A 115343-nucleotide genomic window follows, 5' to 3' on the forward strand; every position below is an offset into this window, starting at 1 on the left:
ATCTGGGGAGCCGAACGGCGGCGCGGGCGTGCCGGGCACCCCGGCCCGGGCGGCGTCGCGCCAGGCGGCGCGCCATGCGCGTTCGTCGAGTCGCGCGGTCGAGGGGATGCCGGGGCGCAGGTCGACGAGCGGTGCCCTCTCGATGCCGGCCGGGGCCGCGGCATCCGTCGGGGCACCCGTCGCCGCGGTGGCAGCACGGATGCGGCCGCGCTCGAGCTGCGCGACGCGCGTGGACGCCCCCTGTCGCAGCTCGAGGTAGCCCTCGCCGGCGAGCTGGTCGTAGGCGGCCACGACCGAGCTTCGGGCGACGCCGAGCTCGGCGGCGAGCGCTCGGGTCGACGGCACGGGGTCGCCCGGCCGCAGGGTGCCGTCGAGGATGCCGCGGCGCAGCCCCGCGACGAGTTGCTCGCCGACCGGGCGCGTGCCGTCGCGGTCGATGACGAGGAGTGGGCCGTCCATCGCGACCTCCCGACTGGACTGTGCGGATCGCTGCGTACTAGTGCGAGCAACGTACCAGTGCGGCGCGCAACCACCAACCGGCCGAGGGCGCCCGGGGCGCAGGGAGCGGCAAACACTGGACTGCCGATACCTGCGCGTACTGGTCTACTCGGCGTACCAGTTCGGGTCGAGACTGACAAGGTGACCACGACGCAGCCCACCCAGACCATGCCCCTCGGATCCGACCGCCGCATCCGCCGCCTCGCCGACCGGCAGGTGACCGACCGCGCGGCGCTGTACGCGCTGCTCGACGAGGAACTCGTCGGGCACCTCGCTGTGACGATCGCGCGCGAGAGCGCCTCGGCGGCTCCGATCGTCGTGCCGATGGGCTACGCCCGTGTCGGCGACCAGGTGCTGCTGCACGGCTCGACCGGCGGCGGATTCGCCCTGCGCGCGGCATCCGCTCGCAGCACCGTCGCCTTCGCGGTGACCGCGCTCGACGGGCTCGTCTACGCGCGGTCGCTGTTCGACAGCTCGATGAACTACCGCAGCGCGGTCGTGCACGGGGTGCTCGAGCCGGTGCCCGACGACGAGGCGGATGCCGCGCTGCTGGCCCTCAGCGAACGGCTGATGCCCGGGCGGCCGGCCGAGGTGCGCGCGACCGTGCGCAAGGAGACCGCCGCGACGCGCGTGCTGCGCCTCGCCCTCGACGACGTCGTGATGAAGGCGCGCTCCGGCGGACCCTCCGAAGCGTCCGGCGACGGCGAGGATCCCACGGTCTGGGCCGGCGTCGTGCCGCTCCGCCGGGCGTTCGGAGCACCCGTCCCCTCAGTGCTGACCCCTGCGGGTACGCCCCTCCCGGATTCGGTGCTCGCTCTGGCGACCGGGTCGTCCCGTTCCGAGACCATCGAAGCAGTGAAAGGAGGTGCGTGATGTTCGCGACCATGCTCGTACTCGGCCTCATCGCCGGCGCTGGAATCGTTGCGGGACTCGTGCAGTTCCGACGTGACGGTTACCGCCGTACGCCGACGCTGGCCCCCTGAGCCCCGGTCGGCCGAGTCGCCGGCCCGCCCGTCCGACGGATGCCGCTCCACGGAGCCGCTCCGCCACGGACCCGCCGCCCTACCCGGACATCCCACCTCTCGAGCGTCGAGCTCGATGCCGCACCTCAGACGCCCGCGCGCGGCTCTGAGCCGTCGCCTGAGCCTGATGCGCGCAGAAATACGGCGTTCGCCCGAGGAACCCGGGGTGCCTTAGGGAGCATCCTCGGATCATCGGGTCGGACCCAGGAGGAGATCATGCAGTACTCGGCAGCATTCGTCGCACAGCACGGGCACCAGGCCGACGTGCACCGCGCCGAAGCAGCACTCGCACACCGTCGCAGCGCCTCGGAGCGCGCGGCGGACGAGCCGGCCCCCGCGCGCCAGCGCGTGCACTGGTGGAGCCGTCGCCCGCAGCACGCACTGCGGCTGGCGCCCCGGTGAGCAGCAGCGCATCGCGCGACATCGCATCCGTCACCCCGCCCGTCCCCGGGCGGGGTGACGCTGTCGGTGGGTCGTGGCACGATGACATCGTGACCAGCTCCCCGTCGAGCCCGACGATGATCGGGCGCGACTCCGAACTCGCGCGGCTGAACGAACTCCTCGAGGGCGCTCGATCGGGTGCGCCGTTCACGATCGTGATCGGCGGCGAGGCGGGCATCGGCAAGACCCGGCTCATCCGTGAGTTCGAGCGCGGGCTCGCGCCCGACGTGCGGCTCCTCGCGGGGCAGTGCGTCGACCTCGGCAGCGTCGCCGCCCCCTACGCTCCGGTCAAGACGGCACTGCGCACCCTCGTCGCCGAGGTCGGCGCCGACCAGGTGCTCGAGGCGGTCGGGCCGGGGCGGGCAGCACTCGTGGCGCTCCTGCCCGAGCTCGCGGCATCCGGTTCGGCGGCCGACGCGGGTGAGATCGTGATCGCCGCCGGCGGCGCGGGCAGCGGTCAACTGCACGAGGCCATCGCCGTGCTGCTCGAGACCTTCTCCCGCGAGCGCACCACGGTGTTCCTCATCGAAGACCTCCATTGGATCGACGCGGCGAGCCTCGCGCTGCTGCGGTTCCTCATGCGCGCCCTCGGGTCGAGCCGCGTGCTCACGGTGCTCACCTACCGCAGCGAAGACGTCACGCGCGGCCATCCGCTGCGCGGCTTCCTCTCCGAGGTCGAACGCGATCGCTGGGTCGAGCGTCGCGAGCTCGGGCGGCTCACGCGCAACCAGGTGCGCAGGCTCGTGCGATCGCTCATCGTCGACGAGTCCCCGAACGAGCGCGTGCTCGACACCGTCTTCACGCGCAGCGACGGCGTGCCCTTCTTCGTCGAGGAGCTCGTCGGCATCGACGGATGCCGCGACGAGGGCTTCGTGCCCGACACGCTGCGAGACCTGCTGCTGGCCCGCTACGAGCGGCTGCCCGAGTCGGCGCAGGAGCTGCTCCGGCTGCTCTCGACGGGCGGCGTGCGCGTCTCGCACGCGATGCTCTCGGCGGTGTACCGCGGCAGCGACGACGAGCTCGATGCCGCCGCCCGCCAGGCGGTGCACTTCGGCGTGCTCACCATCGACGGCGACGACTACGCGTTCCGGCACGCCCTCGTGCGCGAGGCGATCCTCGCCGACCTGCTCCCCGGCGAACGGGCGCGATTCCACGCGCGCTACGCCGAGGCGTACGAGGCGCAGGGCGCCGCCGGCACCCGCCGTGTCGCGGCCGAGATCTCGTTCCACTGGCTCGGCGCCCACGACGCCGTGCGGGCGTTCCCGGCCACGATGCAGGCCATGCGCGAGGCGCGTGCGGCCGCCGCCTACGCCTCGGCCGCACAGCTCGGTGAGCGCGCCCTCAGCCTGTGGGACGTCGTGCCCGAACCCGAGGCCGTCGCCGGCATGACCAAGCTCGAGCTCATGGGACGCACGGCCTCGCACCTGCGGAATGCGGGCGAGGGCGAGCGGTCGCTCGCGCTCGTGCGGGCGGCACTCGCGGAGTGCCCTGAAGACGATCCGCAGTACCCGCGCCTGCTTCGCGACAAGGCGCTCTACCTGGCGAACGTCGGCCGGCCCGGGTCGATCCCGTTGCTGCAGCAGTCCCTCGAGGCGCTCGAGTCGCGCATCGACGCGGGCGACGAGCCCGCCCGCGAGCTCCGGGTCACGGTGCTCACGGCGCTCGCCGGGCGGCTCATGATCGAGGCGCGACTCGACGAGGCCGTCGAGACGGCCGAGCTCGCCCTCGCGAGTGCGCTCGAGCTCGGTTCGAGCCGTGCGGCGTCGGTCGCGCTCAACATCGCCTCGGTCAGCCGTGCCGCGCTCGGCCAGGTCGACCGGGGGCTCGCCGGTCTCGAGCAGGCGCGCGAGCTCGCCGCGGGCGACGGCAGCGCGCTGTTGCGCTACTGGGTGAACGCCTCCGACCTGTACTACCTCATCGGCGACTTCCCCGAGGCCGTGCGCCTCGCAGAGGAGGGGCTCGCGCGAGCACGCGAGCAGGGCGTCGAGCGCAGCTCGGGCGTCATCCTCGCGTCCAATGCGGTCGATCCGCTGTTCGCGCTGGGCGAGTGGGATCGCGCGGCCGCGCTCATCGAGCGCGCGCTCGCGCTCGACCCGCCCGCGCCGTTCCGCGTGTACCTGCAGCGCGCCAAGCTGTGGGCACTCGTCTGGCGCGGTGAGCCCGAGCGGGCGGCGGAGCTCTTCCGCGCGGTGCGACCGTCGATGGTGCACGTCATGGAGGTCGAGATGCAGACGCGGCTCGGCGTCGGCCGGGTGGGCGCCGAGATCGCGCTCGCCGTCGGCGACGTCTCCGCCGCGTGGCGTGAGGTGCGCGTCATCCTCGGCGAAGCGCAACGTCCGCTCGCCGGCTACGCCCTGCCCTACCTCTGGGTCGCCGCCCGGGTCGTCGCGGCGGCACGTGATCGTCCCGAATCGGTGCCCGACGCCGAACGCGAGGAGATCCTCGCGGCCGAGGAGGGGTTCCGCGCCCTCATGGTCGACCTCGGCTTCTGGCCCACGCAGCCCGTGTGGCACGCGTTCTTCGAAGCTGAGCTCGCGTCCGATGCGGTGGCCTGGCGCCGTGCCGTCGGGGCCGCCCGCCAGCCGAGCGCCCGCGGGTTCCTCCTGCCCTACGCTCTCCTCCGGCTCGGTGAGGCCGAACTCGCCGCGGGCGACCGACCGGCCGCGAAGGAGGCGCTGCAGGCGGCCTTCGACTCGGCCGTCGCCGGCGGTGTCACCGCGGTGCAGTCCCGCGCAGCACGCGTCGCGATGGCCGCGGGCGTCGCCCTCGACGGAGCCAGCGCGGGCGACGCGGGCGGCGGGGCATCCGGAGTCGCCGGCAGTGACGACCCGGCCGACGCCACCGCCGAGCTCACGGCGCGCGAGCGACAGGTGCTCGAGCTCATCGCGCGGGGTCTCAGCAACCGGCAGATCGGCGAGCGGCTGTTCATCAGTGGCAAGACCGCGAGCGTGCACGTCTCGGCCATCCTGAGAAAGCTCGGTGCATCCTCCCGCACCGAGGCCGCCTTCCTGGCCCGCGCGTTACGGTGAAAAGCGCCCGCGCACGGCGGGCGCACCGGCATCCGAGGGGCAGATCCAGCATGACGCTCGACACCATCCCGTTCCAGACGACGACCGGCGAGTCCACGTCGCTCGCCGCCTACCACGGACAGGTCAAGCTCATCGTGAACGTCGCCTCGCGGTGCGGCCTCGCGCCCCAGTACGAGCAGCTCGAACAGCTGCAGCGCACCTACGGCGACCGGGGGTTCACGGTGCTCGGCTTCCCGAGCAATCAGTTCCTGCAGGAGCTCTCGACGAACGAGGCCATCGCGGAGTACTGCTCGACGACGTGGGGCATCACGTTCCCGATCTTCGACCGCGTGCGCGTCAACGGGCGCTCGGCGCATCCGCTGTACACCGAGTTGAAGAAGACGCCGGATGCCTCCGGCAAGGCCGGCCGCGTCGTCTGGAACTTCGAGAAGTTCCTCGTGGCGCCCGACGGCACCGTCACTCGGTTCCGCCCGAACGTCGTGCCCGACCATCCCTCGGTCATCGCCGCCATCGAGGCGGCGCTTCCTGCGTCGTGGGCGCCGAGCGCGGCCGACGCCGCGGTCTCGGACTCGGCCGGGTCGTCGTCGCAGGAGCAGGTGGCGTCGTAGCGGGGTGCGCCGGCGCTCGCCCGGCAGGCTGACTGTCGGGTCTCGGGCCTCGGGCGGCGGGTGGCTGGGGGCGGGGAAAGGGGAGACGATGGCGTCGCGCAGCTTCGAGCCGGGCGCGTTCGAGTTCTTCGACGAGCTCGCCCGGAACAACTACCGGGAGTGGTTCCAGGCGCATCGCGCCGACTACGAGCGGCTCGTGCGCGAGCCGCTCGAGCGGATCGCCGCCCGAGCTCAGGAGGCGTACGGGCCCGCGCACGTGATGCGGCCGAACCGCGACATCCGGTTCAGCGCCGACAAGTCGCCCTACAAGGCCAACGCGGCGATGTCGGCGGGGCGCAGCGCGGCCGTCTACCTCTCGGTGAGCGGGTCGGGCATCGAGGTGGGCGGCGGCCTGTACCAGCCGACACGCGACCAGCTCGCCAAGGCGCGAGCGGCGATCGCCGACGACGGCGTGCCCGCGCGGGAGCTCGCCGCGATCGTCGCCGACCTCACGGCGGCGGGCTTCGAACTGGCCGGCCCGCCGCTGAAGACCGCGCCGCGCGGCTTCGACCGCGACCATCGGCACATCGACCTGCTGCGGCTCACCCACTACGCCGCGCTGCGCTCGCTGCCGCGGGATGCCACCGACCGCATGATCGACGACGCGTGGCAGCAGGTCGCGCCGCTCATCGCGTGGGCCGACGCCCACGCCGGCGTCGCGCGCGATGATCCCGCCCGGCGGTAGCCGCCGGTAGCCGCCGGTAGCCGCCGGAGTCTCAGGGAGGAAGTGCGGGCCTCGGGCCGCTCCGCGACGAGGGGTCGATCGGCCCTATGACGGCGCCGGGCAACCGCGATGCTGGGTGCATCGGCCCGATCGCGGAGGAGCGGCCCATGCGCACCCGGAGGATCATCGGACTCGTCATCGCGATCGTCGCGCTGCCGCTGCTCGTCGTCGGCCTCATCGATCCGCTCGAGGGCGGCATCGCGCTGCTCGGAGCCATCGCGCTCGGCATCGTCGCGTGGCTGGCGTCGCGCGTGCCGATTCCGAGGCTCGCGTGGATCGCGGCACTCGCGACGGTGGTGCTCGGAGCGATCACGCTCGGGATCGCCATCTTCTCGGTGCCCGTCGAGACGGGTCCCGACACGGTCGCGGCACCCCTGAGCGGCGGCCTCGTCGTGTGGAACTGGCTGTATCGCGTCGGCGTGCTCGTGACCGTGGCGGGCTGGGTCGTCTACCTCATCCGGCTCGTCAAGACGCTGCGCGCTCCGGCGGTGACGCGGTGAGCACCCCGCCGGCCCCGGAGCCGGACCGCCAGCCCACGAACGTCCCTGAGCGGAAGGGATCGTGGTCCGCGACGCCGTCCCGGCCGATCGGCTGGGTCGCACTCGTGGCCGCGGTCATCGGGCTCGGCTAGTGGATCGTGCTGCCGCTCATCACCACGCTCTTCCGCGAGATCTTTCCGATCACCGACACCTACCTCATGCCCGTGATCGGCTCGGTGCTCATCGCGATCGCGGCGGTGGTCAACGTCATCGCACTGTGGCCGGCGCGGCAGCGCAACGTGCTGAACCTCCTCGCCACGATCCTGACGGTGCCCGCGGCACTGTTCTTCCTGACCTTCGTGATCGGCGAGGGCGTCGCCGGGGCGTGAGCGCGGGCGGCGGGCGCCGCTGGCCCCCCTCGTTGGCGTCGACGTGCCGGTCGATTCTCTCCATGTCGCTCATGTGACCAGCGCCTCACATGAGGCGAAGCTCACAGGAGTCACGGGGACACTGTCTCCCGACGTCAGTGACTTCGCCAGGGCACGCCGTGCCGCGCTGAGGGCCCGTGCCGCGGCATCCGCTCAGCCGACCGGCGTGAACCCCCGCGCCACCTCGATGAGGATGCGCGCGCCGTAGCCCGTCGCGCCCTTCGACCGCCACGCGTCATCCGCGTCGCTCTGCATCGTGCCCGCGATGTCGAGGTGCGCCCACGGGGTGTCGCCCACGAACTCCGCGAGGAACAGCGCCGCCGTCGCCGCGCCGGCGTACGGTCCGCCGAGGTTCGAGATGTCGGCGATGTCGGAGTCGAGCTGCTTGCGGTACTTCTTCTCGAGCGGCAGCTGCCATGCGGGCTCGTCGGTCGCCACGGCGGCGTCGCGCAGCCGGTCGACGAGCGGCTGGCTCGTGCCGAACACCGCGGCGGTCGAGGCGCCGAGCGAGACGAGCGCCGCGCCCGTGAGCGTCGCGATGTCGATGATCGCGTCGACGCCGTCCTCGGTGGCGAGCACGAGGCCGTCCATCATCGCGAGGCGGCCCTCGGCGTCGGTGTTCTTCACCTCGACGGTCTTGCCGCCGCGCGCGGTGAGCACGTCGCCGAGCTTGTACGCCGAGCCCGAGGGCATGTTGTCGGTGCACATCAGCCAGCCCGACACCGTCGCGGTCGCGCCGAGGTCGCGCAGGGCGGTGAAGGCCGCGAGCACGGATGCCGCGCCGCCCATGTCCATCTTCATGAGCAGGTGCATGGGGTCGCTCGGCTTCAGGCTGATCCCGCCCGAGTCGTACATGATGCCCTTGCCCACGAGTCCGAGGTGCCCGGTGGACTCGCCCGACGGCGTGTACCGGAGCTTGACGAGCCGCGGCTCCTCGGCGCTGCCGGCGTTCACGCCGAGCAGTCCGCCGCAGCCCATCTCGATGAGCTGCTGCTTGTCGTACGACTCCACGTGGAACCCGAAGCGCCCGCCGAGCTGCTCCGCGACCTCCGCCATGTCGGTCGCGGTCAGGTGACTCGGCGGCGTGTTCGCGAGGTCGCGTGCGACGGCGGTGGCGCGGGCCGTCACGAGGCCGGTGGCGATGCCGGCGGATGCCGTGCCCGCGTCGACCCCGTCGAGGTGCAGCTCCACGCGGCCCAGCCGGGACTCGCGCGGCTCCGACTTGAGCGCGTCGTACCGGTAGCGGGCGAGCAGCGCACCCTCGGTGAGCGCCCGGGCCGCCGACTCCGCGTCGACCCCGCCGAGCGACGGCACCCGCAGCCCGACGTTCGAGGCCTTGGGCACGGCACGCACGAACGCGGCGGCCGCGTCGCGCACCGCGGCATCCGTCAACTCGGCCGCCGGCCCCAGTCCGACGATCACGATGAGCGTGGGCTCGGGGCGGGCCAGCACGATCGACGTGCCCGCCTTCGCCTCGAAGCCCGCGCGCGCGAGCGCCTCGCGGTCGAGTGGCACGCCTTCGGGCAGGTCGCCGTCGGAGTGCACGAGCACGCCGAGCGCGTCGAGCGCGCCCGCGCCGAGTTCGTCGACGGCGACGACCTCGACGGCGTCGGCCGCGGCGAGCGACGGCACGGGGGTGAACTCCGCGGGGATGAGCTTGTTCGGGCTGCGGGTCATGCGCCGGCCTCCAGTCGGTCGGGATCGACGACTGCGTCGATCGGGTCGTCGTCGTCGGGTTCGAGCTTCTCGGGAAGTTCGCCCTTGCGGTAGCCGGGCATGCGCATGGCCGGCACGATGGCGAGCAGCGAGAGCAGGGCCAGCCCGAGCAGCGAGATCTGCAGTGCGCGCAGGCGGGCGTCCTCATTGATCGCGATCGCGGCGGCCGTCTCGGCGTCGGTCGCCGACGTGTCGGCGAGCACCGCCTCGAGCTGCTCGTTCGTGAGGAAGTCGGCCTGGTTGATGTTGACCTGGCTGATCAGCTCGTCGCTGATCTCGGGATGCTCGGCCGCCGACGTCGCGAGCGTCGAGGCGAGGATGCCGACGGCGAACGCCGTGGCGACCGCGATGCCGACCGAGCCCGAGAGGTTGTGCACGAGTCCGCGCCACGCGCCGACGTCGCCCGCGAGCTGCTTGGGCGCCGCGGAGAGCAGCGTGTTGAACACGAGGGCCACGATCGACCCCTGGCCGAGACCGAGCAGGATGAGGCCGATGACGACGAAGACCTGCCCCCAGTCACCGCGCACCGTGAACGCGAGCAGCGTGAGCGCGAGCGCCACCACGATGAAGCCCGCCGTCGCGAGCACCCGGGGGCTGAAGCGCCCGTACAGGTAGGCGATGAACGTCGACGCCACGAAGATCGACAGCGTGTAGGGGATGATCGAGAACGACGTCTCGATGCCCGACAGGCCCTGCACCACCTGCATGTACAGGGGGATGAGGAAGTTGGCCGCGGTGCCGACGAAGAGCATCGTGGCCATGCAGGCCGTGACCGCGCGCTCCGCGCCGGTGGCGAGCACGCGCAGGTCGAAGATGCGGGGCTTGCCCGCGGCGCCGCGACGGCGAAGCCAGAGGAAGAACGCCTGCCCGACGACGAGGCCGAACACGATGAGCACGGGCGCCGGCGAGATGCCGAGGATGTCGAACGGGGCCTGCGCGGTGGCGTTCCAGACGCCCCACGTGTTGAGGCCCGAGAACCCGAAGCTCAGCAGGATGATGGCGACGGCGGCGAGGATCGCGCCCGTCCAGTCGATCGTGAGGCCCGGCTGTGGCGGCACCTTCTTGAGGCGGAAGCTGAGCAGCAGGTTGACCGCGCCGAGCGCGACCATGAGCGCGAACGACCAGCGCCAGCCGATGGTGGTGGCGAACGTGCCGGCGATGAGCAGTGCGAGCACGCCCGCCGCGGGGATCGCCGCCGCGAGGAACCCGATCGCCTTCGCCTGCGTGTCGCCGTGGTAGTTCGTGGCGATGAAGACCGTGAGCGCGGGGGCGATGAGCGCGATGACGGCGCCCGACGACGCCTGCGCGATGAACAGCACCGCGGGGCTCTGCGCGAGCGCCACGCCCGCCATCGCGAGCGCGTGGATCGCGACGGCGATCTGGAAGACCCGGCGTGTGCCGAAGCGCGCCCCGAGCTTCGCACCGAGCAGGATGAACGCCGCCATCGAGAAGGTGCCCGCGGTGATCGCGATGCCGACCGAGGAGGCCGCGGTGTCGAGGTCGCCGGTGATCCCGGCCATCGACACCGTGAGCGCGTTGACGGCGAACGACGCCTGGATCTGGGTGAGCACCACCACCGCCAGCGGCAGCCACGACGCCTTCACCGCGGCATCCGCCACGCCCGTCGCCGTGCCGCCGGACGCCTGCGCGTTCGAACTCATCTCGCCCCCCGCTCGACCGAGCCACGCGCGTCGGCGGGGCCACAGAACCGACAGTAGCCCCGAAACGCGCGGGCGCGGTATCCACCGAATGGGTGGTTCCGGGCGGATGCCGCGCCGCTAGTCTGAGCCAATGGATCCGGTGGCGACCACGCTGGTCATCCTCGTGCTCGCCATCGTGGCGTTCCTGTCGAATCGCGTCCCCCTGGGGATCGTCGCGATCGGCGTCTCGGTCGCGCTGTGGGCCACCGGCATCCTCGACCTGGGGCAGGCCCTGTCCGGTTTCGGCGACCCGACGGTCATCTTCATCGCGAGCCTCTTCGTGGTGAGCGAGGCGCTCGACTCGACGGGCGTGACCGCGTGGGCCGGGCAGCAGGTCATCGGGCGGGCCGGCACGAGCCGCACCCCGCTGCTCGTCGTGGTCTGCGTGCTCGTGGCCGCCGTCACGGCCCTCATCAGCGTGAACGGCGCGGTCGCGGCCCTGATCCCCGTGGTGGTGGTGGTCGCGACGCGCGCGGGCATCGCCCCGTCGCAGATGCTCATGCCGCTCGCGTTCTCGGCCCACGCGGGCTCGATGCTCGCGCTCACCGGTACGCCCGTGAACATCATCGTGAGCGAGACGGCGGCGGATGCGGGTGCCCGCCCGTTCGGCTTCTTCGAGTTCGGGCTCGTGGGCGTCCCGCTCCTCACGGGGACCCTGCTCATCATCGCCGTGTTCGGACGCCGGCTACTGCCAGAGCGGGCGCCGACGAGCCTGCCGCAGGACGTGACCTCGCATGCTCGCACACTGCGCGAGCAGTACGCGCTGCCCGAGGGCACCGAGCTCATCGGCGTGCGCGAGGGCGCGACCGAGGTCGTCGTCGCGCCGCGGTCGGAGCTCATCGGGCTGCACCTGTTCCCCGGCATGGCCACGCCGAGCGGCGACCTCGTCGTGGTCGCGGTGCAGCGCGCGGGGGAGGACCTGCGCGGGCCCGACGCGACGCTGCAGGCCGGGGACACGCTGCTGCTGTCGGGTCCGTGGGAGCTGCTCGAGCGCAACACGTCCGGCCCCGACGTGCTCGTGGTGGAGGAGCCCTCGCGGGTGCGCCGGGGCGTCCCGCTCGGGGCGGGCGCGAAGCGCGCGATGGTGATCCTCGGCGTGATGGTGCTGCTGCTCGCCACGGGCGTCGTGCCGGCCGCGATCGCGGGGCTGCTCGCGGCATCCGCCCTCGTGCTCACCCGCGTCGTGACCCCGAAGCAGGCCTATCGCAGCGTCTCGTGGACGACGGTGGTGCTCGTCGGCGGCATGATCCCGCTCTCGACCGCATTCGTCGAGACCGGCACGGCCGACGTCATCGCGAAGGGACTGCTCGACGTGGTGGGGGACGGATCGCCGTACCTCGCGCTGCTCGCGATGTGCCTGCTCACGATGGTGCTCGGCCAGCTGATCTCGAACACGGCGACGGTGCTCATCGTCGCCCCGATCGCGGTCGTGATCGCCGCCGACCTCGGCGTCTCGGTGCTGCCGTTCATGATGGCCCTCGCCGTGTCGGGCGCGGCGTCGTTCCTCACGCCGGTCGCGACGCCGGCGAACACGATGGTGCTCGAGCCGGGTGGCTACCGGTTCGGCGACTACTGGAAGCTCGGCCTGCCGCTGCTGCTGCTGTTCCTCGCGGTGGCGGTGCTCTACGTGCCGCTGGTCTGGCCGTTCTGAGTCGGGAGCTCGCCCAGCGGGCCGGCCGCGGGTCGTCGAGACGGCCCGCGCACGCGGCCTCGCGCCTAAGCTTGGGGTGAGCCGCGCCCCCAGCTCGACGCATCGAGCGCGCGGCAGATCGGGAGCATCGTGGAGATCTTCGAGGGATGGCCGTTGCCCGTCGCGGTGGCCGCGCTCTTCGTGATCGTGCTCCTGCGCGCGGGCGGTACCTACGCGATCGGGCGCGGATCCCGCGCCGGCGTGAAGCGCCTCCTCGAGCGCCGCGGGCGGATGGCGCCGAAGTTCGCCCGCGCCGAGTCCGTCATCGGCCGCTACGGTGCGCCGGTCGTCGCGCTCTCGTTCCTCACCGTGGGATTCCAGACCGCCGTGAACCTCGCCGCCGGCGTGATGCGGATGCCGCTGGTGAAGTACCTTCCGGCGCTGGTCGTGGGCGGCCTCATGTGGGCGACGCTCTACGGCGTGCTCGGGCTCGCCACGATCAACGCCGTCGTGGCCGCGGCGCAGCGGAATCCGCTCGGGGCCGTGCTCAGCGGGCTGGCGGTCGTGGGGCTGCTCCTGCTCGTCGAGCTGTTCACGCGGCGGGCCCGCGCGATCGGCGGTGCCCGATCCGAGGCGGGTGGCCGATCCGGCACGGCCGGCCGGCCGGTCGCGTCCGACGAGGACGGGGCGTCGTCGCAGGCCTGAGCCTGCCGTCGGCGAGCGCGGGATGAGCGAACGGTCGCGGAGGCCCAGGCTCCTCCGCAGCGTGGCGTGCACCGCGGGGATCGCGGGATGCGTCTGGGCCGCCGCGGTGGCGGCACCCGCGGCCGCGCACGAGGGCCGGGCCGAGCACGTCGCCGTCGCGGCACCCGCCTCGCCGTCGCCGGACACGACGCCCGACGCGCCGCCCGACCCGAGCCTCGATGCCACGCCCGTCCCCGAACCGACCGAGCCCGGCGCACCCGAGGCGTCCGTGTCGCCGACGCCCACGGAACCGGGTGAGACGGCGCCCGAGACGACCGCGCCGGCGGTCGAGACGCCGAAGCCCGAGGACGCGGCGCCGAGCGAGACCCCGACGCCGATCCCGGGATTCGCACCCGTCGACCCGGCGCTCGCCGCAGCGGGCGGATCGGCGATCTCGTGGCTCATCGCCGCGTGCGTGCTCGTGGCCGGCGCGATCGTGCTGCTCGCGCTGCGCCGTCGCGGGGAGCAGGACATCACGTCGAGCGCCCGCCTCGCGGAATGGACGGGATCCCGCCCCGTGGTGCCGTCGGGCGCCCCCGACCCCGCGGCGACCCTCGCGGCCGCGGAGTCCGTGGGCGAGGCGATGATCGACGCCGGCTACTCCGTGGTGACGGTGCGCCAGGTGCTCGACGACGTCGCGAGCGTGAACGGCCTGCCGTCGAGCGAGGTCGTCGTGTTCCCGACGGCGCTGCTCGTGTCCGCCCGGGGCGACGGCGAGCTCCGCACGGGCGCCGTGACGAGCGGCGAGAGCAAGCTGCTCCTCGCGCAGGTCGACCACCTGCAGCACACGGTCGATGCGGCGCGAACGGGCGTGCTCGATCCGGCGTCGACGCTCGAGCGAATCCGGATCATGCGCGAGCTGCCCCCGCCCTTCACCGCCGTGCAGCGCGTGCTCGGCTACGCCCTCCTCAGCGTGGGCCTCTCGGTGCTGCTGGGCGCCTCGTGGGCCGGAATCGCGCTGTCCGCCGTGCTCGGGGCGGGCGTGGGCACCCTGCTGCTCGTCGGGGAGCGGGTGCCGCGCCGGTACGGGGCGCTCCTCACGGTGGCGATCTCGTTCGGTGTCTCGCTCACGGTCTTCCTGCTGCTGCGCGGTCCGTTCGGTCCCGACATCCTGCCGGCGCTCATCGCACCGCTCGTCGTGCTCCTGCCCGGGGCGCTCCTGACCACCGCGGTGATCGAGCTCTCGACCGGGCAGATGATCTCGGGCGCGGGGCGGCTCGCCGCCGGGGCGATGCAGCTCGTGCTGCTCGCCGCCGGCATCGTCGTCGCCGGCGCCCTCGTGGGCGTCCCCGGGTTCGACCTCGAGGAGCAGCCCGACCTGCTCGGCCCGGTCGCGCCGTGGATCGCGGTCGCGGTGTTCGGCGTCGGCATCGTCGTGCACCAATGCGCGCCGCGGCGGTCGCTGGGCTGGATCCTGCTCGTGCTGTACATCGCCTACGGCGCCCAGGTGCTCGGTGACATCTTCCTCGGCGGCGTGCTCTCGGCGTTCGTGGGCGCATTCGTGGTCACGCCCGTCACCGCGATCGTGGCCCGCCAGCCGCGGGGGCCCGCGGCACTCGTGAGCTTCATGCCCGCGTTCTGGCTGCTCGTTCCGGGCGCGCTCGGTCTCGTGGGCGTCGCGAGCGTGCTCACCGGCGATGCGAACGGCATGAACACCCTCGTCACGACGATCTCGACGATGGTCGCGATCGCGCTCGGCGTGTTGGCGGGCTCCGCCGTCTCGTACCGGATGAAGCGACCGGCGCTCTGACGGCGGCGCGTCCGAGCCTCAGGCCGCGAGCTGGGGATCGGGCTCGCGCGAGGGCTCGGCCTCGGAGGTGTCCGACCCTCGGGCCGCTACTGCGTCGATGAACCGGATGAACACCGAGATCCAGCCGAAGATGATCGAGAACGCCAGCAGCTCGAACGCGGTGAGGTTCCAGTAGCCGACGGGCTCGAACAGCACGGCCCCCGCGAGGAGCACGGCCGCGGTGGCGCCGCAGAAGACGAAGAACCGCCGCGGCATCCCGCGCAGCACCCACGGCGACGAGAACAGCAACGCGAGGAACGTGAGCGACATGCCGATCGCGCAGGAATTGTGCACCGCCATGTTCACGTCGAGCGGGAACAGGCCGACGCCGGCGAGGAGCACGCCCATCACGATGAACACGACCGAGACGGCCATCGGCGCCCAGGGGTGCACGAGCACGCCCTGGCGCACCAGGGTCACGAGGTCGCGATTGACGTAGAGCGCGAACGTCGTGACGAAGAGACCGCCCACGATGAGGGCGATGTTGAAGAGCGCACTCGAGAGGTCGTTCGCGGTGCCCAGCTGGCTGAAGTGGTACTCCCACCACCGCGGATCCTGCGATGTCGACATGCTCGCGAGCGTCGACACGGCCATGAACAGCACGAGAAGGGACGCGAGCTTGTTCGTCGTGATCGACGAGACCGAGAGGTAGATCCAGTAGCCCACAAGGCCCGTGGTGACGGCGACGAGGCCCGTCCCGACCCAGACGTCGACCGTGAGCCCCTCGAAGCTGCGCTGGAGCAGCACGAAGGTGCAGACCGTGAGGATCGCCGCGATGATCGCATGCACTGCCGAGACGGTGCCCTCGTCGAGCGAGAACTTCCACGGACGGAGGTCGTGGCGCCATTCCTGCCCGGGGAGGCTGCGAGACCGCCAGTATCCGATGACGCCCAGGGCCAGTCCGGTGAGGAGGGCTCCGGCTGCGGCGACGATGCCGACCGAGAGACCGCCCCACAGCGGCCAGTCCCCACCGGCGAAGAGGACGGCGGCGATCACGCCCATGACCGCCGCCGCGATGGACCCGCCGACGAGGGCCTCGGTCTCGACGGCGAGGCGGCGTTCCGGCGTCGACTCGATGGGGTCCGCGGCGGGGGCCGCATGCGTCGGTGCTGACATGGCCTCATCGTACGACTCGGCGTCGTCGGGCGGCGGCGTCGCGGCCGGAGTCCGCCCGCGCGCCGAACCGTCGCTCAGGTGGGGGTCGCGCCGACCCCGGCCTCCGCCGTCGCCTGGGTGGCGGCGAGCGCGAAGTCGAGCGCCGCCCGTCGCGGCATCCGCCGTCCCCGCTCGCGGGCGGACTGGAACTCCGCCGCGCGGTCCGACGCGAGGATCCGCTCCACGATCGGGAGGTAGGTGACGTTCGAGCGCTGGTCCACCAGCCCGGTGCGGATGCGGACGGTCTCGGCCGCGCCGAACAGCGCACCCGCGCGGTCGATGTCGCCGACGGCGGCCGCGCACGCCGCGAGTCCCTCGAGGGCGTACCCGACGCCGTCCTCGTTGCCGAGCCGGAGCGACAGCTCCAGGTCTCGGACGAAGATGTCGGGGCGCGCCTCGCCGTGCGCGAGCCTGGCCCAGCCGAGGTTCGCGAGCGTGATGCTCTCGATGAAGACGTCCTCCTGGCGCCGGGCGTCCTCCAGGAGGCCCTCGAAGATCTCGATCGCCTGATCGACGTCGCCCTTCGACAGCACGAGGTTGCCGAGAGCGTCGCGGAAGAGCCCCGCGAAGGTGGGATGCTCGTCGGGGGTCACGAGTTCGAGCGCCCGTCGCTGCAGTCCCTCGGCCCGCTCGAAGTCCGGCGGAGTCATCGCGGTGCAGGCGATGGCCAGTGCGGTCAGCGCGCCGCCCTCGCCCAGCTTGTCGCCGACCGCATGGAAGAGCGCGAGGCTCCACTCGATCGGTCCCAGGTCCACCTGCGCCCCCGGCTGCAGCAGGGAGACCCACGAGGTGAGTCCGAGCGCGATGGCCCGCGTGTGGTCGCGCAGCGGCACGCCGGCATGCAGGACGTCCTCCATCCATGCCTTCGCTTCGGGGAACTCGCCTCGGATCCACCAGTAGAGGAAGAGTCGCCAGACGGCGAGGGCCACCGCATCGACCTCCCCCTCGGCGATCATGTGGCGGTAGGCGGCGCGCAGGTTGTCGCGCTCGGCCTCGAGCCTCGTCAGGGCGCCGGCCTGCGTCGGCCCCTGCAGCAGTGGACCGATCTCGCCCGCGAGCTGCAGGTAGTGCTCGCCGTGCGCGCGGCGCACGGCGGCGGCGTCCGGCTCGAGTGCGAACCGCGCGCTCGCGATCTCGCGAACCGGCACGAGCATCGAGTACACCGGTACGCCGTCGTCGGCGTGCAGCCGCAGCAGGCTGCCGTCGACGAGCTCGAGGAGCGGCCCGAGCAGGTCGGCCGCCCAGGGCGCATCCGCGCTGATCGCCTCGACGGCGTCGAGGCTGAAGTCCCCGGCGAAGACGCCCAGGCGCACGAACAGGGCCCGCGCCTCGGGGCTGAGCAGGTCGATGCTCCACTCCACGGTCGCCTGGATGGTGCGCTGGCGCTCGGGGATGTCGCGTGCGGCCGTGACGAGCAGGGGCAGCATCCGGTCGAGCCGTCCGAGCATGGCGGCCGGGGTGAGGGCCCGGATGCGGGCGGCGGCGAGCTCGATCGCCAGCGGCACGCCCTCGAGGGCGAGGCAGATGCGCGCGACGCCCTCGGCGTTCTCGGCGGTCACCTCGAAGCGCGGGTCGGCGGCCCGGGCGCGGTTCAGGAACAGCCGCACGGCGGGCGCCTCGGAGATCGACTCCACGGATGCCCGGGCGGGGTCGGGCGGCAGGCCGAGCGGCTCGACGTCGAACACCCGCTCGCCGCGGATCCGCAGGCGCGCGCGGCTCGTCACGAGGAACGTCGCGTCGGGCAGCTCGTTGAGCAGGGACATCACGTCGGACGCCGCGCTGAGCACGTGCTCGAAGCTGTCGAGCACGATGAGGTCGCGTCGGCCGGCTCGCGCGACGCCGAGCTGCTCGCTCAGGGGGCGGTCGCCGCTGTCGCGCACGCCGAGCTCGCGGGCGATCGCGGGGAGCACGTCGACCGGCTCGGCGACGTACTCGAGCTGCACGAAGGTGACCCGGTCGAACGACTGCCCGGCACTGCGGGCGACCTCGATCGCGAGGCGGCTCTTCCCGATGCCGCCCGGGCCCACGAGGGTGATCACCCGTTGGGTGCGGTCGCCGAGCCAGTCGAGCAGGGTCGCGACCTCCTGCTCCCTGCCCACGGACTCGGTGTACGGCACGGGGATGTGCTCCGGCGCGAGGGCGGGCGCCTCCTCGACGACGGGCCGCGCGCCGACGCGGGCGGCGTCGAACCGCTCGGCGAGCAGCGTCGCGAGGTCGCCCTCGATGAGCTCGGCCAGCTGCTCTGTGGTCGTGAACGGGGTGTACGAGGCGGTGTCGTCGTCGCGGATCCGGTTGAGCAGCTCGGTGAGGCGCTCCTCGCGCTCAGCGGGCTGCTTCAGGTAGATGAGCTTCGGCATGTGCCGTGGAGCGAGCCGGTACTCGTCCTCGAGGCCCGAGATCTCCTCGGCGGGGGCGATCCAGCCGTAGTGCTCCCAGTAGATCCCGACGAAGACGTCGCTCTGCTCGAGGTAGGCGCGGTAGAGCTGCTGCGGCGGATGCGGCCGTGCCCCGAGCTCGAACATGACGGGGGCGAGGTGCAGCCCCTCGATCGCGGCGCGTGCGGCCCGGCGCTCGGGCTCCAGCTCCTTGAGGGTCGAGCTCACGAAGACCCGCAGCCGTTGGTCGGGCGTGCGGATCGGGACCTCGGGCGCGCCGTCCGTCATGGCGAGACCCTCGGTATCACCGGCGTGCATCCCCAGTGGGTGCCCATGCACATATTGTGGAGCGCTCGGACAGCGCCGTCCACCACCCCGAATGGGGAATTCGGTGCGAGCCGGGATGCCGCGGCGTCAGGCGTGCGTCCTCGCGGACCCGCTTGCCGGCGCCGCCACCGTGCCGATCGCCAGGTCGATGAGCGCCTCGGCGGCCGCGCGGCCGTCGTCGGCCCAGCTCGGGTCGCCGGCGATGGCCGCGGAGGTCTGGGCCCCCTCGGCGAGCAGGGAGAGCTGGCGCCCGAGCATCTCGGTGCCGCCGGCCTCGAGGGCCAGCCGCTCGACGAGCGCCTGGAAGTCGGCCTTCTGCTGCCGCACCACGGCGTGCACGGCCTCGGAGGTCGCACCGGACTCGCCGTAGGTGTTGATGAAGAAGCATCCCCGGAAGTCGTCGGTCTCGAACCAGGTGCGCAGGAAGTCGAAGATGGCGAGCAAGCGCCCGCGTGCGCCGTCGGCCGAGGCGAGCGACCGGCCGAGGTCGCGATCCCAGACATGGCGGCGTTCGCCGAGCACCGCCACGACGAGGTCGGCCTTCGACGGGAATACGGAGTAGATGCGCTTGAGCGAGATGCCGGAGGCCGCGCGCACGGCATCCATGCCGACCTCGTGGATGCCGCGCGCGTAGTAGAGCGCGTCGGCGGCCGCGACGATCCGGTCGCGCACCTCGTGTTCATCGATCATTTCGTCATCCCGACTTGAGAACCAGCGTTCTCAAGTGTACATTGAACCGCAGAGAACGAGCGTTCTCAGATTCGGAAGGGATCGGTCATGGCATTCATCACGGTCGGCACGCAGAACAGCACCGACATCGAGCTCTACTACGAAGACCAGGGTGAGGGACAGCCGGTGGTGCTCATCCACGGCTACCCGCTCGACGGTCACAGCTGGGAACTGCAGGCGCGCGAGCTCGTGGCCGCGGGCTACCGGGTCATCACCTACGACCGCCGCGGCTTCGGCGACTCGAGCAAGGTCACCGAGGGCTACGACTACGACACCTTCGCGGCCGACCTCGACGCGGTGCTCACGACCCTCGACCTGCGCGACGTCATCCTCGTGGGCTTCTCGATGGGCACCGGTGAGCTCGCCCGGTACGTGCGCAACCACGGCGCCGAGCGCGTCGCGAAGCTCGCGTTCCTCGCCTCGCTCGAGCCGTTCCTCGTGCAGGCCGACGACAACGCCGAGGGCGTGCCGCAGGAGGTCTTCGACGGCATCGTCGAGGCGGCACGCGGCGACCGATACGCCTGGTACACGTCGTTCTACGAGAACTTCTACAACCTCGACGAGAACCTCGGCACGCGTATCAGCCAGGAGGTCGTGACCGCGAGCTGGAACGTCGCCACGAAGAGCGCGCCCGTCGCCGCCTACGCCGTCGTGCCGAGCTGGATCGAGGACTTCCGCGCCGACGTCGAGGCCGTGCGCGCCGCCGCCAAGCCCACCCTCATCCTGCACGGCACCGCCGACCGCATCCTGCCGATCGACGCCACCGCCCGCCGGTTCCGCGCACTACTGCCCGACGCGCAGTACGTGGAGGTCGAGGGCGCACCGCACGGCCTGCTGTGGACGCACGCGGCCGACGTGAACGCGGCGCTCCTGCAGTTCGTGCAGGCCTGATCGCCGCCCGGCTGCGGAGGGCCGCCCCGCCGGGCTCTCCGCAGCCGACCGGGTGACGGGCCGCGAAGTCGCCTTCGATGCCGCGACGGCCCGCGCGGGCCGACCCCCGCCCCACGTCGTAGGCTCGAAGCAGATGGGCGGATCGCAGGGGGAGCACGGGATGCCGAGGCGCGCCGAGGGGCGTCCCAGCATCGTCGCCGTCGCGGCCGCGGCCGGCGTGTCGCCCACCACGGTGTCCCACGCGCTCAGCGGCACGCGCCCCGTGCGCGACGAGACGCGGGAGCGCGTCCTCCGCGCCGCTGAGCGACTCGGCTACAGCCCCAACCCGATCGCGAGCGGTCTGCGACTCCAGCGCACGGGCGTGGTCGGCTTCGCGAGCGACCACGTCGCCACGAGCGCGTTCGCCGGTCGCATCCTGCAGGGCGCGCAGGATGTCGCGCGCGAGCGCGGGATGCTGCTCATGGCGGTCGACTCCGAGGGCGACGCCGACCTGGAGGACCGTCAGCTGCGCTCGCTCGCCGACCACCGCGTCGACGGGATCATGGTCGCGCGCATGTTCCACCAGGTCGTCGGACGCCCGGCAGCGATCGGCCGCATCCCGGTCGTCCTGGTCGACGCGGTGCCGGCCGAGGGCTGGCGTGTGGCCTCGGTCGCGCCCGACGAGCCCGGAATCGCGGCGACCGCGGTCGCACGACTGCTCGCCGCCGGCCACCGCCGCATCGCCTTCGCGAACACGACGGACGAGGCGCCAGCGTCTCGTGGGCGGGAGGCCGGATTCCGGGCGGCGGTCGCGGAGGCGGGCCTCGGCGCGCGCGCCCTCGTCGAGTACGGCGCCTCCGATGCGGGGGGCGGCAGGGTCGCCGGGATGCGGCTGCTCGACCGTCCGGCGCAGGACCGACCGACCGCCGTGGTCTGCTTCAACGACCAGATGGCGATGGGGGTGTACCAGGCCGCAGCGGCGCTCGGGCTCGACGTGCCGCGCGACTGCTCGGTGGTGGGCGTCGACGACCTCGAGATCGTCGCGGCGGCGCTCGTGCCCGCCCTGACCACGGTCGCGCTCCCGCATCGGGAGATGGGCCGCTCGGGCATGTCGGCGCTCCTCGACCGCATCGAGCGGGGCGAGGGCGAGGCGGATGCCGCGGAGCCGGCCTTCCTGCGCTGCGAGCTGATCGAGCGCGGGTCCGTCGGTCCGCCGCCCTGACCCCTCAACCCGCTGCGCGTGCCGCGGCCCGGTCCACCGGGGCCACGGCGAGGGGCGAGAGCCGCAATGACTCGATGACCGTCGTGCCTCCGACGGATTCAACCGCGAGTCCGTTGGCGCAGGGAGCTCCGAACACGAGGCTCGAGAGCACCTGGTCGCCGCCGTTCACGAACACCTCGACCGAGGATGCGTCGACGATCACGTCGAGTGTCACGACGCCGTCGTGCGGCGGGGCGGGTGCCGTGCGCACCTCACGGTAGGCGGGCGGCATCGCGGCGGCGGCCGCGTCGGCATCGCGGGCCAGGAACGCGCGCTGGGTCGCGAAGTCGACGCCCACCGTCGCGAACGACCCCTCGCCGTCCTTGATGCGGAACCGCACCTCGCGTGCTGCACCGTCGCCGTCGCCCGTCCGGAGGGCGAGGCGCAGGCGGTACGCGTCGGACGCGGGCTGGGGCAATGGCGGGGCCGCGCCCTCCGCAACCCGGAGGTCCCGTGCCGTCGCAGGGGCACGCTCGAGCGAGGCGAGCCCGTCGTGGGGCGATGAGACGAGCGTCGGCCGGCCGTCGCGGTCGGTCAGCGCGAGCTCCCGGACGAGCGAGTCCGCGCCGCCGTGCCAGTCCTCGGTGGGCAGGTCGCCCGCGTAGGCCCAGTTGTTGAGCCACCCGATCGCGTACCGTCCGTCCAAGCGGTCCACGGCGCTCTCGCGGGGGTCGTCCCACGTGACGGTCGCGTAGAAGTCCGAGCCTCGATCGAGCCACTGCGGGTCCGCGGCATCCGTCGTGAAGGCCTCGCCGTTCCAGTCGCCGGTCCAGTACGCGGTTCCCGTCGACATCCCGTGCCGTTCGCCGTTGGCGCCGGCGACCAGTACCCAGCGGGTGTCCGAGGGATCCCCGTCGACCGACATCCGGAAGAGGTCGGGGCACTCGAGCACGCCGAGGTCGTCGCGCTCGAAGCCCGAGCGGTACGTCCAGGCCTTCAGGTCGGGCGACGTGTAGAAGCCCAGCTTGTGGCCCTCCGCGAGCACCATGAGCCATTCGCGGCGCTCCGCGTCCCAGACGATCTTCGGATCGCGGAAGTGGGGCTCGCCGGGGTTGTCCATCACCGGGTTGCCCTCGAACGGCTCGAACGAGTACCCGCCGTCGGTCGACACGAAGAGCGACTGGCGCTGGATGCCCTCGTCCTGCTGGGTGAGGATGGCGATGACCGCGCCCGCACCGAAGCCCGCCGTGTCCTCGGTGTCGATCACCGCGCTGCCGGTCTCGATGTCGCCGAGGCCGTTGGCGTACTTCTCGATGGCGATGCCCTCCTCGCGCCAGTGCACGAGGTCGGTGGAGGTCGCGTGGTACCACTCGGTGCCGTTCCCCTCGGGGTAGTCGGCGTTGTAGAGGTAGTAGTAATGCCAGCGGCCGTCGAGCCAGAACGGGCGCTGCGGATCGTTCATCCACCGCTCGCCCGGGGTGAGATGGACCGCCGGACGGTACGGCGACCAGTCGCCCGGGCGCTCGACGTCCTGTCCGGGCGGCGCCGTCGCGGTCGCGCCCGGAGCCTCCGGCTTCTGGTCGCCGCCGACGAGTGCGAGTGCGGCGACGACGGCGAGTGCAACGCAGGCCGCGGCGGCGATCGTCCATGCCGCGGGCCGTCGCCAGCGGCCCGAGCGCGCACGCGGACCCGTGCCGGACGGCACGTCGCGCGAGTGTGTTCGGTTCATGATCCTCCGTCGTGGTTCGCGCGCCGCCGGCCGTCGGATCCGCCTGCGAGGCGGTCGTCGGACCGGCGAGGCGCCTTCGCAGCTGTCTGTTCGGGAGAAGCGCAAGCGCCACTCGAGGAGTCGCGGGCCACGCTAACGTCTTGCAAATCGATTTGCAAACCAGCGAGCAGTTCCCGCGGCCATGGAAGCGCGATCATCCCCGTCATGGCGCTGATCTGGGGATTTGCATGCGAACGCACCGATCCTCCGAACCTCGCCGCGGACTTGACAACGTTGTCAGGATGCGCATAGGTTCCTGTGCCGGGGGAAGTACAACGCCACGTTCTCGAGGAGCCGCCGAAATCGGCCGCTCACGGACCATCCGGTCCTCGCACGAAAGCGACGAACGTGAAGACAACGAACGAAACGGCCGTCGCCTGCATCGCAGGCGACGCGCATCGAGGCATCCGCTCGCCCGGCGACCCCGTCGGCGACGCCGTGCCCGCCCACGACCTCCGGCCGATCGACTGAGCTCGAACGGCCGGCCACGACCGGGTCGGCTGGAGGCGACCGCGACCTCGCCGTCGCCTGCACCCGCCCCCGGCCGTCGCGACTCGCGCGACGGCCCTCCCGCCGGGTTCCCCCGGGAGCCCGGCCACCCCGGCGGACACGGTCCGCCGATCCGTCGGCCGTGGACTCGCACTCTCGACACGACCCGTCGCAGCGCGAGCCCGGTCGCACCACACCCTACGAAAGGCACATCATGTCAACATCCACCAGGCGCATGCGGCGCCCCCTCGTCGGAGGGATCACCGCGGCCGGAGTCCTCGTCGGCACGCTGTTCACGGGCACGGCGGCGGCGGTCGCGCAGCCCGACCTGCAGCCCGGCGCCGAGCCCACCGTGCACACCCAGCAGGCCTACGCACCGGAGGACGACTTCACCGCGAAGTGGACCCGCGCCGACGCCAAGCAGCTGCAGCGGCTGTCGGACCCGAACGCGGCCTCCCGCGAGAACTCGATGCCAGCATCGCTCACCATGCCGACCGTCCCGCAGGACTTCCCCGACATGTCGAACGGCGAGGTCTGGGTCTGGGACACCTGGCCGCTGACCGACGAGCACGGCAACCAGTACAGCGTCAACGGCCAGGAGATCATCTTCTCGCTGGTCGCCGACCGGAGCCTCGGCTTCGACGACCGCCACGTCTTCGCCAAGATCGGCTACTTCTTCCGCCCGGCCGGGATCCCCGCCGACGAGCGGCCCGAGAACGGCGGCTGGACCTACGGCGGCCTCGTCTTCAAGGAGGGCGTCACCGGCACGATCTTCGAGGACCAGTCCTACAGCCACCAGACCCAGTGGTCCGGTTCCGCGCGGATCATGAAGGGTGGCGAGATCAAGCTGTTCTTCACGGATGTCGCGTTCTACCGTGACGCCGCCGGCAACAACATCAAGCCGTACGACCCGCGCATCGCGCTGAGCGTCGGCAAGGTGCACGCCAACAAGAACGGCGTGAAGCTGACGGGCTTCGACAAGGTGACCGACCTGCTGCAGGCCGACGGCACCTACTACCAGACCGGCGAGCAGAACCCGTACTTCAACTTCCGCGACCCGTTCACCTTCGAGGACCCGGCGCACCCCGGTGAGACCTACATGGTCTTCGAGGGCAACTCGGCCATGCCGCGCGAGTCCGCGCAGTGCACCGAGGAGGACCTCGGCTATCGCGAGGGCGACCCCTACGCCGAGTCCCTCGACGAGGTCAACGCCTCGGGCGCGACCTACCAGATCGGCAACATCGGCCTCGCGAAGGCCAAGAACGACGAGCTGACCGAGTGGGAGTTCCTCCCGCCGATCCTCTCGGCGAACTGCGTCACCGACCAGACCGAGCGTCCGCAGTTCGTGTTCAAGGACGGGAAGTCCTACCTGTTCACGATCAGCCACCGCGGCACCTTCGCGGCCGGCCTCGACGGGCCGGAGGGCGTCTACGGCTTCGTCGGCGACGGCATCCGCAGCGACTTCCAGCCGCTGAACAGCGGGTCCGGCCTGGCCCTGGGCAACCCGACGAACCTCAACTTCGCCGGCGGCCAGCCGTTCGCGCCGGACTACAACCAACACCCCGGGCACTTCCAGGCGTACTCGCACTACGTCATGCCGGGCGGGCTCGTTCAGTCCTTCATCGACACCATCGGGACGCACGATGACTTCGTGCGCGGCGGGACACTCGCGCCGACGGTGAAGATGGACATCGAGGGCGCCAGCACGAGCGTCGACTACTCCTACGGGACCGGCGGCCTCGGCGGCTGGGCCGACATCCCGGCGAACCTCGACGTCAACTCGGGCGGCAAGCTCCAGTAGCCGCTTGCACGACGGATGCCCCGGGGATCCCCCGGGGCATCCGGTCGTGCAGCTCGCCGCTATGCCGTGGCGGCGGCGGTGAGCTCGGGCCCGAGCACCGCCTCGAACACGGCGCGACGCGGCATCCGTCGGCCCGCCGCACGGGCGGCCTCGAACTCGGCGGCCCGGTCGGAGGCGAGCACCGCCGCGACGAACGGCTGGTACGTCAGGTACGACCGCTGATCCGTGAGGCCCGTGCGCGCGCGCAGCGTCTCGGCCGCGCCGAGGAGGGTGCCCGCCCGGCGCAGGTCGCCGATCGCCGCCGCGGACGCGCTCAGCCCCTCGAGGGCGTACGCGGCGCCGTCGTCGTTGCGCAGCCGCGCCGCGAGCTCGAGGTTGCGCACGAAGGAGTGGGGATCGGGGCCGACCGACGCGAGCCGCGCCCATCCGATCTGCGTCAGCGCGATGCTCTCGACGAACAGGTCGCCCGAGCGCTCGGCCTCGGCCTGCGCCTCCTCGAAGAGCTGCAGCGCCTCGGCGGGCCGGCCGCGCTGCAGCAGGATGCGGCCGAGCGCGGTCCGGAGCAGCGCGCGGAACGTGGGGTCGCGCCGGACCTCGTCGATCTCGAGTGCGGCCCGCTGGCTCGCCTCCGCGCGTTCGATGTCGGGCTCGTCGATCGACATGCACGCGAGGGCGAGCACCGACAGTGCGATCCCCTCACCGAGCCCGTCGCCCACCTCGCGGAACAGCGCCGCGCTCTCCTCGAGTGGCTCCGTGCGCACGTCGCCGTCCGTCTGCCAGAGCGGCACCCACGCCGAATAGGCGAGCGCGATCGCCCGCGTACGCTTCGAGAGCGGCAGTCCGGCCTCGAGCACCCGGACCATCCACGCCTTCGCCTCAGGCAGCAGTCCGCGGATCCACCAGTACAGCAGCAGCCTCCAGACCGCGTCGGCCACCACGTCGACCTCCTCGATCGCGATGAGGTGCCGGTAGGCGGCGCGGAGGTTGTCGCGCTCGGCCTCGAGCCGGGCGAGCGCGGTGACCTGCGTTGCGCCGCGCAGCATCGGCTCGATCTCGACGGCGAGCTGCACGTAGTGCTCGGCGTGGGCGCGGCGCACCGCCGCGGCATCCGGGTCGAGCTCGAAGCGCGCGGTCGCGACCTCGCGCACCGTGCCGAGCATCGAGAAGAGCGGCACGCCGGCGTCGTCGCGCTGGCGCAGGAGGCTGCTGTCGACGAGCACGAGCAGGGTGCCGAGCAGGTCGGCGGCCCACGGGGCGCCGGCGGTGACCGCCTCGACGGCATCGAGGCTGAAGTCGCCTGCGAACACGCCGAGGCGGGCGAAGAGTGCCCGCGGCTCGGGCTCGAGCAGGTCGACGCTCCATTCGACGGTCGCCTGGATCGTGCGCTGGCGCTCCGGCACGTCGCGGGCCGCGTTCGCGAGCAGGGGCAGCATCCGGTCGAGCTTCGCGAGCATCGCGGCGGGCGTGAGCGCGCGGATGCAGGCGGCGGCGAGTTCGATCGCCAGCGGCACGCCGTCGAGCGCACGGCAGATGCGGGCGACGTCCTCGGCGTTCTCCGCGGTGATCTCGAACCGCGGATCCGCTGCCGTCGCCCGGTCCCGGAAGAGCCGCACGGCCGGGGCCTCGAGGATCGCCTCCACCGACCCCTCCTCGGGCTCGGGCGGCAGGCTGAGCGGCTCGACGTCGAACACGTGCTCGCTCCGCAGGCGCAGCCGCGCGCGGCTCGTCACGAGCAGCGTGGCGCCGGGCAGGTCGTTGAGGAGCGCCATCAGGTCGGCGGCGGCCGGCAGCACCTGCTCGAAGTTGTCGAGCACGATGAGGTCGCGCCGGCCCGCGCGAGCGACCCCGAGCTGCTCGGACAGCGGCCGGTCGCGGGTGTCGCGCACCCCGAGCTCGCGCGCGATCGCCGGGAGCACGTCGGCCGGGTCGCGCACGTGCTCGAGCATCACGAAGGTGACGCGGTCGAACCGGTCGCCGGCGTTGCGGGCGACCTCGATCGCGAGGCGGCTCTTGCCGATGCCGCCGGGGCCCACGAGGGTGACGAGCCGACGCGCGTCGTCGTCGAGCCATGCGAGCAGGGTGGCGAGGTCGCGCTCGCGTCCGACCGCCTCGGAGAACGGCGCGGGGACGCGGCCGGCGGCGCCCGGCTCGTCGGGGGCGGACGCGGCCGGCCCCGCGGCATCCGCTCGCGACGCGTCGAAGCGCTCGGCGAGCAGCGTCGCGAGGTCGGCGGCCAGGAGGTCGGCGAGCTCGTCGGCGGTGGAGAAGGACTTGTACGACGCGGTGTCGTCGTCGCGGATGCGCTCGATGAGGCCGGCGAGCCGCTCCTCGCGCTGCGCGGGCTGCTTGACGTAGATGAGCTTGGGCATCTCGCGCGGAGCGAGGCGGTACTCGTCCTCGAGGCCCGAGACCTCCTCGCCGGACGCGACCCAGCCGTACTGCTGCCAGTAGAGGCCCACGAACACGTCGCTCTGGTCGAGGTAGGCCCGGTAGAGCTCGCGGGGCGGATGCGGGCGCGCGCCGAGCTCGAACATCACCGGCGCGAGTCGCAGCTGCTCGATCGCGCCGCGTGCGGCGCGGCGTTCGGGCTCGAGCTCGCGCAGGGTGGAACTGACGAAGACCCGCAGGTGCTGGTCGGGCGTGCGGATCGGTGGAGCGTCGTAGCGGTCGTTCACCACCGCGCCTCCGCCCCCCGGTCGCGCCTGCCCCGCGGCTGCATGCTGCCATTCTGGGCTGTCGCGGGCGACGGCGTCCAGCATCGCCGACCCGCGTCGACCCGGCGGAGTCCGCGCCGGCGCAGTCCGGGGGCTGCCGGGGCTCGGCGCGGGTGGGGTGCGGCCATCCACGCCGCCGCACCCCGACCCGGCCGGTTCAGCCGGCGACCCGCACGACGAGCACACCCCCCGGCGTGACGCCCGCCGAGTTCTCGAGCTCGATCGTGTAGCGGTGCTCGCCCGGCGCTGCGCCCGCGATGTGGAACGCGAAGGTGCGCTCGGAGGTCGAGGTGCGGTACACGCGGTCGAGCACATGCCCGCCCTCGAGCAGCCGCACCACCGTCGTCGGCTGGCCCTTTCCGACCTTGACCTTGAGGTCGTAGGCGCCATCGGCGTCGGGTCCGTTCCGTGGTCCGGTCAGCGCGGTGAGCTCGGCCGCGGGTGGCGCGGCGGTCGCACCATCGGTGCCCGCCTCCCTGTACATCGCGCCGTGCAGCGGGGTCACCCTCAGCGATTCGAGCCGGGCGTCACCCCCCTCGGACCACAGGCCGATCGCCCGGGCGCCCGAGTTCGGGAACACCTGGTCGGTGATCGTGGTACGACCGTCGGCGGCGAAGACCTCGACCGATGCCCGATCGACGTACACCGACAGGGCGATCGTGCCGTCCGCCCGGAGCGCGACCGGCGCGTCCTCGATCGACGCGAACGCCGGATGGAACCCGGTGTTCCCCGAGTCGCGCCGATCGACGAAGAGGCGGGCGGATGCAGCGTCGTAGCCGATCCGCGTCGCGGACTCGCCGTCGCCGAGCACGCTCAGCCCGGCCGCCGTCGCGTCACCGGGACGGATCACCGCGTCGATGCGCACGACGTCCCCGGAGACCGGCAGCGTCTCGGCGCCCTCGGCGATCGGCCGCGCGCCATCCGTGAATGCCACGTCGGGGCGTTCGAGCTCGGCGAACTCGGGCACGACCCGCTGCGCGAGGCGCGGCCCTCGGTCGGTCGTCACGAGCGACACCTCGCGCGGCAGCGCCATGGCGCTGCGCCACGAACCCGTCGGGATGTCGTTCGCGTAGTCCCAGTCGTTCATCCAGCCGAGCATCACCCTGCGGCCGTCGGGGGCGCCGTTGAACGACACCGTCGCGTAGTAGTCACGGCCCCAGTCGAGCCAGTCGTAGCCCTCGATGCGCGGTGCGGCTGCGGCATCCGAGAACATCACCTGGTCGACGAGCACATGGCCCCAGCCGAAGCGGTTGTTGTCGACGATGCGCACGGATGCCTCGCGGCCCGCGAACTCGGCGACGTCCCAGCTCACCCAGTCGAGGTTCTCGCTGTTGCGGCCAGTGGCCGTGCGCACGACCTCGCCGTCGACGACGAGGTTGACCGACGTCTCCTCGGAGCGCGATTGCGCGGGTTCGGCGCCGAGCACGAGGTGGTCGACCGTGAGGTGGCCCCAGCCGCCGGTCGCCTCGTCGTGCACCTGGAACCGCGCGTCACGACCCGCGAACTCGGCGACGTCCCACGACCGCCAGTTCAGCTGGCCCGCCTCGGGGCCGGTGGCGGTGCGCACGACCTCGCCGTCGACGAGCAGCCGGACCTCGAGCGACCCGTCGAGTCGCTTGCCCCCGCCGAGGAGGAACGACAGGTCGGTCTCGCCGTCCCGGATCGTGAACGTCGGGGAGGTGAGGTCACCCAGGTTGTCGTCGCCCCTCGGGCCGCCCTCCCAGGTGTTGAGGCGCTTGGCGCCGAGGTAGTAGTCCCCGCCTGCGGTGGACGGGTTGCGCCAGGGCTCGGCCGCCAGGTCGCCGGTGGCCTCCCAGCCGGTGTCCGCGAGCGTGGTGCCGTCGGCGAACTCGAAGCCGTCGAAGAGCAGGCGACCCGCGGGCGGCTCGTTGCCGAGCTGCGTGCCCTCGAGGTGGGGGTGGTTGCCGCCGCCGACGAGCAGGTTCACGAAGCGATCGCCGATCGTGAACGCGGGGGACTCGAGTGCGCCGATCGGCCAGTCGCCGTCGTTGAAGCCGTTCACGAGGCCGGCGCCGATGAAGCCCGAGACGGCGTTCTGGCCGGGCAGGGTTCCGGATGCCGGAGCGTCGCCCCAGGGGCCGTTGCGCCAGTTCCCGGGCTCGTTGCCGACGGTCCAGCCGTCGTAGGAGCCGCCGTCGAAGCCCGCGAACAGGTCGCCGTCGGGCGCCGCGGCATCGGACACCGTGCTCTCGGAGGTGAAGGTCGTCCCGTCGAAGTCGCCCACGAAGTACTGGCCGCCCGAGCCGCCCGCGACCGAGCCCGGGTTGAGGTTCACGACGAGCACCCACTTCGTGTTCGCCGGGTCGCCGTCGACGGGGAGCGGGAACAGGTCGGGGCACTCCCAGATGCCGCCCGTGGCGTTGGCGGGCCCGAAGTCGCTGAGGTGGGTCCAGTTCCTGAGGTCGTCGCTCCGGTAGAGCACGACCTTGTACTGCAGCGCCTCGACCGCCGCCATGACCCAGTAGGACTCGCCCGTGCCGGGGTTCGTGTAGCGGAACACCTTGGGGTCGCGGAAGTTCGCCGAACCGCGGTCGAGCACGGGGTTGCCGGCGTACTTGGTCCACGTCAGGCCGTGGTCGGTGCTGTAGGCGATCGACTGCGCCTGCGTGCCCGCGCGGGTGGGGTGCGCCGGCGTGTACGCGCTCGTGTAGATCGCGACCATCGGCGGATCCCCGGCGGTGCCGAAGCCCGAGGTGTTGCCCTCGTCGACGACGACCGACCCGGAGAAGATGTCCTCGATCGCGGTGCCGCCCTCGTCGAAGGTCTGCGCGATGGCGAGGGGCTGCTCCTCCCAGTGCAGGAGGTCGGTGCTCGTCGCGTGGCCCCAGCTCATGTTGCCCCAGCGGGTGCCGTACGGGTTGTGCTGGAAGAACAGGTGCCAGGTGCCGTCGTCGTAGACGAGGCCGTTCGGGTCGTTCATCCAGTTCCGCTCCGGCGAGAAGTGGAGGTACGGCCGGTACTGCTCCTCGGCCGGGTTCGGATCGGCTGCCTCCTCGGCGGCGGCGGGTTGCAGCGAGAGGAGGGATGCAGCGGTCGCGGCCACGGCCACGATCGCGAGTGTTCGGAGAGTTGATACCGTCGTCATCGACTGGTTCGCCCTTCAGTGCAGTGGTCACTCATGAGCAGTGACATCGTTGTCAGGATTCGGCGCGATGCTACGCACTGTCGACCGGACAATTCAAGGCCCGGTCTTCGACGGCTGCGGGCGACGGGCCTGCTGGTGCTGCGTACGCTCGGAGCATGGCTCTGAACGTCCTCGTGCGCCCCGCCGCGATCGCGGATGCCCCCGGCATCGCCGACGTGCACTGGCGCAGCCACCAGGCCACCTACGTCGAGCCCGGACGGGTGGCGCGCGACGTCGTCGAGGCGTGGACGATGCGCGACCGCATCCTCGCATGGACGACGAACGTGGCGATCGCCTCCGGCGCGTTCCCGCCGCCGGAGGGCTTCCGACGCATGACCGTCTGGGTCGCGGTCGACGACGGCCGGGTGGTCGGCTGGGCGAACACGAGCCGCGGGCGGGACGCCGACGCCCCGCGCGACCTCGAGCTCGAGGGCCTCTACGTGCTCGACGACTACCACGGCCGCGGGGTCGGGCAGGCCCTCGTCGACGCTGCGATCGGAACCCGCCCGTCGTATCTCTGGGTGCTCGACGACAATCCGCGCGCCCAGGCGTTCTACCGCCGCAACGGCTTCGCCTTCGACGGAGCCGAGAAGATCGACGAGTCCTGGCACGTGCGCGAGCTTCGCATGGTGCGCTGAGGCGTGCTCCGGGCCGCCCGCGCCGCGTAGGCTCCATGGTCATGGGGGACTCGCCGGGGAATCGACGCACGCCGCCCGCTCGCAGCGGGCGACCGGGAATCGCCGACGTGGCGGCCGAGGCCGGGGTGTCGCCCTCGACGGTGTCGAGCGCGCTGAACGGCACCCGCGCGGTGCGCCCCGAGACCAGGGAGCGCGTCCTCCGGGCGGCCGAACGACTCGGCTACCTTCCGTCCAAGGCGCCCAAGGCGCCCAAGGCGCCCAAGGCGCCCAAGGCGTCCACGGCGCCCACGGCGCCCAAGGCGCCCGAGGCGTCCAAGGCGCCCGAGGCGTCCAAGGCGCCCGAGGCGTCCAAGGCGCCCGAGGCGTCCAAGGCGCCCGACGCCCCCAGGGCCGCTCGGGAGGAGTCGCCGCGACCGACCCGAGTCATCGGCGTCATCACCGACGGCATCGCCACGACGCCCTTCGCCGGCCGTATCGTGCAGGGCGCGCAGGAGGTCGCACGCGAGCGGGGCGCCCTGCTCATGGTGCTCGACTCCGGCGGCGACCCAGAGCTCGAGGCGCACCACCTGTGCTCCCTCCCCGAGCACGGCGTCGACGGCGTGCTCTACACGCGCACGGTGCACGCGGAGGTCGAGCGCCCGCGCGAGCTGGGCGACCTCCCCGTCGTGCTCGTGGGCGCGGCGCCCGCCGACGGCTGGACCGTGCCCGCTGTCGTGCCCGACGAGTACGCCCTCGCGAGCGCTGCCGTCGCGCACCTGCTGGAGGTGGGGCACCGCCGCTTCGCGTTCCTCACCTCGGACGAGGACACCCCCGCCACGCGCGGGCGCGCCGACGGCTTCGCATCCGCCCTCGCGCCCGCGTGGTACGACGGCGCTCGGTCCGTCGTCGAGCGCGCCGCGCCCGACGCGGCGGGCGGTCGGCGCGTGGCCCGGCGCCTGCTCCACCTCCCCGTCGGGGAGCGGCCCACGGCGATCGTCTGCTTCAACGACCAGATGGCGATGGGCGTCTACCAGGGAGCGGAGGCGCTGGGCCTCGAGGTGCCGCGCGATGCCTCGGTGCTCGGCATCGGCGACCTCGAACTGCTCACCGAGTCGCTCGACCCCCCGCTCTCCACCGTGGCGCTGCCGCACCGCGAGATGGGGCGCTGGGGCATGACCGCGCTGCTCGCGCTGCTCGAGGGCAGGGCGGCGGATGCCGCGGAGCCGGTGCAGCTCGCGGGCGAACTCGTCGAGCGTCGCTCCGTCGCTCGGCCGCGTCGCCTGATCCCCTGGCTCACCGGGCGCTGAGCGCCGCCGCACACGACCGCCGCGCTCGGCTCAGGCCTCCGGCGGCACTCGCAGCAGCGCGCCTTCGGCGCGCACGGTCGCCGCGGCGATGCGCATCGCGTGCTCGAGCGCGGCCTGCCATTCCGCGTCCGTCGACGGCACGCCCGCCGTCGCGATCTCGTGCGTGATCGCCGCGAGGGTGGCGTCGCCGCCGCCCATCGTGTCGATCACGGGGCCGTCGAGTGGCACGATCCCCGCGCGCACGGCGCTCCCGCGGTGGTGCACGGCAGCCCCGTCGCGTCCGGCAGTCGCGAGCACCGCCGGGTCGCCCACCGCGAGGATCCGGTCGACGAACTCGGAGAGCGGTGCGTCGAGCAGCAGCTCGGCGTCGTCGTCGCCGATCTTCGCCACGAGCGATCGCGACGCGAAGTCGAGGAAGTTGTCGAGGAACCGGGCGCGGTCGTGCATCATGCCCGAACGCGGGTTGCCGTCGACGACGACGCGCTCCGCGGGCCGGGCGATCGCGTCGACGAGTGCCCGGTACTGCGCCTCGTCATCGAACGGGAAGCAGCTGACCACCACCAGGTCGGCCTCGTCGAAGGCGTCGAGCGTGGCCTCGTCGAACCGCAGGGCCCGGCGCTGGGCCGCCTCGTTGAACTCGTAGCGCGGCTCGCCGTCGGTGCGGTCGCTGACCGCACGCGAGGTGCCGTGCGGCGAGGGGCTCGCGACCAGGTCGACGCCGTGCTCCGCGAGGAAGGAGCGGATCTCGTCGCCCGGCGCGTCGTCGCCCACCATCGCGACCAGCGTGGGGCGATGGCCGAGCACGGCGAGTCCGACGGCGACGTTCAAGGCGGCACCGCCGACGAAGTCGCGCGAGCCGGTCGCGTCGCGCAGCTCGTCGATGAGTGCGTCGCCGACGACGACGATGTTCGCAGGGGAACCGATGGGCTGCGACATCCGCTCAGCCCCTCTCTCGCGGCGGGATCTCCCCGGAGCCGCGCTCGATCAGACGGGTGGGAACGACGGTGCGCACGGCGGGGCCGGCGTCGCCGTCGAGACGTGCGAAGACCCGCTCGGCGGCGATGCGCCCGATCTCCTGCGGGTTCTGGGCGACGACGGTGACACCGGGCTCGAGGAGGTCGGCGAGCGGCACGTCGTCGAATCCGACGAGCGCGATCGCGTGCTGCAGTCCCGACTCGCGCAGCGCGTGCAGCACGCCGATCGTCACGAGGTTCTGGGCGGAGAAGATCGCGGTCGGCGGGTCGTCGCGCTCGAGCAGCGCGAGGGCCGCGAGCCGTGCCGTCTCGATGTCGTGCAGGTTCTCGATGACCGGGATGTCGCGGGTCGCGATCCCGGCCAGGCCGAGCTCGTCGAGGAAGCCGCGACGTCGGGCCTGGGCCGTGCGGATCTCGGCGCGGTCGCCGAGGTAGGCCAGGCGCCGATGGCCTCGCTCGAGGAGGTGGCGTGTGGCGACGGCCGCGCCCTCGAGGTTGTCGCTGACAACGGTGTCGGATGCGACGCCGGCAGGTTCGCGGTCGACGAAGACGACCGGGGTGCCGCGGCGGAGTTCGGGTGCGAGGTAGGCCTGGCTCTCGGAGATCGTGGTGAGGATGAGGCCGTCGACGCGGCGGCGGAGGAAGGCGGACACGGCCTCCTGCTCCCGCGCCGGGTCGTCGTCGAGGCTCGATGCGAACACGGCGACGCCGCGGGCGAGGGCAGCGTCTTCGACGGCCCGATGCACCGCACCCGAGAAGGGGTTGTCGACGCTGCCGACCAGCAGCCCGATCGTACGGGTGCGCCCGTCGGCCCGGCGGAGATTGCCCGCGTGCAGGTCGGGCTGGTAGTCGAGCGTGCGCGCGGCGGCGGTGACCTTGGCGATCGTCGCAGCCGACACGTTCGGCTCGCCGTTGATGACTCGCGAGACGGTCTTCACGCCGACGCCGGCGAGCGCCGCGACGTGCCGCATGGTGGGGCGCGCGCGGGCATTCTCAGGTGCGGCGACGCCGTCTGACAACGATGTCACTTTTCGGTCTCCAATTTGAGAGGTCGGGTTGACTATACACATTCCCATGGACTACACCTAAGGCTTGACATCGTTGTCATGAGACGACGGTCGCCTACATCCAGAGGAGATTCATCGATGAATCACGCAGCACTCGGCGCCTTCCGTCGCCGTCTCATCATTGCCGGCTCGCTCACCGCCGCCGCCGCGCTCGCCCTGTCGGGATGCGCGTCGTCCGGCGATTCGGGAGAAGCCGCCGCCGATGACGCCGTCGGCGTCTCGCTCATCGTCAAGACCACCAGCAACCCCTTCTTCGTGGCGATGCAGGACGGCGCGGAGGCCGCCGCCGAGAAGCTCGGCGTCGACCTCACCCTCGCGGCAGGCAAGGAGGACGGCGACGAGGACACCCAGATCCAGGCGATCGAGAACGCGATCTCCAAGGGCGACGCGGGCATCCTGATCACGCCGAACGGCCCCGGCGTGGAGGACGCCCTCGTCAAGGCGCGCGACGCCGGCCTCTACGTCATCGCGCTCGACACCCCGCCGTCCGACCCCGAGGCGGTGGACATCACGTTCGCGACCGACAACTTCCTCGCCGGCCAGTACATCGGCGAGTGGACCGCGGCGAAGCTCGGCGGCGAGAAGGCCACGATCGCGATGCTCGACCTGTTCGACGACAAGGTCGTCTCGGTCGACGTCGCTCGCGACCAGGGCTTCCTCGACGGGATGGGCATCGACCTCGCCGACGAGACCGTGAACGGCGACGAGGCGCCGACCGGCACCTACAGCGGCGGCGACTACGAGATCGTGGGCAATGAGGCCACCCAGGGCGCCGAGGACGGCGGCCGCACCGCCGCAGAGACGCTGCTCTCGAAGAACCCCGACATCAATGTCGTGTACACGATCAACGAGCCCGCCGCGTATGGCGCCTTCGAGGCGTTCAAGGCCGCGGGGGCCACGAAGGACCTCATCGTCGTGTCCGTCGACGGCGGGTGCGCGGGCATCGACGCGGTGAAGGACGGCACCATCGGGGCGACGAGCCAGCAGTACCCGCTGAAGATGGCCGAGCTGGGCGTCCAGGCGGTGTACGACCTCGTGACCACGGGGAAGGCTCCCGAGACGACCGACGGCCTGGACTTCTACAACACGGGCGTCGCCCTCGTGACGGATGACCCGCAGGGCGGCATCGACTCGATCGACACCGCCGAGGCCGGCGACATCTGCTGGGGCTAGTTCCGGCCGCCGCGTGAGCGGTGCGGGCAAGGGGTCCCGACCGGAGCCCGTCTCCGATCGTCGGGGACGCACCGATCCGGCCCGCACCGCTCACCCCCGCCGGCGGCCGATGCCGCCTGCGGACCTCGACCACTTCCGAATTGGAGCAGCACGTGAGTCAGCAAACGACCGAGCCGCCGACGTCGGCGCTCGACCTCGCCGAGGAGTTCCTCGACCGCACCACCCCGCTCAGCCGCATCCGCAACACCCTGCACCGCTACCCCGCACTCAGCCCGGCCATCGTGCTGGTCGTGTCCGTGGTCGTGTTCGGGCTGCTGAACGAACGATTCCTCAATCCCGCCAACCTCTCGCTCATCACCCAGCAGGTCGCCGTCGTCGGCACGCTCGCGATCGCTCAGACGCTCGTCATCCTGACCGCGGGCATCGACCTGTCGGTCGGCGCGGTGATGGTGCTGAGTTCCATGGTCATCGCCCAGTCCTCGGTGCAGGCGGGTCTGCCCGCCGTGATCGCCCTCGCACTCGGCCTGGCGGTCGGCCTCGCCGCGGGCGCCCTCAACGGCTTCCTCGTCACCCGGCTGAACCTGCCGCCATTCATCGTCACCCTCGGCACGCTGAACATCTTCGTCGCGCTCACCCTGCTCTACTCGTCGGGCGCGACGGTGCGCGGCGCGGAGATGCCCGAACTGCTCACGTGGACCGGGTCGACCTTCGACATCCTCGGCGTCAACTTCACTGTGGGCGTCGTCCTCATGCTCCTGCTCTACGTGGCGATCGCGTTCATCCTCGCGAAGACCGCGTGGGGCCGCCACGTCTACGCGGTCGGCGACGACCGCGAGTCGGCGCGCCTCGCCGGCATCCGGGTGAATCGCGTGCTGATGAGCGTCTACCTCGCCGCCGGAGCCATCCTCGCGGTCGGCGCGTGGATCCAGATCGGCCGCACCAACGCGGCGTCCCCGAACGCGGGCATCGACCTGAACCTCGACTCGATCACCGCCGTCGTCATCGGCGGCACGAGCCTGTTCGGCGGTCGCGGGACGGTGTGGGGCACACTCCTCGGCGCCCTCATCGTGGGCGTCTTCCGCAACGGACTCTCGCTCGCCGGGCTCGACGTGCTCTGGCAGACCTTCGCCGTCGGCGTGCTCATCATCGTGGCCGTCTCGGTCGACCAGTGGATCAGGAAGGTACGCGCATGACCCCCAACGAGCCCGCCGGCAGCGCCGGCGCAGCATCCGTCGACGACGCCGTCGGTGCCTTCGCGGATGCCGCGGGCACCCCGACTCCGGCGGGTGACTCCCGCACGCCCATCCTGCGGGCCCGACGTCTCGTGAAGACCTTCGGCCGAGTCGTCGGCCTCGACGGGGTCAGCCTCGAGCTCTACCCGGGCGAGGTGCTCGCGATCATCGGGGACAACGGCGCGGGCAAGTCGACGCTCATCAAGTGCCTCACGGGCGCCGAGGTGCCCGACGAGGGCGAGATCTGGCTCGAGGGGCAGCCGGTGCACTTCAAGCGTCCGCAGGATGCCCGGGCGGCCGGCATCGAGACGGTGTACCAGAACCTGGCGGTCTCGCCCGCCCTCGACGTCGCCGCGAACCTCTTCCTCGGCCGCGAGGAGCGGAAGAAGGGCCTCCTCGGCTCGGTGTTCCGGGTGGTCGACCAGAAGGGCATGCGGCAGAGGGCGAGGCAGGAGCTGGCGGCGCTCGGCATCTCGACGCTGCAGGATGTCACGGTGCCGGTCGAGAACCTCTCCGGTGGCCAGCGCCAGGCGGTCGCCGTGGCACGCGCCGCGGCCTTCGGGTCGAAGGTCGTCGTGCTCGACGAGCCCACCGCGGCGCTCGGCGTACGGGAGTCGAACCAGGTGCTCGAGCTCGTGAAGAACCTGCGCGACAAGGGGATCCCGGTGATCCTCATCTCGCACAACATGCCGCACGTGTTCGAGGTCGCCGACCGCATCCACATCCAGCGGCTCGGCAAGCGCGCCGCGACGATCACCCCGCAGTCGCACTCGATGACCGACGCGGTCGCGATCATGACCGGGGCCCGCCGCGGATGAGCTGGGCGACCCCGTCCGGGCAGGTCGAGCTCGTCGCGGAGTTCACGGCATTGCCGGGCCGCGAGCAGCAGGTCGAGCAGCTGCTGCTCGAGCTGACCCACGCCGTTCGGGCCGAAGACGGATGCCTCGTGTTCGACCCCTACGTCGTCACCGGGCCGCCGTCCGGGGCGGGCGTGGTCGCGACCCCCGCCCCGGACGGCACCCGATACGTCGTCGTCGAGGCGTATCGCGACGCCGATGCCTTCGCCGCGCACCTCGCGGCGCCCCACGGCGCGGTGTTCAACGCTGCCCTGCGTCCGCTCATCGCGGAGCCCGACGGGTCGCGGCTGACCTTCCTCCGGCGCCTCGCCTGACCGGTCGGGCCGGACCGCTCGACGCGTCCGGCCCGGCCGACCGGCGGCATCCGCTCGCGCCCGCCGCCCGCCGGCGGCATCACCCGGGGGATGCTGCGCGGCGCGGACGCCGCAGGCCGAGCATGTACGGGAGGCCCAGGCCCGCCGCTGCGAACGTCCTCCCGATGCGGCCCCGCCAGGACGGCGCGGGCAGCGGGAGCGGGTCGCCGAGGTCCCCGACGTCGACGAAGTACGCGCGGACGGTGCCGATGCCCTCGAGCTCCGGCGAGATCTCGTGCACGGGATCGGGCACCGAGGTCTCATTTGTGCTGTAAAGCTCCTCGGAGAGCAGGACGTACTCGGGGATGTCCACCGGGTTCTTCAGCAGGCGATGCACGAGCACGACGTCGATCCCGACGAGGTTGAGCCGCCGCCGGATGGTCTGGGTCGCCACGTCGCCGATGTGCGCCACGAACTTCAGCTTGAGGTTCTCCGTCTTCTTGCAGCCCGCGCAGGGGCAGAAGTTCTGCTCGACGTTCTGGCGCTCGAGGTGGAACGCCCGGTGCATGGCGGCGGCCGCCTGGAGGATCTCCGCGACCGTGGCCTCGGGATCGCGTGCGTCCGCCTGACGCGAGAGGAAGGCCGCGTCGCCCTCGATCTCGATCAGGTCGAAGCCCCGAGCAGCACCGATCACCTTGTCGAGCATGCGGGCGGTGTTCACTTCGGCGTGCGCGAGGCTCAGCCGGTGCGCACTCATGTACTCGGTGTAGCCACCGATGTCTGCGATCAGCAGGACTGCCCGCCCGGACTGCATGCCCTACCATCGCACCGATGACCGAGGTTCTCAACCACGGCACCTCACGCCGCCGGCGGTTCCCCGAGCGGCCCGTTCGGCTCCTTCGGCTCGTAGCGGTCCAGCAGGTCGTCCACGACCGCCGCCGCCTGACGCGCGCTCGGCGTGTACCCGAGCACGACGGAGAGGAACCGATCCGAGCCCAGCGACTGCAGCCGGAGATCGGTTCGGGCCACCACGGTCGCCGTTCGGCGCTGGCGTCGCAGCAACGCGATCTCGCCGAATCCCTCTCCCGGGCCGAGCGTCGCCACGAGCCGGCCGTCGCCCACCACGTCGGCCTCGCCCCGCTCGATCACGTAGTAGCGGTCGCCGACGTCTCCCTGCTCGAAGACCGCGTGGCCCTCGTCCACCGCGACCGGCTCGAGCCCGCGGGCGAGCTGCTCGACGGCGGGCAACGGCAGAGGACGGAACATCGGCACGCGCTGGAGCAGTCCGACATCTCCGTCGAGGGCATCGACGGACCGGTCGAGACGCCGCAGCCGCCGCCACGACGCCACCGCGAGCACGGGGCACACGAGCCCGATCGCCACCAGCGTGGCCTGGACCCCGACCCATCCGATCAGCGTCGACGCCACGATGGCGCCGATCCCGATGAACACCGTGACCAGGCTCTCGAGCACCCCGAAGACGCGGGCCAGCACCTCGTCGGGAGCCATCCTGCCGATGAGGGTGAACCCCGCGACGTCGATCAGGGCGTTCCCGACTCCGACGAAGGCCAGCAGTCCCAGCGCCGCCGATTCCTGCGGAACGAGTCCGACGAGCGTGAGCGGCAGCCCCCACAGGCCGACCCCCACGGCGAACCACGCCCCCAGCCGGCCGGTCCCGACGAGGAGCGAGGCCGCGAGCGATCCGAGCACCGCGCCCACCCCGACGGCGGCCATGAGGGCGCCGACCCCGGATTCGCCCGTGCCCAGCAGCTCGATCGCGACCACCACGGAGAGCACCGTCAGCGCGCCCCGGGTGAGCGCCTGCGCCGCGGCGAGGCCCATGATGAGCGTCAGGTCGCGGTTCCGCGCCACCGCGAGCACGCCGTCGATCGCCTCGCCGACCAGGTTGGGGCGTGCCGGCGCCGGAGGACGCGGAGGGGCGTCGTATCGGAGCCGCAGCAGCAGCGCGGCGGCCCAGAACGAAGCGGCCGCCGCGACCGCGAACACGACCTCGACCCCGGTGAACCGGAGCAGCACCGCCGCCAGCAGCGGGCCCACGAGCGTCGCCGCGGAGTCGAGCAGGCCCCGGACCATGTTGGCGCTGGCGAGCTCGTACCCGCTGCGGCACAGCGACGGCAGGAGCGCGGAGTGCGCCGGGCGGTAGAGGGTCGCGGCGATCGTCGACAGCACCGCGAGCACGTAGACGAGCACCGGCGGGCCCGCCATCGCGACGACCACGGCGGCAGCGGCGGTCGCGGCGCCGCGCACGACGGACACGAGCACGAGGACCCGCTCCCGGCGCCCTCGGTCCGCGATGGGCGACAGCAGCGGCGCCAGGATCGCGGACGGCACCATGCGCAGGAGACCCACGAGGCCGAGCGCGACCGCCCCGCCGTCGCGATAGGCGACGATCCCGAGCGCCACCGTGAAGGCCCACTCGGCGGTCCAGGCGCCGAGGAAGCTGAGCTGGGCACGGCGCAGGTTCGGGTTGCGGGCGTTGCTGGCGAAGGCCTCTGCGGCCTGTCCGAGCCTGCTCCGGCCCCCGTCGGCGCCCATAGGGAGACTCTAGGGGGTCCGTCGCACCGCCCGCCGGTCCCGTGACGCTCGCGCTCGGCGGGCCCGGCCGCCGGACCGGGTACGGTGGGGAGGACCCCCGAGGAGCACCATGAAGCCCGGACCGCGGCGCAGCATCAGCCAGGCCGACATCGTCGACGCCGCCTTCCAGATCCTCGAGGAGAAGGGCTTCGCGGCCGTCTCCGTGCGCGGGGTCGCCGCCTCGCTCGGCCTCACGCCCACGGCGATCTACACCTACTTCCCGTCGAAGAACGCCCTGCTGCGGGCGATGGTCGAGCACCTCCTCTCGACGATCGACCTCGCCGCGGCATCCGACGCCGACGTCGCGTGGCGCGACCGGGTGCACGCCCTCGCCGAGACGATGCTGGCCCGGCTCGCCGACCACGCCGGCGCGATCGTGCTCGTGACGAGCGGACCGCTCGACGGCCCGCACGCCCTCGGGCTCAACGAGGCGCTCATCGCGGGCTTCGCGAGCGATGGGATGCCGCAGGGCGACGCCGCGCGGGCCGCCCACGCCGTGCGTGCGTACGTGCTCGGTGCGGCCGCGATCGATGCCGCCGACCGCGCCGGCGACGACGCGGCATCCGACGACCGTGCCGGCGCCGAGCCGCTGTGGTCGGATGCCGCCGCCTTCCCGCTCACCGAGGCGAGCGCGGCCGTGGCCGCCGCCGACGGGTTCCGCTGGGGCCTCGACCGGCTGCTCGACGGCCTCGAGCGCCGCGCCGCCTGACGTGACGCGACGAGGCGCCGACCCCCGGAGGGGCCGACGCCTCGTCGTCGGTCGGGCCGCAGCCCGTCAGGTCACTCCGCGCTCGGCGGGGTGACGCTGATGAGCGCTGCGACGTTGCCGTCCAGCGCCTTCGTGACCTTCACGACCGTGCCGTAGCCGACACCCTCATCTGCCGGGTTGCCCGAGCCGAGCACCGCGAACCCGAGGTCCGTGCCGAAGAGGTCCTCGACGAGGTTGCCGTCGGCGTCGACGATGCGCGTCGAGTACGGCGCGTTGCCGACCGACGGCACGACGACCGAGCCGTCGCGGTAGCGGTAGAACAGGCTGCCGTTGCGGAACTCGAGTCCGGGAACCCAGCCCTGGTCGTCGGTGAAGGTGCTCACCGGGTCCATGGCGGGGATGTCGGTGCAGTACTCGTCGGTCAGCGTCGCGCCCGTGATGCACTCCGTGAACGGGTGCGTCGGCGTGAGGCCGAACGCGACGTTCGAGGACTGCGCCCGCGACGGCATGTTGTTCGTCGTGGTCGGGTCGACGTCGGCCGCGGCGCCGGTGCGGCGCAGCGGGTCGAAGTGGCTGTCCACGAGGAGCAGGCCGCCCTTGGCGCCGAAGCTCGGCAGCGCGGTCTCGTTCGACCGCACGATGTTCGAGCTGCCGTACGTGGTGTCGCGGTACCAGACCAGCGCGCCGGGCGCGTTGTAGGCGAGCTTCTCGACCTTCCACGCGCCGGCGCTGTACACGCTGTTGTACGCGTACTTCAGGCCCTCGTCGAAGCCGTCGAAGTTGCGCCACTCCACGAGGTAGTACTGCGCCTTCGTGGACGTGCCGGTGTCGATGCGCCAGCCGGGGCCGGTGGTCGTCGTGAACGACGCGACCTCCGGGGTCCAGCCGTCGGCGCCGTTCTCGACGTCATCGGCCCAGACCTCGGTGCCCGCGCTCGTGAGCGAGAAGTCGTCGCTGAACCAGCCGCGGTCCTGGTAGGCCGCATCGGTCGCGAGGCGCAGGCGCACGTCGACCGTCTGGCCGGCGTAGGGCGCCAGGTCGACGTAGTCGTGCGACCAGCCGTCGGTGGCACCCGTGAGCCCGTACTTCTTGTCGCCGTAGTCGGCCATGCGGCCGTTCGGGTCGGCGTAGCCGTCGGGCGTGGAGACCTCGGTGCCGTCCTCGGCGTAGACCTTCAGCTCGGTCCAGGTGGAGCCGCCGTCGGTCGAGACCTCGACGAAGCCGTAGTCCCAGTCCTCCTCGATCACGTAGTCGTTCCACATCCAGAACTTCGCGTCCGCGGGGACGTTCGCGATCGTGCGGGCCAGGCGCAGGTCGGCCCAGTCCTGGTCGGCGCCGGTGTACCACATGTTCTCGCCGCTGTGCGGCTCGGCGAGGGTGATCACCTTGTTCGGCAGGTTGATCTTCACGCCGTCGGCGGTGCCCTTCTTGGGGCGCGACGTCTGTCCGACCTTGACGGTCTTCGGGTCATCGCCCGGGTTCATCACGACCGGGTCGGCCCAGCCGAGCACCCACTTGTCCCAGAGGCCCATGTGCGTGGGCATCGACTGGAAGATGGGGCCCGAGTGCGATCCCGACGACATGAGGTCCCAGAAGTCGACGTCGGAGTTGCCGGCGCCGGAGGTGTCGTAGAGGTCGGGCAGGCCGAGGTCGTGGCCGTACTCGTGCGCGAACACGCCGACGCCCGAGTCCTCGGGCTGCACGATGTAGTTCGAGAGCTTGAGGTCGGTGCCGGGGATGTCCGCGCCGCCCGCGACCGCGGAGGAGTGGGCCCAGATCGCGTAGGTGCCCTCGGTGCCGCCGCCACCCGACTTGTCCTCGCCCGCGTGCACGAGCACGACGTGGTCGATCACTCCGTCGGGCTCGAGCACGTTGCCGTCGCCGTCCCGGTCGCCCTGGTCTTCGAGGTCGTAGTCGGCCCACGGGAAGTCGGGCTGCGCCTGCGCGAGCGCCGCGACGGCGTCGATCGGCAGCTGGCCCGGACCGAGCGGGTTGTCGGGGTGGCCCTGCATGTCCTGGATCGCCCCGGCCTCGTACTCGCCGGCCTCGTTCTTGAAGCAGAGGCTCGCGCCGTAGTACGCCTCGGAGTGCGGCACCGTCACCCACGGGGTGGCCGAACCGTGCACGGTGTACGCGCCGCGCGACATCTCCTCGTACATGTTCTTCATCGTGTAGCCCGAGATGTCGAAGCCCGGCTTGCCGTCGGGCCCCGTGAGGTCGGTGCGCACGCGCTCCGTGATGCCATCGTCGGTGAAGAGCATCTTGTTGTAGTGCTCCGACGAGAAGTCGGGCACCCACATCGAGTTGTTGTCCTCGAGGTCGTAGCTCGCCGGGTCGGGGATGTTGTTGTGGAGCGGGCCGTTCTGCACGTCGCCCGGCTTGCACTCGGCCGACCCGAACTCGGTGGGCACGTATGCTCCGCTGAAGTCGTCGTTCGCCGTCTCGTTGAACTCGACGAGGATCGTCAGGAGCTTCGCCTCCTGCGTCCCCTTCGCCTTCTTGAGCGCCTTCGGGCTCTTGCCGGTCTCGATCGACTTCGCCTCGAGCTTGGCGAGCCCGCGTGCGGCGACCGGGTTGCCCTGCGTGAACTTGCGGTCGAGCGCGTCGGCCTTCTCGATCGCGGCATTCGCGCCCGCACCGCTGCGGCCCGTCTCGCCGGCCGTGACCTGCTCGTCGGTGCCGAACGCGTCGTCGGCCCGTGGCGCGACGTAGTTCATGTAGTACTCGTCATCGCCGATCACCGGCGCGGAGACGTGCGATGGCGCCGCCGTTCCCGGTGTCGCGCCCATGGTCGCCAAGCCGGCGGCCGCGAACGCGAGCACGGGAATCATCGCCACCACGCGCCTGCGCGCGCGGGAGGTGTTTCCTGACATGCTGCTCCCCTCGAGTGCCCGCGACGGTGATCGCGCGGCACGGATGTCGTGCGCCGGTCAGGCGCACGTAGGGGGAATCCTGCCCCCCGGAGAGGGGTCCTGTGAAGACCCTCTGAGCAAACCATGACCAATCGTTGCTACTGAGGCATGCTCAGGACCCGATGGCGTGTTTCGTGCGCGTGCGGCCGGACTTCCGCAGGATGTGCGCTTCTCAGCGCGATTCGGCGCAGATCGCGTGAGGGCACTGTGCGGCATCCGTCGAGCTCGGGTGGCCCCCGCTCGGGGGCACCGAGTCGGGGGTTCGCCCCTCGACACGGCGCACGAGGCACGCATGCGCCCACCGGGTGACGCGACCGTGCGCACAGTGGAAACGCGGCCGTCACACGCCGCGGCTACGCTGCCGCCGTGCCCGTCGACGCCCCGGAGTGCCCCAAGCAGATGGAGTACGGCCCCTGCGGCGGCGTCGAGTTCGACGGCCGCTGCGAGGTGGGCGCGTTCCGGTGCGTCTTCCTCGGGGACGGCATCCGCACCTGGACGGGCATCGACCGCTCCGAGAGCCGTCCCGCCCCGGCCCCGCCGACGCAGGGCGCCGTGGCGATGACCGCGCTCCTCGCGCGGCGGCAGGTCGTCGTCGCGGACTTCCCCGCCCGAGCCCTCGACGCCGGTTCGGTCGTGCGGTGCGCGCGCATCCTCTCGGGCGCCGTCGACGCGACGCTCGCGGGTGATGCGGGGAGCGCGCGCGTGCAGTACTCGCCGAGCCTGCGGGCCTCCCTCATCCGGCGTGAGGGCCTCGCCGTCTGGTCGGGCGTGAACTGCCGCGACCGCAACCGCGTCGCCCTCGAGGGCGAGCTCGCGGGCCTCGCCGAGGTCGGCGTCGCGGGCGTGCACTGCGTCACGGGCGACCACACGCGCACGGGGCACCGGCCGGATGCCGCGCCCGTCTTCGACCTCGACTCCACCGAGCTCGCGTCGCTCGCCCGGGCCGCGGGCCACCTCGTCTCCGTCGCCGAGTCGCCCGCCGCGCCGCCCGTCGCCGACCGCGCGGCGCGCCTGCTCGAGAAGGAGCACGCCGGTGCGCAGGTCTGCTTCGTGAACCACTGCGGCGGTGACGAGTCGGTCGCGACGTTCATCCGCGAGGCGCGAGCGCTCGGCTCGGCGCTGCGGTTCATCCCGTGCGTGCCGGTCGTCGTCGACCGCGGCAGCGCCGAGCTGCTCGAGTCGTTCACGACACTGCGGCTGCCCGACGGGTTCCTCGCCGGCATCCGCTCGGCCGCGGACCCGAGGCGCGCGGGCATCGAGGCGGCCGTCGATTCGGGCGAGCGGATGCTGCGCCTCGACGGCGTCGCGGGCGTCGACCTCTCGGGCGGCCCGGGCGTCGGCGGCGAGGAGGCGTTCGCCGTGGCGCTCGCCGAGATCTCGGAGCGGCTCGGACTCGTCGACTGAACGCGGGGCGGGCGTCGGGCGTTCAGTGCATGATCATGCCGCCCGTGACGTTGAACGCCTGGCCGGTGAGGTAGGCGGCGTCGTCGGTCGCGAGGAAGTGCGCGACGCCCGCCACGTCGTCGGGCGCCCCGAGACGGCCGAGCGGCGAGTACGAGGACCACTCCGCGACATCCGCTTCGGTGCGCGTCGCCGCCCCCATCTCGGTGAGCACGTAGCCCGGGCACAGCGAGTTCGCGGTGATGCCGTGCGGGCCGAGCTCGAGCGCGGTCACGCGGGTGAGCGCGATCACCGCCGCCTTGGATGCCGCGTAGTCGGCCTGGCCCGCGCCGCCCGCCTTCCCGGCCATGCTCGCGAGGTTGATGATGCGGCCACCGCGTCCCGTCGCGATCATGGCGCGCGCGACGACCTGCGTCGTGAGCAGCATCGAGCGCGCGTTGATCGCGAAGGTGCGGTCCCACTGCTCGGCGTCGATCTCGAGCAGGGGCGAGAAGCGCAGGATGCCCGCGTTGTTGACGAGCACCTCGATCCCGCCGAGTGCGTCGATCGCCTCGCCCACGGCGCGCCTCGTGTCCGCGGCATCGCACAGGTCGACCCGGTGGAACGTGCCGCCGAGGCGCTCGGCCTGCTCGCGGCCGGGCTCCTCGAGCACGTCGAGGATCGCGACCGTCGCCCCCGATGCGGTGAGGCGGGCGGCGATGGCGGCGCCGATGCCCCGCGCGCCGCCGGTGACGATCGCGCGCCGGCCCGCCAGCGGAGTGGTGGGAGGCGACGGCGCGGATGACGCGGATGGTGCGGGGGTCTGCATGTCGGCCTCCGATGGGTCGTTCGAGGATGCGGCGGGCGGCCGCCGCGGCAGGGGCCGGGCTCAGCCCGGCAGGCGCACGGCCTCCCAGCCGCCGCCGGATCGCGTGTACTCAACGCGGTTGCTCGGGCCGTCGGGGTCGCCGCGCCAGAAGGTCACGCGCCGCGGAACCACCCGGAACCCGGTCCACGTCGGCGGCGGCTCGAGGGTGCCCTCGGGATGCTCCGCCGCGAAGGCGACCCACGCCGCGCGGCGGGCCGCGAGGCCGAGCCCCGCGAGGTCGGCGCCGTTCCGCCACGCCAGGAGCTGCAGGTACCGCGAGCGGGCCGCGAAGGCCGCGGCGGCCTCCTCGGGGGTGGCGGGCGCCGCGTCGCCCACGACGGTGAGCTGCCGGCCGAGCTCGATCCACACGAACGCCAGCGCCACGCGGGGGTTCGTCGCGAGCTCGCCCGCCTTGCGGCTGCGGGCGTCGGTGTGGAAGTACAGCGCCTCGCCGTCGAACTCGCTGAGCAGCACATTGCGGGAGTCGGGGTAGCCGTCGGCGTCGACCGTGGAGAGGGTCATGAGCGGCCGCAGTTCGTCGGCGTTCTCGGGCAGCCACAGCCCGAGCAGCTCCATCGGGTCGGCGAGGGTCTCGTCGGGGTCCGCCTGGTCGGTGCCGAACGTCTGCGTGCTCGTGATGATGACCGGGAACGGTCCTGCCTCGCTCACGGTGCTCCTCCCTGGTCCGGATGTCTGGGGGCCACTGTCAGTCCGCGCGCGGCGCGGGGTCGAAGCGCGCGATCTCCTCGAGCGAGCGGGCGCTCTCCTCGACCGCGGTCTCGAAGATCTCGGCCCCGCGCTCCGCGGTCGCCGCCGTCGGATCGCCGATGACGCCGCTCGGGTCGAAGTCGTCGCTCAGCCAGCCGAGGATGACGGGCGTCGAGTGGAAGCCGATGCGCGGGAAGGCCGTCAGGTGCTCCGGCACGTGGCGCTCCGCCCGCGAGAGGTCGACGAGGTCGGGGCGAAGGTGCAGCATGAGCGAGGTCTCGCCGTGCCCGCCGTGGATGCCCATGCCGAGCTCGTCGGGTCCGTCGTCGCCGTCGCCGGCGGGCACGGGGTAGCCCATGAAGAAGGTCTGCAGGCCGAACCGGCGACGCAGCTCGCGCAGCGCCACCTGCAGCAGCGCGACGTTGCCGCCGTGGCCGTTGAGGAACACGAGCTTGCGCGCCGGGGTCATCGCGATCGACCGGCCGAGGTCGACGAGCGTCGCCATGAACGTCTCGGCCGAGAGCCACATCGTGCCCGGCGCCCAGCTGTGCTCGTCGGACTTCGCGTAGGCGATCGGATGCAGCAGCCACGCGTCGACCCCGCGATCCACCGCCCGGTCGACGGCTGCCGTCGCGACCGCCTCCGCCATGATGCGGTCGGTCGCGAGCGGCAGGTGGTCACCGTGGTGCTCGATCGCGCCGGTCGGCAGCACGAGCACGGAGTCGGCCGTCAGCGTGCGGGTGACCGCGGGACCGGACAGCTCCTCGAGCAGACGGCTCACGCCGAGGCTCCGCTGACCATGAGCGGGTTGCTCCCGGCCGTCTCGGGCGTCGGCGCGGGCAGCTTGCCGGGGTTCAGGAGCGCGAGCGGATCGGTCTCGGCCTTGAGTGCGCGCGTGCGCTCGATCTCGACGTCGACGTACCACTGGTGCGGGTTGTGGGTGTTCACGCCGAGTTCCGCGAGCGCCGCGAAGCCGGCGACCACTGCCTCCTCGCTCTCGTACTCGCCCGCGAGCATGCCGATCGGCCGGCCCTTCTGGGCTTCGATGTGCAGCATCCCGCCGGGGTAGACGGCGTGCACCTCGTCGATGCGTTCGACGAGGGCGTCACCGCCGACCTCGACGTGGAAGTACGTGCCGGGGTAGGCCTTCTGCAGCCACTCGATCGGGTGGTTGTACGAGATCATGCTGAGCCGCATGATCTCCTGTGCGCCCTCGCGCACCTCCTCGACCACGCCGCCCGCCGACTCGACGAGGGCGGATGCCGCTGCCACCGCGCCCGCGTCGAGGATGGCGCGCAGGCTCGCGCGGCCCTTCGGGATGCCGGTGTTGGCCGGCAGGGCGTCGGCGAGCGTCGCGAGGTCGGCCGAGACGAGCCGCGGCGTCGGCTCGAGGTCGCCGACCTCGCGGAGGATCGAGAGCGCCTGTGCGAAGTCGTCGAAGCTCGCGTAGAACGCGCGCCACTCCTGCAGCGGCTCGAGGCGCACGGTCGCGCGGGCGATGATGCCGGCCGTGCCGTAGTTGTGGAGGTAGGGCTGCGCGGCCGCGCCCTCGACGTGCACGAGCTCGGCGTCGCCCGTCGCGTGCACGACGTCGAGCGCGATGACGAAGGGCCCGCCCGCGATCACGCCGTGGGCGATGGAGCCCGTGCCGCCGGAGCCCCCCGAGAGGAACCCGCCCAGGGTGCTCTGCGCCGTCGACGGGTACATGAGCAACTGCTGGCCGGCCGACCACGCCTGGTTCTCGATCATGGCCATGACGGCGCCCGCGTCGGCCGTGACGAAGCCGTCGCCGACCTCGACGATCGTGCGCGCGCGGCTCAGGTCGAGCACGAGGCCCCCGGCCATGGGGATGCCCTGGCCGTAGTTGCCGGTGCCCTTGCCGCGCGGGGTGATCGGCACCCCGTGGCGCACCGCGGCGGCGACGACCTGTGCGATCTGCTCCGCGGTGGCAGGGTAGGCCACGGCGTCGGCCAGTCCGAGCGGGAGCTTGGCCGAGATGACGGGGGAGAGCCTGCATCCGTCGACGGACGCGCGCTCGCGGGTCGCGAGGTCGACGCTCACGCCGCGCTCGCCGAGCAGCTCGGCGAGTTCGGCGACGAGACCGGAGAGGTCGGGGGTGGTCGAGGTCATGCGGGGCCCTTCGTGTGGTGTCGGAGCGCTGGTCGAGCTGCCGGCGGGGGCCGGCGTATCGAGACCCGGGGGCGCCCGGGTCTCGATACGCGGCGAGCCGCTCCTCGACCAGCGAGGGTCGGTCGGCTAGAAGCCGATCGACGTGTCGATGAACTCGTTGGTGTAGAGGTCCTCGGCCTTCAAGTCGGCCGGGATCTCGAAGCCCTGCTGCGAGTAGATCGGCGTGACGATGTCGAAGAGCTCCTGCACGCGGTCGGCGTCGAGGTTGCCCAGCGTGTCGTCGGGCCCGTTGCCCACGAGCTCGCTCTGCAGAGTCTCGACCGAGTAGTCGGCGACGCCCTGCGAGTAGACCCAGCCCGTGTCGTACGCGTCGACGAGCTCGAGGATGAGCTCGTTCGTCGCGTCGGGGTCGGCGAAGTAGTCGATCTCGGCCTGCTGCAGCACCGGCACGAGGGCCGTCAGGCAGTCGGCGTACTTCGTGACGTTCTCGGGCTTCAGCGAGAGCACGGCGGCGTACTTGGGGTAGCCGGCGTCGTTGATGAGCTGGTAGTCGACGTCCTTGCCCCACTCCGGGATCTCGTTCTTGTAGATGTACGGCTCGGCCGACGCGAAGCCCTGCTGGGCGATCTTGCCGCCCTCCGACACGAAGACGGCGGGGCTGCCGTCGTAGGTCGCGTCGACCTGGTCGGCGCTCAGCACGCCGGATCCCACGAAGTAGTCGATGTAGGTGCCGCCGGGGAAGACGCGGATGGTCGCGCCGGCCTTGCCGAGGTCGGCGATGCTCGTCACGTCGGGGTAGGTCTCGGGATCCCACATGATCATCTGCGGGTCCTTCTCCAGCGGCGCGAAGACGCCGACGGTGGGCAGGTCGGTCGCGTGCGCGATCGCCTCGTCGGTGCCGACGTACGCCATGAAGATGGAGTCGTCGCTGTACATCTGCGCGTTCGGCTGGGTGAACCCGGTGGCCGGTCCGCCCGCGAGGATCGTGACGTCGACGCCCGTGTACTCGCCGCTCGCCATGAGCGGGCCGGTGACCGACTTGACCGAGTCGTCGACCGAGTAGGTGTCGCCGAGGAGCTGGTACAGGTGGCCGTGCTCGGCCTCGGGGTTCCAGTCGGTCTGGATCTTGATGTCGGCGGGGCAGCCCGCGGCCGCGAGGTCGACGCTGCCGATCTCGAGGTCGGCTGCGTCGGTCGCCTCGGTGCCGCTGGCCGTGCTGCTGCAGGCTGCGAGGGCGAGGCTGCCGGCCATGAGGCCGGCGACCGCGGCCGCGCGCTTGGTGGTGGTGCGCATGAGTTCTCCTCTGGTGTGGGGCGGTGCTGTGGTGGTGCCGGGTGGTGCGGTCAGGGGGAGGGGGCGAGCCGACGGGGCGGCTCCGGGGCAGCGGGTGCCGCGTGGCATCCGCGGATCAGGCGAAGTCGTACCACTTGCCGACGACCCGCTTGCCGAGCCAGCCGAAGAACCAGAAGACGACCACGCCGAACAGCGAGGCGAGGATGATCGCCGCGAAGAGCGGCTCGGCGTTCAGGCGCGCCTGGTACTTCGAGATGAGCGCGCCGATGCCGGGCGTGCCCCGCTGGAAGAAGAAGTCGCCGACGATCGCGCCGACCACGGCGAGGCCGGCGGAGATGCGCATGCCCGCGAAGATCGCGGGGAGCGCGGCCGGGAACTGCAGCTTCTTGAGCACGATCCACCGGCTCGCGTGCTGCAGGGCGAAGAGCTCGCGCTGGCCGGCGTCGACCGACTGCAGGCCGAAGAGCGTGTTCGACACCATCGGGAAGAGCGCGATGAGGATCGCGACGATCACGCGGGCCGTGAAGTCGAAGCCGAACCAGAAGCCGATGAGCGGAACGAGCGCGAGGATCGGGATGGTCTGCAGGATGACGGCGTAGGGGTAGAGCGACCGCTCGATCCACCGCGCCTGGTTCATCGCCACCGCCCAGACGATGCCGAGCACGATCGCGATGACGAGGCCTGTGAGGGCCACGACCGCCGTGTTCCAGAGCGCCTCGTACATGTCGGGCGCGACCTGGGGGTCGAAGTACACCGCGAAGACCGCGTGCGGCGGCGGCAGGAGGTACGACTTCGAGGGCTCGAGGATCACGGAGCCGACGAGGTACCAGAGGCCGACGATGACCACGGCGACCGCGACCGGCGGACCCCAGTTCGCGATGCCGCCGCGCCAGCGGCGGGGCTTCAGCGGCACGGCGGCGGCCGTGTCGGGCGAGACCTCCTGCTCGGTCTCGCGGTGCTCGAGCTCGCGGTGCTCCTCGGTCGTGAGGTCGTCGACCGCCTCGGCGGCGTCCATCCCCTCTGGTCCTGCGATGATGCGCTCGGTGCTCATGCGCCGTGCCCCTCTCGGAGTGCGTGCGAGACCTCGCCGACGAGGGCGGCGAACTCGGCGGTGTAGCGGATGTCGGGATCCCGCGGCATCGGGAAGGGCACGTCGAAGCCGTCGACGATGTGCCCGGGGCGGCCCGACATCACGATGACCTTCGTCGAGAGGTAGACGGCCTCGCTGACGGAGTGGGTGATGAACAGGCCCGCGAACTGCTGCTCGACGAAGAGCTTGAGCAGCTCGTCGTTCAGGTACTCCCGGGTGATCTCGTCGAGCGCGCCGAACGGCTCGTCGAAGAGGAAGAGCTCGGGGTCGAGGGTGAGCGAGCGGGCGAGCGAGGCCCGCATGCGCATGCCGCCCGAGAGCTGGCGCGGCAGGTGCTTCTCGAACCCCGACAGGCCCACCAGGTCGATCGCCTGCTGCGCCTTCGTGCGGCGCACCGCCTGCGTGTCCCACTGCAGCTCGGCGAGCAGCTCGACGTTCTGCCGCACGTTGCGCCACGGCAGGAGCGTCGGGTCCTGGAAGACGTAGCCGACGCGCGTGGTGTTCACGGTCGCGGTGCCCTCCGAGGCGGACTCGAGTCCCGACGCGATGCGCAGCAGGGTGCTCTTGCCGCAGCCCGAGGGGCCGACGACGGTGACGAACTCGCCGCGCTGCACCGTGAGGTCGACGCCCGAGAGCGCGATCGTGCCGTTCGGATACGTCAGCTGCACGTTCCGGAAGTCGAGCAGCGTCGACGTGGTCGTGGTCGGGCTCTCCGTCGCGGTCATGCGACTCACCCCTTTCCGATGAGGAGTCCGGACGGCAGCGCGGCCGGGGGCTCGGCGATCCGGTGATCGACGGTGGTGCGGGCCACGACGCGGCCCGCGTGGATCACGATGCGTTCGGCGGATGCCTCGGCGATGACCTCGCCCAGGCTCGCGCCGCGCACGGCCACGAACTCGGCGGCTGCGCCCGGCACGGCGCCGGCCCGCGGCATCCGCATGACGTCGCGTGCCCCGTTCGAGACGAGGTGCCAGGCCGTCTCGAGGTCGAGGTGGCCCGCGACGACGAGCAGTGCGGCCGTCTCAAGGGCGTCGCTGCGGCCGAGGGGGTTGAAGGGGTCGCGCACGTTGTCGGCGCCCGCGCCCACGACGGCGCCCGCGTCGAGGAGCGGACGCAGGGCGGTGAGCCCGCGCGGCGTCGAGACGGGATGCTGCCGGCCCTGCAGGTAGAGGTTCGTGATCGGCAGGCTCACGACGCCGATGCGCGCCTCGACGAGCTCGGCGATGACCACGGCGAGCTCGTCCTCGGGCAGCGTGCCGAGCCGCACGCTGTGGCCCGCGGTGCGCACGAGGTGCTCGGGCCAGTCGCGAACGACGCGAGCGAACTCGCGCATCGTGACGGGACCGTCGAGCGACTCGTCGGTGTGCAGGTCGGCGCCGATGCCGCGTCGCTCGGCGATCGCGAGCAGGCGGCGCACCTCGGCGTCGGGATCGTCGGCGAGGTGCGGCGCGCCGCCGGCGAGGTCGAGCCCGCGGTCGAGGGCGCCCTCGATGGTCGCGTCGTCCATGCCGACGGGCGGCAGGGCGACGAGTTCGAGGTGCAGGTAGCCGGCGAGGTCGTCGCGCAGCCGCACGAGTGCATCGACCCCGCGGTACGGGCGGTCGCCGGGGAGGAGGTTGACGTGGCTGCGGATGGCCGTGGTGCCCGTGCGCAGCAGCTTCAGCGCCGCCGTGCGCGCACGCAGGTAGATGTCGTCCTCGGAGAGGTGCTCCTGGAACGCGTGGAACGTCTCGATCGCCTGCTCGAGGTCGCCGAATGGCGGGTCGATCGCGTCCCAGGTGAGCGCCTTGTCGAGGTGGGCGTGCGGCTCGGCGGCCGCGGGGAGCAGCAGGTACCCGGCGAGGTCGACGACGCCCGCGGCATCCGTCGCCACCGCCGTGCCGGCCGGCAGCACCTCGACGACGGCGCCGTCGGCGATCACGACGTCGCAGACTCGACCGTCGCCGAGCGTGGCTTCACGGAGCAGCGACACGGGCTCGGGATGCACTGGGTCGCCTCCTGCAGCGGTCGTGGGGTGGGGGATGCCGCACGTCGTCGGGTGGCGATGTTGATAGCCTCAATGTTGATGGCCTGAACATGTTCGAGCGTAGGCACGTGCCGTTTCGGCCGCGTAACCCGAGTGTTTCGGTTCCAAGACACCGTCGTGTCGGGGCGTGCACCGGCCCCACGATGGAGCGTGAGAGAGGTGGGAGCTGCGATGGCGACGGCGAGGGTGGAAGGCGAGGCGCACGCCGAGCGCGGCGGCATCGACCGCCAGGTCGAGCTCCTCGGCGCGCGCATCCGCACATTGCGACGGGCCCGGTCGCTCACGCTCGTGCAGGTGGCCGAGCTCTCGGGCCTCTCGCACCCGTTCCTGAGCCAGGTCGAGAACGGCCGGGCGCGCCCGAGCTTCGCCTCGCTCGACCGCATCGCGCGGGCGCTCGGCACCACCCAGGTGGAGCTCTTCGCGGCACTCGCCCAGTCGGCGCCCGCCGCCACGCCGGCGTCCGGGGCGGTCGTGATCGACGAGGGCATCGGCATGTCGGGGCCGTTCGCCGAGGGCTCCGCACGCGTGCTCGTCGCCGGCGCGTCGGCGTTCACGCCGATGGAGTTCGTCTCGGGCAACCGCGAGTTCGGCGAGTACTTCGTGCACGACGAGGAGGAGTTCTGCTACGTCGTCGAGGGCATGATCGAGGCCGACTTCGGCGGAGCCGAGACGCGCATGCTGCACGCCGGGCAGGCGTTCTACTACCGCGGCGGCACGCCCCATCGCTGGCGCTCGCCCGACGGCGCGGTCTACCGGGTGCTCGTCGTGAAGCAGCGGATCGCCCCGGCCGACGTCGCCCCGGATGCGGCGGGTGGCGCGGTCGGCTCGGCCGACGCGGCCACCGCGGCAGGCGCGCCCGCATGACCGCCCCCGCCCCCGAGTTCGACGTCGTCGCGCGCGGCACCGCGACGATCGCCGACGACATCGTGCGGGTCGACCTCGTGCGGGCCGACGGCACGCCGTTCCCCGAATGGCGCCCCGGCGCGCACGTCGACCTGCTGCTGCCCATCGGCGTGGAGCGCCAGTACTCGCTCTGCGGGGACCCGGCCGACCGCGCGACCTGGACGATCGGCGTGCTGCGCGAGCAGGACGGGCGCGGTGGGTCCGACTGGGTGCACGACAGCCTCGCGGCGGGCGCGACGCTGCGCGTGCGCGGTCCGTGGAACCACTTCGCGATGGCGGATGCCGCGCGCTACCGCTTCGTCGCGGGCGGCATCGGCATCACGCCGCTCCTGCCGATGATCCGCGCCGCTGCGGCATCCGGAGCCGACTGGACGCTCGACTACGCAGGACGCACCGCCTCGCGCATGGCGTTCGTGCCCGAACTCGCTGCGCTCGCCGCCGACCGGGTGCGCCTGCACGTCGCCGACGAGGGACGCCGGCTCGACCTCGGGTCGCTCGCGCCGCAGCCCGGCGAGCTGGTCTACGCGTGCGGACCGGCCCGCCTGCTCGACGAGCTCGCCGAACGCTCGGCGGACTGGCCGCCCGCGACCCTGCACGTCGAGCGCTTCGAGGCGAAGCCGCTCGCCGAGCCCGTGCTGCACGAGTCGTTCGAGGTCGAACTGCTGCTCTCGGGCGAGACGGTCACCGTGCCGCCCGACCGCACCGTGCTCGAGGTCGTCGAGGAGGCGGGCGTCTTCGTGCTGTCGTCGTGCCGCGAGGGCACGTGCGGCACGTGCGAGACGGTGGTCGTCGAGGGCGAGGTCGACCACCGCGACTCGATCCTGAGTCCCGAGGAGCAGCGGGCGAGCGACCGCATGATGATCTGCGTCTCGCGGGCGGCGTGCCCGCGCCTCGTGCTCGAGCTCTAGGAGCCCGGGTCCGGTCCAGCGGAGGCGCCGCGCCCTGCTCAGCGCCCGACGCGCGCCCGCATCGCCGCCACGAGCTCCCGGTCGTCGGCCGTGACGAGCTCGTAGTCGCGCACCACCACGCGGCCCGCGACGATCACGTGCCTCGGCCGCCGCCCCGGCGATGCCCACAGGAGCCCCGCCACCGGGTCGGCGACGCCGGCATCGGCGACGCCCGAGACATCCCACACGCAGAGGTCGGCCGCGGCGCCGGGGCGCAGGTGCCCCAGCTCGGCGCGCCCGAGCCCGAGCGCCGACCCCTCGGTGGCCATGCCCAGCACGTCCTGCGCGGCCAGCGCCGGCCCCACGAGCCCCGAGACCTGCATGGCGAGGCGGGCGTCGGCGAGCAGGTGGCCGGCGTCGTTCGATCCGCCTCCGCTCGTGCCGAGCCCCACGACGATGCCGGCGTCGCGCAAGGCGGCGACCGGGGCCACGCCCCAGCCCATCACGACGTCGCAGCCGGGGGCATGGGTGGCGGTGATGCCGGATGCCGCGAGCCGGGCGATCTCGTCGTCGGTCACGCCGCACAGGTGCGCGAGGGTCACGTCGGGCGCGAGCCAGCCCCACTCGTCGAGCAGCTCGAGCGGACGCCGCCCGTAGCGCTCGAGCGAGACCGCGACGTCGACCTGCTCGTTGGCCTGGGTGCGGCGGCGGAGCCCGTGCCGCGCGGCGACCTCGCCGAGCAGCCGGAAGGTGGCCTCGCCGTCGCTGTGCACGCCGGCCGGGCCGACGGCGAGCTGCAGCATGCCGTCGGCGGAGACGCCGGTCGCGCCGAGCGGGAGCGCGCCGGCGATCGCCTCGGCCGAGGTCGCGGCCTCCTCGGGGTCGTCGCGTGCCGCCCCGCGCACGAATGCGAGGCGCGCGCCGAGGTCGCGGGCGGCGTCGGCGGTCGCCCTCGCGATGCCGACGGAATCGGCCCCGGCCGGCCACGTGAGATGGTGGTCGGCCACGGTCGTCACGCCCGAGAGCAGGCCCTCGGCGAGGCCGACGCGGGCGGCGATCGACGCGAGCCCGGGGTCGACGACCGCCTCGCCGTACGCCGCCGCCATCGTCGGCAGCCACTGCGCCATGGGCACGCTGCGCGTGCCCGGCAGCGTGCGGAACGCGCTCTGCAGCAGGTGGTGGTGGGCGTTGACGAGACCGGCGGTGACGACGCATCCGCTCGCATCGATCGTCGTCAGGTCGACCGGCGCAGTGCCGGCCGGCCAGGCGTCGACGACGACCCCGCGCGCGACGTGCAGGTCGCCGCCCCGCACGGTGCGGGGGTCGACGAGGATCGCTTCGGCGCCGGTGAGGGAGAGCATGGCGACCGTTCTAGCAGCGGCGTGTGTCGCGGGTGTGTCGGGCACCCGCGCCGCCGTGCCGGGTCAGCCGAGCAGCAGGGTGCGCAGCTGGTCGGTCGAGTGCACGACCGCGTAGGTGTCGGCCGCCTCGGCGGGGGAGCCGTAGCCCCACTCCACGAGGATCGTGGGCACGCCGTGCGCGGCCGCGCCGAGCGTGTCGTACGCACGGTCGCCGACCATCACGGGGTCGGAGACGTCGGCGCCGCGCTCGCGGAGCTCGCGCAGCGCGAGGCCGACGATCTCGGCCTTCGTGCTGATCTCCTCGTCGTCGCTCGCGCCGGCGATCACCGTGAAGTACCTGGTGAGATCCGCGTGCTCGAGCACGGCACGCGCCATGGACTCGGGCTTCGACGTGGCGAGCGCGAGGGGCACGCCGGCGGCGTGGATCCGCTCGAGCACGCCGGCCACGCCGGGGAACACGGGCGAGCGCATCGCGCGCGGCTCGTAGTGCGCGCGGTAGATCTCGAGGGCGCGCCAGGCCTCCTCCTCGGTGAAGTCCGAGGTCATGCGGAGGCTGTCGAGCAGGGGCGGGCCGACGAAGGCGAGCAGTTCGTCCTCGGGCGGCACGGGCAGGCCGAGCGTGGAGAACATGTGGGCGAGTGACGTCGTGATGTCCGAAGCGGAGTCGATGATGGTGCCGTCGAGGTCGAACAGCACGGCCGACCAGGTTCGCGTCGGGGGCAGCGTCTGGGTGGGCATGGGGAGAGTCACCGTGACATCCTAGGTGGCACTTCTCAGAAACCGCTGACCGCTCGGTCGGGAGAAGGTGTGAGAATCGCTCATGGCTGCAGGGTGGCACAACGGGCCGCCGGGGCACCAATCGGGGCGTACGGTCCGGTTCGGAACGGGCGGCGTCGGCCTCAGAAGAGCCGGGCGTGCCCGCCGTCGACGCCGCGCATCGCGTCGTAGTCGAGCACGACGCAGCGGATGCCGCGGTCCTCCGCGAGGGTGCGGGCCTGCGGCTTGATCTCCTGCGCCGCGAAGACGCCCGTCACGGGCGCGAGCAGCGGATCGCGGTTCATGAGCTCGAGGTAGCGGGTGAGCTGCTCGACGCCGTCGATGTCGCCGCGGCGCTTGAGCTCGACCGCGACCGAGCGGCCCGTGGCATCCGTCGCCAGGATGTCGACCGGCCCGATCGCGGTCATGTACTCGCGACGCACCAGCCGGTAGCCGTCGCCGAGGAGCTCGATCTGCTCGGCGAGGAGCTTCTGCAGGTGCGATTCCACGCCGTCCTTCACGAGGCCCGGATCGGCGCCGAGGTCGTGCGCGGAGTCGTGCAGCACCTCGTGGATCGACACGATGAGCCGATCGGCGGTCTTCGTGTGGGTCACCTGCCAGAGCTCGACGATGCCCGCTTCGCGCTGGTCGTCGTCGGGCTCGAGCGACTGGAGCGTGCAGGGCGGGCTCATCCAGTTGAGCGGCTTGTAGCTGCCGCCGTCGGAATGCACCAGGAGGCTGCCGTCGCCCTTCACCATGAGCAGGCGGGTGGCGAGCGGCAGGTGCGCCGAGAGCCGGCCGGCGTAATCGACGGAGCAACGGGCGATGACGAGACGCACCCGACGAGTCTACGATGGGCGCACGTCATCGCCGGGGGAGGGCTCGATGGGTCGGCTCGTCTACTCCACGCTCGCATCGCTCGACGGGTTCATCGCCGACGAGGACGGCCGCTTCGACTGGGCGGTGCCGAGCGCCGAGGTGCACGCCGCCGTGAACGCGCGCCTGCACGGCGTCGGCACCTTCCTGCTCGGGCGCCGGCTCTACGAGGTCATGCGCGCGTGGGACGCCGTCGACGTGACCGGGCAGCCTGCGGAGGTGGTCGGGTTCGCGCGCATCTGGCGCGCCGCCGACAAGGTCGTGTACTCGCGCACCCTGCGCAGCGTCGAGGAGCCCCGCACGCGGCTCGAGCGGCACTTCGAGGTGGACGGAGTCCGCCGGTTCGTCGCCGCCGCCGGGCGCGACGTCGCGATCGGCGGCCCCGACCTCGCCGCCGCCGCGTTCCGCGCCGCGATCGTCGACGACGTGGTGCTGCACGTGTTCCCGGTGCTCATCGGGGCCGGCACCACGGCGTTCCCCGCCGACGTGCGGCTCGACCTCGAGCTCGTCGCGGAACGCCGCTTCGGCGACGGCGTCGTCGGGCTCGAGTACCGCCGCGCGCGTTCCTGAGGGGCACCCCGACCCCGCGCCGCCCCGACCTCTCGCCGCCGCGGGTCAGCTCGCGGGCGGCCCGTCGTAGGGCCGAGCCTCGTGGTGCCGGCGGCCGTGCGTGCGATTGCGTTCCTTCATCTCCGCCTCGTAGACGTGTCGCCGACCCTCGACCAAGGCCTCGCGTGCCGCACGCTCCGAGTCCTTCACGGCCGAGTAGTAGCCGTCGTCGTACTCCTCGACGATCTGGAACGTCCAGCGTCCCTCGAGCACGTTCCGCCCGATGATGCACTCCTGCAGCTCATCGGCGATCTCGTCGTGGCCCGCACGGCGGAAGAGCTCGACGGCCTCGCCGATCTTCATGTCGGCCATGCCCGTGAGGCGATGCCAGTGGTACAGCGAGCCGCGGGCGTCCTCGATCACCTCGAGCGCCTCGGAGTACTTGCCGAGCGCCTCGACGGTCAGGTCGCTCACGCCGCTCGGTCGCGTGTGCTCGGCACGCGGATCGTCGTCGGGCACGGGGTCGGGCGTCACGCTCATGGCGGCATTCTGCCCCGCGGATGCCGCCGCCGACAGGACCTTGCGCCCGTGGCGGCGGCGTGCCGCCGACGCCGTCGTCAGCTCGGGATGCGGACGCGGGCGCGGGGCCCGGACTGCTCGCGCGCGGCCGGAGCCGCGAGCCCCGCCACGACCATGAGCCCGACGATGAGCAGCAGCGCGTTGAGGATGCCGAAGTGCTGTCCGAGGAAGCCGATCACGGGCGGCCCCACCAGGAAGGCGCAGTACCCGATCATCGCGACGGCGCTGACGCGTGCCGCGGCATCCGCTCGATCGGGCACGTCGGCCGCGGCCGACATGCCGACCGGGAACGCGAGCGAGCAGCCGATGCCCCAGAGCGCCGTGCCGACGATGAGCATCCACGGCTCGCTCGAGAAGATGAACAGCGAGAGCCCCACGACGCCGATGACCGCCATCGCCCGCAGCATGGCCACGCGACCGAAGCGGTCGATGAACGGGCCGCCGAGCACGCGCGCTGCCGTGATCGAGATCGTGAAGACGGTGAACACGGCGGCGCCGATCGTCTCGTCGTACCCGTGTCCGTCGACGACCGCGAGGGCGAGCCAGTCGTTCGCGCTGCCCTCGGCGAAGGTCATGCCGAGCATGATCACGCCGATCAGCAGCAGGCGCCCGTCGGTCCAGACCGCGAGGCCGCGCTTGAGGCGCACGGTCCACGGCTCGCGCGGGGTCTCGGTGTGCGGGTCGTCGCCGAGCTCCTCGCGCACCGGCACGAAGCGCACGGCGACGATGGCGGCCACCGCGATGAGCGCGGCGATGACGCCCAGGTGCGCCGCGACGACGATGCCGAGCGCGGATGCCGCGGCCGCGAGCGCGGCGCCGGCGACCGTGCCGAAGCTGAAGAACGCGTGCATGAGCGGCATGACGGTCTTGCCGAGCTCGCGCTCGGCCTCGGCGCCCTCGACGTTCATCATCACGTCGACCGCGCCGTTGCCGAACCCGAACAGCACGAGGCCGATCGCGAGCATCGGCACCGACGGGAGGATCGATCCGCCCACGCCCACGAACACGAGGCCGACCGACACGGTGATGAGCACGCCGGCCATGCCGAGGCGGGCGCCGAAGCGGGCCATGAGCGGGGGAGCGGCGATGAGGCCCACGATGGAGCCGATCGAGCCCGCGAGGATGACGAGGCCGACGCCCTGCGTGCTGAGGCCGACGTCGTCGCGCACCGCGGGGATGCGGGCGACCCAGCTCGCGAGGCTCAGGCCCGAGAGGAAGAAGATCGCGAAGATCGCGTTGCGCCAGGCGACGAGCTCGCGGCGGGGCCGGGCCGGGTCGGAGGGCGAGCCGGCGGTGCCGGCGGCGGCGCGGTCGGCGTGCGGGACTTCCTGGTTCTCGGCCATGGCGGGTGCGGGGTCGTGGTGCTGCGACATTACTGCCTCGTCGTCGAAGTGGGGCCGGATGCCGGCCAGGTGTCGGTCGAATCGATTCGAGTCGAATCGATTCGACCACAATACCGAGTGGCGTTCGGCGGTGCAAGTCCGGCCGGCCGGTCATCGCCGCGTTCGGAGGCCGCCTCGACCGCGGCGTACTTCGCGGCGGGCTCGCGTGAGTGCAGCCTCATGTGAGGCGACGCGCAGCTGAGCCACGGCGGGCTCGCGTGAGTGCGGCCTCATGTGAGGCGACGCTCAGATGATCCACGGTGGGCTCGCGTGAGCGCGGCCTCACATGAGGCGACGCGCAGCTGAGCCACGGCAGGCTCCCGTGAGCGCGGCCTCATGTGAGGCCACGCTCACTTGAGCCATGGCGGAACTGTGCCGCGCCGCAATCGCGACCCGCGAATCCCGCCCCGCCCGCCGCCGGCGGCCTGCACGCGGGGACCCCGAAGGCAGCAGTCACGGCCGCCGACGCGCACGGATCCGCATCGGTCAAGTCCGCGGAAAGGGGGACTGGCGGCCCGCCTGCCGCCGTGTGAGGATCACCCCAATCGAGGATGGTGGCAACTTGCACCGCCACCGTCCTCGTCCAATTTCCGGGCCGCACCGCCGGGCATCGGCTCGAAGCGCCCGCCGTGCGGCTCCCGCGCAACCCCAGCCGTGCGACATCCGCTCGCCGCCGTCGTTACGATGATCGGGTCACCTCGACGCGCGCCGTGACCCTCGGTGCGTGAGCTCGGCACCGCACACCCCCGCGGCGCCCGTACGAAACGGACACCCCGCCGATGAAGGCACTGTACAAACCCGCGCCCGGCGCCGGACTCGAACTCGTCGACCGGCCGGAGCCCGAGACGGGGCCCGCCGACGTGAAGATCCGGGTGCTGCGCACCGGCATCTGCGGCACCGACCTCCACATCGAGAAGTGGGACGACTGGGCCGCCGCCGAGATCCGCACCCCGCTCATCCCCGGGCACGAGTTCTACGGCGAGGTCGTCGAGGTCGGCGAGCTCGTGCACGACGTCGCAGTGGGCGACCGGGTGTCGGGCGAGGGTCACATCGTCTGCGGCATGTGCCGCAACTGCCGCGCGGGGCGCCGCCAGATGTGCATCCGCACGCAGGGCGTCGGCCTGCACCGCGACGGCGCGTTCGCGGAGTTCATCGTCATCCCCGGCGAGAACGTCTGGGTGCACCACGCCGACGTCGAGCCCGAGGTCGGCGCGATCTTCGACCCGTTCGGCAACGCCGTGCACACCGCGCTCGCGTTCTCGCTCGTCGGCGAGGACGTGCTCGTCACCGGCTGCGGCCCCATCGGCCTCATGTCGATCGCGGTCGCCCGCCACGTGGGCGCGCGCTTCATCGTCGCGAGCGACGTGAGTCCCGCGCGGCTCGAGCTCGCGCTGCGGATGGGCGCGGATGCCACGGTCGACGTGTCCCGCGAGCGCATCCACGACGTGCAGCCGCGCCTGGGCATGCGCGAGGGCTTCGACGTCGGATTCGAGATGAGCGGAGCGGCATCCGCCCTGCCCCAGATGATCGAGAACATGAACCACGGCGGCCGCATCGCCCTGCTGGGCCTGCCGAGCGAGCCCTACGCGATCGACTGGGGCAAGGTCGTCACGCACATGCTCACGCTCAAGGGCATCTACGGTCGCGAGATGTTCGAGACGTGGAACTCGATGAGCGCGATGCTGCAGACGAGCGCCGAGCTGCGCTCGCGCATCGCCTCGATCATCAGCGACCGGTACCCCGCGCGCGAGTGGCGTGCGGCGTTCGACGCGGCCGCCTCGGGCGGCGTGGGCAAGGTCATCCTCGACTGGACGGAGCTCTGAATGTACGGATCGGTGAAGGACCAGCTGCGGGCCGAACTCGACGAGATCGAGGCGGCCGGGCTCACGAAGCGCGAGCGCGGCATCCACGGGCCGCAGTCGGCCGAGATCGAGGTCGCCGGCCGCGAGGTGCTCAACTTCTGCGCGAACAACTACCTGGGGCTCGCGAACGATCCCCGCATCGTCGCCGCGGCGCACCGCGGCCTCGACGAGTGGGGCTACGGACTCGCGAGCGTGCGGTTCATCTGCGGCACCCAGGAGCTGCACCTCGAGCTCGAGCGGCGCGTGTCGGAGTTCCTCGGCTACGACGACACGATCCTGTTCTCGTCGTGCTTCGACGCGAACGGCGGCGTCTTCGAGGTGCTCTTCGGGCCGGATGACGCGATCATCTCCGACGAGCTCAACCACGCGTCGATCATCGACGGCATCCGGCTGTCGAAGGCGCAGCGCTACCGCTACAGGAATCGCGACCTCGACGACCTCGAAGCGCAGCTCGTCGCCGCATCGGGCGCGCGACGCCGCGTGATCGTGACCGACGGCGTCTTCTCGATGGACGGCTACATCGCGCCGCTCCGCGAGATCTGCGACCTGGCCGACCGGTACGACGCGCTCGTGTTCGTCGACGACTCGCACGCGGTGGGCTTCGTGGGCGAGCACGGGCGAGGCACCCCCGAGTACTGCGGCGTCGAGGGCCGCGTCGACATCACGACCGGCACGTTCGGCAAGGCGCTCGGCGGGGCATCCGGCGGCTACGTGGCCGCCCGCCAGGAGGTCGTCGACCTGCTGCGCCAGCGCGCTCGGCCCTACCTCTTCTCGAACACGCTCGCGCCGGCGATCGTCGCGGGCACGATCGAGGCGCTGCGGCTCGTGAGCGAGTCGGGCGAGCTGCGCGAGCGGCTGCGTGCGAACGCGGCGCTCTTCCGGTCGCTGATGGATGCCGCGGGCTTCGAGCTGCTGCCCGGCGAGCACCCCATCGTGCCGGTCATGTTCGGCGACGCGGTCGTCACGGGACGCATCGCGGCGGAGCTGCAGGAGCGCGGCGTGTTCGTCACGGCGTTCTCGTACCCGGTCGTGCCGAAGGGACGCGCCCGCATCCGCGTGCAGCTGTCGGCGGCGCACACCGAAGAGGAGATCCGCCGCTGCGTGCAGGCGTTCGCCGAAGCGCGCGATGTGGTGCTCGCGACGGGCTGAGCGCGAGCGGATGCCGCGGCATCCAGTCGGGTCGAATCGATTCGACGTACAATCGATGACGTGACCGCAGAGCCCGCACCCGCCACCGGCGCCATCTCGCGCCCGACCCTCGCCGACGTCGCAGCGCGCGCCGGCGTCTCGGCGTCGACCGCCTCGATCGCGTTCAGCGGATCGGGCCCGGTGTCGGATGCCACGAAGGAGCGCGTGCTCGCCGCGGCCGCCGAGCTCGGCTACGGCGGCCCCGACCCGCGCGCCCGCTCGCTGCGGCAGGGCCGGTCGGGCATCGTCGGCGTCGTGCTGGAGGAGCGGGTGCGCGCCGCGTTCCTCGACCCCGTGAAGATCCAGACGCTCGACGGCCTCACCGAGGGCATCGCGCCGCTCGGGGCGGGCCTGCTCCTGCTCACCGACTCGGGCGACGGGGGCGGCCCCGTGAGCATCGACAACGCGCCCGTCGACGCGGTCGTGCTCATCGGCTGCAGCCCCAAGTTCTGGCGGCAGATCGAGGCGCTCCAGCGCCGCGGCATCCCCACGGTCGCCATCGAGGGCGCCCCCGGCGGGGACATCCCCGAGATGACGATCGACAACCGCGAGGCCACCCGGCGCGGCGCCGAGCACCTGCGCGACCTCGGCCACACGGATGTCGCGACGGTGACCCTGCCGCTCGACCCGGACCGCACGCGCGGCCCACTCACGCCCGAGCTCGAGGCCGCGTGCACGGTCGACACCACGATCGAGCGCCTGCGCGGCGCGCGCGACGTCTATCCCGGTCTCCGAGCCCAGGTCGCCGCCGCCAGCTCGATCGAGGAGGGCCGAGAGGCGGGCCTCTCCCTGCTGGCGGATGCCGCGACACGACCGACCGCGATCATCGCCCAGAGCGACCTGCTCGCCGCCGGCGTCATCCAGGCCGCTGAGGAGCTCGGCATCGACGTGCCCGCCGAGCTCTCGGTGATCGGCTTCGACGGGATCCGCGTCGACGGGCTGCAGCACGATCTCACGACCCTCGTGCAGCCCTCCGTCGCGAAGGGCCGGGCGGCAGGCGAGGCGATCGTGCAGATGCTCGCGGGCGGATCGCCGAAGTCGGTGCGGTACACGAGCACGCTCCACGTGGGCGACACGACGGCGCCGCCCCGCGCTCGCTGACGCCGCGAGGGGCGCTATCCCGGTTCCCGGCTGGTCGCGCGCCCGGAGTCGGCCGCACACGGTGCGCCCGCACAGCTCTGATGTGACGCGACGAATGCAGAAAGCCAATCGATTCGAACAATTCACAAACTTGTGAAATCGGCGTATTCTCGGCGCCATGAACACCGTCATCCAGACGCGCGGCCTCGAGAAGCGATTCGGCCGCGTACGTGCACTCGATGGGCTCGACCTCGATGTCGAAGCCGGCGAGGTGCACGGATTCCTCGGCCCGAACGGCGCGGGGAAGTCCACCACCATCCGCGTGCTGCTCGGCCTCATCCGGTCGAGCGGAGGCAGCGCGACCGTGTTCGGCAGGGATCCGTGGAACGACGCCGTCGAGCTGCACCGGCGCATCGCGTACGTGCCAGGCGACGTGAGCCTGTGGCCCAACCTCTCGGGCGGCGAGGCGATCGACCTGCTCACCCGCCTCCGCGGCGGCATGGCCGACAAGCGCGCCTACCTTGCGCGCCGCGAGCACCTCGTCGAGGTCTTCCAGTTCGACCCCACCAAGAAGGGTCGCGCGTACTCCAAGGGCAATCGCCAGAAGGTCGCCCTCATCGCGGCGCTCGCGACCCCCGCCGACCTCTACATCTTCGACGAGCCGACCTCGGGGCTCGACCCGCTCATGGAGGCGGTCTTCCGCTCCGAGATCGCGACCGCGCTCGACGACGGGGCGACCGTGCTCCTGTCGAGCCACATCCTCTCCGAGGTCGAGCACCTCTGCGACCGGGTCAGCATCATCCGCGCCGGCCGCACGGTCGAGGCGGGCACGCTCGCCGAGCTCCGCCACCTGACGCGCACCGAGATCTCGTTCGCGGGCGACGGCATCGGCACCGCCCAGCTCGACGCCATCCCGGGTGCGCACGACCTCGCCGTCGACGGCGCACGCGTGCGGTTCACCGCCGACTCCGACGCGATGCCCGAGGTGCTCGCCGCGCTCGCGTCGCTGCGCGCAACGGGCGTCACCGTGAACCCGCCGTCGCTCGAGGAGCTCTTCATGCGGCACTACCACGACGAGCTCGAGCAGCCCGCGGCGTCATCGCTCGAGGGCGCACGGCGATGAGCACGTTCCCCACTCTGCTGTGGCTGCGGTTCCGCCGCGACCGGGTGCAGATCGCCGTCTGGATCCTCCTCTTCGTCGTGCTGGAGGTCATCGCGCACGCCGCGGTCACCGAGACGTACGGCGACGAGGCCGAGCGCGAGGGCGTCATCCGCCTCGTGATCCTCACGCCCGCGATCCTCATGCTGCGCGGCACCCCGCAGGGCACCCAGCCCGATGCCTTCCAGTACTTCCTGCTCTTCGGGTTCCTCGGCCTCATGGCCGGCCTCATGAGCACGTTCCTCGCGGTGCGGCATTCGCGGGCCGACGAGGAGTCGGGCCGATCCGAGCTCATCGGATCGACGGAGGCGGGACGCATCACGCCGCTCCTCGCCACGACGTCGGAGGGCGTCATCCTGAACGTCGTGATCGGCGCGCTCGTGGGCGGCGTGGCCCTCGCCTACGGCGCCGAGCCGCTCGGCGCCCTGCTGCACGGCGCCGCGCTCGCCGCGGTCGGCATCGCCTACCTGGGCGTCGGCCTCGCGTGCGCGCAGATCATGCGCACGTCGCGCGGCGCGAACGGCCTCGCCTCCGCGATCGTGACCCTCGGCTACCTGCTGCGCGCGTTCGGCGATGCCACCGGCACCGTGCAGCCCGACGGGCTCAGCATGGAGGCGGGCTGGGCGAGCTGGCTCAGCCCCATCGGCTGGGGACAGGCGGTCGCGCCCTACACCCACCAGAACGCCTGGCCGCTCCTCCTCTGCCTGGGGCTCGCCGGCGTGCTGCTCGCGGTGTCGATCGCCCTGCAGTCCAGCCGCGACCTCGACTCTGGCATCATCCCCGAGCGGTCCGGGCGGCTGCACGCCCCTCGCACCCTCGCCGGTCCGCTCGGCCTCGCCTGGCGGCTCCTGCGCAACCCGGTGATCGGCTGGGTGGTCGGCGGCGCGCTCTTCGGGGCGTTCCTCGGCGCCGTCGGCCAGAGCGTCATCGACCTCATCGATTCCCCCGAGGCCCAGCAGGTCGCGGGGGCGGTCAGCCAGACGCTCGCCGCCCTCACGGGCCCGGGCGCCGAGGGCACGATGATCGACCTCTTCACGACGGGGCTGTTCGCGCTCGTCGGGGCGCTCGCCGCGATCGCGGGAGTGCAGGCGGTGATGCACGCCAGGCAGGACGAGGCCGGCGGCACGGCCGAGATCGTGCTCGCCGCACCGGTGTCGCGGCTGCGCTGGTTCGGGTCGTACCTCGTGGTCGGCGCCGCCACCGTGGCCGCGGTGCTCGTCTTCGCGGTCGCGGGCGCGGTGCTCGGCCTCATCGGATCGCCCGACGTCGGCGACCGCGTGTCGATCGTGGCCCAGGCCGGCCTCGCACAGCTGCCCGCAGCCCTGCTGATCGTCGCCGTCGTGGCGCTCGTCTTCGCGATCGTGCCGCGCCTGTCCATCGGACTGGGCTGGGCGGTGGTGCTCGCGGCAGTCGTCTTCGGGCAGCTCGGCGGACTCTTCGGGTTCCCCGACTGGCTGCGCGACGTGTCGCCATTCACCCACACGCCCGTCGTCACGGCCGCCGAGGTCGACTGGACCGCCGCGTGGGCGATGCTCGCCATCGCCGTGGCGGGCGGTGCGCTGTCGCTCGTCCTGCTGCGCCGACGCGACCTCGCGCTGGGAGGATGACGTGCAGGCGGGGCATCCGATCGACTCGGCGTGCCCCGCTCGTGAGGATGGAGGGCATGGTGCGTGACCGTGATGCGTGACGAGCAAGGGGTGGCGGACTTCGTCGAGCAGACGGCGTCGGCGCTCACCGCCGCCGGGTTCCCGCGCATGCCCGCCCGCGTGCTCATGGCGCTCATGGTCGCCGAGACGCGGGGCCTCACGGCGCAGGAGCTCGGCGATCGCCTCGGCGTGAGCGCGGCCGGGATCTCGGGTGCGGTGCGGTACCTGCAGAACGTGCGCATGGTGCACCGCGTTCCCCAGCCCGGATCGCGCCGGGCCGTCTACGAGCTCCCAGAGCACTCCTGGTACACGGCCTCGATCGCCAAGAACCCCTTGTACGACCACCTCGGCCTGCTCGCCGAGCGGGCCGTCGACGCGATCGGCGATGCCGACTCCCTCGCATCCCAGCGGGTGCAGGAGATGCACGACTTCTTCGCCTTCATCCAGAAGCGGATGCCGCAGGTGCTCGACGAGTGGGAGGCGGAGCGCGCCGTCCGCGCCGCGGGCGACGGCGAGGCGGAGCAGCGCGGCGTTCGTTGAAGCCGCATCGGCCCCGACCTAGGCTGGCGCCATGGGCGTCGACCTCGAGGCTGTGTACCGGGACCTGCACGCGAACCCCGAGCTCTCCTTCCAGGAGCATCGCACGGCCGGCATCGTCGCCGGCCACCTCCGGTCCCTCGGCTACGAGGTGACCGAGGGCATCGGCACGACGGGGGTGCTCGGCCTGCTGCGCAACGGCGACGGACCCACCGTGCTGCTCCGCGCCGACATGGACGCGCTGCCCGTCGAGGAGGCGACCGGACTGCCGTACGCGAGCACCCGGCGCGGCACGGACCACGAGGGCAACGACGTGCCGGTGATGCACGCGTGCGGCCACGACGTGCACGTCGCGTGCCTGCTCGGTGCCGCCGAGCGGCTCGTCGACGACCGCGGCACGTGGGCCGGCACACTCGCCCTCGTCTTCCAGCCGGGCGAGGAATGGGGTGGGGGTGCCGGCGTCATGGTGCGCGACGGGCTCCTCGAGCGGATGCCGCGACCCGACGTGGTGCTCGGCCAGCACGTCGGCCCGCTGCCCGCCGGCTTCGCGGCCGTGCATCCGGGTGTCGCATTCGCGAGCGACGATTCCATCACCGTCACGCTGCACGGCGCCGGCGGGCACGGATCGCGGCCGGAGACCACCGTCGATCCCGTCGTCATGGCGGCCTCGACGATCCTCCGGCTCCAGACCATCGTCGCGCGCGAGGTCGCGGCGACCGATGGCGCCGTGGTGTCGGTGGGCCAGGTGCACGCGGGCACGAAGAACAACATCATCCCGTCGGAGGCCCGGCTCGGCCTGAGCGTGCGCACCTTCGACGAGGCCGTGCGGCAGCGGGTGCTCGCCTCGATCGAGCGCATCGTGCGGGCCGAGGCCGAGGCATCCGGCGCCCGGGAGGCGCCCGAGGTGCGCTACGACGGCCACTACCCGCGCACCGTCAACGACGAGGCGGCCACCGAGCGCACGGCCGCGGCGCTGCGCCGCGCACTCGGCGACGACCGCGTGTTCGACCCCGGGGTGGCCTCCGGCAGCGAGGATGTCGGCATGCTCGCCGAGGCCTCGGGCGCGCCGCTGTGCTACTGGCTGCTCGGCGGCGCCGACCCGGCGCTGTTCGCCGACTTCCTGCAGACGCGTCGGCTGCCCGACACCCCGTCGAACCACTCGCCGAAGTTCGCGCCGCTCATCGAGCCGACGCTCTCCACCGGCGTCACGACGCTCGTGGCCGCGGCGCGGGAGTGGCTCGGCACGGCCGCCTGAGCCGGGCCGAGCCGAGCGGAGCCGCCCTGCCGAGCCGCGCCGGGCACCGCGTCAGCCGGGTCGCACCTCGCCCGATCCGCTGACGTTGGTGCGCACCTCGGGGCGGCCCGAGTAGATGATCGTGCCGCTGCCCGACACGGTCGCATCGAGCGTGTCGCTCGCGTCGACCTCGACCTTGCCCGAGCCCGAGACGACGACCACGGCCGCGCTGCTCCGCAGGTCGGCCGCGTCGATGTCGCCCGACCCGCTGACGTTCACGTCGAGCTGCTCGGTGGTGCCGGAGAGCTCGATCGACCCGGACCCCGCGATGCCGGCCTGGACCCGGCCCGTGTCGAGGCCCTCGGCCTCGATGTCGCCCGACCCGTCGATCTGCACGCGCACCTCACGGGCGTCGCCGAACTCGGCGGAGACATCCGCTGAGCCCTCGATGGTCACCGCCTGCAGCGACGTGACCGTGAGCTCGTAGTCGATCTCGGGCGCGCCGAACATGAAGGCGCCCGGCTTGGAGTCGAGCACGAGCACGCCGTCGTCGACCTCGGAGGTGAGGCGCTTCAGCACGTTCTCGCCCGCCTCGATCGTGAGCGAGGGCTCGGAGCCGATGCGGATGTCGAGCTTGCCCGAGGTGCGGAGCACCACTTCGTTCGCGTCGCCGATCTCGCGTTGCTCGGTCGTGGTCTCGCCGGGCGACTGGAACGGCACGCACCCGGCGAGGGCGAGCGCCGCCGCCGTCGCGACGAGCAGCGTGGCCGCGATTCGGACTCGCATGACGCACCTCCGCGAGGGGCGAACCCCCTGCTCGCGTCCCCCGCGGCCGAGGCTACTCCGCGGCGCGGCGGACACCGAAGGCCCTTGGTCACTCGGGCGGCACGGCTCCACTCAGGCCGGCGCGCCCGTGACCATCCACGCCGAGCCCCGTGCGCGCAGCGACAGCGTCACCGCGCGGGCCGCGAGGTAGCCGAGGGCGAACGACGCGGTGAGCCACGCGAGCGAGGCCGCGCTCGGCAGGCCCGCGGCATCCGCCCACCAGACCGTGCCGAGCGCGAGCGGCACGAACACGGCGAGGTTCGCGAGGCCCGTCCACGCGAGGTAGCGGGCGTCGCCCGCACCGATGAGCACGCCGTCGAGCACGAAGACCACTCCGCCGAGCGGCGCCGAGAGGCCGAGCACCACGAGCGACGGGGGCAGCAGCGCCGCGACCTCGGCCGACGACGTGAAGAGCGCGGGCAGCACCCACGCCGTCGCGATCACGAGCGCGCCGAGCACGCCGCCGGAGCCGGCGCCCCACTGGAGGCACCGGCGCAGCACGGCCCGCACCTGCGCGACGTCGCCCGCGCCGAGGCCCTTGCCGATGAGCGCCTGCGCCGCGATCGCGAGCGCGTCGAGCGCGAAGCCGAGGGTGAAGTAGATCGTGATGGCCACCTGGTAGGCGGCGAGCTCGTCGGAGCCGAGGGCGGTCGCCGCCCAGGTCGCGAGCAGCAGCGCCGCGCGCAGGCTCACGGTGCGCAGGAACAGCCAGCCGCCCGACACGGCGCCGCGCAGCACGCCCGCGTGATGCGGCCACGGGCTCGCGCCGACCCGCCGCGCATGCCCCGCGACGACGATGAGGTAGACCACGACCATGCCCCACTGCGCGATGACCGTGCCGACCGCCGACCCCGCGATGCCCCAGCCGAGTCCGTAGATGAAGAGCGCGTTGAGCGCGATGTTCGCGGTGAAGCCGATGCCCGCGACCCACAGCGGCGTGCGCGTGTCCTGCAGGCCGCGCAGCAGGCCGGTGGCCGCGAAGACGAGCAGCATCGCGGGCAGGCCGGCCATCGAGATCGACAGGTAGACGGATGCCTCGGCCGTCACCGCGGCCGAGGCGCCGAACACGCCGACGAGCCACGGGGTCGCCCACCACCCGGCGACGGCGAGCACGAAGCCGAGCCCGAGCGCGAGCCAGAGCCCGTCGACGCCGGACGCCACCGCCGCCCGCTCGTCGCCCGCTCCGAGGCGTCGCGCCACCGACGGCGTCGTCGCGTAGGCGAGGAACACCATGAGCCCGATGATCGTCTGCAGCACCGCGCTCGCGATGCCGAGTCCCGCGAGCGGGATCGCCCCGAGGTGGCCGACCATCGCCGTGTCGGCGAGCAGGAAGAGCGGCTCGGCCACGAGCGCGCCGAGGGCGGGCACGGCGAGGCGCAGGATGTCGCGGTCGACGGCGCGACGCGGAGCGTCCTCCTCGACCCGCACATCGCCGCGCGGCATCCGCTCAGGCCTTGTCGACGATCTCCTTGCCGAGCGGCGCGAGCGACACCGGCACGAGCTTGAAGTTCGCGATGCCGAGGGGGATGCCGATGATCGTGATGCACAGCAGCAGGCCCGTGACGATGTGCTCGAGCGCCAGCCACCAGCCGGCGAGGATCACCCAGACGACGTTGCCGAGGAACGACCAGGTGCCCGAGGTGGGCTTCGACACGACCTCGCGGCCGAACGGCCAGATCGCGTAGTTGGCGATGCGGAACGACGCGACACCCAGCGGGATCGTGACGATGAGCACGCACATGAGGATGCCGGCGAGGACGTAGCCGAGCCACAGCCAGATGCCGGAGAGGACGAGCCAGATGATGTTGAGCAGCGTGTTCATGTCGAGGTCTAGAGTACGGGAGTGACCACGGGAAACACCGTCGAAGGTCGTCGTCGGCGTCGCGAGGCCAGCCTCCGACGGGAGCGCGTCCGACGCGGCCTGCGGTTGCATCCGGCGCAGACCGTCGTCGTGGGGTTCGCCACGGCCGTGCTGGCCGGCACGGGCCTGCTGCTGCTCCCGGGCATGTCGGTCGATGCGGGCGGCACCGACTTCGTCGACGCCCTGTTCACGGCGACGAGCGCGGTGTGCGTCACAGGTCTCACCGTGGTCGACACGGCGGTGCACTGGTCGCCGCTCGGCCAGGCGACGATCCTGCTGCTCATCCAGGTCGGCGGCCTCGGCATCATGCTGCTCGCCTCGCTCGTGGGGCTCGCGCTCGCGCGCAAGCTGTCGGTGCGCACCCGCATGAACACGGTCGCCGAGGCCAAGGCGGAGGGCTTCCCCGACGTGCGCGGCCTCGTGCGCAACATCGTCGCGATCTCCGTCACCATCGAGGCCATCACGTGGATGCTGCTCTTCCCGCGCTTCCTCTTCGGCTACGGGTACTCGACGGGGGATGCCGCGTGGTACGCCCTCTTCCACTCGGTGTCGTCGTTCAACAACGCCGGCTTCGCCCTGTACTCGAACAACCTCATGGACTTCGTGGACGACCCGTTCATCTGCCTGCCGATCGCCGCCGCGGTGATCCTCGGCGGGCTCGGGTTCCCCGTGATGATGCAGTTGCGGCGCGAGTGGCGCCGCCCGCTGCACTGGAGCATGAACACGAAGCTCGTGCTGTGGGGCACCGCGATCCTCCTCGTCGTCGGCACCGCCTACCTCACGATCGTCGAGTGGAACAACGCCGAGACCTTCGGGCGCCTCGACCCGGCCGGGCGGGTGCTCGCGGGGTTCTTCGCGTCGGTGCAGGCGCGCACGGCAGGATTCAACAGCGTCGACATCGGCCTGATGCACGACGAGAGCTGGGTGGCGATGGACGTGCTCATGTTCATCGGCGCAGGCCCCGGCGGCACGGCGGGCGGCATCAAGGTCACGACGTTCGCGGTGCTGTGGTTCATCCTCCTCACCGAGCTCCGCGGCGAGGGCTCGGTGAACATCTTCGGCAAGCGCCTCTCCCGGGCGGTGCACCGGCAGGCGATCACGGTCGCGCTCGTCGCGGTCGGCGCGGTCATGGCCGGCACCGTGCTGCTCATGCACCTCACCGGCCTGCGGTTCGATGTCGTGTTCTTCGAGGCGATCTCGGCGTTCGCCACGGTGGGCCTCTCGACGGGCATCACGCCGAACCTGCCGCCGTCGGCCGACGTCGTGCTCGTGCTGCTCATGTTCCTGGGCCGCATCGGCCCGCTCACGCTCGGCAGCGCCATCGCGCTGCGCGAGCGCCGCATCCTGTACGAACTCCCGAAAGAGAGGCCCGCCATTGGCTAGGTTCCCGATCTTCGGCGGCGGGGCGCGCGACACGTCCCGCCGCATCGCCGAGGCCGACTCGGTGGTCGTCATCGGCCTCGGCCGGTTCGGCGCTTCGCTCGCGCTCGAGCTCATGGCGGGCGGCACCGAGGTGCTCGGCATCGACACCGACGAGGACATCGTGCAGAGCCTCAACGGCGAGCTCACCCAGGTCGTGCGCGCCGACTCGACGAAGCCCGAGGTGCTGCGCCAGCTCGCCGTGAACGAGTTCGATCGCGTCGTGGTCGCGATCGGCAGCGACCTGCAGGCGTCGATCCTCACGTGCTCCGTCCTGCTCGGCATGCAGATCCCCGTCATCTGGGCGAAGGCCGTGACCGAGCAGCACGCGCTCATCCTCGAGCAGCTCGGCGTGCACCACGTGATCCGCCCCGAAGCGGAGATGGGCCGCAAGGTCGCGCACCTCGTGCGCGGCGCGGCGCTCGACTACATCGAGATCGAGAAGGGCTACGCGATCGTGAAGTCCGCTCCGCCCGAGCGCCTCTTCGGCACGCCGCTCGGCAAGACGGGACTCCGCAAGGAGTTCGGCGTGACGATCGCGGCCTACAAGAAGCCCGGCGCCGAATGGCACAACGCCGACGCCGACACCGTGCTCGAGCAGGGCGACATGATCCTCATCGTCGGTCCGACGCGCAAGGCGGAGGGGTTCGCGCAGCTGCGCTGAGTCCGGGCGCCCGGCGCGGCCGCTGGCCCCCGAGGGGTTCCGGACGCCGCGACGTTGCGAGTGCGCCGCGAGACGCGCCGTCGCGTCATCCGCTCGCCGCGCGCTCGGTCGTAGGCTGTGGTGATGACCGACGAGACGCGTTCCTCCGGCATCACCCTCGACGAGCTCGACCCCGCGGTCCGGCCGCAGGACGACCTCTTCCGGCACGTCAACGGCAAGTGGATCGAGCGCACCGAGATCCCCGCCGACAAGGCGCGCTACGGGTCCTTCATCGTGCTGCACGAGGAGGCCGAGCAGGCCGTGCGCGAGATCATCGAGGAGGCGCAGCAGGCCGAGCCCGGCACCGAGGCGCGCCAGGTCGGCGACCTCTACGCGAGCTTCATGGCCGAGGAGCGCGCCGAGCTGCTCGGGGCGACGCCCATCGCGGGCCAGCTCGTCGACGTGGCGCTCGTGGCCTCGATCGAAACCTTCCTCGAGACGCTCGGGCGGCTCGAGCGCCAGGGCGTCTCGGGCTTCGTGCAGCTGTTCGTCGACAACGACCCCGGCGACCCCGAGCGCTACCTCGTGTTCGTCGAGCAGGGCGGCATCGGGCTGCCCGACGAGAGCTACTTCCGCGAGGAGCGCTTCGCCGACATCCGCTCGAAGTACAACGCGCACCTCGAGCGCATGTTCGCCCTGGCCCAGCTCGACGATCCGGCCGAGCGGGCGGTGCGGGTGTTCGACCTCGAGACCGAGATCGCGAAGGTGCACTGGAACAACGTCGACTCCCGGGACAGCCAGAAGACCTACAACCTGACCCCGTGGGCGGATGCCGCGGCGGCGGTCTCCGCGGGCAGGGAGGCCGGCGGTGTCGACCTCGCGACGTGGCGCGACGCCATGGGCGTGCCGGCGGGCGCGTTCGACGAACTCGTGGTGCGCCAGCCGAGCTTCGTGGCGGGCGTCGGAGCCCTGCTCACCGAGGACCGGCTGCCCGCGTGGCGCGACTGGCTCGCGTGGCAGGTGATCCGCGGATCCGCGGCCTACCTCTCGAGCGACTTCGTCGAGGCCAACTTCGACTTCTACGGCCGCACCCTCACCGGCACCCCGCAGATGCGCGAGCGCTGGAAGCGCGGCGTCTCGCTCGTCGAGGGCGCCATGGGCGAGGCCGTCGGGCACATCTACGTGGAGCGGCACTTCCCGCCCACGGCGAAGGCCGCGATGGACGAGCTCGTCGCGAACCTCGTCGAGGCCTACCGGCAGTCGATCACCGGTCTCGAGTGGATGGGCGAGGAGACCCGTGCCCGGGCACTCGAGAAGCTCGAGAAGTTCACGCCCAAGATCGGCTACCCCGTGAAGTGGCGCGACTACTCGAAGCTCGAGATCGACGCGGGCAACCTCATCGCGAACGTGCGCGCCACCGCCGAGTTCGAGTTCAACCGCGAGATCGGCAAGATCGGCAAGCCCATCGATCGCGACGAGTGGTTCATGACCCCGCAGACGATCAACGCCTACTACAACCCGGGCTTCAACGAGATCGTGTTCCCCGCGGCGATCCTGCAGTTCCCGTTCTTCGACGCCTCGAGGGATGCCGCGGCCAACTACGGCGCCATCGGCGCCGTGATCGGGCACGAGATCGGGCACGGCTTCGACGACCAGGGGTCGCGCTTCGACGGCGACGGCCGGCTCGTCGACTGGTGGACCGAGGCGGACCGCGCGGCCTTCGAGGAGCGCACGAAGGCGCTCATCGACCAGTACGACCCGCTCGTGCCGGCGCAGCTCGCGGAGTCCGATGAGGGCGGCGAGCACCACGTGAACGGCGCACTCACGATCGGCGAGAACATCGGCGACCTCGGGGGGCTCGCGATCGCCTGGAAGGCCTACGTGCTGTCGCTCGGCGGGAAGCAGCCGGCCGAGATCGACGGTCTCACGGGGGCGGAGCGCTTCTTCCTCTCGTGGGCGCAGGCCTGGCAGATGAAGGGCCGCGACGAGGAGGTCATCCGCCTCCTCGCGATCGATCCGCACTCGCCGAACGAGTTCCGGTGCAATCAGATCGTGAGGAACATCGACGAGTTCTACACTGGCTTCGGGGTCACTCCCGATGACGCGCTCTGGCTCGACCCGGCCGAGCGCGTGACCATCTGGTAGTCGCCCCGACCCAGTCCCGACCCGTCCATTTCGTCGTGCGCACCGCGAGCCGCGGTGGGGGAGCGCCCGACCCGTAGAGGAAGAGCGTGCAGCCACCGTGGTGACGTCGTCGCAGGGTTCTGAGCGACGCGCTCGGCATGCCAGCATCCGACGAGGACGACACCGCGACGAGGAACCGAACGAGAACTTCTCGCGCGGGTTCAACGCACTCGGCGAGCTCGCGCTCGCGGGCGTCCAGGTGTCGGCGCGCGCGACCGACCTCGCGACCGGGCGGGTGCTCTTCTCGGTCGACGACCACGTCGTGATGCCCACGGCCTCGATCGGCAAGGTGCTGCTGCTCGTCGAGGTCGCCTCACGCCTGGGCTCCGCGAGCCCCGAGGCGTTCACGCTGCTCGACCGGGCGCCCCGCGACGCGGTCGGCGACTCGGGCATCTGGCAGCACCTCCAGTCGCCGGCCCTGCCGATGGCCGACCTCGCCGCGCTCGTCGGCGCCACGAGCGACAACCTCGCCACGAACGTGCTCATCCGCTACGTGGGCCTCGAGGCGGTGCGCGCCCGCACGGAGGCGCTCGGGCTCACCCGCACCGCCCTGCTCGACCTCGTGCGCGACCACCGCGGGCCCGACGACGCACCGCAGCTGTCGATCGGCTCGGCCAAGGAGCTCACCTGGCTCTTCGCATCGCTCGCCCGCGGCGAGGTCGTGAGCCCCGAGGTGTCGCAGCGCGTCGTCGGATGGCTCTCGCTCAACGCCGACCTCTCGATGGTCGCGAGCGCGTTCGGCCTCGACCCGCTCGCACACCGCATGCCCGACCACAACGTGCTGCTCATGAACAAGACGGGCACCGACGGCGGCGTGCGCAGCGAGGTGGGCGTGCTGCGCGGTCCGCGTGCGAGCGTGGCGTATGCCGTGTCGATGTACTACGCCGACACGATGCTCTCGTCGAGGCTCGCGGTGCTCGACGGCATGCGCCAGGTCGGCGCCGACCTGCTCGAGTACGTGCACTGACCCCGTCGGTCGAGTAGGGAGCGCAGCGACCGTATCGAGACCCTGCCCGTCGGTCGAGTAGGGAGCGCAGCGACCGTATCGAGAACCCTCCCGCCGGTCGAGTAGGGAGCGCAGCGACCGTATCGAGACCCCTCCCGCCGGTCGAGTAGGGAGCGCAGCGACCGTATCGAGACCCCCTCGACGCACGAAGCGGATGCCGCAGGCGCCACCCCTCAGCCCGCGTCCACGATCTCCGACTCGCCCGGCACCCACCCCGAGGCATCCGCCCCGCTCGCGACCCCCGGGCGGCGGAAGGACATCGGCAGGCCCCTCGCGCGTGCCCAGTCGACGGAGTCGGTGACCTGCACGTGCACGTGCGGCTGCGTGCTGTTGCCCGAGTTGCCGCATCTCCCGATCTCCGCGCCCACGCGCACCTCGTCGCCGGCTCGCACCCGGACCGAGCCGGCACGGAGGTGCGCGAGCAGCACGTACGGGCCGTCCGACGCGAGCGCGATCACGACGTGGTTGCCGGCGATCGCGGCGGCGCCGGCTCGGACCCGCGTGGCCTGGCTCAACGCATACGCGACGAGCGCGAACTGCGAACGCCGCGCCTCGTGGTCGGATTCGCCGTCGTGCGCGAGCACGACCGTGCCGTGCGCGGGCGCCAGGATCGGCGCACCGAACCCGTGGAAGAAGTCCGGTCGTTCGGTGGCGACGAACGCGCGCCAGGTGCGCGGAGCCGATCGGCCCGCTGCGTCGACCGGGATGAAGTCGATCGCGTAGGTGGTGCCGAGCAGATGGGTGCCGTGGCTCGGCACCCGCCGCGCGGGGCTGTTCCGCGCCATCCACCGACCTCGGAACGGCAGCTCGAGGACGATCGCGGCGGATCCGGTCGGGTCGGCGGACATGGCCTGGGCCGCTGCGGTCAGCGGATGCCGAAGTGCGTGTGGATCATCCGGTCGGTCGCCGCGCGCTCCGACGGCGGGCGGGATGCGTGGTCGCCGGCGTCCGCGCGTGCGCGGGTGCGCCGGAGCTCGGCTCGCCGGAATCCCCACGTGAGCAGTGCGAAGCCGAGGTCGACGAGGATGCGGTCGAACGCGGCGAAGCCCGAGCCGCCGGCCGGGTGCGAGGTGGAGGTCATCGACGGGTCTCCTCTCCGTCCAGGACGGGGAACGCGTTGAACTGGAGCTGCACGGGTCGGGCGCCGGGCAGGTCCTGCCCGCGGAGCGGATCGAGTACGCGGGCGGCGAACTCGCCGAGCGCGTCGACCACCTGTGCGAGCTGCTCCGCGGTGAGGCGCAGGTTGAAGGTCGAGATCATGGCTGCGTCGCGCCACTCGCGGGGCAGTTCGACGTCGCCGCGGGCGATGAAGTCGTCGAGCAGTGCCTCGCGGTTGGCGTGCCATTCGCCGAGCACGATCCGTGCGGCCGCGCGCGAGGCGGAGTCGGGCTGGTCGTCGACGGAGACGGTGAAGCCCTCGGGCACCCGGCGCCACCATCGCTCGCGTGCCGACCCCCGCTCCGGCATCTCTTCGACGAGGTGGTATCTCGCCAGTTGGCGCAGGTGATAGCTCGTCGCCCCGCTCGACTCGCCCAGCCGGGTGGCCAGCCCGCTGGCGGTCGACGCACCCGACAGGCTCAGCGTGTCGAGGATGCGCACGCGGAGCGGGTGCGCGAGGGCCTTGAGCGCCTCGGGCTCGAGTGGACGTGGCCGCCTCGGGGCGGGCTGCGCGGGCTCGGCATCGGTCATGGTGCCCATCGTACAAACGCAAAGGAACCTTTGCAAGGATTTCTTTGCATTTCGCGCACGCCTTCGGCGGGGCCAAGGTCCCGGCGCCACGACGGCGCCCGCCGTAGCGTCGGTTCCGTTGCGCGACGCCGCAGGTGCTGTCGCGAGCGGACGCTTCAAGGGGGGATCGTGGACGATCGGGCGATGGACGTGCTGGTGGCGGGGTACCAGGACATCGAGACGGCGCAGCGCGACTTCGACGGGCTCGTCGCGCTGGTGAAGGCGAAGACGGTGAAGATCGAGGGCGCGATCCTCGTGAAGCACGACGTCGACGGCGAGGTCACGATCGCCGACACGGGCGACCACCTCGGGCGCAAGGGCGCCGGCTGGGGCGCCGGCGTCGGGCTCGCAGTCGGGCTGTTCGCACCGGCGCTGCTGCCGGCGATCGCCGTGGGTGCGGCGGGCGGCGCGCTCGCCGGCGTGTTCACCGACCACCGGCTGAAGAGCGGCATCGCCGAGCACATCGGCGCGAACCTGCCGCCCGGGCGAGCGGGCATCATCGCCGTCTTCGACGACGAGTACCGCCTCGCCGTCGAGCAGGCGCTGCCCGGCTCGCCTGCGAAGTCCATCGCGCAGTCGGATTCGCACAGCCTCGGCCAGCTGAAGGAGTCGCTCGCGGAGGCGGCGGGCAAGTTCGCCCCCGACCGCACGGTGCTTCCGCTCCCCGATCCCTCATTCGGCGGAACCGCGGGGCGCACGATGGACCAGTCCGTGCCCGACTGGACGATGGTCATGTCGCCGAAGCCGCCGGCGGGCGCTCCGAACGTGCTCATCGTGCTCATCGACGACGCCGGCTACGGCAATCCGAGCACGTTCGGCGGTCCGATCGAGACACCGAACATGACCCGCGTGCAGCAGATGGGGCTCACCTACAACCGGTTCCACGTCACGGCCGTGTGCTCGCCGACGCGTGCTGCGCTCCTGACCGGTCGCAACCAGCACCGCGTCGGGTTCGGCTCGATCGCGGAGTATCCCGGCCCGTTCCCCGGGTACACGGCTGCGGTGCCGAAGAGCTGCGCGCCCGTCGCGCGCGTGCTGAAGGACAACGGCTACGTGACTGGCGGCTTCGGCAAGTGGCACCTCACGCCCGACAACGTGCAGGGTGCCGCCGGTCCCTTCGACCGCTGGCCCTCGGGGTGGGGCTTCGACCACTGGTGGGGCTTCCTGAGCGGCGCGGCAGGCCAGTACGACCCGATCATCACCCAGGACAACTCGACCATCGGGGTTCCGGTCGGCGAGGACGGGAAGCAGTACTACTTCCCGGACGACATCACCGACAAGGCCGTCGAATGGCTCCACGCCGTGCGCGCGCAGGACCCGGACAAGCCCTGGTTCATGTACTACTCGACCGGATGCTCCCACGCCCCGCACCACGTCGGCTCCGAGTGGGCCGACAAGTACAAGGGCAGGTTCGACGCTGGCTGGGACGAGTACCGCAAGACGGTGTTCGCGCGCCAGAAGGAGCTCGGCATCGTGCCTCCGGACGCCGAGCTCACCGAGCGGCCCGACCTGTTCCCCGCGTGGGACTCGCTCTCGGACGCCGAGAAGCGGCTCTACGTACGGCAGATGGAGGTCTTCGCCGGCTACTCGGAGAACGCCGACTGGAACGTCGGGCGGCTGCTCGACTCGATCGAGGAGATGGGCGACCTGGACAACACGCTCATCTTCTACATCTGGGGCGACAACGGCGCGAGCATGGAGGGCACCATCACCGGCTCGTTCAACGAGCTCACCTTCCTCAACGGCGTCCCGCTGACCCCCGAGCAGCAACTCGCGCTCATCGAGGAGCACGGCGGCATCGAGAAGCTCGGCGGCATCGACACCGCGCCGCACTACGCGGCTGCATGGGCGTGGGCCGGGAACACCCCGTTCCAATGGGGCAAGCAGACGGGCAGCCACCTCGGCGGCACACGCGACCCGATGGTCGTCGCCTGGCCCGACCGGATCCCGGGGGGCGGCGGGCTGCGTTCGCAGTTCACCCACGTGATCGACGTGGGTCCGACCATCCTCGAGGCGGTCGGGCTGCCCGAGGCGACCCGCGTCGACGGCATCGAGCAGGAGCCCATGGACGGCACGAGCTTCCTGAACACCTTCGACGACGCATCCGCCGCCGACCGCCACACCGTGCAGTACTTCGAGTCGTTCGGGAACCGCGCCATCTACAAGGACGGCTGGTGGGCCTGCGCCCGGCTCGACCGGATCCCGTGGGACTTCTCACCGGCGACGATCGCGAAGCTCGCGCCCGGCGTCTACGACCCCGAGCAGGACACGTGGGAGCTCTACCACCTGCCCGACGACTTCAGCCAGGCGCACGACCTCGCGGCCGAGCAGCCGGAGAAGCTGGCCGAGTTGAAGGAGCTCTTCTGGGAGGAGGCCGCGCGCAACCGGGTCCTGCCGCTGCTGGGCGGCATGTCGGTCTTCTTCGGCATCCTCCCGCCCCTGCCCACGACCACGCGCTTCACCTTCTACGGCGACGTGCAGAACGTGCAACGCGGCATGATCCCGCGCATCTACGGACGGTCCTACGCGATCGAGGCCGATCTCGTCGTTCCCGACACCGGAGCGGAGGGCGTGATCGTCGCGAACGCCGATTCGATCGGCGGGTTCTCGTTGTGGGTCGACGGCGACGGCCTGCTGCACCACACCTACTCGATGCTCGGCGTCGAGACCTATCGGCAGGTCTCGGCGGAGCCGATCCCGACGGGCACGGTGAGCGTGCGGATGCAGTTCGATGCCGACGAGACGAAGCCGGGCACCGGCGGCGTCGCATCGCTGTGGGCGAACGGCGCGAAGATCGCGGAGGGTCGAATGGACCGCACCGTTCCGCTCGCGTTCTCGTCGTACTCGGGCATGGACATCGCGCGCGACAACGGCCTCGTCGTCGACGACGCGTATCGGGGCCGGGCTCCGTACGCGTTCACGGGAACGGTGCGCACGGTGGTGTTCGACCTCAAGCCGGCATCAGTGAGCGCGGAGCAGCGACTCCACCACGCGGGTGGCGCGACGGGCGTCGGGGCGGGCGCGGCCGGGTAGGCCGCAAGCCGGCGACGCGGCGCCGAGCGGATGCCGCGGGCCCGGTGCCCGCGGCATCCGCTCGTCGTTTCGCGCGCCCGATGCCGACGGGGCGCATCGGTACCCCGGGAGGGGGCTTGACGCCGTGCCTGCAGCAGGAGGAGCGTGGGCTCCATCACCGACGGGCGTCCCGGGCCCGGGCGCGCGCCATCGCACAACCCGATGCGAGGTGGCATGATGCAGCCCTCGATCCGAGCACAGCGGCCGATCAGCCGGCGCACGTTCATCGCGGCGGCGGGCGCCGTGGGGGCGGGCTTCGTGCTCTACGGCCTGGGCCCGGGCGGCGAGCGCGTCGCGCTCGCCGAGATCCCCGGCGGAACGCTCGATCCGGCAGCCGTACCGAAGTTCGCGGTGCCGCTGCTGATCCCGCCGGTCATGCCGCGTGCCGGCGTGTCGCCGGTGAAGGGCGGCAGGGCCGCCGACCTCTACGAGATCTCGGTGCGCCAGTTCGACCAGCAGGTGCTGCCCCCCGGCCTGCCGATGACGACGGTGTGGGGGTACGGCCCCATCGCCGCGCAGCGCAGGCGGGCGCCGATGATCCACCACGCGCCGTCGCTCACGATCGAGGCCGACTGGGACCGGCCGGTGCGGGTGAAGTGGGTCAACGAGCTCGTCGACGACGCGGGCGACCACCTGCCGCACCTGCTGCCCGTCGATCCGACCCTGCACTGGGCGAACCCGCCGGGCGGGGTGGCCGGGCGCGACAGCGAACCCGACTTCGCGTCGACACCGCCGCTGTACGACGGTCCCGTACCGCTCGTGACCCACGTGCACGGCGCCGTCGGCGTCGGCGACGAGAGCGACGGGTACGCCGAGGCGTGGTTCCTGCCCGCCGCGCGGGACATCCCCGACGGCTACGCCACCGAGGGCACCTGGTACGACTTCTTCGCCGCCAAGGCGGCCTCAGCGCACGGCGTCGAGTGGGGACCGGGGTTCGCCGTCTTCCAGTACCCGAACACGCAGCGCGAGTCGACGCTCTGGTACCACGATCACACCCTCGGGATGACGCGTCTCAACGTCTACGCCGGCCCGGCGGGGTTCTTCCTCGTGCGGGGCGGGCCCCAGGGCGAGAAGTCCGTGCTCGACAGCCGCACCGGCAGCACGGCGGTGCTGCCCGGTCCGGCGCCCAGGCAGGGCGACCCCCTCGCGCCGGGGAAGACGTACCACGAGATCCCGATCGCGGTGCAGGACCGCTCCTTCAACGACGACGGCTCGCTGTTCTACCCCGACTCCCGGGCCTTCTTCGACGGGATCGTCTCCCCGCTGGATCCGGCCGGGGAGTTCGCGCCGTACTGGAACCCCGAGTTCTTCGGCAACATGCTCATCGCGAACGGCGCGACCTGGCCGTTCCAGGTCGTCGAGCAGCGCCGGTACCGGTTCCGCTTCCTCAACGGATGCCAGGCCCGCTTCCTCATCCTCGACTTCAACGCGATTCCCGGGGTCGAGGTGTGGCAGATCGGCAACGAGGGCGGCTTCCTCGCGGAGCCCGTCGACCTGACGACGAACCACGGCAACCGGCTCCTCCTCGGGCTCGCCGAGCGCGCCGACGTCGTCGTCGACTTCACGAACGTGCCGGGCGGCGAGTACGTGCTCGCCAATGTCGGCCCCGACGTGCCCTTCGGCGGCGGGGAGCCCGGCTTCGACTTCGAGCCCGCCGACCCCGAGTCGACGGGGCAGGTGCTGCAGTTCCGCGTCGTCGCGGCCACCGCGCCCGACCCGACGACTCCGCCGCAGTTCCTCGTGCTGCCGCCCATCACGCCCCTGCCCGCCGAGTCGGGCACGCGCCCCCTCGTGCTCCTCGAGCGGGCGGCCATCGGCTTCGACGCCGATGGCGGCGAGGTCGAGGGTCCCGTGGAGGCGCTCCTCGGCACGGCCGCCGGCGGGGTTCCGGTCCCCCTCAGCTGGGACGACGCGGTGAGCGAGAACCCCGCGGTCGGCGCGACCGAGGTGTGGGAGTTCATGAACACGACCGGTGACGCGCACCCGATGCACGTGCACGAGGTCGCCTTCCAGGTCGTGAACCGCGAGGGCCTCGAGCTCGACGACGACGAGGTCGCCGTGCCGATCACGCCGAACGGATCCGTGCGGCCGCCCGAGGAATGGGAGTCCGGGTTCAAGGACACGGTGATCGCCTACCCGGGCGAGGTCACGAGGGTGCGGGCGACGTTCGCCCAGCCCGGCCAGTTCGTCTGGCACTGCCACATCGTCGAGCACGAGGACAACGAGATGATGCGCCCCTACCGGATCGGCCCGGAACAGCCGGGACAGCCCATCGAGGGCGAGCCCTGACCGGGCGCCCCTCGGTGAGCGGATGCCGCGGGCCGAGGCGCCTGCGGCATCCCGCCGTCTGCTCGCCGTGATCGGCGTTCACCGCGCGGAGAGCAACGCGACCCCGTCGAACACCGCCCGCCAGGTCTCGGGCGCGCCGAGGATTCGGAAGTGGCCGACGACGGGGACGCGCACGTTCGTGGCTCCCTCGAGCATGCTGCCGTCGGGGATGTGCAGGTCGTAGCGACCGAAGATCGACACGATGCGCCCGTTGACCGAGGTGTCGCGCCCCAGCATCACGATGGTCTCGTCGCTCGGGAGGAACGCGCGGATGCTCGGGTCGACGAGCAGCGCCGCGTACCGCGAGCCCGAGAAGGGCGTGCACACGGTCACGAGGCCCAGCACGCCGAGCGGGGCGGCATCCGAGGGGCCGGATGCCGCGGCGGCCGCCATCGCCGGATCCGCCGTCGACTCGCCCGCCGTCGACCCACCCGCCGATGCCTCGCGAGCCGCGGCGACGGCCGCCGCGGCCGCCGCACCCGACGAGACGAGGAGCTGCTTGCCGATGAGCCCGCCCTTGCTGTGCGCCACCAGCACGCGCCCCGCGCCGGGCGGCGGGGTGCGCTCGAGCGCACGCGCGAGCCGCTCGGCCGTCTCGGCGATGCCCCGGCGATTCGCACCCAGCCCGTGCACGACGCGCACGCGATAGCCGGCGGCGTTCAGGGCGTTGCCGAGGGGGCGCAGGAACGTCCAGTGCTCGTACACGCCGGGCAGCAGCACGATCTCGGGCAGCACGGTCGACCCGGTCGACCATGCGTGCGGCGTCACGCGTTCACCTCGAACCGACCAGGGCGGCGCAAGCAGCGAGAGCTGCCGCCCGAGCGCGTAGGTGTAGTCGTTGGCGATCCAGAACGCCCGCGCGAGCAGCGGTGGCGGCGGCGGTTCGGCCGGCGTGCGCACGTCGACGCCCACGGCCTCGCCGCGCGCATGCGCCGAGATGAGCTTCGCCACCTGTTCGCCCGCCGTGACCATCGTCTCGTGCCCGCGGTGGGGCACCTCCACGTACCGCCCGCGGGGCAGGAGCCGTGAGACCTGCTGCGCCCAGCCGCGCGGCGACACGTGGTCGTCCTCGCCCCGGATCACGAGCGCCGGCGCGGACACCTTCGGCAGCGCGTCCTCGACCCGATGCGCGATCATCAGGCGGAGCTTCGCGAAGTACCAGCGCGGCCCCGCCTGCAGGTAGGAGCGCAGCGAGAGTGCGAGCACCTTCGGCTTCGACATCGACTCGTCCTGCAGCAGCCGCAGCGCCTGCAGGGCTGCGCTGCGCTCGCGGGGGTTCACGGTCGGCGCGATGAGCACGACGGCGCCGACGCGCTCCGGATGCCGCGCGGCGGTCTCCGCGACGATCTGCGCGCCCATCGAGTGCCCCACGAGCACGACGTCGTGCAGGTCCTCGCCCTCGAGCAGCGCGGCGAGGTACTCGCCCGATTCCGGCATCGACAGCGGATGCTCCGTGTCCGGGGCGTCGCCGAAGCCCGGCAGGTCGAGGGCGAGCACCCGCCCCTCGCGCGCGAGCGCCTCGGCGAGGTCGGACCAGTACCGGTGGCCCATGCCGATGCCGTGCACGAGCACGAAGGTGCGGCCGCCGGCGATTCCCGACTCGGTGATCACCGTCACGCCGTCGCCCCGACGGAACTCTCGTGTCACCGACATGCAGCGCAGTCTACGAGGCGGTGCTGCCGAGCGCGGGACCGACGGCCCGCGGTCGGCCGCAACCTGCGGTCGGTCGCCACCCCGCGGCGGCCCCTCAGTCGATGAGTCCGGATGCCGCGAGCCGGGCGAGCGTCTCGCGCCCCGCGGGCGGGCACCGGTGGGCGTCGGCGGTCGTGACCCAGTGCAGCGCGCCGACCTCCGCCGAGGCCGCGGGCGCGGCATCCGTCTCGGCCAGGAACACCCGCATGCGAACCAGGCGGCCCTCGGGCTCGCCGTGCGCCTGCACGACCACCTCGAAGAGCTCCTCGAGCTCGTCGGGGTCGAGGTCGAGCGCGACCTCCTCACGAGCCTCGCGGGCGGCCGCCTCCGCGGCGGTCTCGCCCGGGTCGATCTTGCCGCCCGGCATGTAGTGCACGTCGCGGCCCCGGGCGGTGACCATGAGCACGCGGCGGTCGCGCACGAGCGCGATCGCGGCGACGAGGAGGTCGGGCAGCTGCGGCATCCGTTCAGCCTAGGCGCGGCCCGGCCGGTGCATGGCGAGGGCCCGGCGTCGCGAGCCCGGCGTGGTGACCGCCCGGCGGCGTGGCTACGCTGGCTCGCAGTGCGATCGCGAAGGAGCGGGCCATGACCGACGACAGCCGCGGGTACGTGCGGGCCGTGCAGTCCGAGGTGTACCGGGCCGGCGTGAGCGGCACGAAGCCCGCCGTGCCCGTGGGCTTCGACGCCCTCGAACGCGCGGCGCGCACGGCGCTCTCCGCGGAGGCGTTCGCCTACCTCGCCGGTGGAGCGGGCTCCGAGGCGACGATGGCCGCGAACCGCGCGGCGTTCGCGCGCTGGGGCATCTGGCCGCGGGTGCTGCGCGACGTGGGCCGGCGCGAGCTCTCGATCGAGCTGCTGGGCCGGCGCCGCGCGACGCCGTTCGTGCTGTCGCCGATCGGCGTCGCCGAGCTGGCCCACGCCGAGGCGGATGTCGCGGTGGGCCGCGCCGCGGCCGAGCTCGACGTGCCGTTCGTGCTCTCGAACCAGGCCTCGCAGCCCATGGAGGAGGTCGCCGCCGCGATGGGCGACAGGGCGCGCTGGTTCCAGCTCTACTGGAGCGCCTCCGACGAGCTCAACGCCTCGTTCCTGCGCCGCGCCGAGGCGTCGGGCTGCGAGGCCGTCGTCGTGACCCTCGACACGCACCTGCTCGGCTGGCGCACCCGCGACCTCGACCTCGCGTTCCTGCCGTTCACGCGCGGGCAGGGCATCGCGCAGTACACGAGCGACCCGGTGTTCGTCGACCTCGTGCGCGAGCGGGTGGCGCGCGGCGCCGGTGGGGGCGCCCGGCCAAGGGTGACGCCCACCCTCCTCGCCTCGGCGCTGAAGATCGCCCGCTCGGGCTCGGGTACGCGGCTCGTCGAGGGGGGCCTGCGCGACGCGCTGCGCTCGCCGCTGCCGCGCGCCGCGGTCGAGACCTTCCTCGACGTGTTCTCCGACCCCACCCTCACCTGGGAGTCGCTCGCGAAGCTCCGCGAGTGGACCATGCTGCCGGTGCTCCTCAAGGGCATCGTGCATCCGGATGACGCGAGCCGCGCCCTCGACCACGGCGTCGACGGCATCGTGGTCTCCAACCACGGCGGCCGCCAGGTCGACGGCTCGGTCGCCACGCTCGACGCGCTGCCCGGCGTCGTGGAGCGGGTCGCCGGCCGCGTGCCCGTCGTGCTCGACAGCGGGGTGCGCGGCGGCGCCGACGCCTTCCGCGCGCTCGCGCTCGGCGCGACGGCCGTCGGCATCGGCCGGCCCTACGCCTACGGGCTCGCCGTCGCGGGATCCGACGGGGTGCGCGAGGTCGTGCGCAACCACCTCGCCGAGCTCGACGTCACGATGGCCCTCGCCGGCCACCGGTCGATCGCCCAGATCGGGCGCGACTCGCTGCGGCCGGCGTGAGGCGACACGGAGGCCGGCGCCGCGGCATCCGCTCGCCTACGAACCGACCGTGAGCGTCTTCACGAGCGCGACGGCCTCCTTCGGCGAGATCTCGGGGAGGTAGGCCCGGCCGATCGCCACGCCGATCGCGGGCAGCGCCATCGGGTCGGGGTAGGCCATCGAGATCGTGCGGTACTCGGGGTTGAACTTCGCCTTGAAGCGGAAGAGCGACGTGAAGCCGTAGGCCGGCTCGAGGGTCTTGCCGAGCCAGTCGAGCAACCGCGTCATCGGGGTCGCCGGCGGGGGCGTCTCGCCGGGCGCGAGCGGCTTGGCGGCGAGCGGGGCGCCCGAGAGGCTCAGGAACTCGGCGCCCGTCTCCTTCATGTGCAGCGCGGCCGAGGCGATCACGAACTCCATGACGCCGGGCATCGACTCGTCGGCGCGGCGCATGAAGTCGATGGTCCAGCCGATGGGCACGCCGTCGCGGAAGGTGGGCAGCCAGCTCGTCACGGCCTGCAGTCGTCCGTCGGGGCCGACCGCGAGCATGAGGCGCACGTCGCGGTCCTTCAGCTCGTCGAAGCCGCCGAGGGTGAAGCCCATCTCGGGCAGCTCCTTCTCGCTGACCCACTCCTCGGAGATCGCGCGGATCTGGGCCACCGTGGTGAGCGGCAGCTCGTCCCAGGTCGTCCAGACGGTCGTGAGCCCCTCCTTCACGGCGCGGTTGAGCGGCTGGCGCACCTTCTGCCACGCCTTGCCCGTGAGCTCGAGGCCTTGCGTGCGCACGACCGTCTCCTCGCCCACCGAGGTGTGCTGCCAGCCCATCGCCTCGACGATCGGCAGGAACTGCTCGTGCACGCTGTAGAAGACGGGCGTGAGGCCGTTCGCGTCGCAGAAGGCGGCGAACTCCCGCACCGTGCGCTCGTCGCGATCGGGGGTGCAGATCGGGTCGGACATCGTGATCGCGATGCCGTTGACGACCCGGTACGCCACCGCGGCCTCGCCGTCGTCGCTGAACCAGTACACGTTGCCGGGCCAGGTGGCCATGAACCCGAGCGAGCCGCCGCCACCGCGTCGCAGGAGGTCGCGGATGCGGCTGCGCCCGGCCATCGCGGTGCGGTCGGCGTTCGCCGAGAGGAGCGGCACCGCCGCGGCGACGAACACGATCCAGAACAGCGGGCCCACCGCCTGGAACAGCACGAACGCGACGTCGTGGTCGGGAACGATGACCGGATCGAAGGTCGCGACGAACTGCGTGGGCAGGAACCGCTTCACCGTGTCGATCGTGAGGTCCCGCAGGTCCGCGGCGGGAACGTAGTCGCCGATGGTCACGAGCGCGGTGAGGAAGTACGCGGCGGCGAGCACGATCAGGGTGCCGACGGTGACGGTCGTGAACCGCACGACGGCCTCGTACGGGGCACGCACGGCGAAGTCGCGCCGGAAGGCGATCAGCACCCCCGCGACGGCGAGCGGAAGCGCCATCGCCGCGATCGCCCACACGATGAGCTCGCCGATGTCGAACGCCGTCCACCCCTCGGTGCCCGACAGCTCGGCCACCGTCGCCGCGACGTCGAAGGAGAACCAGGCGAGCAGCGCGAGCGCCACGTTGACCGTGACCGCGAGGATGAGCGCGAAGCGCCGCCCGTTGCGCAGGCCCCACGCCGCGAGCAGCAGGAGCACGAGCGGCAGGAAGACGAGGGCGATGACGCCGGGGCCCTGGGCGCTGAGCAGCGCGAGCTCGCGCTCGCAGAACGCCGAGACGACCCCGTCGCACTGGTCGAGCACGGCCTGCTTGTCGGGGATGCCCTCGGTGAAGAGGCTCGCGGTGAGCGAGAACGGCGTCAGCTCGTCGTTGTTGATGAGCGACACGATCGGCCCGATCGCGGTGATGGCGACCACCGTGGCGAGCAGCGCCCGGGTCTCGCCGTGCGAGCTGCGACGGGGGCGCAGCGTCGACGCGTCGCGGGCGAACCAGGCCCCGAGGAAGAGCCCGGCGATGCCCGCCAGCAGCCGCGACACGTTCGACGAATCGCCGTCGTAGAGCACGAAGACGAGCACGAAGGCGAGGGTCACGATGCGGATGCGGCGGCGCCACAGCGCCGACATGAAGGCCGTCGACGCGATGAGCGCGCCCACGACGCCCGTGAGCGGATCGAGCGTGCGATCGGCCGCGGTGCCGAGCGACCACCACTCCCCGATGAGGCTGCCGCCCCACTGCACGACCACGCCGACCGTCATGCCGACGAGCCCCGTCACGACGAACGCGAGGGCGACGCGGATGCTGCCGAGCTTCCGCTCGGCCACGCCGAGCAGCAGCACCGCGAGCACCACGCCCGCGATGAGCTGGAACGGGTCCTCGGGGATCGCGAGCGCGGTCGCGGGCGTCCACCAGCGTGCGGCCAGGACCGTGGTGGTGACCGCGACGCCCCACGTGTCGAGCGTCACGTCGCTCGCCGGAGCGATGAGCGTGCCCGTGACCGCGGCGGTGACGATGAGCAGCCCCCCGAGCCCGATGCTCACCGGGATGCGGCGCACGAACGAGGCGAGCACCGCCCCCGTCGTGCGCAGCCGCGACGCGGACGCCGGCTCGAGCTGCTCGTCGGACTTCGCCTGGGTCATCCGTCCTCCTGCTGGTCGGTCGCCGGCGGTTCCTCGAGGCCGAGCCTCGGGTACAGCACGTCGAATGCGATCTCGAGCCCGCCGTCGAGCGCCTCGACGTCGTGGTCGGCGCCCGGGATGATCTCGAGGGTCGTGACGATGCCGGCCGCGGTCGCGGCATCCGCCAGTCGTGTCGTGCCGCCGATGAAGCCCGGGTCGCCCGCGCCGACCGTGAAGATGCCGACCGAGTCGGCGTAGGGGGCCTTCGCGGCCATGACGTTGGCGGGCTGCACGGCCTCGAAGGCGAGGAAGCTGCCGCCGAAGACCTCGTGCCGCGTCTCGTCGGGATGCTCGACGCCGGGGTACTCCGTGGGCGAGATCGCGGCGAGGTTGCCGAAGGTCTCGGGGTACTTCGCGCCGAAGTACGCCGCGCACCCGCCCCCGTTCGAGAAGCCGGCGACCGTCCAGTACGTCGGCCCCTGCAGCACGTCGAGCTGGGCGCGGGCCCACGGCACCACGTCCTGCGTCACGTAGGTCTCGACCTTGCCGAGGTCGGTGTCGAGGCAGAGCGGATCGGCGTACGGGTCGCCGAGCTGGTCGATCACGAGCCCGATCGGGGCGAGCCCGTCGTGCTGCGCCGCGAACCGGTCGAGCACGTCGGCGAGGAACCGCACGTCGGGGTCGCCGGGCTGGCCCATCATCATGATGACGAGCGGCAGGCGCGGCGCATCGTCGACGAGGGCCGCCGGCGGGAGGTAGATCTGGGCCGGCCGGGCGTCGAAGCCCGAGACGGTGTTCGGGATGCCGCCCTCGACCTCGCCCGTCTCACCGTGCTCGGGCATGCCGGCGGGCGCCGCCCAGGTCTGCCACAGCGGTTCGGCCGGATCGGCGGGCGGCGCCTCCTCGGCGGGGTCGGGCGGATCGAGTTCGTCGGCCGTCGAGACGTGCAGCATCGAGCCGAGGGTCGGGCTGAGCCCGTACGCCGCGTTGATGCCCAGCATCGCGGCGAGCACGTACATGGGGATCGCGAGGACCGCGATGAGCTTGCGCCACCACCTCGTGCCCCACAGGTTCCACAGCGCCACGAGGATCGCGGCGCTCGCCGCGGACACCCACCACCAGGCCGCATCGTCGATCGGCCCGCTCACCACGCCGAGCACGTTCACGGCCAGCCACAGGCCCCCGGCCCCGAGGATCGCCCCGACGATGAGCAGCACGACCACGCCGAGCGCCCACGCCGCCGAGCGCTCCCGCACGAGCAGGTAGAGGAAGCACGCGCCCGCGATCGTCCAGACGACCACGGGCAGCGGCCCGTCGACGACGCTCACGTCCAGCAGCGCATCCCACACGACCGACCCCCCGGCTCCCCACGGCGCTGGGCACAGCGTACCGGCGGCCGGCGGCATCCGTCCGGTTCAACCGCCGCGCGCCCGCCCCTAGGATGGTTACCGTTCGTTCCGGGCCCTCGCCCGCACTCCCAGGACCATTGGAGCCACCGTGGCCGCACCCAGCCGACTCGATTCCGTCATCACCCTCGCCCAGCACCGGGGCTTCGTCTTCCAGGCGGGTGAGATCTACGGCGGATCCCGGTCGGCGTGGGACTACGGCCCCCTCGGCGTCGAGCTCAAGGAGAACATCAAGCGCCAGTGGTGGCGCACGATGGTGCAGGGCCGCGACGACGTCGTCGGCCTCGACTCGAGCGTCATCCTGCCCACCCCGGTGTGGGAGGCATCCGGTCACGTCGAGGTGTTCACCGACCCCCTCATCGAGTGCCTGCACTGCCACAAGCGCTTCCGCGAGGACCACCTCGTCGAGGCCTACGAGGAGAAGAAGGGCCGCGCGCCCGAGAACGGCCTCGCCGACATCGTCTGCCCCAACTGCGGCACGCGCGGCCAGTGGACCGAGCCCCGCGCGTTCTCCGGCCTGCTCAAGACCTTCCTCGGCGTGCTCGACGACGAGTCGGGCCTGCACTACCTGCGCCCCGAGACCGCGCAGGGCATCTTCGTGAACTTCGCGAACGTGCTGCAGGCGGCGCGCATGAAGCCCCCGTTCGGCATCGGCCAGATCGGCAAGTCGTTCCGCAACGAGATCACGCCCGGCAACTTCATCTTCCGCACGCGCGAGTTCGAGCAGATGGAGATGGAGTTCTTCGTCGAGCCCGGCACCGACGAGGAGTGGCACCAGTACTGGATCGACCACCGCCTCGCGTGGTACGTCGACCTCGGCATCGACCCCGAGAACCTCCGGCTCTTCGAGCACCCGAAGGACAAGCTCTCGCACTACTCGAAGCGCACCGTCGACATCGAGTACCGCTTCGGCTTCCAGGGCAGTGAGTGGGGCGAGCTCGAGGGCGTCGCGAACCGCACCGACTTCGACCTCTCGACCCACTCGAAGCACTCGGGCAAGGACCTCTCCTTCTTCGACCAGTCGAAGAACGAGCGCTGGACCCCGTACGTCATCGAGCCCGCGGCCGGCCTCACCCGCTCGCTCATGGCGTTCCTCGTCGACGCGTACCACGTCGAGGAGGTGCCGAACGCGAAGGGCGGCGTCGACACCCGCACCGTGCTCAAGCTCGACCCGCGCCTCGCGCCCGTCAAGGCCGCCGTGCTGCCCCTGTCGCGCAACGAGAAGCTGTCGCCGCTCGCCCGCGAGGTCGCCGCGTCGCTGCGCAAGAACTGGAACGTCGACTTCGACGACGCCGGCGCCATCGGCCGCCGCTACCGTCGCCAGGACGAGATCGGCACCCCGTTCTGCATCACGGTCGACTTCGACTCGCTCGACGACAACGCCGTGACCGTGCGCGACCGCGACACCATGCAGCAGGAGCGCGTGCCGCTCGACGAGCTGCAGGGCTACCTCGCGCAGCGCCTCGTGGGGGCGTAGGGCTCACGGGCGGCAGCCCGTCGTGGCATCCGCTCGCTAGGCTCGCTGCCATGCACGCGAGCGGCGGTGGGTTCGGCGCCGCCGTGGAGCCGGGCGGGCTGCAACTGGGGCTCGCGCTCGCCGACGGAACGCGGCTGCTTCCGATGTCGTACCGCGAGCCGGGCCGCGAGGTGACGCCTCCGACGCTGTTCGTGAACAGCATGGGCGGGGGCGGTGGCGAGGACTGGTACGAGGGCCGGGCTGCCGCCTGGGTCTGGTCTCCGTCTCGACCGCTCGGCGATGCCGACCTCGTGCTCGCGTGGGAGTCGTTCGGGATCGGCGAGCTGCGGCATCCGCTGCGGGCGAGTCCGATCGCCGCCGCCCCGGCCCCGCGGCCGCTGTGGCCGAGCGCCGCGGCGTGAGCCGTCAGGCGCCCTGCGCCCGGGCGGCCGGCCACTCGCGCAACAGCACGCCGTAGATGCCGGTGTCCGACCACTCGCCGTCGGCGTACTCCTCCTCGACGATCGTGCCCTCGTGTCGCATGCCCAGGCGTTCGCAGAGCGCAGCGGATGCCGCGTTCCGCGCGTCGAGGTGCGCGAACACCCGGTGCGCGCCGAGCCGCTCGAACGCGAACGCGATGACGGCGGCGGCGCCCTCCGCCGCGAGCCCGCGTCGCTGGAAGTCGGGGTGCACCACCCAGCCGACCTCGACCTGGGCATGCTCGGCGCTGCCCAGCCGCAGCATGAGGTCGCCGATCACGCGGTCGCGCGCGGCGTCCGCCACCGACGGCTCGCCGGCGAGCACCATGGCGAAGAACACGGCGTCGCCGTCGTCGGCGAGCCGGCTCGAGGAGGCGCGCTGCTCGGTGTGCTCACGGCCCTCGGTGCGGTCGCGCTCGACCCACGGGATGTAGCGCAGCACCTCGGGGAGCCGCTGGTACTCGTAGACGTCGTCGGCGTCGCTCGGGGCGAGCGGGCGCAGCAGCATCCGCTCGGTGCGCAGCGGCTCGACGCCGATCGCCCGCATGTCGAAGGGGAGGCGCAGCGCCGGCGGTCCGCCGGGATCGGGTTCCGCGGCGGCACGGGCGCCTTCGAAGTCGCTCGCCGCGGCGGTCGGCGTCGCATCATCCTGCATGGTCACGAAGCGTAGCGCGCGGCGATGCCGCCGCGGCACCCGACATCGATTCGGTGCCGGAGCGTGGGGCGCGCCACGCCCGAGACAATCCCATCTGCTCCCCGAGGCCGCCGAGCCGCCCACCCGCGCGGTGGAGTGAGGTTTCTGTCCCGGAGTCCTCCATCCGAACCACCTCCTGCGCAGAAACCTCACTCCCGCGCGTCGGTCGCAGCGACAGCGAGGCCGGGCGTGCGTGGATGGACAGGCGCGTGCGGCGTCAGCCGGCGTCGCGGGCCGCGTCGTCGCGGGCGTTGCGATCGGCGGATGCCGCGGCCTCGGCCTCGGCGCGGATGCCGAACACGGCCTCGAGCCCGTCGAGCCAGGCGCGCTGCTCGCCCGCGCGGGCGTACTCGCGGGAGCGCACCATCGGGGTGTGCAGGAGCACCCCGGCCATGTGCCGCAGGGCGGCCTCGGTGCGGCCGTCGTCGTCGCCGCGAGCCTTCGCCCGCGCGATCTCCGCGTCGAGCACGTCGAACACGTGCGAGCGCAGGGCGACCACCGCGGGGGCGAGGTCGAGCTCCTCGCCGACGCGGCCGAAGTTGCGGGCCGCGCGGTTGACGAGCTCGCGGGCGGCATCCGTCGCACCCAGCTCCTCGATGGGCGCGTGGATGCGGATCGTCTCGAGGTCGAGCAGCTCGACGCCGGGCACCTCCACGACGTCGGGGGCCACGTTGCGCGGCAGGCCGAGGTCGATGACGAGTTGGCGCGGGGCTGCGGGCACGTCGGCCCGGGCGGCGGCGATCGCCACGGGGGCGGCACCCTGCGAGGCGGCGAGCTCGGCGCGGCCGACCTCGAGCAGTCCGCGGTCGACGACGTGGTGCTCGACGATCGTGCAGGTGACGATGACGTCGGCGGATGCCGCGGCCATGGCGTAGTCGGCGGATGCCACGGCGTCGATGTCGTGCGCGGCGGCGAACTTCACGCCGCGGCCCGTCGGGGAGTACACCGAGACATCGGTGACACCGCGATCGCGGAGCGCGGCGAGCGAGGCGCCCGCGAACCGGCCGGTGCCGACGAGCAGGACGCGGGTCTTCGACCAGTCGGTCACGCGGCTCTCGGCGAGGTCGAGCGCGAGGCGCACGAGCGAGCGGCCCTCGCCGCCGATGCCGGTGCGGTTCTTCACCCGGCGCGAGGTCTGCGAGGCGCGCTGGAACAGGCGCTCGAGCTCGGGGGTGGTGGTGCGCTCGGCGCGGGCCTGCTCGAGCGAGCGGCGCACCTGTCCGGCGATCTCGCCCTCGCCGACGACGACCGACTCGAGCCCGGAGGCCACGGCGAAGAGGTGCTCGGCCACGGCGTTGCCGTGCACGAAGCCGAAGGTGCTGAGCAGCTCGTCGGCCTCGAGGCCGGCCACGGAGCCGACCGCGCGGATCGCCTCCTGCACCGCCGGAACCGGCGATTCGCCGTCGTTCGCGTCGAGGTCGAGGTAGGCCTCGAACCGATTGCACGTGGCCACGACGACGGCGCCCTGCACGGAGGCGTGCCCCTCGAGGATGCGCGGCGCCGCGTGCTCGGCAGTCGCAGAGAGGCGTTCGAGCATGTCGAACGCCGCATTCTTGTGACTTGCGGTCAGGCAGATGAGCACCCGACGATTCTACCCGCCGTCGAAAGCGCCCCCGACCGGTGTGGACGCCCGCGAAACGGGAGTCCCGGTCCGTTTCCGCCCGCCGAGAATCGCCGGTCGAGTAGCGCGGAACCCCGCCGGTCGAGTAGCGCGGAACCCCGCCGCTCGAAAGGCGCGAACCCGCCGGTCGAGTAGCGCGAAGCGCGTATCGAGACCCGTCCGTCAGTCTCGATATGCGCTGCGCGCCTCCCCGGCCACCCCGGGTCTCGATACGGCGCTGCGCGCCTACTCGACCGGCGGGGGCGCCGGCGTCAGGCGGCCGGCTGGTCCTGCCGGATGATCGGGATCGGCGCCGTCAGGGGCGGCAGCTCCAGGCCCTCGGCCGCGAGCGCCGCCCGGTGCTTCGCCTTCCACGCCCGCACGACGGCGTAGAACGGGCCGTCGACGAGCGCGTAGTGCCCGGCCCGGGCGTCGCTCAGCACCATCGGCAGCTCGATGCTCGTGCCGGCGCGGCGGATGCGCAGCACGGCCAGGGGAACGCTCGCACTGCCGACGACCGTGCTGTCCGAGCGGATGTTGCGCACCTCGCGCCACACGAACATCGCGGCCCGGCGCGGGCGTCGCCCGCCGACCCAGAACGAGATGCCCGCGGCATCCGCCACGATCGAGAACCGCGACGACAGTGCGACGGCCTTCGACCCGGGCTCGCGCAGCTGGTCGAGCCGGGCCGCGAGGTCGCCGTTGCGGATGCCGCAGCTCACCTCGCCCGCGTAGACCGACTCGAGGGCGGCCCGCCGGGCGCTCGTGCGGGCGGCCGCGGCTCCGCGAACGACCAGCACCACGAGCGCGGTGACGGCTGCCACGGCGGCCAGGCCGAGGGCCACGAGCGTGCCCGGCGGGTCGGGCAGACGCGGGATCACCCGCTCGATCGTGGGGGAGCCGACGACGAGGCCGGCGATGACGATCATGGTGGCGAGGGCGACCGCGACCGTGAGTCCGGTGCGGTACCGCGTTGCGATGCTGTTCACTTCGGCTGCTCCGTGGGGGCGGAGGGGGCGCGCCGATACCGTCGGGGTGGTCGCAGCGGCGCGTCGTCGTGGTGGGGAGCGCACGACGGGTCCGACACTATCCCTGAACGACCGCGATGCGCCATACCCCCGTCTCCGATCGTTTCAACGGATCGAATCCGGCTCGAACCAGCGGTTCGACGACCGATTCCGCACGCTCGCCCCGGATCGGGCGCACGTTCGGGGGGCGCGGGAGGGGATGCCCAGCCGGGATGGGCGACAATGTGACCCGTGATCCTCTCCCCGCGTCATCCGCTCCAGGCCGGCCTCACCCACGACTCCCGTCTCGTGCGCGCGTACCGGGGCGAGCGCAGCGACACCACGCCCGTCTGGTTCATGCGTCAGGCGGGCCGCTCGCTGCCCGAGTACCGCGAGCTGCGCGTCGGCACCCGCATGCTCGATGCATGCCTCGACCCGGCGATGGCCGCCGAGATCACCCTCCAGCCCGTACGCCGCCACCGGGTCGACGCCGGCATCTTCTTCAGCGACATCGTCGTGCCGCTGAAGCTCGTGGGCGTCGACGTCGAGATCCAGCCGGGCAAGGGGCCCGTGTTCGGGCGCGCCTACGGGGATGCCGCGGGCGTGGCCGAGCTCACGGCGATCGACCCCGCGCTGCTCGACGAGACATCCGCCCCCATCGCCGAGGCGGTCGAGCGCACCATCGCCGAGCTCGCGACGCTCACCTCGCCCGGCGCGCCGACCTCGACCCCGCTCATCGGCTTCGCGGGCGCGCCGTTCACCCTCGCGGCGTACCTCACGGAGGGTGGCCCCTCGAAGGACCACCTCGCGGCGCGCACGCTCATGCACGCCGACCCCGGCGCCTGGCGCGCGCTCATGGAGTGGACCGCCGAGCTCACCGGGCGCTTCCTGCGCACCCAGGTGCTCGCGGGCGCTTCGGCCGCGCAGCTCTTCGACTCGTGGGCGGGCGCCCTGTCGCTCGCCGACTACGAGGCGCACGTCGCCCCGGCGTCGGCGGCCGCACTCGCGCACGTGCACGACCTCGAGTACGAGGTGCCCGGCGCGGATGCCGCCGTCGCGGCCGCCCGCCGCTCGGTGCCGGTGGTGCACTTCGGCGTCGGCACGGGCGAGCTGCTCGGCGCGATGCGCGGCGTCGGGGTCGACGTCGTCGGCGTGGACTACCGCGTGCCGCTCGACGTCGCCGCCCTGCGCGTCGGCGAGGGCGTGCCACTGCAGGGCAACCTCGACCCGGCGCTGCTCGCGGCGCCGTGGCCCGTGCTCGAGCGGGCGGTGCGCGAGGTGCTGCGCCGCGGGCGGGTCGCCCCGGCCCACGTCTTCAACCTCGGCCACGGGGTTCCCCCCGAGACGGATCCCGAGTCGCTCACCCGCGTGGTCGAGCTCGTGCACGAGGCCGGCCGATGACCGATCCCCGAGCGGATGCCGCGGGCGGGCCCGCTCCCGAGCACGTGACGACCGACGTGGTCGTGGTGGGCGGGGGCGTCGCGGGGCTCGTCGCCGCCCTCGAGTGCGCGCGCATCGGACTCGCGGTCACGGTGCTCGAGCAGGCGGAGCGACCCGGGGGCAGCGTCGGGCGCATCGAGCTCGACGGGCTCGTGCTCGACTCGGGTGCCGAGTCCTTCGCGACGCGCGGCGGTTCGGTCGCCGGGCTGCTCGAGCACCTCGGCCTCGCCGACCGTGTCGTCTCGCCGAACCCGGCGGGTGCGTGGCTCGTCTGGGGGGAGCGCGGGGCCCGCGGCGGCTCAGCCGGCGACCTCTCGGCGGCGCCGCTGCCGAGGACGGGCGTGCTCGGCATCCCCGCGAACCCGCTCGGCGACGACGTGCGCGCCATCATCGGGTGGCGCGGCGCCTGGCGTGCGTACGCCGACCGGATCATGCCCATCCTCAAGATCGGCCGCGTGCACCGCCTCGGCCCGCTCGTACGGCAGCGCATGGGCAGCGCCGTGCTCGAGCGGCTCGTCACGCCGATCTCGGCGGGCGTGTACTCCACCGACCCCGACGACCTCGACCTCGACGTGGTGGCGCCGGGCCTCAACGAGGCGATGACCCGCGCCGGCTCCCTCTCGGGGGGCGTGGCCCAGCTCGTCGAGGCGCGCCGCGCGGGCGGCGCCGTGCAGGGCATCGACGGCGGCATGCACCGTCTCGTCGACGCGCTCCTCGCCGAGCTCGATCGGTTCGGGGTCGTCGTGCGCACGGGCATGCGGGCGACCGGGCTCGAGCGCCGGGGCGAACCGGGCACGAGCGAAGCTGCGGATGCCGCGGGCGGGGCGGAGACGGACGGAGCGGGCGCCGGCTGGCACGTCACCGCCACCCCCGCGGTCGCCGGGGCTGCAGCGAGCGACGGCGACCCCGCGCTCGATGCGCCCGCCGCCGCCGACGCTCCGCGCGACCTCGTGCTCGACGCGCCCTACGCCCTGCTCGCCACGCCCGCGCACGTGTCGCTGGCACTGCTCGACGGGCTGCTGCCCGAGCGGGTCGACGTCGCGGAGTGGCCGGCCGCGGCATCCGTGGAGCTCGTGACCCTCGTGGTCGACGCGCCCGCGCTCGACGCGGCGCCCCGCGGCACGGGCGTGCTCGTCGCCGCCGGAACGCCCGGCGTCACCGCGAAGGCGCTCACCCACTCGTCGGCGAAGTGGTCGTGGCTCGCGGACGCCGCGGCCGGCCGGCACGTCGTGCGCCTCTCGTACGGTCGCGCGGGGGCCGCGAACCCCCTCGAGGGACTGGACGACGAGCACGTCGTCGAGCTCGCCGTCGCCGACGCGTCGCGGCTCCTCGGCGTGCCGCTCGCGCGATCCCACGTGCGCGCGGCGGGTCGCAGCGCGTGGCGCGACGCCCTCTCGCAGGCGGCCGTCGGCCAGCGCGACCGCGTGCGCGGGCTCGAGGAGCTCGTCGCCGCCGAGCCGGGCCTCGAGCTCGCGGGGTCGTGGGTCGCGGGCACCGGCCTCGCATCGGTCGTGCCGCAGGCCGTCGAGGCCGCGGCGCGCATCCGCCACCTCGCGGTGCGGCCCCGCGACGACGCATAGCCGAACCGGAATACGTTCGATCACACCGGGCCGCAAGCCCCTTGCGCCGATCCCCTCGGGGTCTACGCTTGAGAACACGCTGAACTTCAACCGCAGCGGGGGATGGGGTGCACATGAAGGGCAAGTTCCTCTTCGTCGTCGGGCTCGGCGTGGGCTACGTGCTCGGCACGAGGGCCGGCCGCGAGCGCTACGAGCAGATCCGCAGGGCGGCCCAGAGCGTCTGGAACCAGCCGACCGTGCAGGAGGGCGTCGAGGCCGTCAAGGGCTTCGCCATGACGCGCGTCGGCGACCTGAGCGACACCGTGCTCGACGGCGCGAAGCAGTTCGTGCGCAAGGTCTCGAGCACGCAGGACACCGCCAAGCGCGACGTGTCGAGCGCCGCGAAGTCCGCGAAGTCCGCGGTCGACGATGCGGCCGGGGCCCTCGACGACACCATCGACGCTGCCGCGAAGACGGCGACGTCGGCGGCCGAGTCCGCCGCATCCGCCGCGCGGTCGGCGAAGTCGGCGGCGACGCCGCCCAAGAAGCCCGCGCCGCGGCGCGGCACCACCCCGTCCACCGACTCCTGACCGACCGCCTTCGGAGGTGATCCCCGACATGGCCGCACCGTCGAACGACGAACGCTCCCTCTTCACGCTGGTCGGCGAACTGCCCGACCTCGTCTCCAGCCTCGTCCGCGCCGAGATCGACCAGGCCAAGGCCGAGCTCAGCTACAAGGCCAAGCACTTCGGCATCGGCTCCGGCCTCGTCGTCGTCGCCGGGTTCGTGGGCATCTTCCTGCTCGGCACCCTCATCGCCACCGGCATCCTCGCGCTCTCGCTCGTGATGCCCGGCTGGGCGGCCGCCCTCATCGTCTCGGGCGTGCTGCTGCTGATCATCGCGATCCTCGTGGGCATCGCCTACACGAACTTCAAGCGCGGCAGCGAACCGCTCGAGACCATCGAGAGCGTTCGGAAAGACCTCGACGCCGTCACCGGAAGGGGCGAGTATGGCAACCGCTGACGTGCAGAGGATCCCGGCGAACGTGCAGGGGCTCTCGAAGAAGCAGGAACGCAACCTCACCCGACTGCAGGCGCACGACAACGCCCGCGCCGCCCGCGACGACCTCGCCACGGCGCTCAACGCCCTCGAGGAGAAGCTCAACCTGCCCAAGCGCGCGGCCCGGGCGACCGCCCGGGCGAAGCGCCGGGCGCAGCGGTTCGCCGACGAGCAGCCCGGCGCGGCCGTCGCGATCGCCATCGGCGTCGCCACTGCGGTCGGCGTCGGCGTCTGGCTCGTCGTGCGCGCCAGGCTCGACCGCTAGTCCCGAGCGAGCGGATGCCACGGTGCCGGCCACGGGAGCACGACCCGAGCCGTCGCCGACGGCGGTCGAGCGCGTCGCGGCATCCGTCCGCACCGACATCCTGAGCGGCGCGCTCGCGCCCGGCACCCCGTTGCGCGAGGAATCCGCGGCGCTCGAGCACGGCGTCTCTCGGCATACGGTGCGGGCGGCGTTCCAGCGGCTCGTCGCCGAACGGCTGGCGGTCGCCGAGCCCTACCGGGGCGTTCGCGTCGTCAGCTTCGACCGCGCCGAGGTCATCGCCCTGCAGCAGCTGCGCGCCGCCCTCGAGGTCGAGGCGGTGCGCATCGCGGGGGAGCGCTTCGGCGACGTGTGGCCGGATGCGGCGCTCGATCCCGCCCGCGACGCGCTCGCGCGGATGGCGGCGCTCGACGGCCCGGGCGCGTCCGCGGACGAGGCCGTGGGCGACGACCCGGTGGACTGGCTCGAGGTCGAGCGGCTGCACGCCGAGTTCCACCACGCCGTCGTCGCGGCATCCGGAAGCCCGCGCATCATCGACGCCCACGCAGCCCTGGGCAGCGAACTGCTGCTCTTCGTGCTGCACATCCGACCGCACTACGGACTCGACGCGCTCGTCGCCGAGCACCGGGCACTGCTCGAACAACTGCCCGCGCGCGGGCCCGACGCCGTGCGCGAGCACCTCGAGCACTCCACCGCCCTGCTCGTCGGAAGCCGATCCCGAGAGGGGAACGACGAATGACCATGGACTCCGACGACCGCCCCGACGACCGCCCCGAGGCCGAGCCCGACCCCGCCGACGTCGCCGCCTTCGCCGAACGGCTCTTCGCCTCGGTGCTCGGCGCCTTCGAGACGCTGAGCATCCACGTCGGCGACCGGATGGGCTGGTACCGCGCCCTCGCCGAGCACGGACCGCTCGATCCCGGCGGGCTCGCCGCCGCGACCGGTTCCCAGGAGCGCTACGCCCGCGAGTGGCTCGAGCAGCAGGCCGTCAACGGGCTGCTCGAAGTCGAGAACGCGGAGGCCGCGGCATCCGATCGCCGGTACCGCCTGCCCGCGGCGCAGGCCACGGTGCTCACCGACCGCGGCTCGCTCGATCACCTCGCGCCGCTCGCCCGCATGTTCGCCGGCGCCGCGGCCCGCATCGACGACCTGCTCGAGGTCTACCGCACGGGCGGCGGCGTGCCGTGGGACGCCTACGGCGCCGACGGCCGCGACGCGCAGGGCGACGTGAACCGGCCGTGGTTCGACCACCGGCTCGCCGATGCCCTCGCGAGCGTGCCCGAGCTGCACGCCGTGCTCTCGCGCCCCGGCGCGCGGATCGCCGATGTCGGCTGCGGGCACGCTTGGTCGACGATCGCGCTCGCGCGCGCCTACCCGCAGGCGACCGTCGACGGCTACGACGTCGACGCCCCCTCGCTCGACGCGGCACGCGCGCACGCGGCGGAGGCGGGGGTCGCCGACCGGGTCGGGTTCCACCTCGTCGCGGGCGAGGACCTCGCCGAGGCATCCGCCTACGACGTCGCCTTCGTGTTCGAGGCGCTGCACGACATGCCCCGGCCCGTGGAGGTGCTCGACGCGATCCGCCGTGCCGTGCGCGACGACGGGGCGGTCGTGATCATGGACGAGGCCGTCGCCGAGGAGTTCGCTCCCGACGGCGACGAGGTCGAGCGCATCATGTACGGCTACAGCCTCTTCCTCTGCCTGCCCGACAGCCTCTCGACCCCGGGATCCGTGGGCACCGGCACCGTGATGCGGCCGGCGGTGCTCGAGCGGTACGCCACGGACGCCGGGTTCTCCGCCGCGCGGGTGCTGCCGATCGAGGACTTCGCGTTCTTCCGATTCACGCGGCTCGTACACTGAGCGCGCGGCCGGGGCATCCGTCGTCGGGATCGTTTTTGCGCTTTCAGGTTGCGGGGGGAGGATAGTCCCATGTCTTCCCCCGCTGCCGAAGCGGCAGCCGACGCACCCACGACCGACACCCACGCCGAGCCGTCACCCCAGGGCTACACGGTCTTCGCCGTGCTTCGCCGGGATCCGTCCCGGCCCGACGACCTCGACGGGCACGACGTGCCGCGCTTCGTGGACGAGCTCGACGGGGTCATCGCCCTCGTCGAAGACGAGGGCATCACGCTGCGGGGCATCTACGACGTCTCGGGCCTGCGCGCCGACGCCGACGTGATGCTCTGGCTGCACGGCCCGAACGCCGAGGGTCTGCAGTGGGCGCTCCGCCAGCTGCGCCGCACGCGACTGCTGCGCGCCCTGCTCCCCACGTGGAACGCGATGGGCGTGCATCGAGATGCCGAGTTCAACAAGTCGCACGTGCCGGGCTTCCTGCGCGGACTCGAGCCGAAGGGCTGGCTCACGGTCTATCCGTTCGTGCGCAGCTACGACTGGTACCTCCTGCCGCCCGAGGAGCGCGGACGCATGCTCGCCGAGCACGGCCGCAAGGGTGCCGCGTTCCGCGGCGCGATCGCGAACACCGTCAGCGCGTTCGCCCTCGGCGACTACGAGTGGCTGCTGCCGATCGAGTCCGACGAGCTCACCGAGCTCGTCGACATGATGCGCGACCTGCGGGCCACCGACGCCCGCATGCACGTGCGCGACGAGCTCCCGTTCTACACGGGCCGCCGCATCACGACCGCCGAGCTCGTCGAGGTGCTGCAGTAATGGCGGCGACCAACCTCGGCAGCACCGGCGCCGACGATCCGGCACGCGGGCACAAGCCGCCGCACGCGGAATCCGCCCCCTTCGCGCCCGGCGCCGTGGTCGCGGGTGCGACCCCGCCCGCGCAGTCCGGCCCCGAGCACGTCGAGGTGCCGGTCGCATACGACGCGATCCTCCTCGCCGGGTTCGGCGGCCCCGAGGGCCAGGACGATGTCATTCCGTTCCTGCGCAACGTCACGAGGGGCCGCGGCATCCCCGACGAGCGGCTCGAGGAGGTCGCGCACCACTACCGCCACTTCGGCGGGGTGAGCCCGATCAACCAGCACAACCGCGAGCTCAAGGCGGCCCTCGAGGCCGAGCTCGCGCGTCGCGGCGTCGACCTGCCCGTGCTCTGGGGCAATCGCAACTGGGACCCGTACCTCAACGACGCCGTGCGCGAGGCGGGCGAGCGCGGCTTCACGAAGCTCATCGCGATCGCCACGAGCGCCTACAGCTCGTACTCGAGCTGCCGGCAGTACCGCGAGGACTACGCCGACGCGCTCGCCGACACGGGGCTCGGCGACGTGATCGAGATCGACAAGGTGCGCCAGTTCTTCGACCACCCGGGGTTCGTGACGCCGTTCGTCGAGGGCCTGCGCGACGCGCTCGCGAAGCTCGATGCCGAGCACGAGGGTCTCGACCGCACCACCGAGGTCGAGGTGCTCTTCGCGACCCACTCGATCCCCACGGCCGACGCCGCGAAGTCGGGCCCCGCGGAGCGCGGGTTCGGCGAGGGCGGCGCGTACGCCGCCCAGCACCGCGCGGTGGCCGAGGTCGTCATGCGCGAGGCGGGCGCCTCCGACGTGCCGTGGCAGCTCGTCTACCAGTCGCGCTCGGGCCCGCCGACCCAGCCGTGGCTCGAGCCCGACGTCAACGACGCGATCGCCGAGCTCCCGGCCGCCGGGCGCAAGGCCGTCGTGATCGTGCCGCTCGGCTTCGTGAGCGACCACATGGAGGTCATGTGGGACCTCGACGAGGAGGCCATGGAGACGGCCGGCGAGCACGGCCTCACCGCTGTGCGCGTGGCGACCCCCGGAACGCACCCGGCGTACGTCTCGGGTCTCGTCGACCTCGTGCTCGAGCGAGTGAACGGCACGCCCACCGCGGAGCGCCCGCACGTGACCGATCTCGGGCCCTGGTACGACACCTGCCGGCCCGGATGCTGCGAGAACGTGCGCCTCGGCTTCCGCCCGGCCCTGGCGGGGATCGCACCGTGAGCGGGGGCGGCACGAGCGGGGGGTCCGGCGTCATCCGCATCGGCACGCGAGGGAGCGCCCTCGCGATGGCGCAGACGCGCCAGATCGCCGAGCGCATCGCCAAGGCCGCCGACGCCGAGATCGAGCTCGTGCCGGTGACCACGCAGGGTGACACGTCGCGAGCCTCGCTCGCCTCACTCGGTGGCACCGGCGTGTTCGCCGCGGCCCTGCGCGAGGCCCTGCTCGCGGGGGAGTGCGACCTCGTCGTCCACTCCCTGAAGGACCTGCCCACCGCCGAGCACGAGGGCCTGCGCCTCGGCGCCGTACCCAAGCGCGCCGACGCCCGCGACGCGCTGTGCGCCCGCGACGGCCTCACCCTCGCGGAGCTGTCCGCCGGCGCACGCATCGGCACGGGCTCGCCCCGGCGCATCGCGCAGCTGCGCGCGGCGCGGCCCGACATCGAGGCCGTCGACATCCGCGGCAACATCGACACGCGCCTCGGCCTCGTCGAGTCGGGTCAGCTCGATGCGGTGCTCCTCGCCGCGGCGGGCCTCGGCCGACTGGGGCGAGCGGATGCCGCGACCGAGCTCTTCGAGCTGGCCGAGTGGCCCACCGCACCCGGCCAGGGCGCCCTCGCGATCGAGGTGCGCCGCGAGCGCGGAACCCGGCCGCTCGAACGCGCGCTCGAGGCCGTCGACCATCGCACGACCCGGGCCACGGTGCTCGCCGAGCGCCTCGTGCTCGCCGAGCTCGAGGCGGGCTGCTCGGCACCCGTCGGGGCCACCGCGTTCATCGAGGACGAACTTCTGTTCCTGACGGCGACGGTGTACAGTGCGGACGGGACCCGGCGGCTCACGAGCTCGCACGCGACCACCCCCGACAGCCGCTCGGCCGCCGATCTGGCGGATGCGGCAAGCGACGTCGCCCAGCGCGTCGTCGCGGAACTCCTCGGCAACGGCGCCGCCGACCTCACACCTAGCGAGGAGTCGACGTGAGCGAATTCGAGCCGATGACCGGCGCGATCAACCTGCCCGGGGGCAGCGGCGCGAAGCCGCTCGCCGGCTGGCGGGTGCTCGTGCCGCGCGGCGGCCCGTGGGGCGACGCCGTCGCGGCCGCCCTGCGCGCACGCGGCGCCTCGCCGGTGGTCGCTCCGATGATCAACTTCGCCCCGGCCGACGACCAGCCCGCCCTCGAGGCGGCGCTCGCGAAGCTCGCCGCCGGCGAGTTCGACTGGCTCACGGTCACGAGCGCCACGACCGTCGACGTGCTGTCGTCGTACGGCGCGGTCATCCCGGAATCGACGAAGGTCGCCGCGGTCGGGGAGACCACCGCGGCCGCCCTCGTTGCGGCCGGGTACCACGCCGACATCGTGCCGTCGGAGGACAACTCGGCGCGCGGACTGCTCGAGGAGTGGACGGCCGCCACGGACGGCGCCGGCCCGCTGCGCGTGCTCGCCCTGCGCTCAGCGATCGCGAAGCAGGTGCTCTCGATCGGCCTCGCCCGCATCGGGCACCACGTCGAGGCGGTCGTGGCCTACCGCACCGTCGGGGTGCCGGTGGCCCAGAAGGTCGTCGACGACGTGCGCGCGGGCAAGGTGGACGCGATCCTCGTGACCTCGGGCAGCGTCGCCGAGCAGGTGCAGGCGCAGCTCGGTCCCATCCCCGATCGCACCCTCGTCGCCGCGATCGGCCCGCAGACGCAGAAGGACGCGAGCAAGTTCGGACTCCGCGTCGACGTCGTCGCCGAGGAGCGCAGCGCCGAGTCCCTCATCGACGCCGTCGTGAACGCGGCGATCGCGCACGCCTGAGCCGACGGCCCGCGCCCGGGCCCACCGAGCGGCCGCCCAGCCGGGCGAGCGTAGGCTTGGCGGGTGACTTCCGCGCCCCTTCCCCGTGTGCGCCCGCGCCGTCTCCGTGAGTCGGCCGCCCTGCGCCGACTCGTCTCCGAGACCCGCCTCGACCCGGCCGACCTCGTGCTCCCGATCTTCGTGCGCGAGGGCAGCAGCGAACCGATCCCGATCAGCTCGATGCCGGGCGTCGTGCAGCACTCGCTCGACAGCGTGAAGGGCGCGGTGGCGGATGCCGCGGCCGCGGGCGTCGGCGGCGTGATGCTGTTCGGCGTGCCCGAGGTGCGCGATGCCGAGGGCTCGGGAGCGACCGACCCCGAGGGGATCCTCAACGTCGCGACCCGCATCGTGCGCGAGGAGGCGGGCGACGCGCTCGTCGTGCAGACCGACCTGTGCCTCGACGAGTTCACCGACCACGGCCACTGCGGCGTGCTCGACCCGCTCGGCCGCGTCGACAACGACGCCACGCTCGGCCGGTACCGGGAGATGGCGCTCGTGCAGGCGGCATCCGGATCGCAGCTGCTGGGTCTCTCGGGCATGATGGACGGCCAGGTCGCGGCGGTGCGGGAGGCCCTCGACGACGCCGGGTTCGCGCACACGGCGATCCTCGCCTACTCGGCGAAGTACGCGTCGGCGTTCTACGGACCGTTCCGCGACGCCGTCGAGTCGACGCTCGAGGGCGACCGCCGCACCTACCAGCTCGATCCCGGCAACCGCCGCGAGGGCCTGCGCGAGGCCATGATCGACATCGAGGAGGGCGCCGACATCGTCATGGTGAAGCCCGCGGGCTCGTACCTCGACGTGCTGGCCGACGTCTCGGCGGCGAGCGACATCCCCGTCTGGGCGTACCAGGTGTCGGGCGAGTACGCGATGATCGAGGCCGCCGCGATGCACGGCTGGATCGACCGCAGGCGCGCCGTGATCGAGTCGGTGCGCGGCATCCGCCGCGCCGGCGCCGACGCCGTGCTCACGTACTGGGCGACCGAGCTCGCCGGGTGGATCCGCAAGGGAGAGGCCGCATGACGCCGACGAACGACGAGCTCTTCGCGCGAGCGCAGGCGGCGATCCCGGGCGGCGTGAACTCGCCCGTGCGCGCGTTCCGCTCGGTGGGCGGCACGCCGCGCTTCCTCGTGTCGGCGCGCGGTCCCCACGTCACCGATGCCGAGGGCCGCGAGTACGTCGACCTCGTCGCGGGCTGGGGCCCGGCGATCCTCGGCCACGCCCACCCCGAGGTGATCGCGGCGGTGCAGGATGCGGCGGCGCGCGGCCTCTCGTTCGGCGCGTCCACGCCCGTCGAGACCGAGCTCGCCGAGCTCATCGAGCAGCGCGTGGCGCCGGTCGAGAAGCTGAGGCTGGTGAGCACGGGCACGGAGGCGACGATGAGCGCCATCCGCCTCGCCCGCGGCTTCACCGGCCGCGACCTGCTCGTGAAGTTCGCCGGGCACTACCACGGCCACTCCGACGGCCTGCTCGCCGAGGCGGGCTCGGGCCTCGCAACGTTCGCCCTGCCGGGTTCCGCGGGCGTGCCCGCCGAGATCGCCGCGCTCACCCTCGTGGTGCCGTACAACGACCTGGCCGCCCTACGCGGCGTCTTCGCCGAGCACGGCGACCGCATCGCCGCCGTCATCACCGAGGCCGCCGCCGCGAACATGGGCGTCGTGCCGCCCGCGCCGGGCTTCAACCGCGCGCTCGTCGAGCTCGCGCACGCGCACGGCGCGCTCGTCATCAGCGACGAGGTGCTCACCGGGTTCCGGGTCTCGTCCGCCGGCTGGTGGGGACTCGAGGCGCAGACCGACGACGCGTCGACGCCCGACCTGCTCACGTTCGGCAAGGTCGTCGGTGGTGGCATGCCGGTCGCCGCGCTCGGCGGTCGCGCCGAGATCATGGAGCGGCTCGCCCCGCTCGGGCCGGTCTACCAGGCGGGCACGCTCTCGGGCAACCCGGTGGCCGTCACGGCGGGCGTCACCACGCTGCGGCTCGCGGATGCCGCGGTCTACGCGAAGCTCGACGAGGTCTCCGCCGTGCTTCAGCGCGCCGTCTCCGACGCGCTCGCCGCCGAGGGCGTCGCCCACGTCGTGCAGCGCGCCGGGAACCTCTTCAGCTTCATGTTCGGCGACGCCGTCGCGGGCGGCGTGCACGACTACGCCGGCGTGCTGGCCCAGGAAGCGTGGCGCTACCCGCCGTTCTTCCACGCGATGCTCGACGCGGGCGTCTCGCTGCCGCCGAGCGTGTTCGAGGCGTGGTTCGTGACGGCGGCGCACGACGACGCGGCGGTGTCGCGCATCGTGGACGCCCTGCCGGCCGCGGCGCGCGCAGCGGCATCCGCTCGACCGCTCGCCTGACGCGCCCGGCGACAGCGGGCCGCCGACGCCCGCACGATCGCGGGACTGGTGGGATCGTGCACGGATCGGGGTGTGCGTTGTGGAGCGTCGATGACGCACGCGGCATCCGTCTCGGGCAGGATGGAGACATGGCGAGCCTACGCGTGCACACCGATCGGATCGAGGTCCACCTGACCACGGCCGAGAAGACGCTTGCGTTCCGCGCCGACGACATCGTCGTGCAGCGGGAGGACATCCGCTCGGCCACCATCACCGACGACCCGTGGATCTGGATCCGCGGCATCCGCCGGCGCGGCACCGAGGTGCCGCTCGTGGTCGCCGTGGGCGTGTGGAAGTACCACGGGGGCAGCGACTTCGTGATCGTGAAGGGCAAGCGCCCGGCGGTCGTGCTCGAGCTGGCCGGCGGCGAGTTCACGCGGGTCATCGTGAGCACGAACCACGCGGCCCAGCTCATCGACAGCCTGAAGCTCGGCGAGACGGCGGAGGCCGCCGACACTGCGGAGCCCGTCGACACTGCGGAGTCTGTCGACACTGCGGAGCCCGTCGACACTGCGGAGCCCGTCGAGTCCGACTGACGGACCGCGTCGTGCGTCGCGGGCTCGGGTGGGCCGATCCCCGTCTCGCGAATCAGCCGACGTGGCCGGTCCTCTTCGCGGCGGACTGGAACGACGCGGTCCTCGAGGAGCTCGACAGCCGGCGTGACGCTCGACCGGGCTCGCTTCGCGACAGGGAGGTGACCCTGATGCCGCCGCGACCCCCCGGCCCTGTTCGCGCACCGCCGCCGGTGAGTCTGTTCCCCTACGAACCCGGTGGACTCGTTCACAAGTTCGCGAGTTCACGAGTTCACGAGTTCACGAGTTCACGGGTCTGGCATCGGGCAGAACACTGCAGATCGGTTCCAGTGGATTCGCACCGCGGATCGGTTCGGGCTGGGCTCGAAGGGCGCGCGATGGGTGCGCACCGTGCGCACCAGCTCGGGCGGGTACTCGGCAGGCTCCGGCCCGGGCCGGAGCACGCGCAGCGCGCACGCCGACCCGATGGCCGGGCGACCAGCGGACTCAGGCGAACCGGCAGGACTCAGGCGAAGAGGAAGAGCACGAAGCCGATGAGCGGCAGCGTGCCCTGGATGAGCGCCGGGCGCACGTATCCGCGGCCCGTCGTCGTGAGCACCGCCGCGGCGAGCACCATGCACGCCGTCGTGAAGAGCACGAGGGTGAGGCCCACGACCTCGGATCCCGACCAGTAGAGGATGAGCCCGAACGCCGCCCCGACCCCGAGGAACAGGTTGTAGAAGCCCTGGTTGTAGGCCATGGGCTTCAGCACCTCGGCCTGCTCCTGGCTCGGCACGTTGAAGGTCTTCCACGTGCGCGGGTTCGTCCAGCGGACGCTCTCGAGCACGAAGATGTAGCCGTGCAGGAGCGCGGCGAGGGCGACGAAGATGCTCGCGATGACGGCCATGCCGCGATCGTATCGGTGATCAGGAGCCGGGCGACGTCGCGCGCTCGACCGTCACCGGCGCGCCGAGGAATCGCTCGAGCCCGGCGACGGATGCCGCGAGCGAACGCTCCTCGGCGTGGGAGAGCGCCCGCCACTGCACGAGCTTGAGGGTCGCGCGTCGTTCGTCGACGACGGGAGCCCACCGCCCGGCGAGCACCCCGTCGACGGCGAGGGCGTGCAGCGGGAACTCGGGTGCGGTGCTCGCCGCGCGACCGGGCGGGAAGAGGTACCGGCGAGGCGCCGCATAGCCCGAGATGTACTCGTCGTAGGCCTGGAGCAGGTCGACGACCCCACGCTCGCCGTCGCCGCCCGTGACCTGCTCGACCATGCGGGCATCGAGCCAGTGCGCGAGGCCGTCGACCTCGACCGGCTCGAGCCCTCCGGCGGAGGCGTCCGCGGCGTCGGCGATCGCCCGCCGGCAATCGGTGAGCGTGAAGCCCGACCAGGACGCGAAGTCGCGATCGCTCGCGGGACCCCGCGAGGCGAGGTACCGCGCAGCGAGATCGGCGAGCGCCTCCGCACGGGAGCGAGGCGGCGACGACGGCACCCGCTCGTCGAACGCGGCGTAGGTGCGTTGCTTCCCGACGGTGACGCCGCTGATCGCGACCCGCTCGAGCTCGGCGAGCATGAGCACGTAGACCATGCCGAGCCCCGTCGGCGGCAACCCCTCCTGATCGAGCGCCGCGCCGAGCTCGGCTCGGGTACGGTGCCCGCCCTCGAGGGCGCGCGCGACCACGGCGACGCCCCGCGTGCCCTCCGCCCCGTCGAGGCCAAGGGAGCGCAGCATCGAGAGCTGGAGCTGCCGAACGCGTGAACCCGAGAGCTCCATGAGCCAGCGGGCATCGTCCCGGCTGACGAAGTGCCACGTGGGTCGCAGCACGTGCGTGCGGAGGATGTCGCCGGCGTCGATCGCACGGGCGACGGTCGCGGCATCCGGTCGCCGGTCGTCGCGCACGCGAGCGGCGAGACCCCATTGCGCGGGCAGGAACTCCTGCGACTGCACCGCGACGAACCGGCCCACCACCTCGGGAGCACTTCCGGCGCTCGGCGCCCGAAGCCCCTGCACCCGCAGGCGCAGCGCGCGGAGGGCGTCGACGTCCACGGCCTACGAGACGTCGCGCCGCCAGGTGGTGGCGCCGCCGATGACGGTGGCGACCACGGCGATGCCGAGCAGCACGAGTCCGCCCTGCCACCACTCGAGGCTCGCCGACGAGCCGGTCGACATGATGCTGTAGAACGACGCACCCACGAGGGCGTCGCTCGCCGCGCCCGGCAGGAACCGGCCGATGCTCGCCGTGACGTCGCTGAACGATGCCATGAGGCGCAGGATCGGCTCCACGAACTGGGTGAACGCGATGACGATCACGATCGCCGCGACCTGGTTGGGCACGAGGGCGCCGAGGCCGACGCCGATCGCACCCCAGAGGGCCATCGCGAGGATGCCGCGGCCCACGAGCGCCCACGTGTCGCTCGAGTCGAGCTCGGTCTCGAGTCCGAAGGCGGCGAGCGCCGGGGCGCCCGCGCCCACCGAGGTCGCGAAGGCGGCCGCGCCGAGGCCCGCGCCCACGACGAGCTGCGAGAGGAACTTCGCTCCCAGCACGATCGAGCGGCGCGGCTCGGCGAGGAAGGTGGGCGTGAGCGTGCGGTGCCGGAACTCGCCCGTGACGGCGAGCGCGCCGAGGAGCACCGGGAACACGTAGCCGATCGAGGACGCGAACGTGTAGACGAGCGGGGCGAGGGAGACCCCGGGCGGTACCGTCGTGTTGCCGCCCGCCGCCGCCGCGGCCTCGGGGTTCTGGATCGTCCAGCCGAGGAAGGCGCCGAACCCGCCCGCGAGGATCGCGACGTAGACGACGAGGAGCCCGCCGAGCACCCACCACATGCGGGTCGTGACGACCTTCTCGAACTCCGAGCCGAGCGAGTGCAGGACGGCGTTCATTCGGCCTCCCCGTTCACGAGGGCGAGGAACGACTCCTCGAGGCCCGACTTCAACCGGTGCAGGGAGCTCACCTCGACGCCGGCCACGAAGGCCGCGTGGCCGACCACGGCGGGGTCGGGTTCCGCGGCGATGAGGCCGTTGCGCCCTTCGGTGTACGGGATGCGGGCCGCGTCGAGGGCCGCCGCGAGTGCGCGGCGATCGGGCGAATCGATGATGGTCTGCGCCTCCGCGTCGAGCTCGAGGCTCGAGAGGGTGCCCGCCTTGACGAGCCGGCCCTTCGAGATGATGACGACCTCGTCGACGCTCTGCTGCACCTCGCTGAGGAGGTGGGAACTCACGAGCACCGTGCGCCCCTCGTCGGCGAGGCTCCGCAGGAAGCCGCGGATCCACTTGATGCCCTCGGGGTCCAGGCCGTTGATCGGCTCGTCGAGCACCAGCACGCCCGGGTCGCCGAGCAGCGTCGTGGCGAGCGACAGGCGCTGGCGCATGCCGAGCGAGTACCCGGCCACCCGACGGTCGGCGAACTCCGAGATCCCGACCTGGTCGAGCACCTCCTGCACGCGCGAGCGGGGCAGGCCCGCCGCGGTCGCGTAGACGCGCAGGTGATTGCGCGCGGTGCGCCCCGGGTGGAAGGTCGCCTCGAGGGCCGCCCCGACCGATTCGAACGGGCGGGTGAGCGACGCGTACGGGGTGCCGCCGAAGGTCGCCGTGCCCCGTGTCGGCCGCACGAGCCCGAGCAGCACCCGCAACGTGGTGGTCTTGCCCGCGCCGTTCGGTCCGAGGAATCCGGTGACCTTGCCCGGCTCGACGGTGAACGTGAGGTCGTCGACCGCCGTCACCGCGCCGAACTGCTTGGTCAGGCCCGTGATCTCGATCGGGATGCCGCTCGCCATGCGCTCTCCTCCTGCGGGGGCCCAGCAGGCCGTACAGGTCGTGCCCCCACGCGACCCGGCGGCCGGGGCCGCCTGAGGCCCACCTTAGTTGAGCG

100 protein-coding genes and 1 pseudogene (1 of these 101 running past the window's edge) are annotated in these 115343 nt (G+C 72.5%); 56 read left to right on the forward strand and 45 right to left on the reverse strand.

From position 1 onward, the window contains the following. Positions 1–459: GntR family transcriptional regulator (locus tag EDM22_RS01990; protein ID WP_138708002.1), on the reverse strand; the 459-nt coding region annotated here is incomplete at its 3' end. A 180-nt stretch (positions 460–639) separates the two neighbouring features. Between EDM22_RS01990 and EDM22_RS01995 the strand changes: the two genes are divergently transcribed. From EDM22_RS01995 to EDM22_RS02025, 8 genes and pseudogenes are all read left to right on the forward strand, one after another. Continuing rightward, positions 640–1371 (forward strand): pyridoxamine 5'-phosphate oxidase family protein, encoded by a 732-nt coding sequence (locus tag EDM22_RS01995; RefSeq protein WP_212591867.1) that lies wholly within the window; start codon positions 640–642, stop codon positions 1369–1371. Next, a complete protein-coding gene (locus EDM22_RS19940; RefSeq protein ID WP_245989112.1) occupies positions 1371–1481 on the forward strand; it encodes a Rax2 family protein in 111 nt (36 codons plus the stop codon). Before EDM22_RS01995 ends, EDM22_RS19940 begins: the two co-directional genes overlap by 1 nt. A 255-nt stretch (positions 1482–1736) precedes the next feature. Then, complete coding sequence (locus tag EDM22_RS02000) at positions 1737–1922, forward strand: hypothetical protein (RefSeq protein WP_122935388.1); 186 nt, start codon at positions 1737–1739, stop codon at positions 1920–1922. Positions 1923–2011: 89 nt separating this feature from the next. Further along, positions 2012–4990, forward strand: coding sequence for a helix-turn-helix transcriptional regulator (locus tag EDM22_RS02005; protein WP_138708003.1), 2979 nt, complete (start codon positions 2012–2014; stop codon positions 4988–4990). 50 nt (positions 4991–5040) lie between these two features. Beyond that, positions 5041–5520 (forward strand): annotated as a pseudogene (locus EDM22_RS02010) (glutathione peroxidase); the annotation flags it as partial. Between the two features lie 166 nt (positions 5521–5686). Continuing rightward, on the forward strand, positions 5687–6322 hold the full coding sequence (locus tag EDM22_RS02015) for a DUF2461 domain-containing protein (protein ID WP_122935391.1): 636 nt from the start codon (positions 5687–5689) through the stop codon (positions 6320–6322). A gap of 146 nt (positions 6323–6468) precedes the next feature. After that, positions 6469–6861 carry a hypothetical protein gene (locus EDM22_RS02020; RefSeq protein WP_138708004.1) on the forward strand — a complete coding sequence of 131 codons (393 nt, stop codon included), beginning with the start codon at positions 6469–6471 and terminating at the stop codon, positions 6859–6861. A 137-nt stretch (positions 6862–6998) separates the two neighbouring features. Then, the gene (locus EDM22_RS02025; protein WP_122935393.1) at positions 6999–7229 is read left to right on the forward strand and encodes a hypothetical protein; all 231 of its coding nucleotides are present in this window, start codon (positions 6999–7001) and stop codon (positions 7227–7229) included. A gap of 192 nt (positions 7230–7421) precedes the next feature. Here the strand turns inward: EDM22_RS02025 and EDM22_RS02030 are convergent, their stop codons facing one another. Beyond that, positions 7422–8945: a leucyl aminopeptidase gene (locus EDM22_RS02030; RefSeq protein WP_122935394.1), complete on the reverse strand. Its 1524-nt coding sequence runs from the start codon at positions 8943–8945 to the stop codon at positions 7422–7424. After that, entirely contained in the window at positions 8942–10645 is a 1704-nt protein-coding gene (locus EDM22_RS02035; protein WP_122935395.1) for an MFS transporter, read from the reverse strand. The genes EDM22_RS02030 and EDM22_RS02035 overlap by 4 nt, the downstream gene beginning before the upstream one ends. Positions 10646–10775: 130 nt before the next feature. Between EDM22_RS02035 and EDM22_RS02040 the strand changes: the two genes are divergently transcribed. From EDM22_RS02040 to EDM22_RS02050, 3 genes are all read left to right on the forward strand, one after another. Next, positions 10776–12335 (forward strand): SLC13 family permease, encoded by a 1560-nt coding sequence (locus tag EDM22_RS02040; protein WP_122935396.1) that lies wholly within the window; start codon positions 10776–10778, stop codon positions 12333–12335. Between the two features lie 129 nt (positions 12336–12464). Continuing rightward, positions 12465–13019, forward strand: coding sequence for a DedA family protein (locus EDM22_RS02045; protein WP_245989113.1), 555 nt, complete (start codon positions 12465–12467; stop codon positions 13017–13019). Between the two features lie 61 nt (positions 13020–13080). Next, positions 13081–14808 carry a threonine/serine exporter family protein gene (locus EDM22_RS02050; protein ID WP_122935398.1) on the forward strand — a complete coding sequence of 576 codons (1728 nt, stop codon included), beginning with the start codon at positions 13081–13083 and terminating at the stop codon, positions 14806–14808. A gap of 18 nt (positions 14809–14826) precedes the next feature. Here the strand turns inward: EDM22_RS02050 and EDM22_RS02055 are convergent, their stop codons facing one another. The 3 genes from EDM22_RS02055 to EDM22_RS02065 all read right to left on the reverse strand — a co-directional run bounded on the left by EDM22_RS02055 (position 14827) and on the right by EDM22_RS02065 (position 19394). Next, complete coding sequence (locus EDM22_RS02055) at positions 14827–15963, reverse strand: DUF998 domain-containing protein (protein ID WP_122935399.1); 1137 nt, start codon at positions 15961–15963, stop codon at positions 14827–14829. Positions 15964–16037: 74 nt separating this feature from the next. Continuing rightward, on the reverse strand, positions 16038–18665 hold the full coding sequence (locus EDM22_RS02060; RefSeq protein WP_170963975.1) for an ATP-binding protein: 2628 nt from the start codon (positions 18663–18665) through the stop codon (positions 16038–16040). A 126-nt stretch (positions 18666–18791) separates the two neighbouring features. Further along, positions 18792–19394 carry a TetR/AcrR family transcriptional regulator gene (locus EDM22_RS02065; RefSeq protein ID WP_122935401.1) on the reverse strand — a complete coding sequence of 201 codons (603 nt, stop codon included), beginning with the start codon at positions 19392–19394 and terminating at the stop codon, positions 18792–18794. 87 nt (positions 19395–19481) lie between these two features. On the opposite strand from EDM22_RS02065, the gene EDM22_RS02070 reads away from it, so the two are divergent. Next, the gene (locus EDM22_RS02070; RefSeq protein WP_122935402.1) at positions 19482–20324 is read left to right on the forward strand and encodes an alpha/beta fold hydrolase; all 843 of its coding nucleotides are present in this window, start codon (positions 19482–19484) and stop codon (positions 20322–20324) included. Between the two features lie 133 nt (positions 20325–20457). Next, on the forward strand, positions 20458–21525 hold the full coding sequence (locus tag EDM22_RS02075) for a LacI family DNA-binding transcriptional regulator (RefSeq protein ID WP_245989115.1): 1068 nt from the start codon (positions 20458–20460) through the stop codon (positions 21523–21525). 4 nt (positions 21526–21529) lie between these two features. On the opposite strand, the gene EDM22_RS02080 is transcribed toward EDM22_RS02075, so the two are convergent. Further along, entirely contained in the window at positions 21530–23233 is a 1704-nt protein-coding gene (locus EDM22_RS02080; RefSeq protein ID WP_122935403.1) for a glycoside hydrolase family 32 protein, read from the reverse strand. 387 nt (positions 23234–23620) lie between these two features. Here EDM22_RS02080 and EDM22_RS20140 point away from each other — a divergent pair, with 387 nt between their 5' ends. Next, positions 23621–23743 carry a hypothetical protein gene (locus tag EDM22_RS20140; RefSeq protein WP_281274034.1) on the forward strand — a complete coding sequence of 41 codons (123 nt, stop codon included), beginning with the start codon at positions 23621–23623 and terminating at the stop codon, positions 23741–23743. Positions 23744–23975: 232 nt separating this feature from the next. Next, the gene (locus EDM22_RS02085; protein ID WP_122935404.1) at positions 23976–25562 is read left to right on the forward strand and encodes a glycoside hydrolase family 68 protein; all 1587 of its coding nucleotides are present in this window, start codon (positions 23976–23978) and stop codon (positions 25560–25562) included. Between the two features lie 59 nt (positions 25563–25621). Here EDM22_RS02085 and EDM22_RS02090 read toward each other — a convergent pair whose 3' ends face one another. Then, positions 25622–28237 (reverse strand): ATP-binding protein, encoded by a 2616-nt coding sequence (locus EDM22_RS02090; protein WP_170963976.1) that lies wholly within the window; start codon positions 28235–28237, stop codon positions 25622–25624. Positions 28238–28433: 196 nt separating this feature from the next. Next, positions 28434–31217, reverse strand: a complete 2784-nt coding sequence (locus EDM22_RS02095) for a GH32 C-terminal domain-containing protein (protein WP_245989142.1) — start codon at positions 31215–31217, stop codon at positions 28434–28436. A 320-nt stretch (positions 31218–31537) separates the two neighbouring features. Between EDM22_RS02095 and EDM22_RS02100 the strand changes: the two genes are divergently transcribed. Further along, positions 31538–32059 carry a GNAT family N-acetyltransferase gene (locus tag EDM22_RS02100; protein WP_245989117.1) on the forward strand — a complete coding sequence of 174 codons (522 nt, stop codon included), beginning with the start codon at positions 31538–31540 and terminating at the stop codon, positions 32057–32059. Between the two features lie 107 nt (positions 32060–32166). Continuing rightward, entirely contained in the window at positions 32167–33345 is a 1179-nt protein-coding gene (locus tag EDM22_RS02105; protein ID WP_212591868.1) for a LacI family DNA-binding transcriptional regulator, read from the forward strand. A gap of 30 nt (positions 33346–33375) precedes the next feature. On the opposite strand, the gene EDM22_RS02110 is transcribed toward EDM22_RS02105, so the two are convergent. Both EDM22_RS02110 and EDM22_RS02115 read right to left on the reverse strand, forming a co-directional pair. Further along, on the reverse strand, positions 33376–34281 hold the full coding sequence (locus EDM22_RS02110) for a carbohydrate kinase family protein (RefSeq protein ID WP_122935408.1): 906 nt from the start codon (positions 34279–34281) through the stop codon (positions 33376–33378). A 4-nt stretch (positions 34282–34285) separates the two neighbouring features. Further along, complete coding sequence (locus EDM22_RS02115; RefSeq protein ID WP_122935409.1) at positions 34286–35290, reverse strand: LacI family DNA-binding transcriptional regulator; 1005 nt, start codon at positions 35288–35290, stop codon at positions 34286–34288. A gap of 174 nt (positions 35291–35464) precedes the next feature. Here EDM22_RS02115 and EDM22_RS02120 point away from each other — a divergent pair, with 174 nt between their 5' ends. The 4 genes from EDM22_RS02120 to EDM22_RS02135 all read left to right on the forward strand — a co-directional run bounded on the left by EDM22_RS02120 (position 35465) and on the right by EDM22_RS02135 (position 38962). After that, a complete protein-coding gene (locus tag EDM22_RS02120) occupies positions 35465–36559 on the forward strand; it encodes a substrate-binding domain-containing protein (RefSeq protein WP_122935410.1) in 1095 nt (364 codons plus the stop codon). A gap of 152 nt (positions 36560–36711) precedes the next feature. Then, the gene (locus tag EDM22_RS02125; RefSeq protein ID WP_122935579.1) at positions 36712–37752 is read left to right on the forward strand and encodes an ABC transporter permease; all 1041 of its coding nucleotides are present in this window, start codon (positions 36712–36714) and stop codon (positions 37750–37752) included. Continuing rightward, positions 37749–38609 carry an ATP-binding cassette domain-containing protein gene (locus EDM22_RS02130; RefSeq protein ID WP_122935411.1) on the forward strand — a complete coding sequence of 287 codons (861 nt, stop codon included), beginning with the start codon at positions 37749–37751 and terminating at the stop codon, positions 38607–38609. Before EDM22_RS02125 ends, EDM22_RS02130 begins: the two co-directional genes overlap by 4 nt. After that, on the forward strand, positions 38606–38962 hold the full coding sequence (locus tag EDM22_RS02135) for a putative quinol monooxygenase (protein ID WP_122935412.1): 357 nt from the start codon (positions 38606–38608) through the stop codon (positions 38960–38962). The genes EDM22_RS02130 and EDM22_RS02135 overlap by 4 nt, the downstream gene beginning before the upstream one ends. 79 nt (positions 38963–39041) lie before the next feature. On the opposite strand, the gene EDM22_RS02140 is transcribed toward EDM22_RS02135, so the two are convergent. Both EDM22_RS02140 and EDM22_RS02145 read right to left on the reverse strand, forming a co-directional pair. Beyond that, on the reverse strand, positions 39042–39698 hold the full coding sequence (locus EDM22_RS02140; protein ID WP_245989118.1) for a DUF2652 domain-containing protein: 657 nt from the start codon (positions 39696–39698) through the stop codon (positions 39042–39044). A gap of 101 nt (positions 39699–39799) precedes the next feature. Next, a complete protein-coding gene (locus EDM22_RS02145) occupies positions 39800–41497 on the reverse strand; it encodes an MFS transporter (RefSeq protein WP_122935414.1) in 1698 nt (565 codons plus the stop codon). Between the two features lie 109 nt (positions 41498–41606). Between EDM22_RS02145 and EDM22_RS02150 the strand changes: the two genes are divergently transcribed. Continuing rightward, positions 41607–42245, forward strand: coding sequence for a TetR/AcrR family transcriptional regulator (locus tag EDM22_RS02150; RefSeq protein WP_122935415.1), 639 nt, complete (start codon positions 41607–41609; stop codon positions 42243–42245). 71 nt (positions 42246–42316) lie between these two features. Here the strand turns inward: EDM22_RS02150 and EDM22_RS02155 are convergent, their stop codons facing one another. Next, a complete protein-coding gene (locus EDM22_RS02155; RefSeq protein WP_122935416.1) occupies positions 42317–45118 on the reverse strand; it encodes an immune inhibitor A domain-containing protein in 2802 nt (933 codons plus the stop codon). 405 nt (positions 45119–45523) lie between these two features. Between EDM22_RS02155 and EDM22_RS02160 the strand changes: the two genes are divergently transcribed. Continuing rightward, a complete protein-coding gene (locus tag EDM22_RS02160) occupies positions 45524–46561 on the forward strand; it encodes a methylenetetrahydrofolate reductase C-terminal domain-containing protein (protein WP_245989119.1) in 1038 nt (345 codons plus the stop codon). 22 nt (positions 46562–46583) lie between these two features. Here the strand turns inward: EDM22_RS02160 and EDM22_RS02165 are convergent, their stop codons facing one another. The 8 genes from EDM22_RS02165 to EDM22_RS02200 form a co-directional block, all read right to left on the reverse strand. Next, positions 46584–47366 (reverse strand): SDR family NAD(P)-dependent oxidoreductase, encoded by a 783-nt coding sequence (locus EDM22_RS02165; protein WP_122935418.1) that lies wholly within the window; start codon positions 47364–47366, stop codon positions 46584–46586. Positions 47367–47426: 60 nt separating this feature from the next. Next, entirely contained in the window at positions 47427–48074 is a 648-nt protein-coding gene (locus tag EDM22_RS02170; RefSeq protein WP_212591869.1) for a pyridoxine/pyridoxamine 5'-phosphate oxidase, read from the reverse strand. A 37-nt stretch (positions 48075–48111) separates the two neighbouring features. After that, positions 48112–48894, reverse strand: a complete 783-nt coding sequence (locus tag EDM22_RS02175) for a creatininase family protein (protein ID WP_122935419.1) — start codon at positions 48892–48894, stop codon at positions 48112–48114. Next, positions 48891–50243 (reverse strand): FAD-binding oxidoreductase, encoded by a 1353-nt coding sequence (locus tag EDM22_RS02180; RefSeq protein WP_122935420.1) that lies wholly within the window; start codon positions 50241–50243, stop codon positions 48891–48893. Before EDM22_RS02180 ends, EDM22_RS02175 begins: the two co-directional genes overlap by 4 nt. 126 nt (positions 50244–50369) lie before the next feature. Next, entirely contained in the window at positions 50370–51536 is a 1167-nt protein-coding gene (locus EDM22_RS02185; protein WP_122935421.1) for a substrate-binding domain-containing protein, read from the reverse strand. A 115-nt stretch (positions 51537–51651) separates the two neighbouring features. After that, positions 51652–52587, reverse strand: coding sequence for an ABC transporter permease (locus EDM22_RS02190; RefSeq protein ID WP_212591870.1), 936 nt, complete (start codon positions 52585–52587; stop codon positions 51652–51654). Then, on the reverse strand, positions 52584–53351 hold the full coding sequence (locus tag EDM22_RS02195) for an ABC transporter ATP-binding protein (RefSeq protein WP_122935423.1): 768 nt from the start codon (positions 53349–53351) through the stop codon (positions 52584–52586). Before EDM22_RS02195 ends, EDM22_RS02190 begins: the two co-directional genes overlap by 4 nt. Positions 53352–53356: 5 nt before the next feature. Then, positions 53357–54613: an amidohydrolase family protein gene (locus tag EDM22_RS02200; RefSeq protein WP_212591871.1), complete on the reverse strand. Its 1257-nt coding sequence runs from the start codon at positions 54611–54613 to the stop codon at positions 53357–53359. 210 nt (positions 54614–54823) lie between these two features. On the opposite strand from EDM22_RS02200, the gene EDM22_RS02205 reads away from it, so the two are divergent. Together EDM22_RS02205 and EDM22_RS02210 are read left to right on the forward strand one after the other, a co-directional pair. Then, entirely contained in the window at positions 54824–55516 is a 693-nt protein-coding gene (locus EDM22_RS02205) for a helix-turn-helix domain-containing protein (protein WP_122935425.1), read from the forward strand. Continuing rightward, positions 55513–56463: a PDR/VanB family oxidoreductase gene (locus EDM22_RS02210; protein WP_122935426.1), complete on the forward strand. Its 951-nt coding sequence runs from the start codon at positions 55513–55515 to the stop codon at positions 56461–56463. Before EDM22_RS02205 ends, EDM22_RS02210 begins: the two co-directional genes overlap by 4 nt. Positions 56464–56501: 38 nt before the next feature. Here EDM22_RS02210 and EDM22_RS02215 read toward each other — a convergent pair whose 3' ends face one another. The 3 genes from EDM22_RS02215 to nucS form a co-directional block, all read right to left on the reverse strand. Further along, entirely contained in the window at positions 56502–57803 is a 1302-nt protein-coding gene (locus tag EDM22_RS02215) for an amidohydrolase family protein (RefSeq protein ID WP_122935427.1), read from the reverse strand. A 63-nt stretch (positions 57804–57866) separates the two neighbouring features. Then, entirely contained in the window at positions 57867–58553 is a 687-nt protein-coding gene (locus tag EDM22_RS02220; protein ID WP_342768486.1) for an HAD hydrolase-like protein, read from the reverse strand. Positions 58554–58702: 149 nt separating this feature from the next. Then, the gene (nucS, locus tag EDM22_RS02225; protein WP_122935429.1) at positions 58703–59398 is read right to left on the reverse strand and encodes an endonuclease NucS; all 696 of its coding nucleotides are present in this window, start codon (positions 59396–59398) and stop codon (positions 58703–58705) included. 46 nt (positions 59399–59444) lie between these two features. On the opposite strand from nucS, the gene EDM22_RS02230 reads away from it, so the two are divergent. Further along, a complete protein-coding gene (locus tag EDM22_RS02230; protein WP_122935430.1) occupies positions 59445–60005 on the forward strand; it encodes a dihydrofolate reductase family protein in 561 nt (186 codons plus the stop codon). Between the two features lie 45 nt (positions 60006–60050). On the opposite strand, the gene EDM22_RS02235 is transcribed toward EDM22_RS02230, so the two are convergent. Further along, positions 60051–60524, reverse strand: a complete 474-nt coding sequence (locus tag EDM22_RS02235; protein ID WP_122935431.1) for a hypothetical protein — start codon at positions 60522–60524, stop codon at positions 60051–60053. A gap of 77 nt (positions 60525–60601) precedes the next feature. After that, positions 60602–61936 carry an MFS transporter gene (locus EDM22_RS02240; protein ID WP_245989120.1) on the reverse strand — a complete coding sequence of 445 codons (1335 nt, stop codon included), beginning with the start codon at positions 61934–61936 and terminating at the stop codon, positions 60602–60604. A 788-nt stretch (positions 61937–62724) separates the two neighbouring features. Between EDM22_RS02240 and tdh the strand changes: the two genes are divergently transcribed. The 7 genes from tdh to EDM22_RS02275 all read left to right on the forward strand — a co-directional run bounded on the left by tdh (position 62725) and on the right by EDM22_RS02275 (position 70672). Further along, complete coding sequence (gene tdh / locus EDM22_RS02245; RefSeq protein WP_122935432.1) at positions 62725–63768, forward strand: L-threonine 3-dehydrogenase; 1044 nt, start codon at positions 62725–62727, stop codon at positions 63766–63768. Continuing rightward, positions 63769–64956: a glycine C-acetyltransferase gene (locus EDM22_RS02250; RefSeq protein WP_122935433.1), complete on the forward strand. Its 1188-nt coding sequence runs from the start codon at positions 63769–63771 to the stop codon at positions 64954–64956. A 60-nt stretch (positions 64957–65016) separates the two neighbouring features. Next, positions 65017–66096 carry a LacI family DNA-binding transcriptional regulator gene (locus EDM22_RS02255; RefSeq protein WP_122935434.1) on the forward strand — a complete coding sequence of 360 codons (1080 nt, stop codon included), beginning with the start codon at positions 65017–65019 and terminating at the stop codon, positions 66094–66096. Between the two features lie 157 nt (positions 66097–66253). Further along, positions 66254–67198, forward strand: coding sequence for an ABC transporter ATP-binding protein (locus EDM22_RS02260; protein ID WP_122935435.1), 945 nt, complete (start codon positions 66254–66256; stop codon positions 67196–67198). Next, the gene (locus EDM22_RS02265; protein WP_122935436.1) at positions 67195–68841 is read left to right on the forward strand and encodes an ABC transporter permease; all 1647 of its coding nucleotides are present in this window, start codon (positions 67195–67197) and stop codon (positions 68839–68841) included. The genes EDM22_RS02260 and EDM22_RS02265 overlap by 4 nt, the downstream gene beginning before the upstream one ends. A 72-nt stretch (positions 68842–68913) precedes the next feature. Continuing rightward, positions 68914–69420, forward strand: a complete 507-nt coding sequence (locus EDM22_RS02270; protein WP_245989143.1) for a GbsR/MarR family transcriptional regulator — start codon at positions 68914–68916, stop codon at positions 69418–69420. Positions 69421–69451: 31 nt separating this feature from the next. Next, positions 69452–70672, forward strand: coding sequence for an amidohydrolase (locus tag EDM22_RS02275; RefSeq protein ID WP_122935437.1), 1221 nt, complete (start codon positions 69452–69454; stop codon positions 70670–70672). A gap of 51 nt (positions 70673–70723) precedes the next feature. On the opposite strand, the gene EDM22_RS02280 is transcribed toward EDM22_RS02275, so the two are convergent. From EDM22_RS02280 to EDM22_RS02290, 3 genes are all read right to left on the reverse strand, one after another. Continuing rightward, positions 70724–71437, reverse strand: coding sequence for a head GIN domain-containing protein (locus EDM22_RS02280; RefSeq protein WP_122935438.1), 714 nt, complete (start codon positions 71435–71437; stop codon positions 70724–70726). A gap of 111 nt (positions 71438–71548) precedes the next feature. Continuing rightward, entirely contained in the window at positions 71549–72919 is a 1371-nt protein-coding gene (locus EDM22_RS02285) for an MATE family efflux transporter (protein ID WP_122935439.1), read from the reverse strand. A gap of 4 nt (positions 72920–72923) precedes the next feature. Further along, on the reverse strand, positions 72924–73298 hold the full coding sequence (locus EDM22_RS02290) for a YccF domain-containing protein (protein ID WP_122935440.1): 375 nt from the start codon (positions 73296–73298) through the stop codon (positions 72924–72926). 21 nt (positions 73299–73319) lie between these two features. On the opposite strand from EDM22_RS02290, the gene EDM22_RS19945 reads away from it, so the two are divergent. From EDM22_RS19945 to EDM22_RS02310, 4 genes are all read left to right on the forward strand, one after another. Beyond that, positions 73320–74720: a TrkH family potassium uptake protein gene (locus EDM22_RS19945; RefSeq protein WP_122935441.1), complete on the forward strand. Its 1401-nt coding sequence runs from the start codon at positions 73320–73322 to the stop codon at positions 74718–74720. Next, on the forward strand, positions 74713–75420 hold the full coding sequence (locus EDM22_RS02300) for a potassium channel family protein (RefSeq protein WP_245989121.1): 708 nt from the start codon (positions 74713–74715) through the stop codon (positions 75418–75420). Before EDM22_RS19945 ends, EDM22_RS02300 begins: the two co-directional genes overlap by 8 nt. A 123-nt stretch (positions 75421–75543) precedes the next feature. Then, on the forward strand, positions 75544–77544 hold the full coding sequence (locus EDM22_RS02305) for a M13 family metallopeptidase (RefSeq protein ID WP_122935442.1): 2001 nt from the start codon (positions 75544–75546) through the stop codon (positions 77542–77544). 100 nt (positions 77545–77644) lie between these two features. After that, positions 77645–78550, forward strand: a complete 906-nt coding sequence (locus EDM22_RS02310; protein WP_376917876.1) for a serine hydrolase — start codon at positions 77645–77647, stop codon at positions 78548–78550. 212 nt (positions 78551–78762) lie between these two features. Here the strand turns inward: EDM22_RS02310 and EDM22_RS02315 are convergent, their stop codons facing one another. From EDM22_RS02315 to EDM22_RS02325, 3 genes are all read right to left on the reverse strand, one after another. Next, the gene (locus EDM22_RS02315) at positions 78763–79374 is read right to left on the reverse strand and encodes a M23 family metallopeptidase (protein ID WP_245989122.1); all 612 of its coding nucleotides are present in this window, start codon (positions 79372–79374) and stop codon (positions 78763–78765) included. An 80-nt stretch (positions 79375–79454) separates the two neighbouring features. Continuing rightward, positions 79455–79670 (reverse strand): hypothetical protein, encoded by a 216-nt coding sequence (locus tag EDM22_RS02320; RefSeq protein ID WP_122935445.1) that lies wholly within the window; start codon positions 79668–79670, stop codon positions 79455–79457. Next, positions 79667–80278, reverse strand: a complete 612-nt coding sequence (locus tag EDM22_RS02325; protein WP_245989124.1) for a winged helix-turn-helix domain-containing protein — start codon at positions 80276–80278, stop codon at positions 79667–79669. The genes EDM22_RS02320 and EDM22_RS02325 overlap by 4 nt, the downstream gene beginning before the upstream one ends. 183 nt (positions 80279–80461) lie before the next feature. Between EDM22_RS02325 and EDM22_RS02330 the strand changes: the two genes are divergently transcribed. Both EDM22_RS02330 and EDM22_RS02335 read left to right on the forward strand, forming a co-directional pair. Further along, positions 80462–83350 (forward strand): arylsulfatase, encoded by a 2889-nt coding sequence (locus EDM22_RS02330; RefSeq protein WP_122935447.1) that lies wholly within the window; start codon positions 80462–80464, stop codon positions 83348–83350. A gap of 213 nt (positions 83351–83563) precedes the next feature. After that, positions 83564–85678, forward strand: a complete 2115-nt coding sequence (locus EDM22_RS02335; RefSeq protein ID WP_245989126.1) for a multicopper oxidase family protein — start codon at positions 83564–83566, stop codon at positions 85676–85678. A 78-nt stretch (positions 85679–85756) separates the two neighbouring features. Here the strand turns inward: EDM22_RS02335 and EDM22_RS19950 are convergent, their stop codons facing one another. Both EDM22_RS19950 and EDM22_RS02350 read right to left on the reverse strand, forming a co-directional pair. Then, positions 85757–87370: an alpha/beta hydrolase gene (locus EDM22_RS19950; protein WP_245989128.1), complete on the reverse strand. Its 1614-nt coding sequence runs from the start codon at positions 87368–87370 to the stop codon at positions 85757–85759. A gap of 94 nt (positions 87371–87464) precedes the next feature. Continuing rightward, a complete protein-coding gene (locus tag EDM22_RS02350; protein ID WP_122935448.1) occupies positions 87465–87872 on the reverse strand; it encodes an NUDIX hydrolase in 408 nt (135 codons plus the stop codon). 122 nt (positions 87873–87994) lie between these two features. Between EDM22_RS02350 and EDM22_RS02355 the strand changes: the two genes are divergently transcribed. Next, complete coding sequence (locus EDM22_RS02355) at positions 87995–89296, forward strand: alpha-hydroxy-acid oxidizing protein (RefSeq protein WP_122935449.1); 1302 nt, start codon at positions 87995–87997, stop codon at positions 89294–89296. 36 nt (positions 89297–89332) lie between these two features. On the opposite strand, the gene EDM22_RS02360 is transcribed toward EDM22_RS02355, so the two are convergent. Together EDM22_RS02360 and EDM22_RS02365 are read right to left on the reverse strand one after the other, a co-directional pair. After that, a complete protein-coding gene (locus tag EDM22_RS02360; RefSeq protein WP_122935450.1) occupies positions 89333–91891 on the reverse strand; it encodes a bifunctional lysylphosphatidylglycerol flippase/synthetase MprF in 2559 nt (852 codons plus the stop codon). Then, positions 91888–93198, reverse strand: coding sequence for an alpha/beta hydrolase (locus EDM22_RS02365; protein WP_138708005.1), 1311 nt, complete (start codon positions 93196–93198; stop codon positions 91888–91890). Before EDM22_RS02365 ends, EDM22_RS02360 begins: the two co-directional genes overlap by 4 nt. Before the next feature lie 169 nt (positions 93199–93367). Here EDM22_RS02365 and EDM22_RS02370 point away from each other — a divergent pair, with 169 nt between their 5' ends. Both EDM22_RS02370 and EDM22_RS02375 read left to right on the forward strand, forming a co-directional pair. After that, positions 93368–94753: a glycine--tRNA ligase gene (locus tag EDM22_RS02370; protein WP_122935452.1), complete on the forward strand. Its 1386-nt coding sequence runs from the start codon at positions 93368–93370 to the stop codon at positions 94751–94753. Positions 94754–94803: 50 nt separating this feature from the next. Further along, the gene (locus EDM22_RS02375) at positions 94804–95154 is read left to right on the forward strand and encodes a hypothetical protein (protein ID WP_122935453.1); all 351 of its coding nucleotides are present in this window, start codon (positions 94804–94806) and stop codon (positions 95152–95154) included. A 4-nt stretch (positions 95155–95158) separates the two neighbouring features. Here the strand turns inward: EDM22_RS02375 and EDM22_RS02380 are convergent, their stop codons facing one another. From EDM22_RS02380 to EDM22_RS02390, 3 genes are all read right to left on the reverse strand, one after another. Next, positions 95159–95866 (reverse strand): GNAT family N-acetyltransferase, encoded by a 708-nt coding sequence (locus tag EDM22_RS02380; RefSeq protein ID WP_138708006.1) that lies wholly within the window; start codon positions 95864–95866, stop codon positions 95159–95161. Positions 95867–96122: 256 nt separating this feature from the next. Next, entirely contained in the window at positions 96123–97487 is a 1365-nt protein-coding gene (locus tag EDM22_RS02385) for a glutamyl-tRNA reductase (RefSeq protein WP_122935455.1), read from the reverse strand. A 290-nt stretch (positions 97488–97777) separates the two neighbouring features. Then, positions 97778–98494, reverse strand: coding sequence for a hypothetical protein (locus EDM22_RS02390; protein WP_122935456.1), 717 nt, complete (start codon positions 98492–98494; stop codon positions 97778–97780). Between the two features lie 270 nt (positions 98495–98764). Between EDM22_RS02390 and hemE the strand changes: the two genes are divergently transcribed. From hemE to EDM22_RS02455, 14 genes are all read left to right on the forward strand, one after another. Then, a complete protein-coding gene (gene hemE / locus EDM22_RS02395) occupies positions 98765–99913 on the forward strand; it encodes a uroporphyrinogen decarboxylase (RefSeq protein WP_122935457.1) in 1149 nt (382 codons plus the stop codon). Next, on the forward strand, positions 99910–101532 hold the full coding sequence (locus EDM22_RS02400; protein WP_122935458.1) for a protoporphyrinogen/coproporphyrinogen oxidase: 1623 nt from the start codon (positions 99910–99912) through the stop codon (positions 101530–101532). The genes hemE and EDM22_RS02400 overlap by 4 nt, the downstream gene beginning before the upstream one ends. A 113-nt stretch (positions 101533–101645) precedes the next feature. Then, positions 101646–102101, forward strand: a complete 456-nt coding sequence (locus EDM22_RS19415) for a hypothetical protein (RefSeq protein WP_170963979.1) — start codon at positions 101646–101648, stop codon at positions 102099–102101. 28 nt (positions 102102–102129) lie between these two features. Further along, positions 102130–102534, forward strand: coding sequence for a phage holin family protein (locus EDM22_RS02405; protein ID WP_170963980.1), 405 nt, complete (start codon positions 102130–102132; stop codon positions 102532–102534). After that, positions 102521–102835: a hypothetical protein gene (locus EDM22_RS02410; protein ID WP_245989130.1), complete on the forward strand. Its 315-nt coding sequence runs from the start codon at positions 102521–102523 to the stop codon at positions 102833–102835. Before EDM22_RS02405 ends, EDM22_RS02410 begins: the two co-directional genes overlap by 14 nt. A gap of 22 nt (positions 102836–102857) precedes the next feature. Further along, positions 102858–103571 (forward strand): GntR family transcriptional regulator, encoded by a 714-nt coding sequence (locus tag EDM22_RS02415; protein ID WP_122935460.1) that lies wholly within the window; start codon positions 102858–102860, stop codon positions 103569–103571. Continuing rightward, a complete protein-coding gene (locus EDM22_RS02420) occupies positions 103568–104692 on the forward strand; it encodes a class I SAM-dependent methyltransferase (protein ID WP_245989131.1) in 1125 nt (374 codons plus the stop codon). Before EDM22_RS02415 ends, EDM22_RS02420 begins: the two co-directional genes overlap by 4 nt. A 69-nt stretch (positions 104693–104761) precedes the next feature. After that, positions 104762–105499, forward strand: a complete 738-nt coding sequence (hemQ, locus tag EDM22_RS02425) for a hydrogen peroxide-dependent heme synthase (protein WP_122935462.1) — start codon at positions 104762–104764, stop codon at positions 105497–105499. After that, positions 105499–106752 (forward strand): ferrochelatase, encoded by a 1254-nt coding sequence (locus tag EDM22_RS02430; RefSeq protein WP_122935463.1) that lies wholly within the window; start codon positions 105499–105501, stop codon positions 106750–106752. Before hemQ ends, EDM22_RS02430 begins: the two co-directional genes overlap by 1 nt. Next, positions 106695–107726: a hydroxymethylbilane synthase gene (gene hemC, locus EDM22_RS02435; RefSeq protein ID WP_122935464.1), complete on the forward strand. Its 1032-nt coding sequence runs from the start codon at positions 106695–106697 to the stop codon at positions 107724–107726. Before EDM22_RS02430 ends, hemC begins: the two co-directional genes overlap by 58 nt. A gap of 14 nt (positions 107727–107740) precedes the next feature. Next, the gene (locus tag EDM22_RS02440; protein ID WP_122935587.1) at positions 107741–108538 is read left to right on the forward strand and encodes a uroporphyrinogen-III synthase; all 798 of its coding nucleotides are present in this window, start codon (positions 107741–107743) and stop codon (positions 108536–108538) included. Positions 108539–108601: 63 nt separating this feature from the next. Continuing rightward, positions 108602–109600 (forward strand): porphobilinogen synthase, encoded by a 999-nt coding sequence (gene hemB, locus EDM22_RS02445; protein WP_170963981.1) that lies wholly within the window; start codon positions 108602–108604, stop codon positions 109598–109600. After that, positions 109597–110919, forward strand: a complete 1323-nt coding sequence (gene hemL, locus EDM22_RS02450; RefSeq protein ID WP_122935466.1) for a glutamate-1-semialdehyde 2,1-aminomutase — start codon at positions 109597–109599, stop codon at positions 110917–110919. Before hemB ends, hemL begins: the two co-directional genes overlap by 4 nt. 128 nt (positions 110920–111047) lie before the next feature. After that, positions 111048–111494 carry a hypothetical protein gene (locus EDM22_RS02455; protein ID WP_212591872.1) on the forward strand — a complete coding sequence of 149 codons (447 nt, stop codon included), beginning with the start codon at positions 111048–111050 and terminating at the stop codon, positions 111492–111494. 502 nt (positions 111495–111996) lie between these two features. Here EDM22_RS02455 and EDM22_RS02460 read toward each other — a convergent pair. From EDM22_RS02460 to EDM22_RS02480, 5 genes are all read right to left on the reverse strand, one after another. Further along, positions 111997–112377 (reverse strand): DUF1304 domain-containing protein, encoded by a 381-nt coding sequence (locus EDM22_RS02460; protein WP_122935467.1) that lies wholly within the window; start codon positions 112375–112377, stop codon positions 111997–111999. 19 nt (positions 112378–112396) lie between these two features. Then, a complete protein-coding gene (locus EDM22_RS02465) occupies positions 112397–113518 on the reverse strand; it encodes a winged helix DNA-binding domain-containing protein (protein ID WP_122935468.1) in 1122 nt (373 codons plus the stop codon). A gap of 3 nt (positions 113519–113521) precedes the next feature. Then, a complete protein-coding gene (locus EDM22_RS02470; RefSeq protein WP_122935469.1) occupies positions 113522–114355 on the reverse strand; it encodes an ABC transporter permease in 834 nt (277 codons plus the stop codon). Next, positions 114352–115248 carry an ABC transporter ATP-binding protein gene (locus EDM22_RS02475; protein ID WP_122935470.1) on the reverse strand — a complete coding sequence of 299 codons (897 nt, stop codon included), beginning with the start codon at positions 115246–115248 and terminating at the stop codon, positions 114352–114354. The genes EDM22_RS02470 and EDM22_RS02475 overlap by 4 nt, the downstream gene beginning before the upstream one ends. Before the next feature lie 84 nt (positions 115249–115332). After that, positions 115333–115343: the 3' portion of an isocitrate lyase/PEP mutase family protein gene (locus tag EDM22_RS02480; protein ID WP_122935471.1), read on the reverse strand. It continues 763 nt past the right edge of the window; 11 of the gene's 774 nt are visible here — the last part of the coding sequence; its start codon lies beyond the right edge, outside the window — the gene reads right to left on this strand; it ends in the stop codon at positions 115333–115335.

Source organism: Agromyces tardus (assembly GCF_003710805.1).
Lineage (GTDB): Bacteria > Actinomycetota > Actinomycetes > Actinomycetales > Microbacteriaceae > Agromyces > Agromyces tardus.

Coding starts and splice junctions, on each gene's coding strand:
- EDM22_RS02455 (WP_212591872.1), top strand. CDS start 111,048: ATGGCGAGCCTACGCGTGCACACCGATCGGATCGAGGTCCACCTGACC.
- EDM22_RS02290 (WP_122935440.1), bottom strand. CDS start 73,298: ATGAACACGCTGCTCAACATCATCTGGCTCGTCCTCTCCGGCATCTGG.
- EDM22_RS02140 (WP_245989118.1), bottom strand. CDS start 39,698: ATGAGTGCGCACCGGCTGAGCCTCGCGCACGCCGAAGTGAACACCGCC.
- EDM22_RS02275 (WP_122935437.1), top strand. CDS start 69,452: ATGGGCGTCGACCTCGAGGCTGTGTACCGGGACCTGCACGCGAACCCC.
- EDM22_RS02095 (WP_245989142.1), bottom strand. CDS start 31,217: ATGAACGACCCGAACGGCCTCGTCTACGACGACGGCACCTGGCACCTG.
- EDM22_RS02060 (WP_170963975.1), bottom strand. CDS start 18,665: ATGACGGACGGCGCGCCCGAGGTCCCGATCCGCACGCCCGACCAACGG.
- EDM22_RS02470 (WP_122935469.1), bottom strand. CDS start 114,355: ATGAACGCCGTCCTGCACTCGCTCGGCTCGGAGTTCGAGAAGGTCGTC.
- EDM22_RS02195 (WP_122935423.1), bottom strand. CDS start 53,351: ATGACCGCGACGGAGAGCCCGACCACGACCACGTCGACGCTGCTCGAC.
- EDM22_RS19415 (WP_170963979.1), top strand. CDS start 101,646: ATGAAGGGCAAGTTCCTCTTCGTCGTCGGGCTCGGCGTGGGCTACGTG.
- EDM22_RS02235 (WP_122935431.1), bottom strand. CDS start 60,524: ATGAGCGTGACGCCCGACCCCGTGCCCGACGACGATCCGCGTGCCGAG.
- EDM22_RS02110 (WP_122935408.1), bottom strand. CDS start 34,281: ATGTCGCAGCCCATCGGTTCCCCTGCGAACATCGTCGTCGTCGGCGAC.
- EDM22_RS02305 (WP_122935442.1), top strand. CDS start 75,544: ATGACCGACGAGACGCGTTCCTCCGGCATCACCCTCGACGAGCTCGAC.
- EDM22_RS02135 (WP_122935412.1), top strand. CDS start 38,606: ATGAGCTGGGCGACCCCGTCCGGGCAGGTCGAGCTCGTCGCGGAGTTC.
- EDM22_RS02150 (WP_122935415.1), top strand. CDS start 41,607: ATGAAGCCCGGACCGCGGCGCAGCATCAGCCAGGCCGACATCGTCGAC.
- EDM22_RS02035 (WP_122935395.1), bottom strand. CDS start 10,645: ATGAGTTCGAACGCGCAGGCGTCCGGCGGCACGGCGACGGGCGTGGCG.
- EDM22_RS19950 (WP_245989128.1), bottom strand. CDS start 87,370: ATGTCGGTGACACGAGAGTTCCGTCGGGGCGACGGCGTGACGGTGATC.
- EDM22_RS02260 (WP_122935435.1), top strand. CDS start 66,254: ATGAACACCGTCATCCAGACGCGCGGCCTCGAGAAGCGATTCGGCCGC.
- tdh (WP_122935432.1), top strand. CDS start 62,725: ATGAAGGCACTGTACAAACCCGCGCCCGGCGCCGGACTCGAACTCGTC.
- EDM22_RS02030 (WP_122935394.1), bottom strand. CDS start 8,945: ATGACCCGCAGCCCGAACAAGCTCATCCCCGCGGAGTTCACCCCCGTG.
- EDM22_RS02120 (WP_122935410.1), top strand. CDS start 35,465: ATGAATCACGCAGCACTCGGCGCCTTCCGTCGCCGTCTCATCATTGCC.
- EDM22_RS02420 (WP_245989131.1), top strand. CDS start 103,568: ATGACCATGGACTCCGACGACCGCCCCGACGACCGCCCCGAGGCCGAG.
- EDM22_RS02210 (WP_122935426.1), top strand. CDS start 55,513: ATGACCGCCCCCGCCCCCGAGTTCGACGTCGTCGCGCGCGGCACCGCG.
- EDM22_RS02335 (WP_245989126.1), top strand. CDS start 83,564: ATGATGCAGCCCTCGATCCGAGCACAGCGGCCGATCAGCCGGCGCACG.
- hemC (WP_122935464.1), top strand. CDS start 106,695: ATGCTGCGAGAACGTGCGCCTCGGCTTCCGCCCGGCCCTGGCGGGGAT.
- EDM22_RS02410 (WP_245989130.1), top strand. CDS start 102,521: ATGGCAACCGCTGACGTGCAGAGGATCCCGGCGAACGTGCAGGGGCTC.
- hemL (WP_122935466.1), top strand. CDS start 109,597: ATGACGCCGACGAACGACGAGCTCTTCGCGCGAGCGCAGGCGGCGATC.
- EDM22_RS02055 (WP_122935399.1), bottom strand. CDS start 15,963: ATGTCAGCACCGACGCATGCGGCCCCCGCCGCGGACCCCATCGAGTCG.
- hemQ (WP_122935462.1), top strand. CDS start 104,762: ATGTCTTCCCCCGCTGCCGAAGCGGCAGCCGACGCACCCACGACCGAC.
- EDM22_RS02265 (WP_122935436.1), top strand. CDS start 67,195: ATGAGCACGTTCCCCACTCTGCTGTGGCTGCGGTTCCGCCGCGACCGG.
- EDM22_RS02130 (WP_122935411.1), top strand. CDS start 37,749: ATGACCCCCAACGAGCCCGCCGGCAGCGCCGGCGCAGCATCCGTCGAC.
- EDM22_RS02000 (WP_122935388.1), top strand. CDS start 1,737: ATGCAGTACTCGGCAGCATTCGTCGCACAGCACGGGCACCAGGCCGAC.
- EDM22_RS02355 (WP_122935449.1), top strand. CDS start 87,995: ATGACCGACGACAGCCGCGGGTACGTGCGGGCCGTGCAGTCCGAGGTG.
- EDM22_RS02180 (WP_122935420.1), bottom strand. CDS start 50,243: ATGACCTCGACCACCCCCGACCTCTCCGGTCTCGTCGCCGAACTCGCC.
- EDM22_RS02270 (WP_245989143.1), top strand. CDS start 68,914: ATGCGTGACGAGCAAGGGGTGGCGGACTTCGTCGAGCAGACGGCGTCG.
- EDM22_RS02405 (WP_170963980.1), top strand. CDS start 102,130: ATGGCCGCACCGTCGAACGACGAACGCTCCCTCTTCACGCTGGTCGGC.
- EDM22_RS02165 (WP_122935418.1), bottom strand. CDS start 47,366: ATGCAGACCCCCGCACCATCCGCGTCATCCGCGCCGTCGCCTCCCACC.
- EDM22_RS02360 (WP_122935450.1), bottom strand. CDS start 91,891: ATGACCCAGGCGAAGTCCGACGAGCAGCTCGAGCCGGCGTCCGCGTCG.
- EDM22_RS02190 (WP_212591870.1), bottom strand. CDS start 52,587: ATGAGCACCGAGCGCATCATCGCAGGACCAGAGGGGATGGACGCCGCC.
- EDM22_RS02320 (WP_122935445.1), bottom strand. CDS start 79,670: ATGACCTCCACCTCGCACCCGGCCGGCGGCTCGGGCTTCGCCGCGTTC.
- EDM22_RS19940 (WP_245989112.1), top strand. CDS start 1,371: ATGTTCGCGACCATGCTCGTACTCGGCCTCATCGCCGGCGCTGGAATC.
- EDM22_RS02250 (WP_122935433.1), top strand. CDS start 63,769: ATGTACGGATCGGTGAAGGACCAGCTGCGGGCCGAACTCGACGAGATC.
- EDM22_RS02430 (WP_122935463.1), top strand. CDS start 105,499: ATGGCGGCGACCAACCTCGGCAGCACCGGCGCCGACGATCCGGCACGC.
- EDM22_RS02040 (WP_122935396.1), top strand. CDS start 10,776: ATGGATCCGGTGGCGACCACGCTGGTCATCCTCGTGCTCGCCATCGTG.
- EDM22_RS02325 (WP_245989124.1), bottom strand. CDS start 80,278: ATGACCGATGCCGAGCCCGCGCAGCCCGCCCCGAGGCGGCCACGTCCA.
- EDM22_RS02285 (WP_122935439.1), bottom strand. CDS start 72,919: ATGCCGCGCGGCGATGTGCGGGTCGAGGAGGACGCTCCGCGTCGCGCC.
- EDM22_RS02015 (WP_122935391.1), top strand. CDS start 5,687: ATGGCGTCGCGCAGCTTCGAGCCGGGCGCGTTCGAGTTCTTCGACGAG.
- EDM22_RS02380 (WP_138708006.1), bottom strand. CDS start 95,866: ATGCAGGATGATGCGACGCCGACCGCCGCGGCGAGCGACTTCGAAGGC.
- EDM22_RS02020 (WP_138708004.1), top strand. CDS start 6,469: ATGCGCACCCGGAGGATCATCGGACTCGTCATCGCGATCGTCGCGCTG.
- EDM22_RS02350 (WP_122935448.1), bottom strand. CDS start 87,872: ATGCCGCAGCTGCCCGACCTCCTCGTCGCCGCGATCGCGCTCGTGCGC.
- EDM22_RS02185 (WP_122935421.1), bottom strand. CDS start 51,536: ATGCGCACCACCACCAAGCGCGCGGCCGCGGTCGCCGGCCTCATGGCC.
- EDM22_RS02080 (WP_122935403.1), bottom strand. CDS start 23,233: ATGAACCGAACACACTCGCGCGACGTGCCGTCCGGCACGGGTCCGCGT.
- EDM22_RS02100 (WP_245989117.1), top strand. CDS start 31,538: ATGGCTCTGAACGTCCTCGTGCGCCCCGCCGCGATCGCGGATGCCCCC.
- EDM22_RS02460 (WP_122935467.1), bottom strand. CDS start 112,377: ATGGCCGTCATCGCGAGCATCTTCGTCGCCCTCGCCGCGCTCCTGCAC.
- EDM22_RS02400 (WP_122935458.1), top strand. CDS start 99,910: ATGACCGATCCCCGAGCGGATGCCGCGGGCGGGCCCGCTCCCGAGCAC.
- EDM22_RS02205 (WP_122935425.1), top strand. CDS start 54,824: ATGGCGACGGCGAGGGTGGAAGGCGAGGCGCACGCCGAGCGCGGCGGC.
- EDM22_RS02330 (WP_122935447.1), top strand. CDS start 80,462: ATGGACGTGCTGGTGGCGGGGTACCAGGACATCGAGACGGCGCAGCGC.
- EDM22_RS02070 (WP_122935402.1), top strand. CDS start 19,482: ATGGCATTCATCACGGTCGGCACGCAGAACAGCACCGACATCGAGCTC.
- EDM22_RS02240 (WP_245989120.1), bottom strand. CDS start 61,936: ATGTCGCAGCACCACGACCCCGCACCCGCCATGGCCGAGAACCAGGAA.
- EDM22_RS02440 (WP_122935587.1), top strand. CDS start 107,741: ATGACCGGCGCGATCAACCTGCCCGGGGGCAGCGGCGCGAAGCCGCTC.
- EDM22_RS02145 (WP_122935414.1), bottom strand. CDS start 41,497: ATGGGCGCCGACGGGGGCCGGAGCAGGCTCGGACAGGCCGCAGAGGCC.
- EDM22_RS02115 (WP_122935409.1), bottom strand. CDS start 35,290: ATGCGGCACGTCGCGGCGCTCGCCGGCGTCGGCGTGAAGACCGTCTCG.
- EDM22_RS02215 (WP_122935427.1), bottom strand. CDS start 57,803: ATGCTCTCCCTCACCGGCGCCGAAGCGATCCTCGTCGACCCCCGCACC.
- EDM22_RS02315 (WP_245989122.1), bottom strand. CDS start 79,374: ATGGCGCGGAACAGCCCCGCGCGGCGGGTGCCGAGCCACGGCACCCAT.
- EDM22_RS02065 (WP_122935401.1), bottom strand. CDS start 19,394: ATGATCGATGAACACGAGGTGCGCGACCGGATCGTCGCGGCCGCCGAC.
- EDM22_RS02230 (WP_122935430.1), top strand. CDS start 59,445: ATGGGTCGGCTCGTCTACTCCACGCTCGCATCGCTCGACGGGTTCATC.
- EDM22_RS02375 (WP_122935453.1), top strand. CDS start 94,804: ATGCACGCGAGCGGCGGTGGGTTCGGCGCCGCCGTGGAGCCGGGCGGG.
- EDM22_RS02475 (WP_122935470.1), bottom strand. CDS start 115,248: ATGGCGAGCGGCATCCCGATCGAGATCACGGGCCTGACCAAGCAGTTC.
- EDM22_RS02280 (WP_122935438.1), bottom strand. CDS start 71,437: ATGCGAGTCCGAATCGCGGCCACGCTGCTCGTCGCGACGGCGGCGGCG.
- EDM22_RS02085 (WP_122935404.1), top strand. CDS start 23,976: ATGTCAACATCCACCAGGCGCATGCGGCGCCCCCTCGTCGGAGGGATC.
- EDM22_RS02155 (WP_122935416.1), bottom strand. CDS start 45,118: ATGTCAGGAAACACCTCCCGCGCGCGCAGGCGCGTGGTGGCGATGATT.
- EDM22_RS02075 (WP_245989115.1), top strand. CDS start 20,458: ATGGGCGGATCGCAGGGGGAGCACGGGATGCCGAGGCGCGCCGAGGGG.